Source organism: Sphingomonas sp. Tas61C01 (assembly GCF_052567495.1).
This window is the reverse complement of sequence record NZ_CP199583.1, coordinates 1,308,190-1,422,060: the sequence shown is the minus strand read 5'-3', so window position 1 is coordinate 1,422,060 and position 113,871 is coordinate 1,308,190. Positions and strand designations below refer to the sequence as shown.

Annotated in this window: 98 protein-coding genes and 2 tRNA genes (2 of these 100 cut by a window edge); 46 read left to right on the top strand and 54 right to left on the bottom strand. The window is 68.2% G+C overall.

Annotated elements, in window-relative coordinates:
- Both ACT009_RS06710 and ligA read right to left on the bottom strand, forming a co-directional pair.
- Window positions 1-2,432 carry the 5' portion of a TonB-dependent receptor domain-containing protein gene (locus ACT009_RS06710; RefSeq protein WP_445193561.1) on the bottom strand. The gene continues 877 nt to the left of window position 1, outside the view, so only the first 2,432 of its 3,309 coding nucleotides appear in the window; the start codon lies at window positions 2,430-2,432; its stop codon lies beyond the left edge, outside the window.
- Between the two features lie 177 nt (window positions 2,433-2,609).
- Entirely contained in the window at window positions 2,610-4,733 is a 2,124-nt protein-coding gene (ligA, locus tag ACT009_RS06705; protein ID WP_445194034.1) for an NAD-dependent DNA ligase LigA, read from the bottom strand.
- Window positions 4,734-4,873: 140 nt separating this feature from the next.
- Between ligA and ACT009_RS06700 the strand changes: the two genes are divergently transcribed.
- On the top strand, window positions 4,874-5,857 hold the full coding sequence (locus tag ACT009_RS06700; RefSeq protein WP_445193560.1) for an SDR family oxidoreductase: 984 nt from the start codon (window positions 4,874-4,876) through the stop codon (window positions 5,855-5,857).
- A 142-nt stretch (window positions 5,858-5,999) separates the two neighbouring features.
- On the opposite strand, the gene recN is transcribed toward ACT009_RS06700, so the two are convergent.
- Together recN and ACT009_RS06690 are read right to left on the bottom strand one after the other, a co-directional pair.
- A complete protein-coding gene (recN, locus tag ACT009_RS06695) occupies window positions 6,000-7,658 on the bottom strand; it encodes a DNA repair protein RecN (RefSeq protein ID WP_445193559.1) in 1,659 nt (552 codons plus the stop codon).
- Between the two features lie 99 nt (window positions 7,659-7,757).
- On the bottom strand, window positions 7,758-8,744 hold the full coding sequence (locus ACT009_RS06690) for an outer membrane protein assembly factor BamD (RefSeq protein ID WP_445193558.1): 987 nt from the start codon (window positions 8,742-8,744) through the stop codon (window positions 7,758-7,760).
- A gap of 139 nt (window positions 8,745-8,883) precedes the next feature.
- Here ACT009_RS06690 and ACT009_RS06685 point away from each other — a divergent pair, with 139 nt between their 5' ends.
- Window positions 8,884-9,708: a class I mannose-6-phosphate isomerase gene (locus ACT009_RS06685; RefSeq protein WP_445193557.1), complete on the top strand. Its 825-nt coding sequence runs from the start codon at window positions 8,884-8,886 to the stop codon at window positions 9,706-9,708.
- A gap of 31 nt (window positions 9,709-9,739) precedes the next feature.
- Here ACT009_RS06685 and ACT009_RS06680 read toward each other — a convergent pair whose 3' ends face one another.
- From ACT009_RS06680 to yajC, 4 genes are all read right to left on the bottom strand, one after another.
- Window positions 9,740-10,108 carry an Mth938-like domain-containing protein gene (locus tag ACT009_RS06680; protein WP_445193556.1) on the bottom strand — a complete coding sequence of 123 codons (369 nt, stop codon included), beginning with the start codon at window positions 10,106-10,108 and terminating at the stop codon, window positions 9,740-9,742.
- A gap of 7 nt (window positions 10,109-10,115) precedes the next feature.
- Complete coding sequence (gene secF, locus ACT009_RS06675) at window positions 10,116-11,081, bottom strand: protein translocase subunit SecF (RefSeq protein ID WP_445193555.1); 966 nt, start codon at window positions 11,079-11,081, stop codon at window positions 10,116-10,118.
- A 151-nt stretch (window positions 11,082-11,232) separates the two neighbouring features.
- Complete coding sequence (gene secD / locus ACT009_RS06670) at window positions 11,233-12,831, bottom strand: protein translocase subunit SecD (protein WP_445193554.1); 1,599 nt, start codon at window positions 12,829-12,831, stop codon at window positions 11,233-11,235.
- A complete protein-coding gene (gene yajC, locus ACT009_RS06665) occupies window positions 12,831-13,169 on the bottom strand; it encodes a preprotein translocase subunit YajC (protein WP_375421911.1) in 339 nt (112 codons plus the stop codon). Before yajC ends, secD begins: the two co-directional genes overlap by 1 nt.
- A gap of 148 nt (window positions 13,170-13,317) precedes the next feature.
- On the opposite strand from yajC, the gene ACT009_RS06660 reads away from it, so the two are divergent.
- The 4 genes from ACT009_RS06660 to ACT009_RS06645 all read left to right on the top strand — a co-directional run bounded on the left by ACT009_RS06660 (window position 13,318) and on the right by ACT009_RS06645 (window position 15,976).
- A complete protein-coding gene (locus ACT009_RS06660) occupies window positions 13,318-13,626 on the top strand; it encodes a putative quinol monooxygenase (RefSeq protein WP_445193553.1) in 309 nt (102 codons plus the stop codon).
- Window positions 13,627-13,740: 114 nt separating this feature from the next.
- A tRNA-Pro gene (locus ACT009_RS06655) sits at window positions 13,741-13,817 on the top strand.
- 121 nt (window positions 13,818-13,938) lie between these two features.
- Window positions 13,939-15,066, top strand: coding sequence for an acyltransferase family protein (locus ACT009_RS06650; protein WP_445193552.1), 1,128 nt, complete (start codon window positions 13,939-13,941; stop codon window positions 15,064-15,066).
- Window positions 15,067-15,238: 172 nt separating this feature from the next.
- Window positions 15,239-15,976, top strand: a complete 738-nt coding sequence (locus tag ACT009_RS06645; RefSeq protein WP_445193551.1) for a GntR family transcriptional regulator — start codon at window positions 15,239-15,241, stop codon at window positions 15,974-15,976.
- An 8-nt stretch (window positions 15,977-15,984) separates the two neighbouring features.
- On the opposite strand, the gene ACT009_RS06640 is transcribed toward ACT009_RS06645, so the two are convergent.
- Window positions 15,985-18,513, bottom strand: coding sequence for a family 20 glycosylhydrolase (locus ACT009_RS06640; RefSeq protein ID WP_445193550.1), 2,529 nt, complete (start codon window positions 18,511-18,513; stop codon window positions 15,985-15,987).
- 173 nt (window positions 18,514-18,686) lie between these two features.
- Between ACT009_RS06640 and ACT009_RS06635 the strand changes: the two genes are divergently transcribed.
- From ACT009_RS06635 to ACT009_RS06610, 6 genes are all read left to right on the top strand, one after another.
- On the top strand, window positions 18,687-19,949 hold the full coding sequence (locus tag ACT009_RS06635) for a sugar MFS transporter (RefSeq protein ID WP_445193549.1): 1,263 nt from the start codon (window positions 18,687-18,689) through the stop codon (window positions 19,947-19,949).
- Window positions 19,946-20,830: a BadF/BadG/BcrA/BcrD ATPase family protein gene (locus tag ACT009_RS06630; RefSeq protein ID WP_445193548.1), complete on the top strand. Its 885-nt coding sequence runs from the start codon at window positions 19,946-19,948 to the stop codon at window positions 20,828-20,830. The genes ACT009_RS06635 and ACT009_RS06630 overlap by 4 nt, the downstream gene beginning before the upstream one ends.
- 2 nt (window positions 20,831-20,832) lie before the next feature.
- Window positions 20,833-21,885 carry an SIS domain-containing protein gene (locus tag ACT009_RS06625; protein WP_445193547.1) on the top strand — a complete coding sequence of 351 codons (1,053 nt, stop codon included), beginning with the start codon at window positions 20,833-20,835 and terminating at the stop codon, window positions 21,883-21,885.
- The gene (nagA, locus tag ACT009_RS06620; RefSeq protein ID WP_445193546.1) at window positions 21,882-23,039 is read left to right on the top strand and encodes an N-acetylglucosamine-6-phosphate deacetylase; all 1,158 of its coding nucleotides are present in this window, start codon (window positions 21,882-21,884) and stop codon (window positions 23,037-23,039) included. The genes ACT009_RS06625 and nagA overlap by 4 nt, the downstream gene beginning before the upstream one ends.
- 109 nt (window positions 23,040-23,148) lie before the next feature.
- On the top strand, window positions 23,149-23,805 hold the full coding sequence (locus ACT009_RS06615) for a hypothetical protein (RefSeq protein ID WP_445193545.1): 657 nt from the start codon (window positions 23,149-23,151) through the stop codon (window positions 23,803-23,805).
- Window positions 23,802-26,033 (top strand): hypothetical protein, encoded by a 2,232-nt coding sequence (locus ACT009_RS06610; RefSeq protein WP_445193544.1) that lies wholly within the window; start codon window positions 23,802-23,804, stop codon window positions 26,031-26,033. Before ACT009_RS06615 ends, ACT009_RS06610 begins: the two co-directional genes overlap by 4 nt.
- A gap of 163 nt (window positions 26,034-26,196) precedes the next feature.
- Here ACT009_RS06610 and ACT009_RS06605 read toward each other — a convergent pair whose 3' ends face one another.
- The gene (locus tag ACT009_RS06605) at window positions 26,197-27,456 is read right to left on the bottom strand and encodes an amidohydrolase family protein (protein ID WP_445193543.1); all 1,260 of its coding nucleotides are present in this window, start codon (window positions 27,454-27,456) and stop codon (window positions 26,197-26,199) included.
- 95 nt (window positions 27,457-27,551) lie between these two features.
- Between ACT009_RS06605 and ACT009_RS06600 the strand changes: the two genes are divergently transcribed.
- On the top strand, window positions 27,552-28,223 hold the full coding sequence (locus ACT009_RS06600; protein ID WP_445193542.1) for a cell wall hydrolase: 672 nt from the start codon (window positions 27,552-27,554) through the stop codon (window positions 28,221-28,223).
- On the opposite strand, the gene ACT009_RS06595 is transcribed toward ACT009_RS06600, so the two are convergent.
- Entirely contained in the window at window positions 28,212-30,035 is a 1,824-nt protein-coding gene (locus ACT009_RS06595) for a DUF885 domain-containing protein (protein ID WP_445193541.1), read from the bottom strand. The two genes, ACT009_RS06600 and ACT009_RS06595, sit on opposite strands and share 12 nt — an antisense overlap.
- A 134-nt stretch (window positions 30,036-30,169) precedes the next feature.
- On the opposite strand from ACT009_RS06595, the gene ACT009_RS06590 reads away from it, so the two are divergent.
- The 3 genes from ACT009_RS06590 to ACT009_RS06580 all read left to right on the top strand — a co-directional run bounded on the left by ACT009_RS06590 (window position 30,170) and on the right by ACT009_RS06580 (window position 36,238).
- Window positions 30,170-31,990 (top strand): AI-2E family transporter, encoded by a 1,821-nt coding sequence (locus ACT009_RS06590; protein WP_445193540.1) that lies wholly within the window; start codon window positions 30,170-30,172, stop codon window positions 31,988-31,990.
- A 115-nt stretch (window positions 31,991-32,105) separates the two neighbouring features.
- Window positions 32,106-34,931 (top strand): DUF2339 domain-containing protein, encoded by a 2,826-nt coding sequence (locus ACT009_RS06585; RefSeq protein ID WP_445193539.1) that lies wholly within the window; start codon window positions 32,106-32,108, stop codon window positions 34,929-34,931.
- Window positions 34,928-36,238, top strand: coding sequence for a DUF3999 family protein (locus ACT009_RS06580; RefSeq protein ID WP_445193538.1), 1,311 nt, complete (start codon window positions 34,928-34,930; stop codon window positions 36,236-36,238). Before ACT009_RS06585 ends, ACT009_RS06580 begins: the two co-directional genes overlap by 4 nt.
- Window positions 36,239-36,340: 102 nt before the next feature.
- Here the strand turns inward: ACT009_RS06580 and ACT009_RS06575 are convergent, their stop codons facing one another.
- From ACT009_RS06575 to ACT009_RS06565, 3 genes are read right to left on the bottom strand one after another with little or no spacing between them, the layout of a single operon-like run.
- Window positions 36,341-37,348, bottom strand: coding sequence for an SDR family oxidoreductase (locus ACT009_RS06575; RefSeq protein WP_445193537.1), 1,008 nt, complete (start codon window positions 37,346-37,348; stop codon window positions 36,341-36,343).
- Window positions 37,349-37,403: 55 nt separating this feature from the next.
- Window positions 37,404-38,387, bottom strand: a complete 984-nt coding sequence (locus ACT009_RS06570; protein WP_445193536.1) for a Gfo/Idh/MocA family protein — start codon at window positions 38,385-38,387, stop codon at window positions 37,404-37,406.
- The gene (locus ACT009_RS06565; protein WP_445193535.1) at window positions 38,380-39,348 is read right to left on the bottom strand and encodes an MDR/zinc-dependent alcohol dehydrogenase-like family protein; all 969 of its coding nucleotides are present in this window, start codon (window positions 39,346-39,348) and stop codon (window positions 38,380-38,382) included. The genes ACT009_RS06570 and ACT009_RS06565 overlap by 8 nt, the downstream gene beginning before the upstream one ends.
- Before the next feature lie 67 nt (window positions 39,349-39,415).
- Here ACT009_RS06565 and ACT009_RS06560 point away from each other — a divergent pair, with 67 nt between their 5' ends.
- Window positions 39,416-39,913, top strand: a complete 498-nt coding sequence (locus tag ACT009_RS06560; protein WP_445193534.1) for a DUF1003 domain-containing protein — start codon at window positions 39,416-39,418, stop codon at window positions 39,911-39,913.
- Between the two features lie 4 nt (window positions 39,914-39,917).
- Here the strand turns inward: ACT009_RS06560 and ACT009_RS06555 are convergent, their stop codons facing one another.
- The 3 genes from ACT009_RS06555 to ACT009_RS06545 are packed head-to-tail and all read right to left on the bottom strand — an operon-like array spanning window position 39,918 to window position 42,243.
- Window positions 39,918-40,832 (bottom strand): glycosyl hydrolase, encoded by a 915-nt coding sequence (locus tag ACT009_RS06555; RefSeq protein ID WP_445193533.1) that lies wholly within the window; start codon window positions 40,830-40,832, stop codon window positions 39,918-39,920.
- Complete coding sequence (locus ACT009_RS06550; RefSeq protein ID WP_445193532.1) at window positions 40,829-41,626, bottom strand: TIGR04290 family methyltransferase; 798 nt, start codon at window positions 41,624-41,626, stop codon at window positions 40,829-40,831. The genes ACT009_RS06555 and ACT009_RS06550 overlap by 4 nt, the downstream gene beginning before the upstream one ends.
- An 8-nt stretch (window positions 41,627-41,634) precedes the next feature.
- Window positions 41,635-42,243 (bottom strand): histidine phosphatase family protein, encoded by a 609-nt coding sequence (locus ACT009_RS06545; RefSeq protein ID WP_445193531.1) that lies wholly within the window; start codon window positions 42,241-42,243, stop codon window positions 41,635-41,637.
- A 245-nt stretch (window positions 42,244-42,488) separates the two neighbouring features.
- On the opposite strand from ACT009_RS06545, the gene ACT009_RS06540 reads away from it, so the two are divergent.
- From ACT009_RS06540 to ACT009_RS06510, 7 genes are all read left to right on the top strand, one after another.
- On the top strand, window positions 42,489-43,604 hold the full coding sequence (locus ACT009_RS06540; RefSeq protein ID WP_445193530.1) for an NAD-dependent epimerase/dehydratase family protein: 1,116 nt from the start codon (window positions 42,489-42,491) through the stop codon (window positions 43,602-43,604).
- A gap of 153 nt (window positions 43,605-43,757) precedes the next feature.
- Window positions 43,758-44,819: an SDR family NAD(P)-dependent oxidoreductase gene (locus ACT009_RS06535; RefSeq protein ID WP_445193529.1), complete on the top strand. Its 1,062-nt coding sequence runs from the start codon at window positions 43,758-43,760 to the stop codon at window positions 44,817-44,819.
- A complete protein-coding gene (locus tag ACT009_RS06530; RefSeq protein WP_445193528.1) occupies window positions 44,816-45,913 on the top strand; it encodes a glycosyltransferase family 4 protein in 1,098 nt (365 codons plus the stop codon). Before ACT009_RS06535 ends, ACT009_RS06530 begins: the two co-directional genes overlap by 4 nt.
- The gene (locus tag ACT009_RS06525; protein ID WP_445193527.1) at window positions 45,910-47,022 is read left to right on the top strand and encodes a CgeB family protein; all 1,113 of its coding nucleotides are present in this window, start codon (window positions 45,910-45,912) and stop codon (window positions 47,020-47,022) included. The genes ACT009_RS06530 and ACT009_RS06525 overlap by 4 nt, the downstream gene beginning before the upstream one ends.
- Complete coding sequence (locus ACT009_RS06520; protein WP_445193526.1) at window positions 47,019-48,107, top strand: CgeB family protein; 1,089 nt, start codon at window positions 47,019-47,021, stop codon at window positions 48,105-48,107. The genes ACT009_RS06525 and ACT009_RS06520 overlap by 4 nt, the downstream gene beginning before the upstream one ends.
- The gene (locus ACT009_RS06515) at window positions 48,104-49,186 is read left to right on the top strand and encodes a CgeB family protein (RefSeq protein ID WP_445193525.1); all 1,083 of its coding nucleotides are present in this window, start codon (window positions 48,104-48,106) and stop codon (window positions 49,184-49,186) included. Before ACT009_RS06520 ends, ACT009_RS06515 begins: the two co-directional genes overlap by 4 nt.
- A gap of 23 nt (window positions 49,187-49,209) precedes the next feature.
- Window positions 49,210-50,214, top strand: a complete 1,005-nt coding sequence (locus ACT009_RS06510) for a UDP-glucuronic acid decarboxylase family protein (RefSeq protein WP_445193524.1) — start codon at window positions 49,210-49,212, stop codon at window positions 50,212-50,214.
- A 3-nt stretch (window positions 50,215-50,217) separates the two neighbouring features.
- Here the strand turns inward: ACT009_RS06510 and ACT009_RS06505 are convergent, their stop codons facing one another.
- The 3 genes from ACT009_RS06505 to rpoB all read right to left on the bottom strand — a co-directional run bounded on the left by ACT009_RS06505 (window position 50,218) and on the right by rpoB (window position 59,984).
- Window positions 50,218-51,069: an oxygenase MpaB family protein gene (locus tag ACT009_RS06505; protein WP_445193523.1), complete on the bottom strand. Its 852-nt coding sequence runs from the start codon at window positions 51,067-51,069 to the stop codon at window positions 50,218-50,220.
- A gap of 321 nt (window positions 51,070-51,390) precedes the next feature.
- On the bottom strand, window positions 51,391-55,674 hold the full coding sequence (gene rpoC / locus ACT009_RS06500; RefSeq protein ID WP_445193522.1) for a DNA-directed RNA polymerase subunit beta': 4,284 nt from the start codon (window positions 55,672-55,674) through the stop codon (window positions 51,391-51,393).
- 131 nt (window positions 55,675-55,805) lie between these two features.
- Window positions 55,806-59,984 (bottom strand): DNA-directed RNA polymerase subunit beta, encoded by a 4,179-nt coding sequence (gene rpoB / locus ACT009_RS06495; RefSeq protein ID WP_445193521.1) that lies wholly within the window; start codon window positions 59,982-59,984, stop codon window positions 55,806-55,808.
- Between the two features lie 366 nt (window positions 59,985-60,350).
- On the opposite strand from rpoB, the gene ACT009_RS06490 reads away from it, so the two are divergent.
- On the top strand, window positions 60,351-61,409 hold the full coding sequence (locus ACT009_RS06490; RefSeq protein ID WP_445193520.1) for a hypothetical protein: 1,059 nt from the start codon (window positions 60,351-60,353) through the stop codon (window positions 61,407-61,409).
- A 149-nt stretch (window positions 61,410-61,558) separates the two neighbouring features.
- Here ACT009_RS06490 and rplL read toward each other — a convergent pair whose 3' ends face one another.
- The 6 genes from rplL to ACT009_RS06460 form a co-directional block, all read right to left on the bottom strand.
- The gene (gene rplL, locus ACT009_RS06485; RefSeq protein WP_445193519.1) at window positions 61,559-61,933 is read right to left on the bottom strand and encodes a 50S ribosomal protein L7/L12; all 375 of its coding nucleotides are present in this window, start codon (window positions 61,931-61,933) and stop codon (window positions 61,559-61,561) included.
- 67 nt (window positions 61,934-62,000) lie between these two features.
- Window positions 62,001-62,516 carry a 50S ribosomal protein L10 gene (rplJ, locus tag ACT009_RS06480; RefSeq protein ID WP_445193518.1) on the bottom strand — a complete coding sequence of 172 codons (516 nt, stop codon included), beginning with the start codon at window positions 62,514-62,516 and terminating at the stop codon, window positions 62,001-62,003.
- Window positions 62,517-63,056: 540 nt separating this feature from the next.
- Window positions 63,057-63,749: a 50S ribosomal protein L1 gene (gene rplA, locus ACT009_RS06475; RefSeq protein ID WP_445194033.1), complete on the bottom strand. Its 693-nt coding sequence runs from the start codon at window positions 63,747-63,749 to the stop codon at window positions 63,057-63,059.
- 1 nt (window position 63,750) lies between these two features.
- Window positions 63,751-64,182 carry a 50S ribosomal protein L11 gene (gene rplK, locus ACT009_RS06470; RefSeq protein ID WP_375422040.1) on the bottom strand — a complete coding sequence of 144 codons (432 nt, stop codon included), beginning with the start codon at window positions 64,180-64,182 and terminating at the stop codon, window positions 63,751-63,753.
- Between the two features lie 130 nt (window positions 64,183-64,312).
- Window positions 64,313-65,527, bottom strand: a complete 1,215-nt coding sequence (locus ACT009_RS06465) for a mechanosensitive ion channel family protein (RefSeq protein ID WP_445193517.1) — start codon at window positions 65,525-65,527, stop codon at window positions 64,313-64,315.
- 60 nt (window positions 65,528-65,587) lie between these two features.
- The gene (locus ACT009_RS06460; RefSeq protein ID WP_445193516.1) at window positions 65,588-66,598 is read right to left on the bottom strand and encodes a DNA topoisomerase IB; all 1,011 of its coding nucleotides are present in this window, start codon (window positions 66,596-66,598) and stop codon (window positions 65,588-65,590) included.
- A gap of 106 nt (window positions 66,599-66,704) precedes the next feature.
- Here ACT009_RS06460 and ACT009_RS06455 point away from each other — a divergent pair, with 106 nt between their 5' ends.
- Entirely contained in the window at window positions 66,705-67,262 is a 558-nt protein-coding gene (locus ACT009_RS06455; protein WP_445193515.1) for a type 1 glutamine amidotransferase domain-containing protein, read from the top strand.
- Here the strand turns inward: ACT009_RS06455 and ACT009_RS06450 are convergent.
- The 3 genes from ACT009_RS06450 to ACT009_RS06440 are packed head-to-tail and all read right to left on the bottom strand — an operon-like array spanning window position 67,222 to window position 69,756.
- Window positions 67,222-68,283: an acyltransferase family protein gene (locus ACT009_RS06450; protein WP_445193514.1), complete on the bottom strand. Its 1,062-nt coding sequence runs from the start codon at window positions 68,281-68,283 to the stop codon at window positions 67,222-67,224. The two genes, ACT009_RS06455 and ACT009_RS06450, sit on opposite strands and share 41 nt — an antisense overlap.
- Entirely contained in the window at window positions 68,280-69,629 is a 1,350-nt protein-coding gene (locus tag ACT009_RS06445; protein ID WP_445193513.1) for a putative O-glycosylation ligase, exosortase A system-associated, read from the bottom strand. Before ACT009_RS06445 ends, ACT009_RS06450 begins: the two co-directional genes overlap by 4 nt.
- Window positions 69,622-69,756: a hypothetical protein gene (locus ACT009_RS06440; protein ID WP_445193512.1), complete on the bottom strand. Its 135-nt coding sequence runs from the start codon at window positions 69,754-69,756 to the stop codon at window positions 69,622-69,624. The genes ACT009_RS06445 and ACT009_RS06440 overlap by 8 nt, the downstream gene beginning before the upstream one ends.
- A gap of 83 nt (window positions 69,757-69,839) precedes the next feature.
- Between ACT009_RS06440 and ACT009_RS06435 the strand changes: the two genes are divergently transcribed.
- The 3 genes from ACT009_RS06435 (at window position 69,840) to ACT009_RS06425 (ending at window position 73,347) form a co-directional block, all read left to right on the top strand.
- Entirely contained in the window at window positions 69,840-71,075 is a 1,236-nt protein-coding gene (locus ACT009_RS06435; RefSeq protein ID WP_445193511.1) for a TIGR04063 family PEP-CTERM/XrtA system glycosyltransferase, read from the top strand.
- On the top strand, window positions 71,075-71,728 hold the full coding sequence (locus tag ACT009_RS06430; protein ID WP_445193510.1) for a hypothetical protein: 654 nt from the start codon (window positions 71,075-71,077) through the stop codon (window positions 71,726-71,728). Before ACT009_RS06435 ends, ACT009_RS06430 begins: the two co-directional genes overlap by 1 nt.
- Window positions 71,729-71,790: 62 nt before the next feature.
- On the top strand, window positions 71,791-73,347 hold the full coding sequence (locus ACT009_RS06425) for a spinster family MFS transporter (RefSeq protein ID WP_445193509.1): 1,557 nt from the start codon (window positions 71,791-71,793) through the stop codon (window positions 73,345-73,347).
- Between the two features lie 3 nt (window positions 73,348-73,350).
- Here ACT009_RS06425 and ACT009_RS06420 read toward each other — a convergent pair whose 3' ends face one another.
- Together ACT009_RS06420 and thpR are read right to left on the bottom strand one after the other, a co-directional pair.
- Window positions 73,351-73,896, bottom strand: coding sequence for a superoxide dismutase family protein (locus ACT009_RS06420; RefSeq protein ID WP_445193508.1), 546 nt, complete (start codon window positions 73,894-73,896; stop codon window positions 73,351-73,353).
- Between the two features lie 23 nt (window positions 73,897-73,919).
- A complete protein-coding gene (gene thpR, locus ACT009_RS06415; protein WP_445193507.1) occupies window positions 73,920-74,486 on the bottom strand; it encodes an RNA 2',3'-cyclic phosphodiesterase in 567 nt (188 codons plus the stop codon).
- 123 nt (window positions 74,487-74,609) lie between these two features.
- Here thpR and ACT009_RS06410 point away from each other — a divergent pair, with 123 nt between their 5' ends.
- The 4 genes from ACT009_RS06410 (at window position 74,610) to ACT009_RS06395 (ending at window position 77,764) form a co-directional block, all read left to right on the top strand.
- Complete coding sequence (locus ACT009_RS06410) at window positions 74,610-75,362, top strand: Bax inhibitor-1/YccA family protein (protein WP_445193506.1); 753 nt, start codon at window positions 74,610-74,612, stop codon at window positions 75,360-75,362.
- A gap of 337 nt (window positions 75,363-75,699) precedes the next feature.
- Window positions 75,700-76,476, top strand: a complete 777-nt coding sequence (locus ACT009_RS06405) for a transglutaminase-like domain-containing protein (protein WP_445193505.1) — start codon at window positions 75,700-75,702, stop codon at window positions 76,474-76,476.
- An 89-nt stretch (window positions 76,477-76,565) separates the two neighbouring features.
- On the top strand, window positions 76,566-76,820 hold the full coding sequence (locus tag ACT009_RS06400) for a hypothetical protein (RefSeq protein ID WP_445193504.1): 255 nt from the start codon (window positions 76,566-76,568) through the stop codon (window positions 76,818-76,820).
- A gap of 386 nt (window positions 76,821-77,206) precedes the next feature.
- Window positions 77,207-77,764, top strand: coding sequence for a hypothetical protein (locus tag ACT009_RS06395; RefSeq protein WP_445193503.1), 558 nt, complete (start codon window positions 77,207-77,209; stop codon window positions 77,762-77,764).
- 3 nt (window positions 77,765-77,767) lie between these two features.
- Here the strand turns inward: ACT009_RS06395 and ACT009_RS06390 are convergent, their stop codons facing one another.
- Together ACT009_RS06390 and ACT009_RS06385 are read right to left on the bottom strand one after the other, a co-directional pair.
- Window positions 77,768-78,499: an extensin-like domain-containing protein gene (locus ACT009_RS06390; RefSeq protein WP_445193502.1), complete on the bottom strand. Its 732-nt coding sequence runs from the start codon at window positions 78,497-78,499 to the stop codon at window positions 77,768-77,770.
- Window positions 78,499-79,245: an NUDIX hydrolase gene (locus tag ACT009_RS06385; protein ID WP_445193501.1), complete on the bottom strand. Its 747-nt coding sequence runs from the start codon at window positions 79,243-79,245 to the stop codon at window positions 78,499-78,501. Before ACT009_RS06385 ends, ACT009_RS06390 begins: the two co-directional genes overlap by 1 nt.
- A 121-nt stretch (window positions 79,246-79,366) precedes the next feature.
- Here ACT009_RS06385 and ACT009_RS06380 point away from each other — a divergent pair, with 121 nt between their 5' ends.
- Complete coding sequence (locus tag ACT009_RS06380) at window positions 79,367-80,620, top strand: glycosyl hydrolase family 8 (protein ID WP_445193500.1); 1,254 nt, start codon at window positions 79,367-79,369, stop codon at window positions 80,618-80,620.
- Window positions 80,621-80,671: 51 nt separating this feature from the next.
- On the opposite strand, the gene ACT009_RS06375 is transcribed toward ACT009_RS06380, so the two are convergent.
- Window positions 80,672-80,747: transfer RNA gene (locus ACT009_RS06375), tRNA-Ala, on the bottom strand.
- 161 nt (window positions 80,748-80,908) lie between these two features.
- Here ACT009_RS06375 and ACT009_RS06370 point away from each other — a divergent pair.
- The gene (locus ACT009_RS06370; protein ID WP_445193499.1) at window positions 80,909-81,898 is read left to right on the top strand and encodes an NADP-dependent oxidoreductase; all 990 of its coding nucleotides are present in this window, start codon (window positions 80,909-80,911) and stop codon (window positions 81,896-81,898) included.
- A 99-nt stretch (window positions 81,899-81,997) separates the two neighbouring features.
- On the opposite strand, the gene ypfJ is transcribed toward ACT009_RS06370, so the two are convergent.
- The gene (gene ypfJ, locus ACT009_RS06365) at window positions 81,998-82,912 is read right to left on the bottom strand and encodes a KPN_02809 family neutral zinc metallopeptidase (RefSeq protein ID WP_445193498.1); all 915 of its coding nucleotides are present in this window, start codon (window positions 82,910-82,912) and stop codon (window positions 81,998-82,000) included.
- A 112-nt stretch (window positions 82,913-83,024) separates the two neighbouring features.
- Between ypfJ and ACT009_RS06360 the strand changes: the two genes are divergently transcribed.
- Together ACT009_RS06360 and ACT009_RS06355 are read left to right on the top strand one after the other, a co-directional pair.
- Window positions 83,025-83,810, top strand: a complete 786-nt coding sequence (locus tag ACT009_RS06360) for a 3-hydroxybutyrate dehydrogenase (protein ID WP_445193497.1) — start codon at window positions 83,025-83,027, stop codon at window positions 83,808-83,810.
- On the top strand, window positions 83,807-84,418 hold the full coding sequence (locus ACT009_RS06355; RefSeq protein WP_445193496.1) for a DUF4893 domain-containing protein: 612 nt from the start codon (window positions 83,807-83,809) through the stop codon (window positions 84,416-84,418). Before ACT009_RS06360 ends, ACT009_RS06355 begins: the two co-directional genes overlap by 4 nt.
- A gap of 87 nt (window positions 84,419-84,505) precedes the next feature.
- On the opposite strand, the gene ACT009_RS06350 is transcribed toward ACT009_RS06355, so the two are convergent.
- Window positions 84,506-85,024, bottom strand: a complete 519-nt coding sequence (locus ACT009_RS06350) for a hypothetical protein (protein WP_445193495.1) — start codon at window positions 85,022-85,024, stop codon at window positions 84,506-84,508.
- Window positions 85,025-85,459: 435 nt separating this feature from the next.
- Here ACT009_RS06350 and ACT009_RS06345 point away from each other — a divergent pair, with 435 nt between their 5' ends.
- Window positions 85,460-86,842, top strand: coding sequence for a helix-turn-helix domain-containing protein (locus ACT009_RS06345; RefSeq protein WP_445193494.1), 1,383 nt, complete (start codon window positions 85,460-85,462; stop codon window positions 86,840-86,842).
- 41 nt (window positions 86,843-86,883) lie between these two features.
- Here the strand turns inward: ACT009_RS06345 and ACT009_RS06340 are convergent, their stop codons facing one another.
- The 3 genes from ACT009_RS06340 to ACT009_RS06330 are packed head-to-tail and all read right to left on the bottom strand — an operon-like array spanning window position 86,884 to window position 88,414.
- A complete protein-coding gene (locus ACT009_RS06340; protein ID WP_445193493.1) occupies window positions 86,884-87,834 on the bottom strand; it encodes an aldo/keto reductase in 951 nt (316 codons plus the stop codon).
- Window positions 87,831-88,028 (bottom strand): hypothetical protein, encoded by a 198-nt coding sequence (locus tag ACT009_RS06335; RefSeq protein WP_445193492.1) that lies wholly within the window; start codon window positions 88,026-88,028, stop codon window positions 87,831-87,833. The genes ACT009_RS06340 and ACT009_RS06335 overlap by 4 nt, the downstream gene beginning before the upstream one ends.
- Before the next feature lie 5 nt (window positions 88,029-88,033).
- On the bottom strand, window positions 88,034-88,414 hold the full coding sequence (locus ACT009_RS06330; protein ID WP_445193491.1) for a hypothetical protein: 381 nt from the start codon (window positions 88,412-88,414) through the stop codon (window positions 88,034-88,036).
- 103 nt (window positions 88,415-88,517) lie between these two features.
- Here ACT009_RS06330 and ACT009_RS06325 point away from each other — a divergent pair, with 103 nt between their 5' ends.
- From ACT009_RS06325 to ACT009_RS06305, 5 genes are all read left to right on the top strand, one after another.
- A complete protein-coding gene (locus tag ACT009_RS06325) occupies window positions 88,518-89,471 on the top strand; it encodes an ArsR/SmtB family transcription factor (RefSeq protein WP_445193490.1) in 954 nt (317 codons plus the stop codon).
- Window positions 89,468-90,409 (top strand): methylenetetrahydrofolate reductase [NAD(P)H], encoded by a 942-nt coding sequence (gene metF, locus ACT009_RS06320; protein ID WP_445193489.1) that lies wholly within the window; start codon window positions 89,468-89,470, stop codon window positions 90,407-90,409. The genes ACT009_RS06325 and metF overlap by 4 nt, the downstream gene beginning before the upstream one ends.
- Before the next feature lie 144 nt (window positions 90,410-90,553).
- Complete coding sequence (locus ACT009_RS06315) at window positions 90,554-91,600, top strand: homocysteine S-methyltransferase family protein (protein WP_445194032.1); 1,047 nt, start codon at window positions 90,554-90,556, stop codon at window positions 91,598-91,600.
- 147 nt (window positions 91,601-91,747) lie between these two features.
- On the top strand, window positions 91,748-94,333 hold the full coding sequence (metH, locus tag ACT009_RS06310; RefSeq protein ID WP_445193488.1) for a methionine synthase: 2,586 nt from the start codon (window positions 91,748-91,750) through the stop codon (window positions 94,331-94,333).
- Window positions 94,333-95,268, top strand: coding sequence for a right-handed parallel beta-helix repeat-containing protein (locus ACT009_RS06305; RefSeq protein ID WP_445193487.1), 936 nt, complete (start codon window positions 94,333-94,335; stop codon window positions 95,266-95,268). Before metH ends, ACT009_RS06305 begins: the two co-directional genes overlap by 1 nt.
- A gap of 243 nt (window positions 95,269-95,511) precedes the next feature.
- On the opposite strand, the gene ACT009_RS06300 is transcribed toward ACT009_RS06305, so the two are convergent.
- A complete protein-coding gene (locus ACT009_RS06300; protein WP_445193486.1) occupies window positions 95,512-96,684 on the bottom strand; it encodes an MBL fold metallo-hydrolase in 1,173 nt (390 codons plus the stop codon).
- Between the two features lie 144 nt (window positions 96,685-96,828).
- Here ACT009_RS06300 and ACT009_RS06295 point away from each other — a divergent pair, with 144 nt between their 5' ends.
- Window positions 96,829-98,403: an amidase gene (locus ACT009_RS06295; RefSeq protein ID WP_445193485.1), complete on the top strand. Its 1,575-nt coding sequence runs from the start codon at window positions 96,829-96,831 to the stop codon at window positions 98,401-98,403.
- Window positions 98,404-98,531: 128 nt separating this feature from the next.
- Here the strand turns inward: ACT009_RS06295 and ACT009_RS06290 are convergent, their stop codons facing one another.
- The 10 genes from ACT009_RS06290 to lnt all read right to left on the bottom strand — a co-directional run bounded on the left by ACT009_RS06290 (window position 98,532) and on the right by lnt (window position 109,336).
- Window positions 98,532-98,951, bottom strand: a complete 420-nt coding sequence (locus tag ACT009_RS06290; protein ID WP_445193484.1) for a DUF4345 domain-containing protein — start codon at window positions 98,949-98,951, stop codon at window positions 98,532-98,534.
- Window positions 98,948-99,406 (bottom strand): DUF2721 domain-containing protein, encoded by a 459-nt coding sequence (locus ACT009_RS06285; protein WP_445193483.1) that lies wholly within the window; start codon window positions 99,404-99,406, stop codon window positions 98,948-98,950. The genes ACT009_RS06290 and ACT009_RS06285 overlap by 4 nt, the downstream gene beginning before the upstream one ends.
- 83 nt (window positions 99,407-99,489) lie before the next feature.
- On the bottom strand, window positions 99,490-100,617 hold the full coding sequence (locus ACT009_RS06280; RefSeq protein ID WP_445193482.1) for a zinc-binding dehydrogenase: 1,128 nt from the start codon (window positions 100,615-100,617) through the stop codon (window positions 99,490-99,492).
- 155 nt (window positions 100,618-100,772) lie between these two features.
- Window positions 100,773-102,107 carry a chloride channel protein gene (locus ACT009_RS06275; protein ID WP_445193481.1) on the bottom strand — a complete coding sequence of 445 codons (1,335 nt, stop codon included), beginning with the start codon at window positions 102,105-102,107 and terminating at the stop codon, window positions 100,773-100,775.
- A 56-nt stretch (window positions 102,108-102,163) separates the two neighbouring features.
- On the bottom strand, window positions 102,164-104,620 hold the full coding sequence (locus tag ACT009_RS06270; protein ID WP_445193480.1) for a DUF5703 domain-containing protein: 2,457 nt from the start codon (window positions 104,618-104,620) through the stop codon (window positions 102,164-102,166).
- Window positions 104,621-104,623: 3 nt separating this feature from the next.
- A complete protein-coding gene (locus tag ACT009_RS06265; protein WP_445193479.1) occupies window positions 104,624-105,223 on the bottom strand; it encodes a Dps family protein in 600 nt (199 codons plus the stop codon).
- Between the two features lie 104 nt (window positions 105,224-105,327).
- A complete protein-coding gene (locus ACT009_RS06260; RefSeq protein ID WP_445193478.1) occupies window positions 105,328-105,762 on the bottom strand; it encodes a hypothetical protein in 435 nt (144 codons plus the stop codon).
- Window positions 105,763-105,854: 92 nt separating this feature from the next.
- A complete protein-coding gene (trmB, locus tag ACT009_RS06255) occupies window positions 105,855-106,535 on the bottom strand; it encodes a tRNA (guanine(46)-N(7))-methyltransferase TrmB (RefSeq protein WP_445193477.1) in 681 nt (226 codons plus the stop codon).
- A 13-nt stretch (window positions 106,536-106,548) separates the two neighbouring features.
- The gene (metK, locus tag ACT009_RS06250; protein WP_445193476.1) at window positions 106,549-107,751 is read right to left on the bottom strand and encodes a methionine adenosyltransferase; all 1,203 of its coding nucleotides are present in this window, start codon (window positions 107,749-107,751) and stop codon (window positions 106,549-106,551) included.
- A 40-nt stretch (window positions 107,752-107,791) separates the two neighbouring features.
- Window positions 107,792-109,336 carry an apolipoprotein N-acyltransferase gene (lnt, locus tag ACT009_RS06245; protein WP_445193475.1) on the bottom strand — a complete coding sequence of 515 codons (1,545 nt, stop codon included), beginning with the start codon at window positions 109,334-109,336 and terminating at the stop codon, window positions 107,792-107,794.
- A 100-nt stretch (window positions 109,337-109,436) separates the two neighbouring features.
- Between lnt and ACT009_RS06240 the strand changes: the two genes are divergently transcribed.
- Window positions 109,437-109,871, top strand: coding sequence for a VOC family protein (locus ACT009_RS06240; protein WP_445193474.1), 435 nt, complete (start codon window positions 109,437-109,439; stop codon window positions 109,869-109,871).
- Complete coding sequence (locus ACT009_RS06235; RefSeq protein WP_445193473.1) at window positions 109,868-110,170, top strand: polyhydroxyalkanoic acid system family protein; 303 nt, start codon at window positions 109,868-109,870, stop codon at window positions 110,168-110,170. Before ACT009_RS06240 ends, ACT009_RS06235 begins: the two co-directional genes overlap by 4 nt.
- Window positions 110,171-110,258: 88 nt before the next feature.
- Here the strand turns inward: ACT009_RS06235 and ACT009_RS06230 are convergent, their stop codons facing one another.
- The 4 genes from ACT009_RS06230 to ACT009_RS06215 form a co-directional block, all read right to left on the bottom strand.
- Window positions 110,259-111,602, bottom strand: a complete 1,344-nt coding sequence (locus ACT009_RS06230) for a PQQ-dependent sugar dehydrogenase (protein ID WP_445193472.1) — start codon at window positions 111,600-111,602, stop codon at window positions 110,259-110,261.
- Between the two features lie 65 nt (window positions 111,603-111,667).
- A complete protein-coding gene (locus tag ACT009_RS06225; protein ID WP_445193471.1) occupies window positions 111,668-112,576 on the bottom strand; it encodes a hemolysin family protein in 909 nt (302 codons plus the stop codon).
- Window positions 112,577-112,585: 9 nt separating this feature from the next.
- Window positions 112,586-113,095 (bottom strand): rRNA maturation RNase YbeY, encoded by a 510-nt coding sequence (ybeY, locus tag ACT009_RS06220; protein WP_445193470.1) that lies wholly within the window; start codon window positions 113,093-113,095, stop codon window positions 112,586-112,588.
- Window positions 113,096-113,114: 19 nt separating this feature from the next.
- Window positions 113,115-113,871 carry the 3' portion of a PhoH family protein gene (locus tag ACT009_RS06215; protein ID WP_445193469.1) on the bottom strand. Its footprint extends 242 nt past the window's final position, so 757 of the gene's 999 nt are visible here — the last part of the coding sequence; its start codon lies off the right edge, out of view; the stop codon is at window positions 113,115-113,117.

Below are 113,871 nucleotides of genomic sequence, written 5' to 3'. Positions count from 1 at the left end.
ATGTCCTGATTGGTGTCGGTGAAGGTCGTCAAGCTACCGTAGCGCGGACGGCCGTCGGGCAGCACACCGATCTGACGCGAGCGCAGATCGGTGAAGGTCACCGCCTGGATGGTCTTGGTGTAGAGATAGTTGAACCCGACATTGAAGCCGAACAGCGTGTAATCCGCCGACAACGTGTACTTAGCCACCGACGGCAGCTTGAAGTTCTGATCCAGCGCGTTGGTCGGCGCCGTCGCCAGGGCCGCGGTGGTCCGCGACAGGTAAGAGTCGACCGAGGCAGGGATGGTCGTGCCGCTGACGCCGTTCAGGCCGTCCGTGCAGACCGCGCTGTTCGCAGGAGTAGCATATGCCCCGGTGCAGGTGAGGGTCGCCTGCGATCCTGCGACGGTGCCCGGCGCCGCCGTCGCGCGCGTCACGGTAGCGATCCGGTTCGATAGCACACCGGTGTTGGAGTAGCTGTTCGACAGATAGATGTCGGGCGAGCCGCCGCCGAACACCGCGGCGCCGGCGCGCACGCTCAGGCCCGGCAACGGCTTCCAGATCGCGCTGATCCGCGGCTGGAAATTGTCGAGGCCCTTGTAGGTCTTGGTGTTGTAGAAGCCGTAGCGGCCAAAGAACGCGTCGTTCTGGGCGACCGGCGAGCGCATCGCGTAGAGATCGTAACGGATGCCGTAGGTCAGCGTCAGCGCGTCGCTGATGCTCCATTCGTCCTGCGCACCGAAGGTGTATTGCTGGTATTTGAAGTCCGCTGCCGCGTCGCGCGGGTTGAGCGAAACCGCATTCGCGTAATCGAAATTCGACGCCGAGCGGTTCTGGAAATCGGCGATCGAGTCGAAATAATAGGCGCCGTTCACGCGCTGCAGAAAATAGTTGAAGGTGCGGTTGGCGTTAACTTCGGCCAGCAGCTTCACGTCGTGCGAGCCTGCCGAGTAGCGGGCCTGGAACGAACCGCCCCAAGTGTCGAAGAACAGCTCGTTGGCCTGGCGGCTGATGTCCGGGCCAAACACGACGTTGGGAATGCCGGCGCCGCAGGCGCTGACAGAATTGGTCGCGGTGACGACGCTGGTGGGCGCGGTGCAGACCGAGAACTGCGCGAAATCATTACCGAGCAGCGAATCCGAGCCGACCTTGTTGCTCTTGTAGATAAACCGCGTCTCGGTCGACAGATTGTCGGTCCAGTCGGAGTTCAGCTGCGCAATGCCTGCGCGGAGCAGCACGCTGCGCTGGTAGTAGTTCGAGGCGAGGCCGACGCCGGGAGTCGTGGCGCTCGTGCTGGTGCCCTGCGCGACGGTGCTCGATTCATACGCGTTGATATATGACAGCGACAGCCGCTGGCCGGTGGTGACGTTCCAGTCGATCCGGCCGACGATCTTCTCGTCCTTCTGGTTGTTGATCGAGACGAAGCCGCCGGGATCATAGCCATAGACGCTCTTGGCAATGGCGGTAATCTGGTCGACCTGGGCCTGGCTGGCACCCGGGACCTGGGTGATCGCCGTCGTGCCGAGCGGGCGCGGATCGGTGTTGCGCTCTGCCGAGACCATGAAGAACAGCGTGTCCTTGATCAGCGGCCCGCGCAGGGTGGCGCCATAGGTTTCGGATTTGTAGCTAGGCAGGGTGAGGGTGTTCGACCCGATCTTCTTGCCCTGCAGCTCGTCAGTGCTCTGCGAGTAGAAGCCGGTGCCATGGAAATCGTTGGTGCCCGACAGCAGCACGGTGTCGATCGCGCCGCCCTGGAAATTGCCCTGGCGGATGTCGGTCGGGGCGACCGAGACCGAGAACTGGCCGATCGCATCGAACGGCACCGGGCCGCGGCCAGTGGGGTTGGCGTCCGAGTTGAGGCCGAACTGGTCACCGACCTGCACGCCGTTGATCGTGAAGCGGTTGAAGCGCGGGTTGACGCCGGCGAACGACACCGCGCGCGTGTTGGTGAGATCGAGCGAGGCGAGCGGATCGCGGCGTTCGAGGTCGCGGACGTCTCGGTTGACCGACGCCACCTTGCGGATGTCGGCCTGGGTCAGGACGGTCTGCGGACCGCTGCTCTGCTGGACGCCGGCGCCGCGGATCGACGAGGCGGTGACGACGATGTCGCCACCGGCATCCCCGGATGCGGCGAGCTCGATCGGCAGGTCGAAGGGCTGCTGCGCGACGGTGAAAATGTCGGTGACCGACGTGTTGCCCGAAGGGCTGGTCACGTCGACCGTGAAAGGGCCGCCGACGCGCAGGCCCGTCTGGACGAAATCGCCGTTCGCATCGGTCGTGGTTTCCGCACGCGTTCCCGACGGTACGTTGGTGATGACCACCGTCGCGCCGCTGACGGGCGCGCCGTTGGCGGTCACGCTGCCGCGGATCGAGGAGGTCGTCTCCTGCGCCGCAGCGGCGACCGGCATGATCAGCGCGACCGCAGCCACGCCCAGGAATAGGTTGTTACGCATGCTAAGATGTCCCCTGTGAGCTCCTGGTGAGCTCTTGCTCTGGTTCCGCCGTCACCCGACCGGATGCCCGTGCCCCTGCGCCCGGATTATTTCGCTTCAATGACATAAGCGAGTCGTGAATAAGCGATTGTGACAGTCGCTTATGGTGCGTTGCAAAAAAGCAACGCAAGCGGACAGTCAGGCAGTCGCGGCGACCAGCTCGTTCCAGGCGGCCTCGTCGATTACCGCGATGCCGAGGTCGGCCGCCTTCTTCAGCTTGGACCCCGCGCCGGGGCCGGCGATGACGAGGTCGGTCTTTGCCGATACCGATCCCGCGACCCGCGCACCCAGCGCCTCGGCCTGAGCCTTCGCCTCGTCGCGGCTGAGCGTCTCCAGCGCGCCGGTGAAGACCAGCGTCTTGCCGCTGACGTCGGAGGCGCGGGTCTCGTGCACCACGTCGGCCGGCGTGACCTGGCCGAGCAGGTCGTCGACCGCCTCGCGGTTGTGCGCCTCGGCGAAGAAATCGACCAGCGACAGCGCGACTTCGGGGCCGACGCCCGGCGTCTCGACGATCGCGGCGAGCGCCTTGGCGGTGCGCGCCAGGAGCTTGTCGTCGCTTTCCCCGATCGCGCGGAGCATCTCGTCCCGCGCCGCCACCGCGGCATCAAGCATCGTCCGCAGCGCCGCCCAGCTTCGCCAGCGCCGCGCGATGTCGCGTGCGGTGATCTCGCCGACGTGGCGGATCCCGAGCGCGAAGAGGAAGCGATCGAGCGGAGGTGCGCGCTTGGCGTCGATCGCGGCGATCAGATTGGCCGCCGAGATCGCGGCCCAGCGCTCGCGCGCGAGCAGCGCTTCCTCGGTCAGGCGGAAGATGTCGGCGGGGGTAGCGACCAGCCCGTCGCGGTAGAACGCCTCGATATTGGTGATGCCGAGTCCGTCGATGTCGAGCGCGTGGCGCGACACGAAGTGGCGGAGTCGTTCGACGCGTTGCGCCGGGCAGATCAGCCCGCCCGAGCACCGCCAGTCGACCTCGCCGACCGCGCGTTCGGCGGTCGATCCGCATTCGGCGCAGTGGGTGGGGAAGGGCCAGGCGCCGCGGGCGTCGTCGCGCGACAGGTTCTCGACGATTTGCGGTATGACATCGCCAGCACGCTGCAGCACGACGCGGTCGCCCGGCCACACCCCTAGCCGCGCGATCTCGTCGGCATTGTGGAGCGTTGCGTTGGTGACGACGACCCCGCCGACGGTGACCGGCGCCAGCCGCGCGACCGGGGTCAGCTTGCCGGTGCGGCCGACCTGGATGTCAATCCGCTCCAGCGTCGTCTGCGCGCGTTCGGCGGGGAATTTGTGCGCGATCGCCCAGCGCGGTGCCTTCGCGACCTGGCCGAGCCGTGCCTGCCAGTCGAGCCGGTCGACCTTGTAGACGACGCCGTCGATGTCGAACGCGAGGTCCGCGCGTCGTGCCTCGATGTCGCGGTACACCGCCAGCGCGGCGTCGATGCCGTCGACCCGCGCAAAGCCCTCGGCGACCAGCAGGCCCCAGCCGCGGATCGCATCGACTATTTCGGTCTGCGTCTCGCCGGGCAGGGCGGCGGTCTCGCCCCAGCCGTGCATCAGAAAGCGCAGCGGGCGTGCGGCGGTGACGCTCGCGTCCTTCTGGCGCAGCGATCCGGCGGCGGCGTTGCGAGGATTGGCAAACTGGCGCGCGGTGGCGGGATCTTCCGCGTCGGCGAGCAGGCGGGCGTTGAGCGCGGCGAAATCTGCCTTGGCCATGTATACCTCACCGCGGATCTCGAACACCGCGGGGGCGTCGGCGGGGAGGCGTTGCGGGATGTCAGCGATCGTCGCGACGTTGGCGGTGACGTCTTCGCCTACCTGTCCGTCGCCGCGGGTGAGCGCCTGGACCAGCACGCCGCGTTCGTAGCGCAGCGAACAGGACAGTCCGTCGATCTTGGGTTCTGCGGTCAGCGCGACCGGGGTGTCTTCGGCGAGCTTCAGGAAGCGGCGGACGCGCGCGACGAATTCGACCACGTCGTCGTCGACGAACGCGTTGTCGAGGCTCATCATCGGCCGCGCGTGCGCGACCTTAGCGAGGTGCCCGGCGGGCGCAGCACCGACCGAACGGCTCGGCGAGTCCTCGCGTACGAGGGCGGGGAAGGCCTGTTCGATCGCGGCGTTGCGGCGGACCAGCGCGTCGTACTCGGCGTCTGAGATCTCGGGCGCGTCGTCGGCGTGGTAAAGCCGGTTGTGGTGCGCGATTTCGGTCGCCAGGCCGCCCAGTGCGGTGGCAGCTTCGGTCTCGTCGGTCGGCAGCGCGGTCATGGTCACCGATTAGATAGCGCGCCACGGCTCGGCAAGATCACAGCGTGCCGGCGAGTGGCGAGCTCCATCGGCAATTATATGGTTCGCTGCCGGATACTTCCCGGGGGTCCGCGGTTGTCTTTCGGAACCGGAGACGCCCGATGACCGATACCAGCAGACGCGACCTGATGAAGGGCGCCGCCGCGACCGGCGCCATCGCGCTCGCCGCCTCCACCCCGTCGCTCGCCCAAGCGCAAGGAACCAAGCCGATGCAGAATCCCGCCGCAAAATTCCCCAAGCCGCCTTTTCCCGAACAGCGCCAGAAATGGCCGGCATTGCAGCGCGAGATGAAGCCGGTGCCCGATTGCGGCGAGGCGAGCTATCGCGGATCGGGCAAGCTGACCGGCCGCAAGGCGCTGGTCACCGGCGGCGATTCGGGAATCGGCCGCGCCGCGGTGATCGCGTTCTCGCGGGAGGGCGCCGACGTGGCGATCAACTATTTCCCGACCGAGGAACCCGACGCGCAGGACGTCGCCAAGCTGCTCCGCGCCGAGGGCCGCAAGGTGGTGCTGATCCCGGGCGACCTGACCGACGAGAAGTTCTGTGTCGATCTGATCGGCAAGGCCAGTCGCGAGCTCGGGGGGCTCGATATCCTTGTCAACAATGCGGCGTACCAGCAGTCGAAGGAGTCGATTGCGGAGATCACGTCCGAGCAGTTCGATCGGACGATGAAGACCAACGTCTACGCGACCTTCTGGCTGTCGAAGACCGCAGCGGCGATGATGCAGCCGGGATCGACGATCATCAACACCGCGTCCGTGAACTCGTTCAACCCCGGCGAGGAATTGCTCGACTATGCCACCACCAAGGGCGCGATCGAGATCTTCACCAAGGGGTTGGCCAAGCAGCTCGCCAAGCGCGGCATCCGCGTCAACGCGGTCGCGCCGGGGCCGGTGTGGACCCCATTGCAGGTCGCGGGCGGGCAATTGCCGGGCAAGATGGGTGAATTCGGAGTCGATACGCCGCTCGGTCGTGCGGGCCAGCCGGCGGAGCTGGCGTCGCTGTACGTGACGCTGGCGGATCCGGGGACGAGCTTCACGACGGGTAGCGTGTTCGGGGCGAACGGGGGGACCGGGTCGGTCTAAGGTCGTTCGTGTGCGCTACCAAGCCGAGCTCGTCATGTGCTTCCGCGAAGGCGGAAGTCCAGTAGCGGGTCCCCGCCTTCGCGGCGACATGAGGGGCGCTGGCGACGCATCTGTCCGTCCGAACAAGCGCTGCGCCCGCTCCTCAAGCCGCCTCCAGTAGCCGCTCCGCCTGCGCGCGCGCTTCGTCGGTCACCGTGGCGCCTGACAGCATCCGCGCGATTTCCTCGCGGCGTTCGGCTTCGTCGAGGCGGCGGACGCCGGTCCGAGTGACGGTGCCGTCGCTGCTCTTCGCAATCAGCAGGTGCTGCGCGCCGCGGGCGGCGACTTGCGGGCTGTGGGTGACGACCAGCAGCTGGGTCTGTTCGGCCAACCGGGCCAGGCGTTCGCCGATCGCGGAAGCCACCGCCCCACCGACGCCGCGGTCGATCTCGTCGAAGATCATCGTCGCCGCGCCGCCCTGCTGCACCAGCGCGACCTTCATCGCGAGGATGAAGCGCGACAGCTCGCCGCCGCTCGCGATCTTCGTGAGCGGGGCGAAGGGCGCGCCGGGGTTGGTCGCGATCTCGAACTCGACGCGGTCCTTGCCCGCCGCCGACCAGCCCTCATCCCCGGCCGCGGCGACGACGGTGCGGAAGCGCGCCGCGTCGAGCTTCAGCGGGGCGAGTTCGGCTGCGACCGCCTCGTCGAGCCGCGCCGCAGCGGCGGTGCGGCGGGCGGTCAGCTGGTCCGTCGCGGCGTCGTAATCGGCGCGGGCGGTGGCGACCGCCTGTTCGAGCAGCGCGATCCCGCCTTCGCCGGCGTCTAGCCGGTGGAGCCGTTCGCGCATCTCGGTGGTAAGCCGGGCGAGGTCGTCGGGCTGGACGCGGTGCTTGCGTGCCATCGCGCGGAGTTCGAACAGCCGTGCCTCGTCGTCCTCCAGCGCGCGGGGATCGAACGCCAGTGCGCCGCGGGCGACGCGCAGCTGTTCCTCCGCCACCGCCCCCTCGATCACGGCGCGATCGACGGCGGCGAGGGCGTCGGCGAGCGCCGGATGATCCTCGGCGATGCGTTCGAGCACCCGTGCCGCCTGGCGCAGGCGGGCGAGGCCGCCGTCGGAGCCTTCCAGGTAATCGTCGATCGCGGCGAGATCGTCGGCGATCTTTTCGGCGCGCTGCATCGATCGGCGCTTGTCGGCGAGCGCTTCCTCCTCGCCCGGTTCGGCGGCGAGCGCGGCCAGTTCGGCGACGGTATGTTCGAGCCATTCGCGATCGCGCGCCGCGGTCTCGATCTCGGCACGGGCGGCGGCAAGCGCGGCGTTGCCGTCGCGCAGTGCCGCCCAGGCACGCGCGGTGTCGCCGGCGTCGACCCGCCCGAACGCATCGAGCAGCGCGCGGTGGCCGCGTGGGTTGAGCATGCCGCGATCGTCGTGCTGGCCGTGGATCTCGACCAGCAGCGGCGCCAGGTCGCGGAGCAGCGCGGCGCCCGCGGGCTGATCATTGACGAAGCCGCGGCTGCCGCCATCGGCCTTCACGATCCGGCGGATCAGCAGCGGTTCGCCGGGTTCGACCTCGACGCCGTTCTCGTCGAGCAGCGCGGCGACCGCGCCGATCGGCGGATCGAAGGTCGCGGTGACCACAGCCTGCGCGGCGCCGTGGCGGACCAGCGCGGTCTCGCCGCGCGCGCCGAGCGCCAGGCCGAGCGCGTCGAGCAGGATCGACTTGCCCGCGCCGGTCTCGCCGGTGAGCACGTCGAGACCGGCGCCGAAATCGAGGTCGAGCGCTTCGATCAGGACGACGTCGCGAATGGCAAGCGCGGTGAGCATCGCGGGGCTATAGCCGCTCCGCCGACCCGGCGGGAGGGGGGAAGGCGGTGATGATTACCGAATGCGTTGCCCCGGATGCGGTCCGTGGTCGCGCGCCGATCAGGTGTTCGGCGTCTCGGTGGTCGGCGTGCCGGTGCCCATCGTCCCGCCGCTGGGGCTGACCGGGGTCGGGTTGCCTGGCGCTTCCGCCTTGGGTGTCGCAACGGCGCCGCTTTCGCCGGGCAGCGTCTTGGGCTGCGCACCAGGGGTGCCGACCGGGATGATCGGCGCGCCGGGCGGGATCGCCGCCATCGCCTGCGCCGGGTGTTCCTGCATCAGCTTGTAGGCGCGATCGTACCAGATGGTGCCGGGATAGTTGCGGCCGAGCACCGCGGCGGTCTTCTGCGCTTCGCCCGGCACGCCGAGCGCAAGATAGGTCTCGGTCAGCCGCATCAGCGCTTCGGGCGCATGGGTCGTGGTCTGGTAATTGTCGATCACCGTGCGGAACCGCATCGTCGCCGCGAGCCACTGCCCGCGGGTTTCGTAATAGCGGCCGATCTCCATCTCCTTGCCGGCGAGATGATCGTTGACGAGATCGACCTTCAGCCGCGCATCGGCGGCGTACCGCGTGTTGGGATAGCGCCGCATCAGTTCGCCCAGCGCATCGAGCGCCTGGCGGGTGATCTTCTGGTCGCGAGTAACGTCCTTGATCTGCTCGTAATAGCTGAGCGCGACGAGATAATAGGCATAGGGCGCGTCGCGGTTGCCGGGATGGACCGTCAGGAAACGCTGCGCGGACTGGATCGACTGGGTGTAATCGCGGCTGAGATAATAGCTGAACGCGCTCATCACCTGTGCGCGGCGGGCCCAGATCGAATAGGGATGCTGGCGCTCGACCTCGTCGAACAGCGCGGCGGCCTCCTTGTAGCGGCCCTGGTCGAGCCGCTTCTTGGCGGCCGAATAGAGCGTGCCGACGTCGCGTGCGACATAGGGCAGGTCGCCCTTGGCACGGCTACCGGCACAGCCGGCGAGGGGGAGCGCGAGCGCGGCGATCATCGCCAGCGCCACGAACTTCGCGGGCTGGACCTTGGACTGGGGGATACGCATCGACCCTGCCCATAGCGCAGGCGCCGGGGGACGAACAATCCCCGTTCGCGTCACGACCGTCGCAGGCATTTGCACTTGCGGGGAGCCGGCGAGTTGCTTCAGGCGTTGCGCTGTTTCTCCCCTGAGATGAAGGTGCCCGATGCCCGCCACGTTGCTCCAGACCCACCGCGTCGAAAAGCCCTGGGGCCGTCACGATCTGTGGCCCGGTTTCGACGATGCGCCCGCTGACGGTGAGCCGATCGGCGAGGTGTGGTTTCAGGAACCCGGTGACAGCACGCCCGAACTGCTGATCAAATATCTGTTCACCGGCCAGAAGCTGTCGGTGCAGGTGCATCCCGACGACGAGCAGGCGCACGCCCGCGGGCTGCCGCGCGGCAAAGACGAATGCTGGACGGTGCTCGCGGCCAAGCCCGATTCGACGATCGCGCTCGGCCCCAAGGCGCCGATCACCCACGACGCCCTGCGCGCGGATGCGAAGGACGGGTCGATCGAGCAGGATCTCGACTGGGTGCCGGTGAAGGCGGGTGACTTCTACTACGCGCCGTCTGGCACGATCCACGCGATCGGCGGCGGACTGACGATCATCGAGGTGCAGCAGAACTCGGAGACCACCTACCGGCTCTACGACTATGGCAGCGACCGCGAGCTGCACCTGAAAGACGGCGTCGACGTCGCCAATTTGGCGCCGTATCGGGCGATCACCTCGCCGGGCGCGGTCGACGCGCATCGCACTATCCTGGTCGAGGGGCCCAAGTTCGTGCTCGAACGCTGGTCCGGCGGCGAACATGCGGTGAGCTTGCCCGACGGTGTGACGGCGTGGTTGGTGCCGATCGCGGGGTCGATCGAAGTCGCGGGGGTGTCCGCCGGCGCCGGCGAATGCGCGACGATGACGGGTCGCGAGGCGGTGACGACCAGTGCGGATGCCGATGTGCTCTGTGCGTATCCGCTGACGAAGCGGATCTGAGAGTCCGAGTCTGGTCGGACGCCAGGCTACGCTAAGCGTCGAGCGGGTAGAGCGCCGCGGCGATGATGCGGCCCTCGCCGCGCAGCACGCCCCAGGCGCGGGCGGCGGCGCGGCTGTCCATCGCCTCTACGCCGACGCCGCGTTCCTCGATCGCGCGGACCAGCGCGACCGGGGGGCGGACCAGCGCCGCGCCGGTGCCGATCAGGATGAATTCGGGCGCCGCGGCGATCAGCGGCTCGAGATCAGCGATCGCCAGCGCGTCGAGCGGGGGCGGGCCCCAGTCGGTCGCCTGCTCGACGGTCATCAGCAGCGCGGTCGCGACGCTATCGTCGCCGAGCCGGTAGCCGCGTCCAACGAAGCCGCGGACGATCGGGCCGCCCGCGGTCGCCTCGCGCTGCATGTGGAGATCAGCGATCCTTCGGCCCCACGCGCTCGGCATTGTCGAGCGTCCCCGGCTTGCGTGCGGTCGGCTCCGCACGCAGACCGAGCGAGATCAGCAGCGACGACGACACGTAGATCGACGAATAGGTCCCGACGACGATGCCGAGGATCATCGCCGCGGTGAACCCGCGCAGCACGTGCCCGCCGAGCAGCAGCATCGCGCCCAGCGCGAGCAGGATCGTCACCGACGTCATCACCGTGCGCGGCAGCGTCTCGTTGACCGACAGGTTGATGATCTCGCGCATGTCCATCTTGCGATACCGGCGCATGTTCTCGCGGATGCGATCGTCGATGACGATCTTGTCGTTGATCGAATAGCCGATGATTGTCAGCACCGCGGCGACGATGTTGAGATCGAATTCGAACTGGAACAGCGCGAAGAAGCCGAGCGTCATCAGCAGATCGTGAACGATCGCGACGATCGTCGACACGCCGAACTGCCATTCGAAGCGGAAGATCGCGAACAGGCCGATGCCGAGCACCGCGAGCACCACCGCTAGGATACCGCGCTGGATCAGCTCCCCGGACACCTTGCCCGAGACGGTCGAATAGCGCGAGAAGGTGGCGCCGGGGAATGCCTGGCCGATCGCGAGTTCGACCTTCTTGACCACTGCGTTGGTGGCGCCTTCGTCGGCGCTGTTCTGCACCGGCAGGCGGATCGCGATGATCTTCGGGTCACCATATTGCTGCAGTGCCGCCTGGCCGACGCCCAGCCGGTCGACGACGGTGCGGACCTGGTCGAGATCGGGGGCGGTCGCGAACTTCTCCTCGATCATCAGCCCGCCGGCGAAATCGACGCCGTAGTTGAGGCCGCGCATGCCGACGAGCGCGACGCATGCGATGCTGAGCGCCAGCGTCAACCCGAACGCCCAGCCGCGCAGCCGGACGAAATCGATGTTGGTGTTGTCGGGGACGAGTTTCAGGAGGCGCATGACAGGCCCTTCGTTGCGGCATCACTCATCGTCATGCCGGACTTGTTCCGGCATCCACCGTGCCGCACCGGCGCGGACGATTGAACGTGCGGCACCGTGGACCCCGGAACAAGTCCGGGGTGACGGCGGGGGTGGGGTGCGACGAGCGACATCAGATGTTGATCGTCTTCGGCTTGTTGCGGCGGATCCACAGCGCGACGAGCATCCGGGTGAAGGTCACGGCGGTGAACACCGAGGTGGCGATGCCGATCAGCAGGACGACCGCAAAGCCCTTCACCGGGCCGGAGCCGAGGAAGAACATGATGATCCCGGAGATCGCGTGGGTCATGTTCGCCTCGAAAATCGTCCGTGACGCTTCCTTGTAGCCGAGCTCGACGGACTGGACGATGCTCCGACCCCGGCGGCGTTCCTCGCGGATGCGTTCGTTGATCAGCACGTTGGCGTCGACCGCGGTCCCGATCGTCAGCACGAAGCCGGCGATGCCGGGCAGCGTCAGCGTGCCCTTCAGCAACGCCAGAACGCCGAGGATGACGAACACATTGATGACGACGGCGAGGTTCGCATAGAGCCCGAACCGCCCATAGGTTACGAACATGAACGCGACGACCAGCGCGACCGCGACCGCGGAGGCGAGGATGCCGGCGCGGATCGAATCCTGGCCGAGTTCGGCGCGGACGGTCGATTCCTCGATGATCTTCAGATTGACCGGCAGCTTGCCCGATCGCAGCGCGATCGCGAGCTGGTTGGCGGTATCGACGGTGTAGCTGCCGCTGATCGACGCGCGACCGCCGAGAATCGGTTCGTTGATGTTCGCGACCGAGATCACCTTGTTGTCGAGGATGATCGCGAACGGCTTGTTGACGTTCTCCTGGGTCACCCGGGCGAAACGCTTGCCGCCTTCGCTGTTGAAGGTGATCGAGATGTTCGGCGCGTTGGTCTGCTGATCGAAGGTTTGCCGCGCGTCCACCAGCTGGTCGCCCGAAATGATGGTCGCGCGCTTCAACGCGGTGAACGGCACGCCGGTCCGGCTGGTGGGATCCGGCAGGACCTGGCTGCCGATCGGGGCGATGCCCTTCAGCAGATCGGCGGGATTCGCGGTCTCGTCGACCAGCTTGAATTCGAGCTTCGCGGTCTTGCCGAGCAGTTCCTTCAGCGCCTGCGGGTTCTGCAGGCCCGGAACCTGGACGACGATGCGGTTATCGCCCTGGCGGATGATCGTCGGTTCGCGGGTGCCGAGTTCGTCGATGCGGCGGCGCACGACTTCGGTGGCGTCGTTCATCGCGGTGGCGATCGCCTCGCGCAGACCGGCTTCGGTCGGCCGCAGCACGAACCGGCTGGTGTCGACGACGTTGATGTCCCATTCGCGCTGCCCGCTCATGCCGGCGCCACCGCCGGTGATCGACAGCAGGCGTTCGCGGGCCGCATCCACCTGGCTCGGATCACGCAGCAGGAACGACAACTGGCCGTTACGGGTCGAGATGTCGCCGATGGCGATCCGCGGATTGCCACGACGCATCTCGGTTGCGACCTGTTCGCGCATCGTGTCGATCCGGGTGTTGGCGAGATCCTGGGTATCCGCCTCGAGCAGCAAATAGCTGCCGCCCGCGAGATCGAGCCCGAGGTTGATCCGCGGGTGCACCGGCCAGGTGGCGGTGACGCGTTCGGGCAGGAAGCTCGGGATCGCCAGCGCGCAAAGCACTGCCAGGAAGGCGAAGATCGACCAGACCTTCCACCGGGGAAAATCGAGCATCAGTCGTTCGCCGGCTTCGAATTGGGGCTGGTCACCTCGGACAGCGTGGATTTCACCGCACGGACCCGGACGTTGGGCGCGATCTCGACCTCGACGAAGCGTTCCTCGACCTTGGTGACCTTACCGAGCAACCCGCCGGCGGTGATCACGCTGTCGTTCTTCTTCACCGCCTCGACCGACTGCTGCAGCTTCTTCATGCGCTGCTGCTGGGGGCGGATCATCAGGAAATAGAAGACGATGAAGATGAGGAACAACGGCGCGAGGCCGACGAACGAGGCGAGTCCGCCCGACTGGGCTGCGCCGCCTGCGACCTGAGCGTAAGCTGGAGTGATGATCATCGGTTCCGTGCATGGCTGATCGGCAGGGGCGAAGGCCCCCGCGTGAAGCGCCGCGAGCTAGCATCGGCGCGCCGCTCGCGCAACCGACGCCGCGTGCTACACGCCGCCGTGCTCTAACAAGGGCAGCGCTTGAACAAGGAGAGCATGCATGATTCTCGTAATGGGCCACATCAAGGTCGCCGCGGGGCAGGGCGCCGCGCTGAAGGACATTCTGGTCGCGCACATGGCGCGAGTGCAGCAGGAGGATGGCTGCGAGGACTATAGCTTCGCCTACGACGTCGCGGACCCAGACACGATCCGCATCGCAGAGCGCTGGGCCGGACCCGAAGCGCTCGCCGCACACGGCCAGGCCGATCACCAGAAGGCGTTCGGCCGCTCGCTTCGCGACTTCACCGTCGAATCGATCAGCGTGAAGGCCTGGGAAGGCGAGTTCTGGCGGACGCTGATCGGCGACTGATCGGCTGGCGTCGATCGGTGCAGGCCGGGGACGGGACGCTTGCATCGCCGTCTCCGCCCGCCTAAAGCCCCGCGCCTCGGGTCCGGTTCGACATCGTCGTCGCGGGCCCTCGGTCGGGGCGTAGCGCAGCCTGGTAGCGCATCACACTGGGGGTGTGGGGGTCGCAGGTTCGAATCCTGTCGCCCCGACCAAATTCTTCTATGATATCGGCCAACCCGGCGGGACGAGAGCTGCGTCAGCCGCTCTGGCGCAATCGGGAAATTGGTTCTACAACTCGCCCCGATTGGTAGCATCTACCGCGGGAGCAGGGCTTTGGACGCACAGGCGAAGCGGGATCGGTTGCTGTCGCTCGACGTGCTGCGCGGCGTCGCGGTGATGGGGATGATCCTCGTCAATTCCGCTGCGGGGATGTTCTACGATGTCCGGGCGACGGTGTATTCGCCGTTGCTGCATGCGCATTGGAACGGGCTGATGCTCGCGGACCTGGTATTTCCGGCGTTCCTGATGATGATGGGCGTGTCGATCCCGATGGCACTGGCGAGGGCCAAGGCGGATCCGGCGCCACGACCGGGGGTGGAGCGCCGTATCCTGATGCGGGCGGCACGGTTGGTGCTGATCGGGTTCCTGCTCTCCAACATCTATTGGTTCGCGCATTTCAGCTCGGGGCATTGGCGGCTGTGGGGCGTGCTCCAGCGGATCGGGCTGGTCTACGGCGCCTGTGCGCTGCTGTACCTGCATTGCGGGCCGAGGCTGCGGATCTGGATCATCGTCGCCGTGCTGGTGCTGTATTGGCCGCTGGTGCTGGCGCCGTCGCTCGACGGCTTGCCTACCGACATCATGGCGCGCGGGCACAATTTCGTCGCGTCCGTCGATCGCGTCCTGCTCGGTACAGGCGGTCATAATTATGTGCAGGGCGACGCGGGCTATGATCCCGAGGGGCTGCTCGGCACGCTGCCCGCGATCGCGCACGGGCTGATCGGCGTCTGGGCGGGCGAGCTGCTGACGCGGCAGCCGGCGGGACGGGGCTTCAGGACTCTCGGCATCGCCGGCGTCGCGATGCTCGCCGTCGGGCTGGCGTGGAGCCTGGCGTTCCCGATCATCAAGGACATCTGGTCGAGCAGCTTCGTGCTGGTGACCTGCGGCATCACCCTGATCGCGCTCGCGATGCTGCACCTCCTCATCGACGGCAAGCCGCCCGGCCGGACGCGGTGGCTGGTGAACGTGCCGCTCGCCTTCGGCATCAACGCAATCGCGGCCTATTGCCTGCACATGGTGACTGGGAGCGTGCTCGGCTGGGACCTGTTGCAGGCGCCCTATCGACTGGCCTTGCCGGTGCTGCCGATGCCCGCGGCGTCGCTGATCCCGATCTTCCTCTACATGGCGCTGATCTGGGTTGCGATGGCTTGGCTCCGCGCGCAGAACTGGATCATCAAAGTCTGACGGGACTGCCGATCACGGCCGGGCGCATAGAACCAATTAGCTACCGCCGTAGCGCCTTGTCATGTCCGGCGGAGGCCTATGCGCTGCGGGCGGTTATGATCGCGATTGCTCCGGTCGGTGCGCGCGGCTAAGGATCGGGTGGGTTCAGCAGCAACGACGGGTGAGGATTGCTATGGACGCGCTGCTGGACTCGATCGGATCGCTGGCGGACGACGCGCCGGGGCCGATCTATCGCAAGCTTCAGGAGCGTCTCCGCCTAGCCATCGCGTCCGACGTGCTGCAGCCGCGCCAGGGGCTTCCGCCCGAACGCGATTTCGCGGTCGCGCTGGGGGTGTCGCGGATCACGGTGCGCAAGGCGCTGGACGGGCTCGTCGAGGACGGGCTGCTCACGCGCCGCCAGGGCGCGGGCACCTTCGTCGCCAAGCAGCACGACAAGAATTTCAGCCAGCTGACCTCGTTCACCGAGGAGATGGCCGCGCGGGGCCTCACGCCCGGCGCCCGCTGGACGGCGCGGACGCTGAGCGCGGTTACGCCGGCCGAGATCATGACCTACGGCCTCAGCCCCGGGAGCCAGGTCTATCGGCTCGATCGCGTGCGACTTGCGGACGACGTGCCGATGTCGATCGAGCGCGCGATCATTCCGGCATTCTGCCTGCCGTCGCTGGAAGCAGTGAAGACATCGCTCTACGCCGCACTGGCCGAGAGCGGGTGCCGGCCGGTGCGGGCGCTGCAACGCCTGCAGGCGATACGGCTGGAGGCGGCCGATGCCCAGATCCTGGGGGCCGCGCCGGGCGATCCCGGCATTGCGGTGGAGCGCCGCGGCTTCCTCGCGGACGGGCGGCTCGCCGAGATCTCGCATTCGCTGTACCGCGGCGACACCTATCATTTCGTCGCCGAACTGCGCAGCTGATCCCGGCGTCAGTCAGCTGCTCCGCGGGTCGGGTCGATCCTCACCAAGCGACTGGCGCGCTTGCCGTCGGCGGATCGGCTGCGGAGATCGACCGCGCCGCTGACCGCGACCGGTTGCGCATAGCGGGTCCACGGCTCCGCCCCGACCCGATATTCGATCGTCGTGCCCGGTAGCTCTGCGTTCGCCTCCAGCTTGCCGTCGGCGATGCGGCCGCCCGGCGGCGCGACGCGGTAGGCGATACCGGCGCGATCGAGGCGCGAAAGTTGCGCCGATAGCCGCCCGGCGAAGTCGCGCCACGCCGATGCGAGCGCCGCCCGATCGACGCGCTTGTCCTGCCAATCGTAGCGCGCGCCGGGCTGATAGGGCGGGCTCCACGGCGCCGGGCTCCACGCGCGTTCCGCCAGCGCGAGCAGGCGCGGGAAGAGCATGTAGTCGACCTGCGTGTCGGTCCTGATCGTCTCGCTCCACAGCTGGCCCTGCAGCCCGGCGATGCGATGGCCGGTCCCGAGCACCGGCTCGTCGTCGACGGCGGCGCCCTCGGCATAGACATTGGCGATCAGTGCGGTGTTGGCGGGAAGGTTGTCGGGCATCACCCCGAAGATCCGGTAGGTGTCCGCCTCGCGCGTGCCCCAATCATAGCCGAACTCGTCGGGGTGCGGCGCGTACGGCATGTCGAGATAGGCGAAGGTCGGCAGCGACAGGACGACGTCCCACCCCCGGTTCATCTGGTCGTGCGCCTCGCGGACGCCGCCGGTGTGGAGCAATCCCCAGATGTTCGACTGGGTCGCCTTGGGCATTGCGGCGGGATCGGTATGCCCCATGCCGTCGCTCCAGCCTGCGGTCCTGATCCCCTTGGCGGCGAGCCCGGCGGCGACCCGCTCGATGAAGCGGGGCGTCAGCTTGCGGGCATCGCCGCCGTTCGCCGCGATCATCGCGGCGCAGGCGGGGGAGCCGACCCAGGCGCCAGCGGTCTCGTCCGCACCCAGGTGGAAGGTCCGCAGTGGCGCGCCCGCCGCCCGATGCATCGCGGCGAGCGCATCGACCACCGTCTCGACGAAGCGGTAGGTCGCGGGGATGCACACGTTGAGCGTGTTGTCGTCGTAGTTCTGGATGCTGCGATAGGCGGTGGTGTCGGCGGGATCGATCAGCCGATAGCGCTGCGCCGCGGCGGGGTTGCCCGCCGCGGTAAGCCGGCGGAAGCGGTTCTCCATCGCGACGATCGCGGCGCGCGAATGCCCCGGCGTATCGATCGACGGGATGACCTCTATCTGCCGCGCCGCCGCGGCGCGAACGATGGCGATATAGTCCAGGCGCGAGAGGTAGCCGTTGACCCCGGACGTGCCGTCGGGTCCGGCGCCAAGCTGGGGCAGCAGGCACGTCCGCTCCGCCGGATCGTGGCAGCGTTTCGATCCGATCCTCGCCAGTTCGGGCAGCGCCGGGATCTCGATCCGCCAGCCCTCGTCGTCGGCGAGATGCAGGTGCAGCTTGTTGAGCTTGTAGGCCGCCATCGCTTCGACGAGCTTCATCAGTTCGGCGCGGCTGTGGAAGTTGCGCGCGATGTCGATATGGAGCCCGCGGAAGCCGTATTGCGGCGAATCCTCGACGTGCAGGGGGCGGATACGGAAGGCGTCGAACGAGGCTTGCTGGGCGAGCGAGCGCAGCGCGTGGTTCGCCCCCGCTGCGTCGGCGGCGCGGATCCTGATACCCGATGCCGCCACGTCGAGCGTGTAGCCCTCCGGCAGGAGGCCGGCGGCACGGCCTACGTTGATCAAGAGTGGCAGGCTGCCCTTCTCGCCGACGCCGAGCCCCGCCAGCGCCGGCGCGACCGCCGCCCGCGTGATCCCGGCCAGCCGAAGGGAAACGCCCGCGGCGAGGTTGGCGCGGGCCCCGGCCGCCTGCACGGCGCGCCGCACCTTCGGTACGATCACGACGCCGTTTGCTGCCGGCGCCTGCCGATCCGCTTGCAGCGCGAAGGCGCGTTCCCCGGTCAGCCACCGTGTCTTGTCCGCCTTGTTCTGCGTCGCGAGCGCGGCTTCGTCGGTCATCGGCGCGACGAAGGGCAGCGTTTCCAGCAGGGTGTCCCGATCGATCACCGGGCGCGTGGACGCGATCGTCCGCGCCTGCACCGCGGCGGCGGCCAGATAGGCGTTCGGCATCGGGTGCGACTTGGAGAAGTGGGTGCCCAGCCCCCAGAGCTTGACCACATAGACATGGTTCGGCTTCAGCGCCTTGCCCGGCTTCAGAGTCAGGCGCTGCAGATCGCCGTTGATCAGCTGGTGATCGAACAAGTCGCTTTCGACCAGCGGCAGCCTGCTGACGAAGCTGAAATAGATTCCGAAGTCCTTGGTCGGGAACGGTTGCGCGATCGCCGCCGGGGTCGTGATGGTGATCGTGGCCAGGAAGCAGTTTAGGATCGTGGCGGGACATTCCGGCTTGTTCGAAACGACGGTGAAGCGGTAGCCAAGCGTCTCCGCGAGCTGGTCCAGCGCTGCTTGCGCGGGCTCGGCGGCGCCGGAGGGCGCGGCCAAAAGCAACATGGCCAGCCCGGCCGTGATCGATTTCCGCATCTGCACCTCACAAGACCAATCTATACCAACTTGTCCGCATCCTGCCGATCGGTCAACCGTTGTTAGAATGCCGATAGAAGCATGGAAGAAATAAGTACCAATCCTCGGATATGGTACTATGATCCTAGCAAAGGGGTGGTGCGATGGCTTCAGAGGTGGTTCCGGCACAGGCGCGCAGGACGGCGATCGCGATCGTCGGTGTGATGTTCTTCGTGTTCGGGTTCGTCACGTGGCTCAACGGGCCATTGATCGCCTTCGTGAAGCTGGCGTTCACGCTGAACGACGTCGAGGCGTTCCTGGTGCCATCGGTCTTCTACATGTCCTATTTCGTCCTCGCGCTGCCGGCGGCGGCGATTTTGCGGCGGATCGGGATGAAGCGCGGCATGGTGTTCGGCCTGCTGACGGTCGCGGTCGGCGCGGTGCTGTTCGGGCAGTTCGTCGCGATGCGGATGTTCGGCGGGGCGCTGGCGGGGTTGTTCGTGATCGGCGCGGGCCTCGCCCTCCAGCAGACCGCGGTAAACCCGTACATCTCGATCCTCGGCCCGATCGAAACCGCAGCGCAGCGCATCGCGATCATGGGCATCTGCAACAAGGTGGCCGGGATCATCGCGCCGATCGTGTTCGGCCTGCTGGTGATGTCGGGCATCGGCGATCTCGGCGGGCAGGTCGCGGCCGCGCCGAGCCACGAGGCGCGGGAGGCGCTGCTCGCGGGCTTCGCGCAGAAGGTTTACTGGCCGTATCTTGGCATGGCGGCGCTGCTGGCATTGCTCGCGTTCGGCGTCGGCAAGTCGCCGCTGCCCGATCTGCGCGGGTCGGCGAACGAGGAGGCGACGCGCGACGTCCGCGGGCTGTCGCGCTTCCCGCATCTCTGGCTCGGCGTGGTCTGCCTGTTCCTCTACGTCGGGGTCGAGGTGATGGCGGGCGATGCGATCGGCACCTATGGCCGCGGCTTCGGGCTGCCCGTCACGGAGACCGCCTATTTCACGTCGCTGACGCTCACCGGGATGCTGGTCGGTTATGTCGTCGGGCTGATCGTTGTGCCGCGGTTCGCGTCGCAGGAGCGTTATCTCGCCTTCTCCGCGATCCTCGGCATCATGCTCGCGTTCGGCGCCTTCTCGACCACAGGTTACGTATCGGTCGCATTCGTCGCCGCGCTCGGTTTCGCCAATTCGATGATGTGGCCGGCGATCTTCCCGCTCGCGATCCGCGGCCTCGGCCGGCATACCGAGACCGGGTCGGCGCTGCTGATCATGGCGATTTCCGGCGGGGCGGTGGTGCCCCAGCTGTTCGTCGCGCTGAAGGCGCATTACGACTTCCAGTCGGTATTCCTGGCATTGATGGCGCCCGCCTATCTCTACATCTTCTTCTTCGCGGTACGGGGATCGAAGGTGAAGCCGGACGCATGAACGGAATTCGTTTCCTGATCGGAATCGATGGCGGCGGCACCGGCTGTCGGGTGCGCGTGCGCGATTTGGGAGGATCGCTCCTCGGCGAAGGCGCGGGCGGACCGGGCAACATCAGGCTCGGGCTCGACGTGGCGTGGAGCAACATCTTCGCCGCGCTGGACCTCGCGCTGGCGGAGGCGGGGCTCGACAGAACCGTTCTGGCGCAGGCGTCGATCGGGCTAGGGCTCGCGGGAATCGTCGACCTGGACACGGCGGAGGCGGCGATCGCGGCCGGGCCAGCGTGCGGGGCGGTGCGCGCGGTGTCGGATGCGCACATCGCGTGCCTGGGCGCGTTCGGCGGTGGCGACGGCGCGATCCTGATCAGCGGCACCGGCAGCGCCGGCCATGCGGTGATCGACGGCGTCGGCGTGCCGATGTTCGGCTGGGGGTTCGAGGTCGACGACAAGGGCTCCGCGGCCTCGCTCGGGCGCAGCGCGATCACGGCGGCGCTCGACGGGCGTGATGGGCTGGCGCGCGAGACCGGGTTCACCAGGGATGTGCTCGATGTCCTCGGCACCACTACACCGGCGATCGTGCGCTGGGTGTCCAGCGCGCGGCCCCGCCAATTCGGCGAGATCGCGCCGCTGGCGTTCGCTCACGCGCATCGGGGCGATCCCGTCGCGCTGTCGCTCGTGCGGCGTTCGGCGGGGGACGTGGAGGCGATGATCGCGCGGTTGATCGAGATCGGTGCCGACCGGGTCTGCCTGGTCGGCGGGATGGCCGAGCATATCGCGCCCTGGCTCACCCCATGGGCGCGCGGCTTGCTGGCGGTGCGGCAGGAGGATGCGACCGAGGGGGCGATCCTGCTCGCGCAGCAGGCGGTGACCGAACGGACAGGATGACGATGACCGACGTACCAGATGCTCCCGCGCCCGAGGATACGCGCATGTTCGTGGAAGCGGCAGAGGGTGGCGAAGCGGTCGCGCGGTTCCTGGCGCATAACCGGGCCGCGATCGCGTCGCTGGGGCAGGTGCTGCGTCAACGCCGGCCCGGTCTGGTGGTCACTTGCGCGCGGGGTTCGTCCGATCACGCCGCGACCTACGCCAAATACATGATCGAGACGCGGCTCGGCGTCCCGACCTCGTCGGCGGCACTGTCGGTCGCGTCGATATTCGCGGCGCCGGTGGCGTCGGAAGGCTGTCGGAGCGTGTGCATCGCCATCTCGCAATCGGGGAGGAGCCCGGACCTGCTGGCCGCCGTCGCCGCGCACCGCGCCGCGGGCGCGCTGACGATCGCGCTGGTCAACGACGAAGGCTCGCCGCTCGCTGCGGCGGTCGATGTGCTGCTGCCGTTGAAGGCGGGTCCCGAACTCTCGGTGGCGGCGACCAAGTCGTACATCGTGGCGCTCGCCGGGATCGCCGCGCTGGTCGCCGAATGGGCGGAGGACGCCGATCTCGCGCAGGCCGTGCAGGCGCTGCCGGACCAGCTCGAACGCGCCTTCGCGCTGGACTGGTCCGCGGCGCTGTCGCTCGCCGAGGAGGATCGCAGCTGGTTCGTGCTCGGCCGCGGTCACGGCTATGGCATCGCGCAGGAAGCGGCGCTGAAGTTGAAGGAAACCTGCGGCATCCACGCCGAAAGCTTCTCCGCGGCAGAGGTACGCCACGGGCCGATGGCGATCGTCGGCGAGGGGTTTCCGATCCTGGCCTTCGCGACCGGAGACGAGACCGGGCAGGGCGTACGCGATGTCGCGGCCGAGTTTCGCCGCCGCGGCGCGCGGGTCGCACTGGCGGACGCCGCCGGGGGCGCCGACGCGCTGCCGGCAATCGCCACGCTGCCTGCGCTTGAACCTATCCTTCTGGTCCAGAGTTTCTACCGCTACGCCAACGCGCTTTCCCTTGCCCGCGGGCTCGATCCCGATGTGCCGCCGCACTTGAACAAGGTAACCTCGACGAAATGAGCCCGTTCCGCCTCCACAATGCGACGATCCTGACGCCTGGACGGATCGCAGAGCGCGCCGGGCTCGAGATCGACGGCGGGCGCATCGCGCGGGTCCTCGAACGGGGTGACGCCGCCAATGGCCCGTCGCTCGATCTGGACGGCGGTTACCTGCTCCCCGGCTTCATCGACACGCAGGTGAACGGCGGCGGCGGGGTGCTGTTCAACGACACCCCGACGCTCGACGCGATCGCCGCGATCGGATCGGCGCATGCGGCGTTCGGGACGACCGGGTTTCTGCCGACGCTGATCAGCGACGATTTCGACGTGATCGACCGCGGGATGCGCGCGACCGAGCAGGCGATCGAGGCGGGAGTTCCGGGGGTGCTCGGCATCCATGTCGAAGGTCCGTTCATCGACGAGAAGCGCAAGGGCATCCACGATCCGGCCAAGTTCAGGCGGCTGGACGAGGAGGGGATCAGGCTGCTCACGTCGCTGAAGCGCGGGCGGACGCTGGTCACGCTCGCACCGGAGATGTGCGCCGAGGCGGACATCGCGCGGCTGGTGGCGGCGGGCGTCGTGGTGGCCGCGGGGCACACCGATGCGGACTATGCGGCGACACGGGCGGCGATGGATGCGGGGGTGAGCGGGTTCACGCATCTGTTCAACGCGATGTCGCCGATGCTGCACCGCTCGCCGGGCGTGGTCGGCGCCGCGCTCGAGAGCCAGGATGCGGTTTGCGGGATCATCGTGGACGGGCACCATGTGGATCCCGTGGTTTTGCGCATCGCACTGCGCAGCCGCCCGATCGGCAGCTTCATGTTGGTCAGCGACGCGATGCCGACGGTGGGATCGTCGACCAAGCAGTTCCGCCTCGGCACGCGCGAGATCCGCGTCGTGGACGGGGTTTGCGTCGGACCCGACGGCACGCTGGCGGGATCGGACCTCGACATGAGCGCGGCGGTCCGCAACAGCGTGACGATGCTGGGCGTCGGGATCGAGGATGCGGCGGTGATGGCGGCGGCGGCACCGGCACGGTTCCTGGGGCTGTCGGACACCCATGGCAGCATCGTGCCGGGCGCGCGCGCGGACCTGGTATGGATGGATCGCGATCTCGTGGTGCGGGGCGTGTGGATCGGTGGCGACCAGGTCGGCGCACGACGGATCGCCGCCTGACCCGGCGCCCGGGACGCGTGCTGCCGGTATGAAGGTGCGGGCTCGCAGGCGGGCAGTCCTGCTCCTCCTGACGGCGCTCGGCGGATGCGACCGTCGACCGTCCCCCAAGATGGTATTGTGGGCGTGGGAGCGTCCGGAGGACATGCGCTTCGCGGCCGGGAAGGCCGAGATCGCGGTGCAGACCGGCTTCGTTTCGATCGACGGCGACGCGATCCGTGCGCGCGGCCGCCGCCATCCGCTCGAGGTCGGCGAGCCGCCGAGCACGGCGGTGGTCCATGTGCAGATCGAGCCCGCACGCCCGCTCCGCTGGACCCCGCTGCTGCGGCACAATCTAGCGGCGGCGGTGCTGCATTATGCGCAGGTGGTGCCGGCGCGGCGGGTGCAGGTCGACTTCGAGGTGCGTGCCTCCGAACGGCAGGCGCTGCTCGACTTGCTGGCCGATGTCCGCCGTGGCCTGCCCGCGGGTACGATCGTGTCGATGACCGCGCTGGCGTCCTGGTGCGATACCGAGAGCTGGCTGAAGGATGCGGCCGTCGACGAGATCGTGCCGATGCTGTTCCGCATGCAGCGCGGCGCCGAGACGATCCGGCGGCGGCTGGCGGCGGGCGACGATTTCCGCAATCCGCGCTGCCGCACCGCGCTCGGGATCGCGACCGATACGCCGCTACCCCGTGCGCCGACCGATAGGCTCGTGTATGTCTTCGCCCCGCAGAGCTGGACGGCAAGCGAGTTCGCGCGGGTGAAGGAGGAGGTCGGGCGGTGGTGAGCGGCAGGGCACGGCGGTGGGGTGCGATCGCGGCGGTGGCGCTGTCGGGCCAGGCGATCGGTTCGGGCGGGCCGTCGCCGCAGCCGGATTATGTCGACGTCCACGATGTCGCGGGGCTGACCGCGGGGCGGCCCGGCGTGGTGAAGGCAGCGGCGCCGGATTCGCTGCTGTTCGCGGACTGGCGCGGGTTGAACGGGCTGACGCTCGACGAGGGCGCGACCGCGGCGTTGGCCAAGCCCTGCTGCGGCACCGCGGGCGACGCGTCCTACACCTGGACGGCGGCACGGCGTAAGGTGCCGGGCGTCGCCGAGGTTTATTTTATCTCCACCGAGCGGCCCGGGCCGGACTATACCTCCACGCCCAACTGCTTCGACGACGCCTTCATCACCGCTGCGGCGACGCTGGAGGATCGTGTCCGCCGGTTCGGCAAGGATGGGCCGGCGGTGCGGGCCTGGGTCGCCGCGCAGGACGCAGTGTTCGATGCCTGCGGGAAGCCGGGCGTGGCGCTGCCGGCCTTGCCTGCGGACGCCCCCGATTGGCTGCGCGCGGATCGCGCCTACCAGCTTGCGGCGATGGCGCTTTACGATGGCCGTGCCGAGGAGGCTGCGACCCGGTTTGCGGCGATCGGGCTCGATCGGCGTTCGCCCTGGCAGCCGCTCGGCCTCTATCTCGAGGCGCGGGCGCTGCAGCGAGCGGCGCGCATGCAGCCGTCGCCGGCCCGCTTCGCCGCCGCGCATGCCGCGATCGCTCGGGTCGCTGCGGCGCCGAGCGGCACCTATGGCCGTGGCGAGGTCGAGCGGATGCGGCAGGTGCTGGCGTTCCGCGAAGATCCGGCGGGGCTGCTCGCCCGGCTCGACCGCGATCTCGGCGCGCGCGCGCCGATGCCCGACATCGCGGTGGCGTTCCGCGACTATATGACGCTGAGCGACCAAACCGCGAACAAGCCCGAAGCCGCCGACTGGATCAGGACAATGCGACCCAAGGATCGCGTTGCCGCGCTGGCGCATGCCCGGCAACGCTGGCAGGCGAAGGCGCAGGCGCAGGCGGGAGCGGCCTGGCTGGTGGCGGCGCTGAGCCTCGCCAACCCGGCCGATCCGGGCGTCGGAGACCTGATCGCGGCGGCGCGGCGCGTGGCCGATCGCGATGCGGCGTGGCCGAGCGTCCGTTATCACCTGCTGCGGCTGACGATGGCCTCGGCTGAGCCGGCGGCGATCCGGCGCGATGCGGACGCGATCCTCGCCCGGGGCGATCTGTCCCGAGCCGATCGCAACCTGTTCCTCGCGATCCGGACGCAGCGCGCCGCCACGCTCGCGGAGTTGGTGCGATACGGGCTGCGCACACCCTATTGCGAGCCTGCGAGCAAGGCATGCGTCGACGGCAACGGCTATTATGGCGACGGGTTGATCGCGCCGGTGACTGGCGGCTTCGTCGGGTTCGGCGCGGAGGCGCGCGCGATCATCGACCTGCTGCCGATGGGGCGGCGGGTTGCGCTGGCGGGCGATGCCGCGATCCCGGCGCCGCTGCGGCTCGACATCGCGCTGACCGGCTTCGCGCGGGCGGTGCAGGTGCAGGACGACGCGGCGATCGATCGACTGGCGGGTCTGCTCGTCACGCTGCTGCCGCAGATCGCGGACGATTGGCGGCGGATCGCCGTGACCCGGCCGGGCGCGGACAAGCGCTTCGCCGAATTTTACGCGATGGCGAAGATCCCGAGCCTCAGGAGCGATCTTGCCGATCTCGAACGGCCCATGGGCGTCGAGCGGGATTTTTCCGGCTATTGGGTGGACTGGCGCCTGGTGGCGCCGCGTGCGGTGTCGCCGGGCTTGCCGGTGCCGCGGCTGGCGGGCGTGACGTTGCCCGCCGCGATCCTCGGCCCGGTGGAGGATGGCGAGGCGGCGAGCGACCTCACCTGCATGGAGCGGTGCGGTAGCGGCGCGTTCCCGCTGCAGCTGCCGGGGTTCGCCGCGGCGACGCTGCCCCAGGCGTTCGCGGAGCGGCGGCGGTTCCTCACCGCGGGCACGGCGCCGTCGGTGTGGGACGAGGCGCTCGCCTATGTCCGCGCACATCCGTCCGATCCGCGCGCGGCGGAAACGCTGTACCGGCTGATCAGGGTTGCGCGCTGGGGCGCCAACCATGACCATCTCGGCCGCCGCGCGTTCGCGCTGCTGCACGCGCGGTATCCGGGGACGCGCTGGGCGGAGCAGTCGCCGTATTTCTACGATTCTTGAGGTAGGTGGCGGGTGGTCTAGGCCCGCGTTCTGTTCCGGCTGCGAGGTCTGCGGTCCCAAACGCTTGTGTCCCCGCGAAGGCGGGGACCCAGTACTGGGCTCCCGCCTTCGCGGGAGCACGACTTGGGGGAGCAGGTCCGGATAGAAACTGCGTACCCTCGCCCTAGCGCGCGACCGGCTGTCCGCCCTTCATCACCAGCCTGACCTTGCGAACCGCGCGGACATCGCGGGTCGGGTCTCCGTCGACTGCGACAAGATCGGCGAGGAGGCCCGGCTTCACCGCGCCGAGGCGGTCGGACAGGTGCAGCGCGCGGGCGTTGCCGGTGGTGGCCGCGATGAGGACGTCGGCGGGCTTCATCCCCGCGGCGGCCATCAGCTCCATCTCGCGGGCGTTCTCGCCGTGCGCGAAGACGCCGACGTCGCCGCCCATGCAGATCGGCACCCCCGCCTTCATCGCCAGGCGAAAGCTCGCGCGGTTGAGCGCGACCGCGGGCGGGGCAGGTTCGGCGCCAGTCCAGCCCCGGTAGCGGGAGGTCGCGTCGGAGGCGGCCAGGGTGGTGCAGAGCGCGATCTTCTTCGCGGCCATCTGCGCGAAGATCGTCGCGGTGCCGCCATAGCCGTGTTCGATGGTATCGACCCCCGCCGCCACTGCGCGGCTCATCCCCTCCGCAGTCGAGGCATGGACCGCGACCGGGCGGCCGGCGTCGTGCGCGGCGGCGACCGCAGCCTTCAGCTCGTCGAGGCTCAGGGTGGCGCGACTGTCTTCGCCGGCGCGCCAGCGGTAATCGGCGTAGAGCTTGATCCAGTCGGCGCCCGCCGCAATCTGCCGGCGGACCGCGGCGACCATCTGATCGACGCCCGAGACCTCCTCCGCTCCCTGCGGGACTGCCACACCCGGCTCGAAGCCCTTGGGCCCGTAGGCGCCGAGCGCGACGATCGCGCGGGTCGCGACCGACAGCCGTGGGCCCGGCACGATCCCCTGGTCGATCGCGGCCTTCAACCCGACATCGGCATAGCCCGCGCCTTCGGTGCCGAGATCGCGTTCGCTGGTGAAGCCCGCCAGCAGCGTCGCCCGCGCGCTCGCTACCGCGCGGGCGGTGCGCAGCGCCAGCGGTTCGTGAAGGACCTGATCGTCCCAGCTGGTCTCATTATACGGGTGGAGGAACAGGTGGCCGTGGCCCTCGATCATACCGGGCATCAGCGTCGCGCCGGCGAGGTCGATCGTGGTGGTGCCAGCGGGGGTGGCGAGATCGGGGCCGACTGCGACGATCCTGTCACCGGTGACGAGCACCTGCCAGCCGGGGTGGACGCTGCCGTCGACGCCATCGAATACCCCCGCGGGCTTCAGGAGCAACGACGGCGGTTCGGCGGCGGCGACGGCTTGCGCGAAGAGCAGCGGCGCGATGATCGTGAGCAGGCGCATGATGTTCCTCCGTGGTGCCAGGTCCTGGATAGCCTGTCGCGGCGCGGGCGCAATCCGGGGCTGCGTCGGCCGCGCCGCGCGGCTAAGCAGCCGCGATGTCACGACGACGCGCGATCTCCTCCTCCCGTCGGCGCGGTGCCCGGCGGCACAGCGCGGCGGAGCGTTGGCTGCTGCTGATCGGGATCGTCACGATCGTGATCCTGTTCGCAGGGCTCTTCGATCCGTGGCGCCAGAAGCCGGTGCGCCCGGCGAAGGTCGAGCCGCTGTCGATGGCGGCGGCGCGAGCGTCGAACGCAGCGGTGCCGATCGTCGCGCGGCGGCGGGTGCGGGCCGAGCCCTATCGCTTCCGCGGCGGCCCCGCGGCGCGCGAGCAGGCGGTCGAATGCCTCGCCACCGCGGCGTTGTACGAGGCAGGCGACGATCGCCGTGGCCAGCGCGCGGTGATGCAGGTCGTGCTCAACCGGGTGCGGGTCGCGGGCTTTCCGAAGACGGTGTGCGGGGTGGTCTATCAGGGGTTCACACGGACGACCGGATGCCAATTTTCGTTCACGTGCGACGGATCGCTAGCGCGGCGGACGGTGCATCTGGGCTGGGGCGCGGCGCGCCGGCACGCGCGGCAGGCGCTGGCCGGGCGGGTGTTCGCCGACATTGGGCGGGCGACGCATTACCATACCGACTGGATGGTGCCGTACTGGCGCGATTCGCTGGTGAAGGTGGCGCGGGTCGACACGCATTTGTTCTACGTGCGGGGGCGGTCAGGCCGCTGACTTGCCCTGGATGTAGCGTCCGACATTCTCGCCCAGCACGTCGAGCGGAACGTTGCCGCCGTCGACAACCGCCTGATCGAAGTCGCGCAGGTCGAAGCGCGGGCCGAGCGCGGCCTCGGCGCGGGTGCGCTGGGCAACGATTTCGGTCTGGCCCAGCTTGTAGCCGCAAGCCTGGCCGGGCCAGGCGCAGTAGCGATCGACCTCGCTGACCGCGTTGCTGCGCGGCAGCCCGGTGGCGGCGACGAACTCGGCGAGCGCGCGATCGCGGGTCCAGCCCATCGCGTGGATACCGGTATCCACGACGAGCCGCACCGCACGCCACGACAGCCCCATCAGATAGCCGAGACGGCCGGCCGGATCGCCCTCGTACATGCCGAGTTCGTCGGCGAGCTGTTCGGCATAAAGCGCCCAGCCTTCGGAATAGGCGTTGAACGCGAGTAGCGATCGGATCAGCGGCAGTTGCTGCGCATATTCGCCCTGCCAGACATGGCCGGGAATGCCTTCGTGGAATACCAGATCGGGGATCGTGACGCGGTTGTGAATCGACGGATCGCCGAGATTGACCCAGATCTTGCCGGTGATCTTGCCGTCGAGCGATCCCGGCCCGCCATAGGCCGCAGGGGCGCCCGCCTCCTGCGCCGGAGGCATCCGCCGAATCTCGAGATTGCCCTTCACCAGCCGGCGGAAGGCGTTGGGCAGGCGCGGACGGATCGCGTCGATCTTGCCCTGCATATAGGCGACGATCTGGCGGCGGCCCTCGTCGCCGCCGGGAAAGCCGATGCCGGGCCGACGCTGCAGCGCGGCGGCGCGATCGGCGACGCTGCCTTCGCTGAGGCCGAAGCTTTTCAGGATCACGTCCATCTGCGCCTGCAGCGCGATCAGCTGGGTGCGGCCGATCTCGTGGATCTCGGCTGGGGTGCGCCGGGTGGTGGTGCCGGCGCGCAGGCCCCAGGCGTACCATTCGGGGCCGTGCGGGCGGGTGAGCAGGCCGGCGGCGTCGGTCGCGACCGCGCGCTGGGCGGTGAGTTCGGCGCGTTGTCGCTCGAGCGCGGGAACGATCAGGGCGGTCGCGATCCTGGCGGCGCGGGCGGACCAGTCGCCGGGGATCGCGGTGGCCTTGCGGCGGAGCGGACCTACCAACGGACCGTCGGGCTGCGCCGCCGCGGCAATCGTCTGGGTCATCCCCGCGATCGTCTTGTCGAGCAGGAAGGACGGCGGCACGAGCCCCTTCGCCCGCGCCTCGCGGATGCGGACGGTCTCACCGTCGAGCTGCGCCGCCATCGCGGTCAGGCGCGAGAGATAGGCCTCGGCATCGGCGCGGGTGCGGACCGGCTGGTCCCCGTCGAGCAATTGCGGCACGTCGAGCCACGCACCGACATTCTGGATCACCAGATAGGGCGTGTTCCGCCAGTCGCCGATCGTCGCATAGCCATAAGGTAACGCCATGCCGTCCAGGGCGGTGCGGAAGGCGCTGTCGGCGACCGCGAGGCTGGTGAGAATGGTCTGGTCGACGCCGGTGCGCGGCACCCTGGCGAGCTCGGCGAGCGCGGCGGTGAGGAAGGTGCGGCGCTGCTCGGCACCCGCGGGGGAGCGATCGTCGAGCCGCCCGCGGAGCGCGGCGTGCGCGCCGGTGTCGATACCGAGACGGGTGGCGTCCCCCGGTTGCAGCTCGATCAGCTGCCAGGCCAGCCGATCGAGCAGCGCGGCCGCGGGAATGGCGGGGGCTGCGGCGCGAAGCGGCGTGGCGGCGAGCGCGGCGCTGGCAGCGAGGCCGGTGAGCGCATCGCGGCGGGACAGGGTGGAAGCATCCATGCCGCACAGACTGGCGGGGCGCCGGGCGCAGGTCAACGTGGCGAAGGGGGTCGGGCCAACCCGTTTGCATGATGACGATCAACCGTGCATCGAGACCGGGCCGGCGGAGCGACCCGCATGGTTCGGGGACGACGATGAACGAGACGCAGAGCCCGACCGCCGCCAGCGCTGCCCCGACCGTGCGTCCGTCGCGTGGCCGGGGGCTGGAGCCGCTGGTGCCTTGGATCATTGCCGCGATCGTGACCGCGGGCCTTTATTTCGGGCGATCGGTGCTGGTGCCGATCACGCTGGCGATCCTGTTGTCGTTCCTGCTCGCGCCGATCGTCGCCGCATTTCGGCGCGCGCGGCTGGCGCGGACGCCCGCGGTCGTGCTCGCGCTGCTGCTGTCGCTGTCGGCGATGGTCGTCACCGGCGCGGTGATCGCGAGCCAGGCGGCGACGCTGACCAAGGACGCGCCCGCCTATGCCGAACGGATCGCCGAACGCGTCGCCAAGGTGCGCGGCGACGTCCAGCAGCACTTCGGTTTCCTGCTGAAGGAAAAGGACGGCGGTGGGGGCGACCGCGCAGCGACCCGTGCGCGGCTGCAGGGCGAGCGGGCGGCGGCGCCGAAGCGCGGCGGCGGCGCGGTGCCGGTCGAGATCCGCGAGGCGCCGATGACCGCGATGCAGGAGGTCGAGCTGATCGTCCTCCCCGCGCTCGCGCCGATCGAGACCGCGTTGATCGTGCTGATCGTGACGATCTTCATCCTGTTCCAGAAGGAGGACCTGCGCGATCGGCTGATCCGGCTGATGGGCACCGCCGATCTGCACCGGACGACGCTGGCGCTCGACGACGGCGCAAAGCGGCTTAGCCGCTATTTTCTGTCGCAGTTCATCGTCAATTGCGGGTTCGGCGCGATCATCTGGATCGGGTTGTTCCTGCTCGGGGTGCCGTCGCCCGGATTATGGGGGATCCTGTCGGGGCTGTTGCGCTTCGTGCCCTATGTCGGCGTGCTGATCGCGGCGATCGGGCCGCTGGCGCTTGCCGCGGCGATCGATCCGGGCTGGGGCATGCTGCTGTCGGTCGGGCTGTTGTTCGTGCTGGTCGAGCCGCTGATCGGCTATGCGATCGAGCCGTTCCTCTACGGCCGGTCGACCGGGCTGTCGCCGGTGTCGGTGGTGGTCGCGGCGCTGTTCTGGACGTGGATCTGGGGACCGCTGGGGCTGGTGCTGGCGATGCCGCTGACGCTGATGCTGGTGGTGCTCGGGCGGCATATCCCGGCGTTCGCGATGTTCGAGATCCTGCTGGGGGATCGTCCCGCGCTGTCGCCCGCGGAGACGCTCTACCAGCGCGCGCTCGCGGGCCATGTCGACGAGGCGGTCGATCAGGCGGACGACCTGCTCGAGGCGATGCCGCTGGCGAGCTATTACGACGACGTCGTGCTCGGCGCCTTGCGACTCGCGGCGGCGGACCGAGATCGCGGCGTCGTCGAGCGTGAGGCGATGCACGGGGTCGCCGACACGATCATGCAGGTGCTCGCATCGATCGACGCGCACCTCGCGCGGGGGGTGGACGAGGCCGGCACCGCCGGCTGCCTCTGCATCCCGGGACGCGGGCCGTTCGACCTCGTTGTGGCGAGCATGACCGTCAGCCTGCTGCGGCGCGACAACCTCGCCGCACGATTGCGGCCGCGGGAGGACCGGGCCGGATCGGGAAGTGACGACATGATGCTCGACCGTGCCGACCTCGTCTGCCTGCTCGGCCTGTTCGATGCGCGCGCGGCACGGCGGATTCGGCCGTTGTTCGCCGATGTCGAGGCGCGATCGGGGGCGGGTGCGGTGATCATCGGGGTGCAGCGGGTCGCGGGCGATCCGTCGAACGAACCCGGCATGATCGTCCACGACGACCTGGCGGGCGTGCGCGCCGCCGCGGCGGCGGTGCTGGCAGGCGCCGGGCCGGTCGCCGTCCCGGTTTGACCTCGGCGGGCGACGGAACGGGAGCGGTAGCGCTCGACCGCACGCGGTGCGTGCGCCATGAAGGTGGCGGCGATGGGGGCATCGTCAGCATCCAGGCGAAGGGAATAGCCGGCTGATGATCATGTGGATGGGGATCGTCGGCGCCCTGACCGGCTGGTGTCTCGGCGACTTCGAGGAGTGGATGTTCGTCCTGGGCGGTGTCGTCGGGCTGTTCGCCGGATGGGTGCTAAGTCGCGGCGTTCGCGCCGAGGTGGCGAGGGCGACGAAGACGCTGCAGGACCAGGTCGACGCACTGCTGGCGCACGGCTTTGCGCCCGCGGCGGTGGCGCCGCAAGCGCCCGTCGAGATCGCGCCCGATCCCGTACCCAGGACCGCGACGATCCGGGCAGCGCCGCCCGAACGCGTCGCGACCACCGCGAGCGAGGTAGCGCCCGAGCAGCGCGCGCCGGCGCCCGTGGTGCCGCCCGCGCCCGCCGAGCCGACGATGCTGGATACCGCATTCGCCGCGGCGAAAGGCTGGCTGTTCGGCGGCAACACGATCGTGCGGATGGGGCTGGTGATCCTGTTCGTAGGGCTGTCGTTCCTCGCCAGCTATGCAGCGTCGGCGGGGCTGTTCCCGATCGAGCTGCGGCTCGCGCTGGTCGCCGCGATCGGCATCGCGCTGCTCGGCGTGGGGTTCAGGACGCGGACGCACCGGCCGGAGTTCGGGCTGGCCTTGCAGGGCGGCGGGGTCGCGACCTTGTACCTGACGCTATTCGCGGCGGCCAAGCTCTACGATACTATTCCGATCGCTGCCGCCTTCGTGCTGATGGTGGTGGTCTGCGCGCTGGGCTGTGCCCTGGCGCTGCTGCAACGGTCGCAGGCGCTGGCGGCGACGTCGTTCGCGGGCGGCTTCGCGGTGCCGCTGCTGCTGGCGAGCGGCGGCGGGCCGATCATCGGGGTGTTCGTCTACTACACCATCCTCAACCTCGCGATCCTGTTCATCGCGCACCGCCAGGCGTGGCGGGTGCTCAACCTGATCGGGTTCTTCGCGACCTTCGGCGCGGCGACCCTGTGGGGGACGAGCAGCTACCAGCCGGGCGATTTCGCGGCGGCGCAGGCGTTCCTGATCCTGTCGGTGCTGATCTACGTCGCGACCGCGGTGCTCTATACCCGCGCGACGCCGGGGCGGTTCGGCAACGTCGTCGATACGACGCTGCTGTTCGGCCCGGCGCTCGCTGGTTTCGGTCTCGAGGTCGGGCTGGTCCACGATCGGCCGTTCGGAAGCGCGTTCGCGGCGCTGGGCTTCGCGGCGCTGTACCTCGCGGTCGCCGGGTGGACGATGCGCTACCGGCGCGAGACATTCCGGGTGATGAACGAGACGATGCTGGCGATCGGCATCGGTTTCGTTACGCTGGCGGTGCCGCTGGCACTCGGCGCGCGCTGGACGAGCGCGGCCTGGGCGCTCGAAGGGGCGGGAGCTTTCTGGGTCGGGATGCGGCAGGCGCGGTGGATGCCGCGGCTGTTCGGCATGCTGCTCCAGCTGCTCGCGGCGTTCGTGTTCGTGGCGGGTGCGCGCGACCGACTGTCGGCGATCCCGCTCGCCAACCCCGGCTTCGTCGGCGCGATGTTGATCGCACTGGCGGCGCTGGGGACGGCGTGGTGGCTGCGCGAGCGGCTGCCGACCAGCGGATCGCGGCTGGCAAACGGCTATGCCGAGGTGGAAGCACATCTCGGCAAGCCGGTATTCCTGTTCGGTTTCTTCTTCTGGTGCCTCGCCTGGGCGCTGGAGGTGACGCGGAACGCCCCGTCGCTCCACGCCGGCCTGTCGCCCGCTCCGGCGATCGAACCTGCGTTGTGGCCGCTGCTGATCATGCTGACCTATGTCGTCAGCGCGTGGATCGCGGCGACCGTCGCGCGTCGCCTGCGGTGGCCGGTCGCGACCTGGCCGAGCCACGGCACGCTTGCGGCGCTGGCGCTGGCGTTCGTCGCGACGACGCGAGCGGGGAGGCATGTGCCGTCCCTGCCCGATGCGATCATCTGGGCGGTCGGGATCGCGCTGCACCTGCGGCTGCTGTACCTCAACGACCGGGCGGAGAGCGCCGTCGCGCCGGTCGCGCTGTTGCAGGCGGAGCATGTCGGCGGCGTGTGGCTGGCGACCGCGATGCTGGCGGACTGCCTGTGGCTCGGGGTCGATCGGGCACGGCTATGGGGCAGCGCGTGGGCCGATGCCGCGTTCCTGATCGGCGCGATCGCGGTGCTGGCGGCGCTGACGCTCACCGCCGGGCGTGCGATGGGCAGGCGCGGCGTGGCGCGGCGCTGGCCGATCGACGCTCATGCGACCGGCTATGGCTGGCGTGCCGCTATCCCTATCGCCGCGCTGGCCTATCTCGGTGCGTTGGTCTCGGCGGTGACGTCGGCGGGCAATGCGGCGCCGTTGCCGTACATCCCGCTGCTCAACCCGATCGACCTGACGCTCGGGATCGCGCTCGGCGGCCTGGCCTTGTGGCGGCGGACGATGCTGGAGAGCGACCCGCGGCCCAAGGGCGTCGCGGCGCTTGAGGGCTATGGACCGCTCGCGGCGCTGGCGGGTCTCGCCTTCGTGATCGTCAACACGATCTGGCTGCGCACGGCGCATCAGCTGCTCGGGGTGGCGTGGAACGGCGATGCGCTGCTCGGCAGCGTGGTGGTGCAGAGCGGGCTGGCGATCCTGTGGACGTCGCTGGCGCTGGCGCTGATGGTCACGGCATCGCGGCGCAAGGTGCGCGGGCTGTGGCTGGCGGGCGCGGGGCTACTCGGGTTGACGGTGGTGAAGCTGCTGCTGGTCGATCTCGCCAACTCCGGTGGCGGCGCGACGATCGTGGCGTTCATCGTGGTCGGCGTGCTGATGCTGGTGGTCGGCTATCTCGCGCCGCTGCCGCCGCGCGGGGGGCCGCCGGTGCCGGAAGGAGCGACGGCATGACGCGAGTCCGGAGAGCGGGATGGCTGGTGCTGGCGTTGTGGTCGCTGACTGCGGCGGACGGGCCGGCGGAGTACGGACTGAAGGTGCCGGTGGTGCCCGGCGCGGGATCGACGGTGCAGCGGATCGATCTGCCGCCTGCGGTGCTCGCCGCGTCGCGCAGCACGGGGCTGGCGGATGTGCGGGTGTTCGACGCCGCGGGTCGCAGCATGCCGATCGCGCGGGCGGCACCGGCGGTGGCCCCGGGGCGGCACTACGAATTGCCGGCGCTGCCGATCCTGGGCGCGGCGGACACCGTGACGGTGACCGGCGTGTCGCTCCAGCTCGACGGCGCCGGCGCGACGCGAAGCGCGCGGATCGACGGCACCGTCGCGGGGGAGCCCGGCGCGAAGCTGGTCGGCGTGCTGTTCGATGCGCGGGCGATCAGTGCCGCGGCGACCGGCCTGACGATCGATGCGGACCTGCCCGTCGCGCAGCCGGTGACGCTGACGGTGGAGGCGAGCAGCGACCTCAAGACCTGGCGACCGATCGCGGAGACCGCTGTGTACCGGGCGGCTGGCGACACCGCGCAGCCGGTGCTGCGGCTCGGCGGGGCGATGCTCGACCGGGATTATCTGCGGATCGGCTGGCGCGCGGCGTCGCGGTTGCTGACGCCCGTCGTCATTCGCCGAGCGAGCCTTGTCACCGGCGGCGCGGCGGCGGGCGCGGTGACGGTGTCGGCGACGTTGCCCAAGTTGCAGGACGCGCACGCGTTCGAGGTCGTGGTGCCGTTCGCGACGCCGATCGCGATGCTGCGGGTAGTGACCGGCGGCGACGATCTGGTCGTGCCGGTGCGGGTGTTCGGGCGGCGCGACCGGGAGCAGCCGTGGAACCTGATCGGGACTGGCACCGCCGGGCGCGGGGCGGCGGCGTCGCTCGACATCGCACTTGGCGACGGCGATTATTCGACGATGCGGATCGAGGCGGACGAGCGATCGGCAGGGTTCACCGTCGCGCCGACCTTGCGGATCGGCTTCGCCCCGCGCGCGATCGTGTTCGTCGCGGCGGGGCGACCGCCGTTCACGCTCGCGGCCGGGCGGGCGGGAGCGAGCGATGCGTATCTGCCGCTCGGCAGCGTGATGACGCAGGCGGGTGGCGGGTCGGTCGCCGCTGCCTCCGTGCAGGCGCCGCGAGACGATCTGCGGCTGGCCGCGCCCGACGATGCGGGCGGATCGCGACGGCAGATCATCCTATGGGCCGTGCTGATCGCCGCCACCGCGGTGCTCGCGGGAATGGCGACGGTGCTGTGGCGGCGGCAGGCGGTAAGCTAGCTTTTCATGGCGATGTCGTGCTCCTGCAAACGCAGGAGCCCAGGGTTACGTGCGTCACCTGTCGTGACCCTAGGTTCCTGCATTCGCAGGAACACGGATGGTTCAGCGCTCGCGGCGTTGGCGGGTGACGAACAGGGCGGTGAGCGCGGCCGCGCCGGCGAACAGCGCGGTGCGGGTGACCGCGGGGTGCAACTGCGCCGCGGTGTAGAGGCTGGTCTTGCGGCCTGGCTGGACGCCCGAGCGCTCCTGGCCGTGGCGGCCGGGCGCGAAGATCGTGCTGGCGGAGGGGCGCCGTGTCGGGTCCGACATCATCGGCTCCATGAATGGCGCGATGACGTCGAGCAGCGCGGGGAAATGCTTGCCGACCAGTACCTGAAGCCGGCCCGCGCCGCCGACCGTCACGTCGCGGCGGACATGTTGGGCAGCGTCGAGGATCGCGCGCGCGACCAGCGTCGGATCATAGACCGGCGGCGGCAACAGGCCCTCGCCATCGACATGCTTGGCGGCGTTCTGCGCGATCGGGGTGTCGATCCCGGCGGGCTTGATCAGCGTGACCGCGATCGGCAGCTTGTCGGCGGTCAGCTCCATCCGCAATGCATCGACGAAGCCGCGAACTGCGTGCTTGGACGCGCTATAGGCGCTGAGGATCGGGGAGGGCAGGTCCGACGCGATCGAGCCGACGGTGACGATCGCGCCGCCATGGTCGCGCAGATGCTCGATTGCGGTCAGCGCACCGTGGACCGCGCCGAAATAGTTGGTCTGGAACAGCTGCCGATGTTCGTCGAGCGGGGTGTCGACCAGCTTGGCGTAGATCGCGGTGCCGGCGTCGTTGACCCAGGTGTCGATCCGGCCATAGCGCGCGATCGCGGCATCGGCGGCGGCACGGACCTGCGCGATGTCGCCGACATCGGCGACCGCGTGGATGGCATCGCCCCCCTTGGCGACGATCTCCGCCACGGCATCGGCGAGCGAGCGTTCGTTGCGCGCGACCAGCACGACCTTGGCACCACGTTCGGCGGCGAGCTTGGCGGTGACGAGGCCGATGCCGGAGCTGGCGCCGGTGATCACGATGACTTGGTCGGCGAGCGGCTTGAGGGTGATCTTGGTCATTAGCGTACCTTATGCGGTTCGCTGACCAACCACGCCGTTGCTCATTCGTTCCTGATCAGCCGGCGTAGATCCGATCGAGCACGCGGGAGACCACGATGAGGTGATCGGCCGCGGGATCGAAGCGCTGGCCGTCCGCCAAGCGTCGTGCCCAGTCGACCGCGGCGCGGCCGCCCCATTCCTCGGGCGGGGTGGACAGCGGCTCGGCGGCGGTGCCGCGGTAGCGTTCCGCGCTGAAATCGTAGAAGGAGCCGTCGACGTTGCGGAGCGCGGCGCCGCCGGCGGTGCCGTAGAATTGCGCGGAAATCTCGGCATCGCGGCCCGCATGTGCACGCCACGAACAGGCGAGGCGGATGATCGTGCCGGTGGCGAGCACGATCTCGGCGATCGCGAAATCCTCGATCCCGTCGGCGGCGACGGGCCTCCCGCCTGCGGTCAGGTGAGAGCGGACCTCGCGGACCTCGGAAAAGCCGAGCGTCCAGAGCGCGAGATCGACGAGGTGGACGCCGAGGTCCATTACGCAGCCGCCGCCGGACTGGGCGCGGTCGTAGAACCACGGCTTGTCGGGGCCATAGGCGTTGTGGAAGACCAGGTCGACGCTGTGGATGTCGCCGAGCTCGCCATTGCGGACGAGCGCGGCGATGCGCTGCATGCCGGTGGTGAAGCGGTAGGACAGGTCGACGCCCAACAGCCGGTCCGCGGCGCGGGCGGCGGCGACGACCGCGGCGGCCTCGTCGCCGCTGCGGCCGAGCGGCTTCTGGCAGAAAACCGCGGCGCCAGCGTCGAGCACCTGGATCGACTGGGCGGCGTGGAGTGCGCTGGGGGTGGCAATGACGACGCCGTCGGGCGCGAGCGCGAGGATCTCGTCGAGCGTCGTGACCAGCGCGGCAGCGGGGGCGAGGCGTTGGGCCTCTGCGGCCATCTCGGGGGAGGGATCGGCGATCGCGACCGCCTCGACCCGGCCGTCTGCGAGGATCGCCGCCATGCGGTGACGACCGATCCAGCCGGTGCCGAGGAACCCGATGCGAGGCTTGTCAGTCATAGGTCACGAGCGCCTTCACGAAGCCGTCGGGCTTGTCGCGGGTCGCCTCGATCGCCTCGGCGACGCGGGCGAGCGGATACCGATGGGTGTAGAGCGGCGCGGGATCGAGCCGGCCGCTGGCAACCGCTTCGATCGCTTCGCGCAGGCCGCGCAGGTTGACCGCGGGATCGCGTTCGTGCGCGTTGATCACGTCAATACCCTTCCAATTCCACATCTGCATGCTGACCTGGCGGGGGCCGTCCTGGTGATAGCCGGCGACGATCAGCTTGCCGCCGAACCCCACCAGCTCGCCCGCGAGATCGAGCGGCCATTGCTTGCCGACCGCCTCGATCACCCGCTCGCACAGCGCCTCGCCGGTGATCCGTTTGACGTCGTCGATGATGCGATAGTGATTGTCCATCACGATCGTTTCCGCGGCACCGAAGCGGCGCGCGAGATCGAGCGAGGATTGCCGCCGCGAGATCGCGATCACCCGCGCACCCGCGTCGGTGGCGAGGCGAGTGAGCACCGCGCCGAGAAAGCCGATGCCGACGATCGCGACGGTCTGCCCCGGGTGGATGTCGGCACGTCGGAAGATGTTCATCGCGCAGCCGAGCGGCTCGCCGGGGAAGGGCTTGCCCGCGAGCGCGGGCGGCAGCACCGCAACCTGATCGGCGCGTGCGATGTCGTATCCGGCGAAGCTGTGGCCCGCGAGCGTCGCCACCCGGTCGCCGACGCGGATGTCGTCGACGCCGTCGCCGATCGCGTCGACCAGGCCCCAGCCCTCGTGGCCGAGCCCGCCGGCGTCGCCGGGGAAGGTCGACCAGGGCTGGCCTTCATAGGGTTCGACGTTGGACGCACAGACGCCGCACCCCTCCAGCCGGACGCGGACCTCGCCGGCGCCGGGCATGGGCAGCGGCACCGTGGCCATGATCATCGCCGCGGGGCCGGTGAGCACCGCCGCCTGCATCGTTTCAGTCACTTAGGAACCTTTCCGCGCGGATGCGGCTTGGATTGACATGGCCGAGGTCGAACGCACGGAGCCGGGAATGACCCGCACGCTCGAAGACAATATCGAGCGGCTCGCCACGCGCCAGCGTCGCGAGGCGGCCGCGGCACCGATCAGCGAACGGCTGTCCGATGCGATCACCGCCTTCGCCGGATCGATGACCTTCGTCGCGTTGCACCTGGTGGGCTTCGGCGGCTGGATCCTGATCAACCTGGGCTGGCTGCCGATCGTGAAACCGTTCGACCCGAGCTTCGTGGTGCTGGCGATGATCGCGTCGGTGGAGGCGATTTTCCTGTCGACCTTCGTGCTGATCAGCCAGAACCGGATGGCGGCGATTGCCGATCGGCGCGCCGATCTCGACCTGCACATCAACCTGCTGGCCGAACACGAGCTGTCGCGGCTCGCCTCGCTGGTGGCGTGCATCGCGCGCAAGCTCGAGGTCGAGATCGACAGCGAGGACGTCGGCGAGATCGAGCGCGACGTGCAGCCCGAACGCGTGCTCGACGCGATCGAGGCGGCGGCGCCGACCCGCGGCTGAGCGATCACGTGCCGGTCGCGACCACTGGCGGCGCGGGCGCGTACCGGTCGATCATCCACGCGCAGAAATCGGCGAATGCCTGCGGATCCTGCGCGGCGCTGGTGTGATGCGGGGCGACGCCGAGATGCTCGGGAGTGAAGCAGAAGGTGACGGTGACGTCGAAGTCGGCGAGCGCCTCCATCTGCCGGTCGAACCAGTCGATCGCGTCGGGGCGGAAGCTGTCCGCCCAGCTCAACCCGGTGCGCAGCTTGCGCGTGCCGAGCCGCTTCATCCACGCGACCGCATCGTCGAGGCGAGGGTCCTGATAGTGGAACCACTGCATCAGTCCCATCTCACTTGCGACCTTGGCATATTCGTCGAGCGAGGGCTTGGGCGTACCGTCGGGGCGGATCAGGCCCATGTAGAAATGGCGGTAATAGCTCGATCCCTCGGCCTCGCGGTGGCGGGTCTCGGCGCCCCATTCCATCGGCAGGTCGAACAGCGAATACCAGAAGATCCGCGGCACCCGGCCGATCAGAAGCTCGGCGGTCCGCTTGACGCCGAACACCTGCACCTCCTCGGCCCCGAACGAGCCGACGCCGACCTCGGTGACCCAGATAGGCTTGTCGGTGACCGCCTCGATCTCGGCGATGCGATCGGGCCATTCGTGGATCGACCACAGATTCCAATCGAGCGGAAAGCCATGGACCGCGACGACGTCGACCGCGTCGAGCGCGCCGTGCGCCTCGATGCGCTTGAGCCAGTGCGGATCGATCGGCGACATGCCGCCGAGCACGCGGGTGATCGCGGGATTGATCGCCCGGATCGCACCGCCGGCGCGGATCACGGTGTCGGAGAAGATCGACCAGTCCGGGTCAATCGCGGGATCCCAATGCGACTTGTTATTGGGTTCGTTCCAGATCATCGCGGCTTCGATCATCGCGCGTCTCCGTTGATGCCCGCGCGGGCGGGATAAACCGCGGCGGGTCCGAAATCGGCATAGGGGACCGGGGCGACGCGGCAGAGATAGACGTCGTGCTCCGGATGCGACTCGATGGTGAAGCCCGCCGCGCGCAGCATCGCCTCGGTGCCGGCGCGGTTCGGCGCCCACCAATTGCTCCAGTCGTGCGCGAACTCGCGTTCGATGAAGTGCATCTTTGGATAGCCGGGCTCGTCGAAATATTCGGGCGGATCGAAGGTGCCGGGCTTGTGGAAGGGGTGGTCGGCGGGGACATCGGCAACGTCGTCGGAGCCTTGCTGCATGGTCTGGAACAGCATCATGTCGCCGGCGACATGTTCGCGGATCAGATCGAGCGCGAGCAGCGGGTGGCGGAGGTGGTAGAGCACGCCCATGAAGATCACGACGTCGAACCGCTCGCCCAGCGCGGCGATGTCATAGACCGACAGGTTGCGGAACTCGACATCGGTGAAGCCGAGCGCGTCGGTGGCGAGGCGGGCCTGGGCCAGGTAGCGGTCGTCGCTGTCGATCCCGAGCACCCGCGCGGCACCGCGGCGCTTCATCTCGACCGAATAGAAGCCGGCGTTGCAGCCGATGTCGAGCACGGTCTTGCCGGTGAGGTCCGCGGGCAGCGCGGCCGCGAAGCGCGCGAACTTGAAGCGCGGATAATCGCCGAGGAAGTGATCCGGCGCGGTGACGATGCCGTCGCCGAGATCGATATTGTGGAACCAGGGGGCGAGCGCCGCCACCCGTTCGCGCAAACTGTCTTCGGTCATGGTCGCCATCATCGTTTCGCTTCCCCCGGTTGTTCGTTGAGCGACATCAGCCGCGCGCCCCAATCGCCCCAGACCAACCGGGTGGCAGAGGCCGGCCCGACGTCGAAGCGCAGCAGATTGTCGAGCGGCAACCCCAGTGCGTGCGCGACCGCGCCGCGGATCATGTCGGCATGGCTGACGATCGCGACGGTCCGGCCGTCGTCGGACGACGCCAGCCGATCAAGCAGCGCTACGATCCGCGCCTGCGCCTCCGCCATGGTCTCGCCGCCGGGAATACGCGCGGTGCCGCGCCGGGCGTTCCACGCGGTCCAGGCGGGCTCGTCCGAAAAGCTGCCGAGCGCGCGGCCGGTCCAGTCGCCCATGTCGATCTCGAGCAGCGCGTCGTCCGGCTCGGCGGCAATGCCATGCGGCGCGGCGACCGCCTCGGCGGTCTGGCGGGTGCGGTCGAGCGGGCTGCACAGGATCCGGTCAATCGGTTCATCGGCGAGCGCGACGCCGAGCCGATCGGCTTGCGCGTGGCCGTCGTCGCTGAGCGCGACCCCGGGCAGACGACCCGAAAATATTCTGTCGAGATGCACATGCGCGGCATGCCGGATGAGCAGAAGATTGACGGCCACGATGTGCGAATTGCCCCTTTTGCCGAGCCGACCAACAGCCGATCATTGCCGCCCCAACACTCACACCAGCTTCTAAGTTCCTGCGATAAGCTACTTAGAAGATTGATGTAAGTTAAGTGGAACAAAGAAGAAGAAGATCGGTTTCCGTACTGTAATCCACGCTGAGAGCAGGGGGCGACGCAGCGAATGATACGATCCACCACGTTCGTCACGACGACGGCAATAACTTCGATCAAGCACGCCTCATGAGCGAGACGATCCTCATCACCGGCGGCGCCGGCTTCATCGGCCGCTTCGTCACCGACGAGTTGCTCGCGCGCGGCAACAAGGTCCGCGTGCTCGATAGTCTGATCGACCAGGTCCATGGCGACGTCGACGGATCGAAGATGCTCAACGCCGAGGCCGAGCTGATCCGCGGCGACGTGCGCGACAAGGTGGCGGTGAGCGCGGCGCTAACGGGCGTCGACAGCGTCATCCACCTGGCCGCCGAGGTCGGGGTCGGGCAATCTATGTACGAGGTCGAGCGCTATACCTCGACCAACGACGTCGGCACCGCGGTGCTGTTCGAGGCGCTGATCGACAAGCCGGTGCGACGGGTCGTCACCGCGTCGTCGATGTCGATCTACGGCGAGGGGCTGTACCGCGACGCCGACGGTGGGCTGGTCGAGGATGCCGAGCGCAGAGGGCTCCGCGACGGGCTGACCAACTGGGAGCCGGTCGACGCACAGGGCCGGCCACTGGCGCCGGTAGCGACGCCGGAATGGAAGCGCCCGGCACTGTCGTCGATCTACGCGCTCAACAAATATGTGCAGGAGCGCACCACCCACATCATGGCCGCGCCGTACGGGATGGAGGGCGTCTGCCTGCGCCTGTTCAACGTCTACGGGCCGGGGCAGGCGCTGTCGAACCCCTATACCGGGGTGCTCGCGATCTTCGCGTCGCGGCTGCTCAACGGGCAGCAGCCGATGATCTTCGAGGATGGCGAGCAGCGGCGCGACTTCGTCCATGTCAGCGACGTCGCGCGCGCATTCGCCGACGCGCTGGTCCTGCCGCAGGCGGTGGGCGGCACGTTCAACATCGGATCGGGGCACGATCGATCGGTGACCGAGGTCGCGACCGAGCTGGCGCGGGCGATGGGCAAGAACGAGATCGAGCCGATCATCGTCGGCAAGGCGCGGATCGGCGACATCCGGCATTGCTTCTGCGACACCGCGCTGGCGGCCGAGACGCTGGATTTCCGGGCGCGCCAGGATTTCGGCGAGGGCCTGGCGGCGCTTGCGGAGTGGGTGGCGGAGCAGACCGCGACCGACAAGGTCGAACAGATGCGCGCGGAGCTCGAGAGCCGGGGACTGGTGGCGTGAGCGGTGTCTTCTCCATTCCTCGTCGGCACGGGGAGGGGGGCCGCGCGCAGCGTGGTGGAGGGGGTTTTCCACTGGGCGTAGCGTTCGGGGCTGGCCCCCCTCCACACGCATCTGCGATGCGCGGTCCCCCTTCCCGTGCCGGGGAGGATTAGCGTGAGCGAGCCGGTCCTGATCACGGGAGGCGCGGGGTTCATCGGGTCCAACCTCGCCGATCGACTGGCGCGAGACGGGCACCGGGTGCGGGTGTACGACGCGTTGTCGCGGACGGGAACCGAGCGGAACCTGGCTTGGTTGCAGGGCAATCACGGCGACCAGATCGAGTTCGTCCACGCCGATATCCGTGACGAGGCCGCGATCGCGGCCGCGGTGCATGACGCGACGGCGGTGTTCCATCTCGCCGCGCAGGTGGCGGTGACCACCAGCATGGTCGATCCGCGCGACGACTTCGCCATCAACATCGCGGGCACGCTCAACCTGCTGGAGGCGCTGCGGTTGCGCGGCGACCGGACGCCGCTGATCTTCGCGTCGACCAACAAGGTCTATGGCGACCTCGCCGACCTCAGCTTCGCGCTTCACGACGACGCCTATGTGCCTGAAGACGCGGCGGTCCGCCTCAACGGCATCGGCGAGGCGCGGCCGCTCGACTTCCACACGCCCTATGGCTGTTCGAAGGGCGCGGCGGACCAATATGTCCTTGATTACGCGCGCAGCTTCGGGGTGCCCACCGCGGTGCTGCGGATGAGCTGCATCTATGGCCGCGGCCAAATGGGCACCGAGGACCAGGGCTGGGTCGCGCATTTCCTGATCCGCGCGCTCTCGGGCGAGCCGATCACGCTTTATGGCGACGGCTGCCAGGTGCGCGACATCCTCGACGTGTCCAACGCGGTCGACGCCTATGTGCGCGCATGGGAGCGGATCGATGCGATAGAGGGCCGCGCCTTCAACCTGGGCGGCGGGCCGGACAATGCGGTCAGCCTGCGCGAGCTGCTGGCGCATATCGGCACGCTGATCGGGCGCGACGTCGCGATCGACTATGCGGACTGGCGCGCGGGCGACCAGCGCTACTTCGTCGCGGACACGCGCGCCGCGCAGGTTGCACTGGACCTGTCGCCCAAGGTGCCGTGGCGCGACGGCGTCGCCGCGCTGGCGCGGTGGCTGGTGGCCGAGCGGCGGCTGAACCTGCCGATCGCCGAGCCGCACGCGATGGCGTCATGAGCCGCCGCCTGTCGCTGTTGATGACCACCGACGCGATCGGCGGCGTATGGCAATATTCGCTCGATCTGGCGGCGGCACTGGTCCCGCTCGGTGTGACGACGACGCTGGTGACGCTTGGGCCGTTGGCGACGCCGGCGCAGCGTGACGAGGCTGGTGTGGCGGGTGCGACGTTGATCGAGAGCGGCCTGCCGATCGACTGGCTGTGCGACGGCCCCGAGCCGATCTACGCTGCGGGCGAGGCGATCGCGACGATCGCGGCGAGGCGGCAGGTCGATCTGGTCCAGCTCAATATGCCGACGCTCGGCGCGCGGACGCGGTTCGCGGTGCCGGTGGTGGCGGTGATGCACGGTTGCATCGCGACATGGTGGGATGCGGCGCATGGCACGACCTTGCCGATCGAGTTCCGCTGGCAGCGGGCCGCGACGCATCAGGCATTGATGGCAGCGGACGCGGTGGTGACGCCGAGCGCGACGCATGCGGGTGAGGTCGCGCGGCATTACGGGCTCGTCCAGGCGCCGCTGGTGATCCACAATGGCCGGTCGCCGCTGCTGGCGGCCAGCGACGCGAGGCCCGCGCGCAGCCTGTTCACCGCCGGACGGCTGTGGGACCGGGTGAAGGACACGTCGGTGCTCGACCGGGTCGCGGCGCGGGTATCGGTGCCGTTCCGCGCGGCTGGCACGACGCGCGGGCCGCATGGCGAGACGGTGACGCCGGATCACCTGACGCTGCTCGGCCAGCTCGGCACCGAGGCGCTGGCCGCCGAGCTGGCGGCACGGCCGATCTTCGTATCGGCGGCGCGATTCGAACCGTTCGGGCTGGCCGTGCTGGAGGCTGCGGCGGCGGGGTGTCCGCTGGTGCTGTCGGACATCCCGACCTTCCACGAGCTGTGGGACGGGGCGGCGACCTTCGTGCCGGTGGGCGACGCGGACGGTTATGTCGCCGCGATCGAGGCGCTGCTCGGCGACCCTGCCCGCGCGACGATGCTCGGCGATGCCGCGCGGGATCGGGCGGCGCGCTACACGCCGGCGGCGACCGCAGCGCAGATGGCGGCGCTCTATGCGCAGCTGGTCGATGCGCGGAGGGTCGCCGCGTGAGGATCGTCTATTTTACGCATTCGCTGCGGTCGTGCTGGAACCACGGCAATGCGCATTTCCTTCGCGGCGTGCTGCGTGACCTGATCGCGCGCGGTCATGATGTGCGCGCCTGCGAGCCGGCGGGCAATTGGAGCCTCGGCAATTTGATCGCCGACGGTGGCGAGGCGGGGCTGGCGCCGTTCCGCGACGCTTATCCCGAGCTCGATCCGATCGTCTACGATCCCGCCGCGCCCGATCTCGATGCGCTTCTTGATGGCGTCGACCTGGTAATCGTCCACGAGTGGAACGAGCCGGCGCTGGTCGCCGCGATCGGCGAGCGGCGGACGCGAGGCGGGCGCTTCACGCTGTTGTTCCACGACACCCATCACCGCGCAGTGAGCGCGCCCGAGGAGATGCGCGCGTTCGATCTCGACGGATACGACGGCGTGCTGGCATTCGGCGAGACGCTGTCCGAGGTCTATCGCGGCTGGGGCTGGGTGGGGCGGGTGTGGACCTGGCACGAGGCGGCGGACACTCGCCACTTCCACCCCCCCGCAACGGAGGGCGCGCGAGAGGGGCTCGTCTGGGTCGGCAACTGGGGCGAGAACGAGCGTACCGCCGAACTCGAGACGTTCCTGTTCGCGCCCGCCGTCGCGGCCGGGCTGCCGCTCGACATCTACGGGGTGCGCTACCCCGACGAGGCGCTGGCGATGCTCGATCGCTACGGCGTGCGGTATCGCGGCTGGGCGCCCAACGCTTCGGCACCCGCGATCTTCGCGCGGCATCTGGCGACGGTGCACGTGCCGCGGCGCTATTATGCGACGATCCTGCCCGGCATCCCGACGATCCGGATGTTCGAGGCGCTCGCCTGCGGAATCCCGCTGGTGTCCGCGCCGTGGAACGACACCGAGAAGCTGTTCCGCACTGGGCAGGATTATCTGTCGGTCGCCGACGGCCCCGCGACCACCGCGGCACTGCGTGCGATCCACCACGATCAGGCGCTGCGCGACGAGCTGGTCGCGTCGGGGCTGGAGACGATCCGCACCCGACACAGCTGCGCCCACCGCGTCGACGAACTGCTCGCGATCGTCCCGACGATCACGACCACCACCAGAAAGGATGCCGCATGAAGATCGCCTTCTACGGCTCGAGCCTGTTGTCCTCCTACTGGAACGGCGCCGCGACCTATTATCGCGGCATCCTGCGCGATCTCGCGGGGCGCGGGTACGACATCACCTTCTATGAACCCGACGCGTTCGACCGCCAGCAGCATCGCGACATCGATCCGCCGGAATGGGCACGCGTGGTGGTCTACCCGGCGACCGAGGCGTCGATGCGCGAGGTACTGACCGACGCCGCGCGAGCGGACATCGTCGTGAAGGCGAACGGCGTCGGGGTGTTCGACAAGGAGCTGCTGGAAGGCGTGGTCGCGCGCGCGGCGCCGCATGCGCTGAAGATCTTCTGGGACGTCGACGCCGCGGCGACGCTCGACGAGATGCGCGCGGATGCGGGCCATCCGGTACTCGCGGCGCTGCCCGACATCGACATGGTGCTGACCTATGGCGGTGGCCCGCCGGTGATCGATGCGTATCGCGGCTTCGGCGCGGCCGAGTGCGTGCCGGTCTACAATGCACTCGATCCGACGACGCACTTCCCGGTCGCGCCCGATGCGCGCTTCGACGCCGACCTAGCCTTCCTCGGCAACCGGCTGCCCGATCGCGAGGCGCGGGTCGAGGAGTTCTTCCTTCGCCCCGCCGCAGCGCTGCCCGACCGATCGTTCCTGATCGGCGGCAATGGCTGGGAGACGAAGGACATGCCGGGCAACGTCCGGCACCGCGGGCATGTCTACACCGCCGAGCACAACGCCTTCAACTGCACCCCCAAGGCGGTGCTGAACGTCGCGCGCGATTCGATGGCACATATCGGCTTCTCGCCCGCCACGCGCGTGTTCGAGGCGGCGGGCGCGGCGGCATGCCTTATCACCGACGCATGGGAGGGGATCGAGCAGTTCCTGATCCCCGACGAGGAAGTGCTGGTCGCGCGCGACGGGCAGGACGTCGCCGAGCTCATGGCGGCACTGACCCCCGAGCGCGCCAAGGCGATCGGCGACGCGGCGCTGGCGCGGGTGCTGGCCGAGCATACCTATTCGCTGCGCGGCGCGCAGGTCGACGCGCTGTTCCGCGCGCATGCCGAGCGTGTGGCGGAGGCGGCATGAGGATCGTCGTCCTCGGGCTCAGCCTGTCGTCGTCTTGGGGCAACGGCCATGCGACGACCTTCCGAGCGCTGTTGAAGGCGTTCGCGGCGCGGGGGCACGATGCCCTCTTCCTCGAACGCGACGTGCCCTGGTATCGCGACCAACGCGATCTAGCCGATCCGGATTTCTGCACGCTGTGCTTCTATACCGATCTCGACGACCTCGCGCGCTTCACGCCCGAGATTGCGGAGGCGGACGCGGTGATCGTCGGCTCCTACGTGCCCGAAGGCGTCGCGGTCGCGCATTTCGTGCAGGAGGTCGCGGGCGGCACCACCGCCTTCTACGATATCGATACGCCGGTGACACTGGCCAAGCTGGCGCGGGGCGACTTCGAGTATCTCAGCCCGGCGGTGATCCCGCGCTACGATGTGTACCTGTCGTTCACCGGTGGGCCGACGCTCGACCTGCTCGAACGCACTTACGGATCGCCTGCGGCGCGGGCGCTGTATTGCTCGGTCGATCAGGCAGCCTATCGCCCGCTCGGCGGCGAGAAGAAGTGGGACCTGTCCTATCTCGGCACCTACAGCGCCGACCGCCAGCCGACGCTGGAGCGGCTGCTGATCGATCCGGCGCGGGCGTTGCCCGATCGGCGCTTCGTCGTGGCCGGGCCACAATATCCGGCCGAGATCGATTGGCCCGCGAACGTCGAGCGGATCGACCACCTGCCGCCGTCGGCCCACGCCGCCTTCTATTCCGCGTCGCGCTTCACGCTGAACGTGACCCGCGACGACATGATCGCGGCGGGCTGGTCGCCTTCGGTCCGGCTGTTCGAGGCGGCGGCGTGCGCGACCCCGATCGTGTCCGACGTCTGGGACGGGATCGAGTCGATCTTCGTGCCCGACCGCGAGATCATCCTCGCGCGCGGCACCGCGGACACCATCGCCGCAATCGAACGGACCGATGCGGGGGCCATCGGTATTGCCGCGCAGCGGCGCGTGCTCGCCGAGCACACCGCCGCGATCCGCGCGGGCGAGCTCGAGCGTCACCTGATCGAGGCCGAGGCCACCGCAACGACATCAGAACTGACGAGCGCCGCATGACGAGCGCCATAGGAGAGACGAGCATGGCATCTTCTGCACCCGATCTGATCGTGGTCGCCGGCGGCGCGGGGTTCATCGGATCACATCTGTGCGACCGCCTGCTGTCCGAAGGGCACGAGGTCCTGTGCCTCGACAATCTGCAGACCTCGCGAGCGTCGAACCTGCGGCTGCTGGAAGGGCGTGCGGGCTTCAGCTTCGTCGAGGCGGACATCGTGCTGCCGCTGCCGGCGGCGGTGACGTCCCAGGCGCATCGGATCACCCGGGTGTACAACCTCGCCTGCGCGGCCTCGCCGCCGCAATATCAGGCCGACCCCGAACACACGATGCTGACCAACGTGGTCGGCACGAACCACCTGCTGCGGCTGGCGGAACTGGCTGGCGCGCGGTTCCTGCTGACCTCCACCAGCGAGGTCTATGGCGACCCGGAGGTGCATCCGCAGGTCGAGGGCTATCGCGGCTGGGTCAACTGTACCGGTCCGCGTGCCTGCTACGACGAGGGCAAGCGGGCGGCGGAGGCGCTGGCGTTCGATTACGTCCGCAGCCGGCGGGTCGCGGTGCGGGTGGCGCGGATCTTCAACACCTATGGCCCGCAGATGCATCCCGACGACGGGCGCGTGGTGTCGAACCTGATCTGCCAGGCGCTGTCGGGGCGCGACATCACCATCTATGGCGACGGCAGCCAGACGCGGAGCTTCTGCTACGTGTCCGACATGGTCGACGCGCTGATCCGGCTGATGGAATCGGACATCGACGGCAGCGAGCCGGTCAACCTCGGCAACCCGGTGGAGCTGACCGTCGGCGAACTGGCAGAGCGAGTGATCGCGATGACCGGCACCACCGGCGATCTCATCTACCGTCCGTTGCCGCAGGACGACCCCCGCCGCCGCCGCCCCGACATCACGCGGGCGCGCGAACAGCTGGGATGGGCGCCGCGGGTGCCGATCGAGGAAGGGCTTGAGCGGACCTGCGCATGGTTCGCGGCCGAACTGGCGCAAGTGCCGGAGCTGGTGCCCGAGGCGGCGGAGTAACCGCTAGCTGAACGCCCAGCGTAGCGTGCGTGCCAGGCCGAGCGCGCCGCCGCGGACCAGCGGCACCGACAGCGGGGACGGCGAAAGGCCGTGCATCCGCTGCGCCCAGGCGGGGAGAAGATCGATCGCGGCCTGGAAGGTAACCGCCTGGACCGGCGCGACCGCGGGGTTGGTCGCACGTTGGCCGAGGAGGATGCGCGCGACCTCGGTGGAGCGATCGGTGGCGGCGAGCTCGGCGCGCATTTCGCGGACCAGCGATCGGGCTTCGTCGCGGCTGCAAGGCACCGGATCGGCGCCGAGCGCGACCGCGACCTCGCCGATCTCCGCGAAATACCGGTCCTGATCGCGCGCGGTCATCCGCGGTTCGGCGTAGCGGATCCAGGCGTCGAGGAAGCTCGTCGCTTCGGTGACGTGGACCCAGGCGAGCAGCCGCGGATCGGTGGCGCTGTAGGGCGTGCCGTCGGGCAGCGTGCCGCCGATATGATCGTGGATCCGCCGCACCCGCGCGATCATCGTCGCGGCTTCCTCACGATCGCCATAGGTGGTGAGCGCGATGAACCTTGCGGTGCGCCGAAGCCGGCCGAGCATGTCCTGGCGGAAGTTGGAATGATCCCACACCCCGGCGAGCACCGCGGGGTGGAGCATCTGCAGCAGCAGCGCCGCGACGCCGCCGACCATCATCGTGGTGACGTCGCCATGCACTCGCCAGATCACCGATCCGGGCGCGAACATCGCATTGTCCGACCGCTGCACCGGCCGCTCGCCCCGCGCCTGATCGTTGAACACCGCACGGACCTGCCCGACGATCGCCTGTTTGAGGAAGCCGGGCAGGGGCAGGGGGAGCGCGGCGGGCATCGGGAGTCAACTCGCCGTGGGTGAGCGCTGTTCCTCGTCCCAGGCTAGATCGGTGCTATCGGATGTCAGTTGTGACCAGGTCTTCCTCCGTCACCCCGGACCTGATCCGGGGTCCCGCTCTCAAGAATTCCACGAAGGCGGCTCGTCGAGTTAGCGGGACCCCGGATCAAGTCCGGGGTGACGAAGAGTAGAGAGCTCGTCCGACGCGGCAGCCATATGCGATAGTGCCCCTGGCGGGGAAAGGACATCACACCGTCCAAACCAAAACCGCCGCCAGGGTTTCCCCGGGCGGCGGCTTCGGTTCATCGTATCAGGCGACGCTTATTCGGCTTCGTTCAGATACTCGCCGGCGGCTTCGTCGCTGCCGTCGCCCGAGGGGACGACTGCGGCGAGGGGGTCGTCGCCGATGCCGGCTTCGTCGCGGACGCTGCGTGCGGCCTCGGCCTCGCGCAGGGCGGCGGCGCTGGTCGGGGCGACCAGCATCGCTTCCTGCAGCTTCTTCTGTTGGACGCGGAGCGCGGCGTCGCGGCTGGTGGCCGCGACCCGGAGGCGGTTCATGCCCGCACCCGTGCCTGCCGGGATCAGCCGGCCGACGATCACGTTCTCCTTCAGGCCCATCAGCTGGTCCTGCTTGCCCTGGACCGCCGCCTCGGTGAGGACGCGGGTGGTCTCCTGGAACGACGCCGCCGAGATGAAGCTGCGGGTCTGCAGCGACGCCTTGGTGATGCCGAGCAGGACGGGCTTGCCCTGCGCCTTGGTCTGCTTCTTCTCGAGCTTGTCGTTGATCGCGTCCATCTCCTCGCGGTCGACCTGCTCGCCGACCAGCAGCGTGGTGTCGCCGCTCTCGATGATCTCGACCTTCTGGAGCATCTGGCGAACGATCACCTCGATGTGCTTGTCGTTGATCTTCACGCCCTGGAGACGATAGACCTCCTGGATCTCGGAGACGAGGTATTCGGCCAGCGGCTCGATCCCCATGACCTCGAGAATGTCGTGCGGATCGGGGCTGCCGCCGATCAGGTTGTCGCCACGCTTGACGTAGTCGCCTTCCTGAACGTCGATGACCTTCGATTTCGGCACCAGATACTCCACGACCTCGCCACCGTCCTCGGGCTGGATCCCGATCTTGCGCTTGGCCTTGTAATCCTTGCCGAACACGACACGGCCGGAGACCTTGGCGATGATCGCGTTCTCCTTCGGCTTGCGCGCCTCGAAGAGCTCGGCCACCCGCGGCAGACCGCCGGTGATGTCGCGGGTCTTGGCGCTTTCGCGGCTGACACGCGCCAGCACGTCGCCGCCGAACACCTGCGCGCCGTCCTCAACCGAGAGCGTCGCCCCCGATGCGAGCATGTAGCGACCCGCCTCGCCGCTGCCGTCGTCGAGCAGGGTCAGGCGCGGACGCAGATCCTCCTTCGACTTGGTCGCGGCACGGTATTCGATCACCACGCGCTGCGCGATGCCGGTGGCTTCGTCGGTCTGCTCGACGAGCGTCTTGCCCTCGATCAGATCGACATACTTCACCGTGCCCGGGTTCTCCGTGATCACCGGCATGGTGAACGGATCCCATTCGGCCATCCGGTCGCCCTTGCTGATGATGTGGCCATCATCGAACATGACGTAGGCGCCGTAGGGAATGCGGTGCACCGCGAGCTCGCGGCCATCCATGTCGACGATCGCGATCTCGCCCGAACGGCTGAGCACCACGCGGCGACCACGCTGGTCGACGATGATGCGCAGGTCGCGGAACTCCACCGTACCGTCGGCAGGTGCCTCCAGGTTCGACTGTTCGTTGAGCTGCGCCGCGCCGCCGATGTGGAAGGTCCGCATCGTCAGCTGGGTGCCGGGCTCGCCGATCGACTGCGCCGCGATGACGCCGACCGCTTCGCCGATGTTCACCGGCGTACCGCGGGCGAGATCGCGCCCGTAGCACTTGCCGCAGACGCCGATCTTGCTCTCGCAGACCAGCGGCGAGCGGATCTTCATGCCCTGGATGCCGATCGCCTCGATCTGCGTGATCATCGCCTCGTCGAGCAACGTGCCCGACGGGATCGCGACCTTGCCGGTCTTGGCGTCGACCACGTCCTCGGCCGTGGTGCGACCGAGGATACGCTCGCCGAGCGACGCGATGGTCGAGCCGCCCTGGACGATCGCCTTCATCTCCAGCGCGCGTTCGGTACCGCAATCCTCCTCGATGATGACGCAATCCTGCGACACGTCGACGAGGCGGCGGGTCAGGTAACCCGAGTTGGCGGTCTTCAACGCGGTGTCCGCGAGACCCTTGCGGGCGCCGTGGGTCGAGTTGAAATATTCGAGGACGGTCAGGCCTTCCTTGAAGTTCGAGATGATCGGCGTTTCGATGATCTCGCCCGAAGGCTTGGCCATCAGGCCGCGCATACCCGCGAGCTGCTTGATCTGCGCCTGCGAACCGCGGGCGCCCGAATGCGCCATCATGTAGATCGAGTTGATCGGTGCCTCACGCCCGTTGTCGAGCTTCTTCACCGCCTTGATCTCGTTCATCATGGCGTTGGCCACCTGATCGCCGCAACGGCTCCAGGCGTCGATCACCTTGTTGTACTTCTCCTGCTGCGTGATCAGGCCGTCCTGATACTGCTGCTCGAAGTCCTTCACGAGGGCACGGGTCTCGTCGACCAGCGGGATCTTCGCGTCGGGGATGATCATGTCGTCCTTGCCGAACGAGATGCCCGCCTTGAACGCGTGCTTGAAGCCGAGCGACATGATCGCGTCGGCGAACAGCACGGTCTCCTTCTGGCCGGTGTGACGATAGACCTCGTCGATGACGTCGCCGACGTCCTTCTTGGTCAGCAGGCGATTGACGGTGTCGAACGGCACCTTGCTCGATTGCGGCAGGCATTCGCCCAGCAGCATCCGGCCCGGGGTCGTCTCGAACCGCTTCATATACTGCTTACCGGCCTCGTCGGTCTGCGGCACGCGGCTGATGATCTTGGTGTGCAGCGTGACCGCACCCGCGTTCAACGCCTGATGCACCTCCGACATGTCGGAGATCAGCATGCCTTCGCCGGGCTCGTTCTCCTTCAGCATCGACAGGTAATAGAGACCGAGCACCATGTCCTGCGACGGCACGATGATCGGCTTGCCGTTCGCCGGGCTCAGGATGTTGTTGGTCGACATCATCAGCACGCGAGCTTCCAGCTGCGCCTCGAGGCTCAGCGGGACGTGGACGGCCATCTGGTCGCCGTCGAAATCGGCGTTGAACGCGGAACAGACCAGCGGGTGAAGCTGGATCGCCTTGCCCTCGATCAGCACCGGCTCGAAGGCCTGGATGCCGAGACGGTGGAGCGTCGGTGCGCGGTTGAGCATCACGGGATGCTCGCGGATCACCTCGTCCAGGATGTCCCAGACTTCCTTGCGCTCCTTCTCGACCCACTTCTTGGCCTGCTTGAGCGTCATGCTCAGGCCCTTGGCGTCGAGGCGTGCATAGATGAACGGCTTGAACAGCTCGAGCGCCATCTTCTTCGGCAAGCCGCACTGGTGCAGCTTCAGCTCCGGACCCGTGACGATGACCGATCGGCCAGAATAGTCGACGCGCTTGCCGAGCAGATTCTGGCGGAAGCGGCCCTGCTTGCCCTTCAGCATGTCGCTGAGCGACTTCAGCGGACGCTTGTTGGCGCCGGTGATCGTGCGGCCGCGGCGGCCGTTGTCGAACAGTGCGTCGACAGCTTCCTGCAGCATGCGCTTTTCGTTGCGGACGATGATGTCCGGCGCGCGCAGCTCCATCAGCCGCTTCAGGCGGTTGTTGCGGTTGATCACGCGGCGATACAGGTCGTTCAGATCCGACGTCGCGAAGCGGCCGCCGTCGAGCGGCACCAGCGGGCGCAGCTCGGGCGGGATCACGGGAACGACCTCGAGGATCATCCATTCGGGACGGTTGCCCGAATCGATGAAGCTCTCGACGACCTTCAGCCGCTTGATGATCTTCTTGGGCTTGAGCTCCGACTTGGTGGTCGCCAGCTCTTCGAGCAGCTGGGTGCGCTCACCGACCAGGTCGAGATTCTCGAGCATGATCCGCACCGCTTCGGCGCCGATCCCGGCCGAGAAGGCGTCCTCGCCATATTGATCCTGCGCCTCGAGGAGCTCGTCCTCGGTCATCAGCTGGTACTTTTCGAGCGGGGTCAGGCCCGGCTCGATGACGATGTACGCCTCGAAATACAGCACGCGCTCGAGCTGCTTCAGCTGCATGTCGAGCAGCAGGCCGATGCGCGACGGCAGCGACTTCAGGAACCAGATGTGCGCGACCGGCGCGGCGAGCTCGATATGGCCCATCCGCTCGCGGCGGACCTTGGAGACGGTGACTTCGACACCGCACTTCTCGCAGACGATGCCCTTGTATTTCATGCGCTTGTACTTGCCGCACAGGCACTCGTAATCCTTGATCGGACCGAAGATGCGCGCGCAGAACAAGCCGTCACGCTCGGGCTTGAACGTGCGATAGTTGATGGTCTCGGGCTTCTTGATCTCGCCGAAGGACCATGACCGGATCTTGTCCGGCGAGGCGATGCCGATCTGGATCTGGTCGAAAGTCTCGGGCTTGGCGACCGGATTGGCGAAGTTGGTGAGTTCGTTCATTTTCAGCTCCTAAGCCGCTGGCTTGGATGGAAACCTGTAATCGTCACCCCGGGCCTGACCCAGGGTCCCGCTTCTTCTTCGACAAACGAAGGCAGCGGGACCCCGGCTCGAGGCCGGGGTGACGGTGGACACTACTCCGCCGCGATGGCGACGCCGTCCGCGTCCAGCGCATGGCTGGTCAGGTCGACGTTCAGGCCCAGCGAGCGCATTTCCTTCACGAGCACGTTGAAGCTCTCGGGGATGCCGGCCTCGAAGGTATCGTCGCCCTTGACGATCGCCTCGTAGACCTTGGTGCGGCCGACCACGTCGTCGGACTTCACGGTCAGCATCTCCTGCAGCGTGTAGGCGGCGCCGTAGGCCTGGAGCGCCCAGACCTCCATCTCGCCGAACCGCTGCCCGCCGAACTGTGCCTTGCCGCCCAGCGGCTGCTGGGTGACGAGCGAGTAGGGTCCGATCGAGCGTGCGTGGATCTTGTCGTCGACCAGATGGTGGAGCTTCAGCATGTAGATGATGCCCACAGTGACCTTACGGTCGAACATCTCGCCGGTGCGCCCGTCGAACAAGTCCGACTGGCCCGATGTGTCGAGCCCCGCCAGTTCCAGCATCGCCGACACGTCGCTCTCGCGTGCGCCGTCGAACACCGGGGTGCCCATCGGAATACCGGTCTTCAGGTTCTCCGCCAGCTCGACGATCTGGTCGCCGTCGCGTGCCTCGATGTCCGCGGCGTAATGTTCGCCGTAGACCTCGAGCAGGCGAGCCTTGACCGCGTCGGGCATCGCGCCGCCCTTCGCGTCGGGATTGGCCTCACGCCAATCCTCGAGCGCGACGTGGATCTGCTGACCCAGGTTGCGCGCCGCCCAGCCGAGATGCGTCTCGAAGATCTGCCCGACGTTCATCCGCGACGGCACGCCGAGCGGGTTGAGCACCAGGTCGACAGGCGTCCCGTCGGCGAGGAACGGCATGTCCTCCGCCGGCAGGATCCGCGAGATCACGCCCTTGTTGCCGTGACGGCCGGCCATCTTGTCGCCGGGCTGCAGCTTGCGCTTCACCGCGACGAAGACCTTCACCATCTTGAGCACGCCCGGCGGCAGCTCATCGCCCCGCTCCAGCTTCTCGCGACGATCGTGGAACTTGTCCGTGATCCGCTTGGCGGCTTCGTCATACTGCTGCTTGACGGCTTCCAGATCGCTCTGGACCTTGTCGTCGGCGACCGCGAACTTCCACCAATCGTGGCGGTCGACGCTGTCGAGCAGGTCCATGTCGATCATGCTGCCCTTCTTCAGGCCCTTCGGCGTCGCCGTCGCGGTCTGATCCAGCAGCATCTCGCGCAGCCGGCTCCAGGTCGCGCGGTTGAGGATCGTGCGCTCGTCGTCCGAGTCCTTCTTCAGGCGCTCGATCTCTTCGCGCTCGATCGCCATCGCGCGCTCGTCCTTGTCGATGCCGTGACGATTGAAGACGCGGACGTCGACGATCGTGCCCGACACGCCCGGCGGCAGGCGCAGCGACGTGTCGCGCACGTCCGATGCCTTTTCGCCGAAGATCGCGCGCAGCAGCTTCTCTTCCGGAGTCATCGGCGATTCACCCTTGGGGGTGATCTTGCCGACCAGGATGTCGCCCGGCTCCACTTCCGCGCCGATATAGACGATGCCCGCCTCGTCGAGGTTGCGGAGTGCTTCCTCGCCGACGTTCGGGATGTCGCGGGTGATGTCCTCCGGCCCCAGCTTGGTGTCGCGGGCCATCACCTCGAACTCGTCGATGTGGATCGACGTGAACACGTCGTCCTTCACGATGCGTTCGCTGATGAGGATCGAATCCTCGTAGTTGTAGCCGTTCCAGGGCATGAACGCGACGAGCGCGTTGCGGCCCAGCGCCAGCTCGCCGAACTCGGTCGACGGGCCGTCGGCGAGCACGTCGCCGGCCTGCACCACGTCGCCAACCTTCACCAGCGGACGCTGGTTGATGCAGGTCGACTGGTTCGAGCGCTGGAACTTCATCAGCGTGTAGATGTCGACGCCAGACTTGCCGGCATCGACCTCGCCGGTCGCGCGGATCACGATGCGCGCGGCGTCGACTTGGTCGACGATGCCCGCACGGCGTGCCGAGATCGCGGCGCCCGAATCGCGCGCCACGGTCTCTTCCATGCCGGTGCCGACGAACGGCGCCTCGGCGCGAACCAGCGGCACCGCCTGGCGCTGCATGTTCGAACCCATCAGCGCGCGGTTCGCGTCATCGTTTTCCAGGAACGGGATCAGCGATGCCGCGACCGACACCAGCTGCTTGGGGCTGACGTCCATCAGGGTGACGTTGTCGGGGAGCGCCATCAGGAACTCGCCCGCCTGCCGCGACGAGACCAGCTCCTCGCTGAACCCGCCTACGGTGTCGAGCTCGGCCGATGCCTGCGCGATGGTGTGCTTGGCCTCTTCCATCGCCGACAGATAGACGACGTCGTCAGTGACCTTGTGGTCGACGACCTTGCGGTACGGCGTTTCGATGAAGCCGTACTTGTTGACCCGGCTGAAGCTCGCGAGCGAGTTGATCAGGCCGATGTTCGGGCCTTCCGGCGTCTCGATCGGGCAGATCCGACCATAGTGCGTCGGGTGGACGTCGCGGACTTCGAAGCCGGCGCGTTCACGGGTCAGACCGCCCGGCCCGAGCGCCGATACGCGACGCTTGTGCGTCACTTCGGAGAGCGGGTTGGTCTGATCCATGAACTGCGAGAGCTGCGACGAGCCGAAGAACTCTCGCACCGCGGCAACCGCGGGCTTGGCGTTGATCAGGTCGTTCGGCATGACCGTCGACACGTCGACCGACGACATCCGCTCCTTCACGGCGCGCTCCATGCGGAGCAGGCCGACACGGTACTGGTTCTCCAGCAGCTCGCCGACCGAGCGCACGCGGCGGTTGCCGAGATTGTCGATGTCGTCGATCTCGCCGCGACCGTCCTTCAGGCCGACCAGCGTCTTGATCACCGCGAGGATGTCCTCGGTGCGCAGCGTCGTCACCGTATCCTCGGCATCGAGGTCGAGGCGCATGTTGAGCTTGACGCGACCGACCGCCGACAGATCGTAGCGATCCGGATCGAAGAACAGGCCCGAGAACAGCGACTCCGCGGTCTCCAGCGTCGGCGGCTCGCCGGGGCGCATCACGCGGTAGATGTCGGACAGCGCCTGCTCGCGCTCTTCGGCCTTGTCGGCCTTCAGCGTGTTGCGGATCCACGGGCCCGTCGAGACATGGTCGATGTCGAGCAGCTCAATGCGCTCGATCCCGGCCTTGTCGAGCAATTCGAGGTTCTCGGCGCCGATCTCGTCGCCGGCCTCGACGTAGATCTCGCCCGTCGTCTCGTTGATCAGGTCGTAGGCCGAATAGCGACCGTAGATCTCCTCGGTCGGAATCAGCAGTGTGGTGAGCCCGTCCTTCTGCGCCTTATTGGCGGCGCGCGGCGAGATCTTCTGGCTGGCCGCGAAAACGACCTCGCCGGACTTCGCATCGACGATGTCGAAGAGCGGCTTCACGCCACGCCAATTCTCGGGCGCGAACGGAATCTCCCAGCCGCCCTGGCCGCGGACATAGGTCACGCGGTTGTAGAAGTGGTTGAGGATGTCCTCGCTGGTCATGCCGAGCGCGTAGAGCAGCGCGGTGACCGGCAGCTTGCGCTTACGGTCAATACGGACGTTGACGATGTCCTTGGCGTCGAATTCGAAATCGAGCCACGAGCCGCGGTACGGGATGACGCGCGCGGCGAACAGATACTTGCCCGACGCATGGGTCTTGCCGCGATCATGATCGAACAGCACGCCCGGCGACCGGTGCATCTGGCTGACGATGACGCGCTCGGTGCCGTTGATGAAGAAGGTGCCGTTCTCGGTCATGAGCGGCATGTCGCCCATGTAGACGTCCTGCTCCTTGATATCGATGACCGACTTGGCCTCGGTATCGGGATCGACCTCGAACGCGGTCAGACGCAGCGTGACGCGCATCGGCGCCGCGTAGGTGATGCCGCGCTGACGGCATTCCTCGACGTCGAACTTCGGCGGCTCGAGCACGTAATCGTCGAAATCGAGATAGGCGGTGCCCGCGAAATCCTGGATCGGGAAGACGCTGCGCAGCGTCTTTTCCAGGCCGGACACATGGCCGGTCGACTTGTCGGAGCGCAAGAACTGTTCGTAGCTCTCGCGCTGGACCTCGATCAGGTTCGGCATCTGCACGACTTCGTGGATGTTGCCGAAGACCTTGCGAATGCGCCGCTTTGCGGTGCCGCCTTCGCTTCGGCGCTGCGATGCAGTGCCCGGATCGATCGCTTTGGTAGCCATGTAGCTTTTGCCTCGTCAGCCGAAATTGGACGCAGGGTAGGGACGCAAAAAAGCCGATCGCAATCGCTGCGTCGGCTTCTGGCGTCCAAGAACCGGCAGCTTCCCATTCGTACGATGCACTGCGCGACGGCGCATCATGTCCCGAAAGCTGTGGTGAAAGGCCGATATAGTGCGATGTTGGATCGAGTCAAACCCCGCCGCGCGAGATCGCCTTGGCGCAACAGGGCATTTCGCCGACTGCGGCGGGCGGTTGGTCGCACGGCTGATGGCACGCGCCTGCGGCGGCGTACAGCGGCGCCAGAGCTCGGCGGCATCGGCCGCGGCGCGACGCTTGTACGGGCGAGGCGGGGCACCCAGTTGAGGATGATGGCGATCAAGACGTTCCCATGGCGGTTCACGGCGCTGGCCGCGATTGCGACAGCCGCGCCGGCGGCCGCGCAACAGACGCTGCCAAGTCTGGAGACTTACAGTCTGCCACCGGGGCAGCCGACCGCGACGCCGACGCCGACGCCGACGCCGACCCCTACCCCGACAGCGGTGCCGATCCCCGCGCCGGCGACGGTGGTGCTGCCGGCCCCGACGCCTTCGCCGACGCCCAGCGGGCCGCTACGACGGACGCCTGTCCCGGTTACGCCGGTCGCTGCGCCGAGCGTTGTGCCGACGACGCAGCCTCTGCCGGTCGCGACGGAGTCAGCCGTTCCGGCTCCGGTGGTGCGACCGACGGTATCGCCTGTCGCGACGCCGAGTGCGCCGGCCCCGCTCGCGGAAGAGCGGGCGGGCGGCACGTGGCTGTGGCGGATCGGTGGGCTGGCGTTGCTCGCGGTGCTTGCGACCGTCGCGCTTCTACGGGGGCGCCGCTCGTCGCGTGACGAGGTGGAGGTCGAACCGGTCGAGGCGCCGCCGCTGCCTCCTATTGCGGCGGTGCCGGAAGAGCCGGTGGCGCGGGCGCGGCTGGGGCTGATGCTGCGGCCGACCAGAGCCGGCTTCAACATGCTGACCGCGACGGTCGAGGCCGAGCTCACCGTCGTCAACACGGGGGACGCGCCCGCGACCGACATCCGGGTCGCCCTCGCGCTGCTGAGTGCGCATGCCGATCAGGGTGCGGAGATCGCGGATCATTACACCCGGCCGATCGCGCGGCCCGCGGTGCCCGCCTTCGCACTGGCGCCGGGCGAGACCCGGGTCGCCCGGATCGTGGTGGCGCTGCCGCGAGACGCGATCCGCCCGATGACCGCGGGCAATCGCCCGATGTTTGTGCCGGTCGTCGCCGCAAATTGTCGCTATTCGAGCGGCGGGGCGAACGGGCAGGCGGTGCAGTCCTTCGTGGTCGGCATCGAACGCGACGATGCGGCGAAGCTGGCGCCGTTCTGGCTGGATCAGCCGGCCAAGATGTACGACCGGGTCGCTGCGCGGGCGCATGCGTAGCGCAAGGGATGCAGCGTTGGCCTAGGCCTCCGCTGCAAGGGGGGACCGATTGCCCCAAACGCAAAAAGGGCGGCCCCGCGGGACCGCCCTTTTCGTTGCTGCGGGCGTGCGGTGCGGCCGATGGCCGATCCACACGCGACGCTTGCGGCTTACTTGAGCTCGACGGTCGCGCCGGCTGCTTCCAGCTGCGCCTTGACCTTCTCGGCCTCTTCCTTGTTGACGCCTTCCTTGACGGCCTTCGGGGCCGACTCGACCAGCGTCTTGGCTTCGGTCAGGCCGAGACCGGTGAGGGCGCGGACTTCCTTGATGACGTTGATCTTCTTGCCACCGTCGCCGGTGAGGATCACGTCGAACTCGGTCTTCTCTTCGACCGCGGGGGCTGCGGCTGCGCCGCCGCCCGCCGGTGCTGCGACCGCTGCGGCCGCCGAAACGCCCCACTTCTCTTCGAGCATCTTCGAAAGCTCGGCGGCTTCGAGGACGGTCAGTTCGCTCAAGCTGTCAACCAGCGCGTTCAGGTCTGCCATGTTCATTCTCCGTATGCGGGGCGACGCCCCATCGATGTCAGTTCAAGATCTTCGAGCCTGAAGGGATTCAGGCGGCTTCCTTCTCGGCATACGCCGACAGGACGCGCGCGAGCTGGGCCGCGGGTGCCTGCGCGATCGTGGCGATCTTCGTGGCGGGTGCCACGATGAGACCGACGATCTTGGCGCGCAGTTCATCCAGCGACGGCAGCGTGGCGAGTGCCTGCACGCCGGCGACGTCGAGAGCGGTCGCCCCCATCGCCCCGCCCACGATTTCGAACTTGTCGTTCGTCTTCGCGAATTCGACCGCTACCTTGGCAGCGGCGACCGGGTCGATCGAGGAGGCAAGGCCCACCGGCCCGGTCAGCAGATCGCCGATCGAGAGGTAGTCGGTGCCGTCGAGAGCGATCTTGGCAAGCTTGTTCTTCGAGACCTTGTAGGTCGCGCCGGCGTCGCGCATCTTCCCGCGCAGCGCAGTGGACTGCGCGACGGTGAGGCCGTGGTTGCGGGTGACGACCACCACGCCGACCTCGGAAAAGGTGCGGTTCAGTTCGGCAACGAACTCGGTCTTCTGAGCACGATCCATGCCATTCTCCACGTGTCGGGACCGATCGCGGACGATCGATCCGGTTACAGACCGGTGGAGGAGAAACCCCGCCACCGGGGTTGTCCATCGATGGGGAAGGCACGCACCCGCATGCGGGTGGCAGGCCGGGCACGCAGAGCGCGCGCGGCAAGAAAGCTGTCCCCGTCTCGGTAGGAAATTAAGACCGGCACATTCCGGTCGCCCACTGTCTCGGACGGAAAGCCCGGCGAACCGGGCGATTGCGGGCTGTTAGCGGGTCGGGCTGGGAAGTCAATCGAGCAGGCGACCCAATCCTCCGGCGGCAGGGCAAAGTTGTTGCATATGACTTGCGACCTATCCCTATTTTTCCCGTCACCCCGGACGTGATCCGGGGTCCCGCTTGAGCGTGAAGCAGGTGGGGCTCACGCAAATCAGCGGGACCCCGGATCAAGTCCGGGGTGACGACAATGGTGGGACCTAGCGGGGGAGTGTCATGGCGACAAGAAAGGCCGGAAGATCGCTCTTCCGGCCCCTTTATTCACTACCAATCGACCGCGAGGCTTACGCGCCCGCGACCTCCGTGGTGTCGACCTTGATGCCGGCGCCCATGGTCGAGCTGACCGCGATCTTGCGAACGTACTTGCCCTTCGCGCCCGACGGCTTGGCCTTCACGACCGCGTCGACGAGGGCGTCGAAGTTGCGGCGCAGGTCTTCCTGCGCGAACGATGCCTTGCCGATGCCGGAATGGATGATCCCGGCCTTCTCGACGCGGTATTCGACCTGACCGCCCTTGGCGGCTTTCACCGCGTCGGCGACGTTCATCGTCACGGTGCCGAGCTTCGGGTTCGGCATCAGGCCCTTCGGACCCAGCACCTTACCCAGACGGCCGACGATGCCCATCATGTCCGGGGTCGCGATGCAGCGATCGAAGTCGATTGTCCCACCCTGGATCGTCTCCATCAGATCTTCGGCGCCGACCACGTCGGCGCCGGCGGCGAGTGCCTCCTCGGCCTTCGCACCGCGGGCGAACACGCCGACGCGGACCGTCTTGCCGGTGCCGGCGGGGAGGGTGACGACGCCGCGGACCATCTGGTCGGCATGGCGGGGATCGACGCCCAGGTTCAGCGCGACCTCGATGGTCTCGTCGAACTTCGACGTGGCGCCCGAACGTGCGAGCGCGATGGCTTCGTCGATCTGGTGCAGCTTCTCACGGTCGATCGTGATCGCCTTCTGCTTCTTGCTGATTGCCATGATCTTAGCCTTCCACCACTTCGAGGCCCATCGCGCGGGCGGAGCCTTCGATGATCTTGGTCGCAGCCTCGATGTCGTTGGCGTTCAGGTCCTTCATCTTCGCTTCGGCGACACCGGCGAGCGCGGAGCGCTTGATCTGGCCCGCGGAAATCTTGCCGGGCTCCTTCGAGCCGGACTTGAGGTTCGCGGCCTTCTTGATCAGGTACGTCGCGGGCGGCGTCTTGGTCTCGAACGAGAAGGAACGGTCAGCATAGACAGTGATCACGGTCGGCAGCGGCGTGCCCTTTTCCTGGTCGCCGGTCTGCGCGTTGAACGCCTTGCAGAATTCCATGATGTTGACGCCGCGCTGGCCCAGCGCAGGGCCGATCGGGGGCGACGGGTTTGCGGCGCCCGCGGGCACCTGCAGCTTGATATAGCCGGTAATCTTCTTTGCCATGTCTCACTCTTTTCAAGTTTAGCGGTTCGATCGGACGCGGATGACCGTGTCCTCCCGCAAGCTTCCCAACGCTGTCACGGTGGAAGCGGCGGCGGTTAGCCGCAATGCCGCCGATTTGCAACCGATGCGATCAGCCGCGGCGATCCTCGTTCTGGCCCGACGCTATATCGGCCGGGTCGATCGCGTGGACGTTCTGCACCTCGGGATAGGGCATGATCAGCGTGCCGTCGGGCGCGGCGGTCATCGTCGTCTGGGTCGGGAAGGCGATGTCGATCTTCTCGTCGTTCAGCCGTTTCAGAATGCCGATGCCGATCGCGGTGCGGCCGTCGTAGAAGCGGGCATAGTCGGCGCCGTCGCTGTCGAACTGAACCTCGAAATCGAGGCTCGACGCGCCGAACCCGACGAAGCCCGAGCGCACGAAGATCGCGCCATTGGCCTCCACCACCTCCTGGAACATCCCCGGCAGCCGTGCGCAGACGTCGGCGGGAGTCGCGTAGTTGACACCGATCGTGAACCGCGCGCGACGATGGTTGCGTAGCGTGTTGTTGAGGATTTCCTTGTCGAGCAGGTTCTTGTTCGAGATCACCCGCTCTTCGCCGTCGATACCGCGGATGCGGGTCGATTTCAGGCCGATGCCCTCGACCGATCCCGAGGCGGTGTCGTAGCTGATGTTGTCGCCGCGCCGGAACGGGCGATCGAAGATGATCGCGAGCGCCGCGAACAGGTCCGCGAAGATGCCCTGCGCGGCGAGGCCGATCGCGATGCCGCCGACGCCGAGCCCGGCGACGAGGCCAGTGACGTTGACGCCGATATTGTCGAGCACGACGATCAGCGCGACCGCGAACAGCGCGAACGTGACGAGGATGCGGATCAGCCCCATCGCGCTGCCGAGCGCCTCGCCCGAATAGGCCTCCGAGCGGGCGCGGTGTTCGACTGCGCCGAGGATGATCTCGCGCGCCCACACCGCCGCCTGGAACACCGAGGCGACGGTAAAAAAGAAGTCGATCGTCCGCGCGACCTGTTCGGGGGCGCCGGCGACGTTGAGAACCAGCTTCGCCGCCAGCGTGACGATGAAGAAGGTGTTGGTCCTGGTGATCGCGCGGCCGAAGACCGCGGGCCAGCCGGTGCCGCTTTCGCTGCGCCGCGCGAGCTTCGCGCCGAGGTTGCGCGCGGCGAACAGCGCGAAGGAGATCGCGGTCGCGATTCCTGCGGCGATCAGCATCTGGAGCCAGTGCGTCTGGATCCAGACGCTGGTGGCCTCGATCAGGTCGGAAAGCTGTTGCTGGATGTCGCGGGGTTCGATGATCGGCTGCTTGACGACCGCCGCAGTGGAATTCTTGGACATGGATGCTCTCGTCGAGCGGGCCGGTGACCCGCGGTCAGGTGGCGCGCCGCCTGCCGCGCATTATCCGCAAGCGGCGTCGGCCGCGGGCGGTGTGCCCTTTTCGAGGAACGCGATCAATCCGCACTCCTCACGGCTGAGATAGCGTCTCGCGCGGGGCAAGCGGAGCGCGGTGCGGAAACTCGACTGCCCTTTTTTCACGAGATCGATGAGCGACGGGTGAACATAGCTCTTGCGCGCGATCGCGGCGGTATTGCCGAGCTTGGCGACGACAGGCTCCAGCAGCGTCTTCAGGCTGAGATCGCGTTCGGCGGAGGCCAGCGCCTCGAATGCGGTGACGCTCGCCGCCCAGGTGCGGAAATGCTTGGCGGTGAAATCCTCGCCGGTCGCCTCGCGGATATAGGTGTTGACGTCCGACGAGGTGACGGGATGCGCCTCGCCATCGTCGTCGAGCCAGGCGAACAGATGTTCCTCGTCGAGGTCCTGCATCTTCTTGACGACGCGGGCGAGCGCACGGTCGGCGATCTTGACCGACCGTTCCTTCCCCGACTTGCCCTTGAAGCGGAGCTTCAGCGTCGATCCCGACACTTCGCCATGGCGGGTCCGCAGCGTCGTCGCGCCGAAGCTCTCGTTCGCCTCCGCATACGCCTCGTTGCCGACGCGGATGTGGGTGATGTCGAGCAGCCGTACCACCGCAGCGACTGCGCGGGTGCGCGACAGCGAGCGGGCGTTGAGATCGGCCTCGACCTTCTTGCGCAGCTTCGGCAGCGCATGGCCGAAATCGGCGCACTTCTCGTACTTGGCGGCTTCCTGAGCCTCGCGGAAGCCGAGATGGTAGCGATATTGCTTGCGGCCCTTCTCGTCCCAGCCGACCGCCTGGATGTGGCCGTTGGCCTTGGGATTGAACCAGGCATTCTGGTACGCGGGGGGCAGGCCGATCGCGTTCAACCGGTCGATCTCGTCGCGGTCGGTGATCCGCTCGCCTTTCGGATCCCAATAGCCCCAGCCGCCGCGAACCTTCTTGCGGGTGATGCCGGGTTTCGAATCGTCGGAATAAACAATCTTCGCTGCCACTCGATGCTCCACCGTACCAACGTCGGAAATGCCCGGCGTAGCGCTTCGTTCCGGAACGGTGGCGCCGCCGGCGGGTTGAGCGGACGCGTGTTCACAGGAGTTTACCATGGCCGATCTTTCGCAAGCCCGCGTGTTGATGCTCGCCACCGACGGGTTCGAAAACGACGAATTGTTCAAGCCGCGCCAGGCGCTGATCGACGCGGGGGCGAAGGTGACGCTCGCGTCGATCAAGACCGACGCGATCCAGGGCGAGAAGGACGGCGAGAAGGGCGACACGATCACGCCGGACATCGTGCTGGAGGATGTCGATACCGACGACTATGACGCACTGGTGCTGCCAGGCGGAGTCGCCAATCCCGACACGATGCGGATGCAGGAACGCGCGATCGAGATCATCAGCGAGTTCATGGAGGACGAGAAGATCGTCGCCGCGATCTGCCATGCGCCGTGGCTGCTGGTCGAGGCCGACGTGGTCGACGGGCGTCAGGTGACCAGCTGGCCGTCGATCCGCACCGATCTGGAGAATGCCGGCGCCGACGTGGTCGACGAGCAGGTGGTGGTCGATCAGAATCTGATCACCAGCCGCAAGCCCGACGACATTCCCGCGTTCAACGAGGCGATCATCAACGCGCTCGTGGAAGAACTCGCGGAAGAGGACGCCTGACCGGGAGGGCGTTGATCCAGCGTTGTGCGGGTTTCTCCACATAGCGGTAGAGACCCGCCGACGCGGCCAGCACGATCAGCAGGTATAGCGCGATCAGCGACGGCGGGACCGCCGTCGCGTCGCGGACCAGTGTCAGCTTGAAGAACTTCCACAGTAGGTAATGGCTCAGATAGGTGGCGTAGCTGATCTCGCCGAGGCGGTGGAGGGTGCTTTCGAGATTGCCCGACGACGGGCGGCGGGTTTGGTGCTTCGCCAGTGCGAGCAATGAGGCTGCGAAGGCGGCGGGGACGACCAGCGTCTCCGGCGCGCCGGCGATCCACGCGATCAGCGACAGCGCGGCGGCGATGATCGAGGGCGCTACGGTGCGAACCCGTAGCCACAAGGCGGCAACGATGGTGCCGGTGGCGAATTCGGTCAGGCACCGAACCAATCCGAAGCGCGGAATGTCGGTGCCGAGCCCGGGCTGGTCGCGCATCGCGAGGTGGAGCGTCAGCAGCAGCGCGGCGGCGAGCGCCAGCAGCGTCGCGGTGCGCAGCCGCCGCCAGTCGACCGCGGTCGCCAGCAGCGGGAACAGCAGATAGGCGGCAAGCTCGCAGCTGATCGACCAGGCAGGATCGTTCCAGTGCAGCGCCGACGTCAGTCCCCAATTCTGTACCAGCAATATGTGAAGCGGCAGCTCGGCACCCGGAAAGGCCGGGTCGGCGCGCCCGGTGGCGGCGAGCAGCAGTGCGAGCGCCGCGGCCGCGGTGAGCATGACCGCGTGGAGCGGCCAGATCCGCGCGATCCGCCGTTGCCAGAACCGGGCGACCGCTTGTGCGCCGCCATCGCGGAGTCGCTCGTGCCAGGCCAGCCAGATGACGAAGCCCGACAGCAGAAAGAAGAAATCGACCGCAAGATAACCCTTGCCGAGCGCGGCGACGAGCGGGGCGGGAAGCCCCGCGATTGACAGCCGGATATGGTAGAGCACCACCAGCCACGCCGCGACCCCACGCGCGATGGTCAGGCCGCGCAGCTCGGTCATGCGGGTTGCAGCCGGGATGTGCGCATCGGCCTGAAGCTGGCGGCGGCAGCACGGCGGCTTAGATAGGTATCGAGCCCGATTTGTGCGCCGATCAGCATGTAGACGAACGGCTGGAACGCTATTGCGATAAACGCCGCGCCGAGCAGATAGACCAGATGCGCGGATTGCAGCGCCCCTGCGAGCGATCCCGCCCACGCGAACTCGCCGTCCGGATCACCATAGCGCCGCCGCAGCATCTCCATGCGGACCAGCCCGATGAGGCTGATCGTCAGCCACAGGATCAGCCCCGGATAGCCCTGTTCGCCAAGCATCTCGAAATAGGCGCTGTGATAGGCGCGCGCCTTGTCGACCTCGACCCCGTTGCCACGATTGCCGGCGCCCGCGCCGCCGCCGCTGGTGTCGAGATCGTAGCGGATGCGATTCTGGCGATACGCCTCGAACCCGCCGCCGAAGGGATGATCCTTGGCGTAGTCGATCGTCCATTGCCACACCGCCAGCCGCGTCGAGGCGGATTCGTCGGCCTTGTAGGTCTTGATCGTGTTCATCCGGTCGGTGAAGGCGGAGGGCAGGAACGGCACCGCGATCACCGCGAGCGCGGCGAGGCTGCCTAGATACAGCGCGCGCCGCTTGACGGTGCGGAACGACAGCGCGGCGAGCAGCGCGATGCAGACCAGGCCGGTCCGTGTCGAGGTGCCGATCGGGATCAGCAGGCATGCGCCGATCAGCGCGATGCAGAAACTCTTCAGCCGCCAGTCGGGTGGGAACACCGTGCCGAATTTCATGAACCACAGGATCAGCGGGATGATCGCGATCGCGACGGTGGAGATCGTGCTGCCCTCGTACAGGCCGCTGTTGTTGTCGACCATCAGGTTGAGCGTGCCGTAACCGCCCCCGGTCGCGAGCGTCTTGATGCCGCCGATGATGATGATCGACGACGCCGACAGGATCATGAACAGCAACAGCGTCTCGATGCGCAGGCGGGTACGCAGCGTCAGCGGCAGGAACGCGGCGAAGGCGAGCGCCTTCCACACCCAGCTCCATTTCTCCTGCGCCTCGACCGGGAAGTCGGCAACGCCGGTGGTCGCCCAGCAATAGAAGAGCAACAGCAAGATGAGCGCCTGGCGCGGCGCGACGCGGGCGTTGCGCTTGTCGTCGGCGAGCAGCCAGCCTCCGATCGCGAGCGCGGCGGCGATCATCGAGATCGGCACCGCGTTGAGCAGGAGATAGGTCAGCCGCTGCGGCGAGACGATGTCGACATAGACATAGGCGCACACCAGGAGAAACGGCCGCCGAAGCCCCATCCCGAACAGCGCGGCGAGGAACGCGACGAAGACGAGATCACGCAAGCGGCGGCTTCCGGCGGCGGCTGGTCCCGTCCTCCGACTCGCGATCGAGCCGCGGCATCTTCAGCAGCCGCCAGCCTGCGAGCAGCATCAGGCCGTGGCTGAGGGCGAGCGCGAAGTTGTCGATCATGCGGCGGCCCTCCTTCCCTCGGCCGGGCTGTAGGGCAGGGCGGTTGACGCGGCGTTAAGTGGCGGCGTGGCAGGCGGGGCGTCATGCGCATCCTCCATGTTCTCGATCACGGCCTGCCGCTGCAGAGCGGCTATACCTTCCGCACGCGGGCAATCCTGAAGGCGCAGGAGGCACTCGGGTGGACGGCGGCGGCGGTGACCGGGCCGCGGCAGGGGCCCGCATGCGACGCCGTCGAATTGGTCGACGGGATCACCTTCCACCGCACCGACGCGGCGATGCCGCGGGGGCCGATCGGCGAGATCGCAGGGATCGCGGCATTCGCGCGGCGGATCGAGGCGGCGGCGGATGCCTTTCGGCCGGACATCATCCATGCACATTCGCCGGTGCTCGGCGCGATCGCGGCGTTACGGGTCGCGCGTCGGCGGGGGTTGCCGCTGGTCTACGAGATCCGCGCCTTCTGGGAGGATGCCGCGGTCGGCAACGGCACCGGGCGCGAGGGATCGGCGCGCTACCGGGCGACCAAGGCGCTGGAGACCTGGGCAGTGCGGCGCGCGGACGCGGTCGCGGTGATCTGCGAAGGATTGCGCGGCGACCTGGTCGCGCGGGGGATCGCGCCGGGGAAGATCATCGTGTCCCCCAACGGTGTCGATCTGACGCTGTTCGGCACGCCGCCAGCGCGGGACGAGGCGCTCGCGCGCGCACTGTCGATCCAGGGCGGGGACGTGATCGGGTTCATCGGCAGCTTCTACGATTACGAAGGGCTCGACGACCTGATCGCGGCGATGCCCGCCATCGTCGCACGCCGCCCCGCGGCCAAGCTGCTGCTCGTCGGCGGCGGGCCGATGGCGGATACATTGCGGGCGCAGGCCGCGGCGTCGAGCGCCGCAGATGCGATCCGCTTCGTCGGGCGGGTGCCGCATACCGAGGTGGAGCGCTATTACGGGCTCGTCGACATCCTCGCCTACCCGCGCAAGCGGATGCGGCTGACCGATCTGGTCACGCCGCTGAAGCCGCTGGAGGCGATGGCCCAGGGCAAGCTGGTCGCGGCGTCCGACGTCGGCGGCCACCGCGAGCTGATCCGGCACGGCGACACCGGCATCCTGTTCGCGCCAGACGACCCCGCCGCGATCGCCGAGGCGCTGGTCGCGGGGTTCGCGGATCGCAGCGGCTGGGAGGCGCAACGACGCCGCGCACGCGACTTCGTTGACAAAGATCGTAACTGGTCGTCAAACATTCGTCGTTACGAGCCTGTTTACCAGCGGCTGGTGAAGGCCGCGCCGATGGACGACCGATGGCTGCGATTACCCGTTCAAGCTTGATGCGCTGGATCGCCCCGATGGGCGCGTTGCTCGCCTGGGGGGCGGTGACGTCGTCGCTGCTGCTGATGGATGCGTTCGCGTTCGAGGAGCTGGTGGTCGGCACCGGCCTGTCGACCCTGGTCGCCGCGGCCGAACCGCCGCTCGGCCGCCTCGCGGTCACCGCGATCGCGCTCGGCGCGGGTGCGCTCGCGGGGCTGGTCATGTGGTCGGCGCTGTTCCTGCTGTTCGGTCCGGGCGGGTTGTTCAACAAGCTGGCGGTCGGTAGCGACGGCCGGCCCGTGGTCCGGCACGCCGACACCCATCCCGACGCGCCGCCGCGCCGGCCCTTGTCCGCGCACAGCGATCTCGGCGCGCCGCCCGCCGCCGATCCCGGCCCGCCGCCCGCAGTGCGCCCGATCCCGTCCGACCTCGACCAGCCGATCGCCGCCTTCCATCCCGCCGCGATCCCCGAAATCCCGCGCGAGCCGGTCCGCCCGGTGGCGCCGTTGGTGCCGCAGCCGCTCGCCGCGGGCGAATGGATCGAGACGGTCGACCTGACCCCGTCAATGCCCGACATCGGCGTGCAGAACGATGTCGACACGATCAAGCCGACGATCGAATCGTTGCTCCAGCGGCTCGAAACCGCGCGGCCGCGGCGCTTGCAGACCCGCTGACGAAAGCGCTTCGCGGGCCGGCACGCCTCTGATACCCCCGCCGCAACAAGCGGGGAGAGAGCATGACCGAAATCGCTTCGGCCGACCAGAAGACGTCGCGCTACGCCTGGTACGTGCTCGCGATCCTGTTCCTCGTCTATGTCCTTAACTTCGTCGACCGGCAGGTGATCTCGATCCTCGCCGAAGACATCAAGCGCGACCTGAAGCTGAAGGACGAGGATCTCGGCTTCCTCTACGGCACCGCGTTCGGGGTGTTCTATTCGCTGTTCGGAATCCCGCTCGGGCGGCTCGCGGATAACTGGAACCGGGTGCGGCTGATGACGATCGGGCTGACGCTGTGGTCGACGATGACCGCGCTGTCGGGCCTGTCGCGGACCGGCGGGCATCTCGCCGCGGCGCGGATCGGGGTCGGCATCGGCGAGGCGACCGCGAGCCCATCGGCCTATTCGCTGATCTCCGACTATTTCCCGAAGCGGCTGCGCGCCACCGCGCTCGCGATCTATTCGGCGGGGCTGTATGTCGGTGGCGGCTGTTCGCTATTCATCGGCGGGCTGATCGTACAGGGCTGGAACAAGGCCTATCCTGGCGGCGGGCCGTTCGGGCTGGTCGGCTGGCAGGCGGCGTTCCTCGCGGTCGGCATTCCGGGGTTGCTGGTGGCGATCTGGATCGCGACGCTGAAGGAGCCGATCCGCGGTGCGGTGGAGGGATTGCCCGAGCCGGCGCGACACCCGGCACCGTTCCGCGCGTTTCTGGGCGAGCTGGTCACGATCCTGCCGCCGTTGACCCTCATCGGCGCGGCGCAGGGCGGCGCGCGTGCGCTGGTCGTCAACCTGATCGGGCTGGCGGTGGTGAGCGCGAGCGTGCTCGGCCTCATCGCGATCGGCGAGCCCTGGCCGCAATGGGTGGCGATCGGGATCGGCGTCTACGCGGTGTTTTCCTGGGCCAACGCGCTGAAGCGGCGCGACTTGCCGACCTTTGCGCTGATCGTCGGCACTCCCGCCTTTCTGTGCACCGTGGTCGCCTACGGGCTGAACGCGTTCGTCAGCTATGCGGCGAGCTTCTGGGCGGCACCCTACGCGCTCAGGGTATTGCATGCGTCGCCGGCGGACGCGGGCTTCTTCATCGGGGCGAGCGGCGCGCTCTCGGGATTCCTGGGGGTGACGCTCGGTGGCGTGGTCGCCGACCGGCTGCGGCGGGGCAATCCGGCGGGGCGGCTGATTGTGGTCATCTTCGGCGCGGTGGTGCCGGTGCCGTTCCTCACGCTGGCGTTCACCGCCTCGTCGACGCCGATCCTCTATCTCGGGCTGTTCGTCGCGCAGATGACCGCGAGCTGCGCGCTGGGCGCGGCGGCGGCGACGACGCAGGATCTGGTCCTGCCCCGGATGCGCGGCACCGCGACGGCCACCTTCTTCATCGGCACGACGCTGATCGGGCTGGCGATGGGGCCGTATCTCGCGGGGCGGGTATCGACGCTGTCGGGCAGCCTGTCGACGGGCATGCTGTCGCTGCTGCTGAGCGTGCCGATCACGCTGGCCACCGCGATCGCGGCCTACCGCCTCGTCCCCGCTGCCGAACGCACCCGCGAGGAGCGCGCGCGGGCGGCGGGCGAGGCGATCTAGCGGTCAGCTCGCGGCGAGCACGCCGCAGGCGATGCGGCCGCCGCTGTTGCCGGAGGGATCGGTCTTGAGATCGTCCGCCGCGGCATGGACGACGATCGCGGCGCCGTCGGCATCGAGCAACGCCGCCATCGTGCCGCCGGGGATCGTCACGCCCAGCGTGCCGCGGCCGTCGGTGCCGACGATCAGGTTGGGCAGGTCGCCCTCGTGCGGCCCTTGCGCGTTCATCGCGCCGTGCTTCATCGCGGTCGGGTTCCAATGGCCGCCCGCGGTGGTGAAGTCGGGCGCGTCGCAGCGGCCGGTCATGTGGACGTGGACGCCGTGGGTGCCGGCCGGCATGCCCTTCACGTCGATCGTGTAGCGCAGCCCGCCTGCGACGTCGGTCGCGGTGGCGCGTCCGACATTGACGCCGCTCGCGTTCGCCAGCGTTGCGGTCGCGGAGGCGCCGCCCGCAACCGGCGAGCCGATGTCCATCCGGTGGTCGCATCCTGCCAGCGCCCCCGTCAGCGCCAGCGCCGCCACGGTGCCCGTCATCGCCAAAACCATCCGCATGCCGTCGTCTCCCTTGATCTGCGTCACGAACCCGGTGCCGCGGCCCGGGTTCCGAGTTGCCAGCGCATCACCGGTTCGTAGACCGCGCCGTCACGCCCCAGGATGCTCTCGTACAACACCAGATGCGGCAGCGCGAACGGCTCGCTGGCGAGCCCGGCGTTGGTCGCGAGCCAGCGCTCGACCTCCAGCTCGGCGCCGGCGGCGCGCGGCATCCGCGCCAAGGTGACGTGCGGGATATAGGCGCGACGTTCCGGCTCCAGCCCGGCGCGGACGCAGGCGTGATCGACCTTGCGGTGGAGCGCTTGCAAGGCGTCGTGCGGAGCGAGCGCCGCCCAGAGCGTGTCGGTGCGGCCGCGGTGCGCGAAGCGCCCGACCCCGGCCAACGACGCCGTCGGCGCGTCGGCGTACAACCCCGCGAGGGCGGCGGCGACATCTTCGGCAACCGGCCGCTCGACCGCGCCGATGAAGCGCAGCGTGACGTGAAGCTGGGCGTCTTCCTGCCACCGCGCGGCCCCGATATCGCCCATCGCCGCGAGGAGGCGGGCTCGGATCGGCGGAGGGGGACGGAGCGCGACGAAGAGGCGGATCATGATGCTTTGTAATGTTCCATTGCTGGACGTGTACCCCCGTTCCGGTTCCGCTTGAATTCCCCCGAGCAGAGGCCGATATTCGTCCTAACCGGCACCCGGCCGGACGAAGGAGTTATTCACCCAATGGCAAACTGGTCTGACCCCCGCCCGAACGCATCGCCGTTCCAGGCACGGTCCGCCGATGCGACGCAAGGTGTCGCGTTCGACGCGGGCCTGCGGTCGTACATGCTGTCGGTCTACAACTACATGACTTCCGGCGTGCTGCTGACCGGCATCGTCGCGCTGGCCTTTGCGTGGGGCGGCATCAATTCGCCCGCCGCGCAGGTCTATATGGGCGGCGGGATCCTCAAGTACATCCTGATGTTCGCGCCGCTCGCGATGGTGTTCGCGATGAGCTTCGGCCAGGCGCGGATGAGCACGTCCACGATGCAGATCATGTTCTGGGCCTTCGCGGTCCTGATGGGCCTGTCGCTGTCGACGATCTTCCTGGTCTATAGCGGTACGTCGATCGCCGGCGCGTTCTTCGCGACCGCCTCTGGCTTCGCAGCGCTGAGCCTCTACGGCTACACCACCAAGAAGGACCTGTCGGCGCTCGGCACGTTCCTGATCATCGGCCTGGTCGGGCTGATCGTCGCTAGCCTGATCAACCTGTTCCTGCAGTCGGGTCCGCTCGGCCTGGTGATCAGCGCGGTCGGCGTGCTGCTGTTCGCTGGCCTCACCGCCTACGACACGCAGAAGACCAAGAGCCTGTACTTCCAGGTTGCCGGCACCGACATGGTCGGCAAGGCGGTCGTGATGTCGGCGCTGACGTTGTACCTCGACTTCATCAACATGTTCCTCTTCGTGCTTCGCCTGTTCGGCTCCAGCCGCAACTAAGCGTCGCTTCGACGGTCAATTGGAAAGGGTCCGGCGATCGGTTCGCCGGGCCCTTTTTGGTGAATTCGCTGCTGCGGCGCGGTGACGATGGGCCCGCCCCGTCAAATTTCAGGCTGACCTCTGCAAGACTATCCCGTCACCCCGGACTTGATCCGGGGTGACGCTCGCTTGTCGAAGAACCAGTTCTTGAAATTGCAGCCTAGCGGGACCCCGGATCAAGTCCGGTGTGACGAGAATGGATTTGATCTGGTGAGTTTCGCAGAGGTCTCGCCTATGCGGGAATGATGGGCCAGATAGTCCCATCCCACCTCCAGCCAACCAGCCATAAGGAAACCAGATGCGGCTCTCGATCGAGGTCGATCTCGAATATCATTTTGCCGAGGCATCGGACGTGCTGCTCCAGATCGAGGCGGCGGTGATGCCCGACCAGCGGCTGGTGACGGAGTCGCTCAGCGTGTTCAGCAATTCGCCAATCCGCGCGGTGACCGGCGAGGACGGGATCGGGCAGCGATGCCTGGGGCGAGGGGAGGGCGCGTGGCATGCCGAATACCGCGCGACGGTCGACATCGATCGCCCGACGGTCACGCTCGGCAACCTGGCCGCGACCGAGGTGCGCGATCTCGACGGGCATCTGATCCCGTATCTGCTGCCCAGCCGATACTGCCAGTCGGACCGCTTCGAAGGTTTCGTGCACCGCGAGTTCGCGGGTCTGACCGGCGGCGCACTTGCGCGCGAGCTGGTCGACTGGGTGGCGGGTTCGCTCGATTATGCCAGCAACGCGAGCACGGGCGAAACCACCGCGCTCGACACCTTTGCGAGCCGTTCGGGCGTATGCCGCGACTATGCACACCTGCTGGTGACGCTGGCACGGGCGGGGGGCATCCCCGCGCGCTGCGTGTCGGCCTATGCGCCGGGGGTCGATCCGCCCGATTTCCACGCGGTCGCCGATCTCTGGCTCGACGGCGACTGGCGTCTTGTCGATGCGACGCGGATGGCGGACTGTTCCGACATCGCCCGAGTGTGCGTCGGCCGTGACGCGACCGACATCGCGTTCATGACCGCGTTCGGCAAGACCGAGATGCGCCGCCAGTCAGTTCGCGTCGTCGCGGTGTAGCGCGCCGGAACGGATCGCCTGCACCGACCGTTTCAGACACGTACCGGAAACAAGCTCGATCAAGGGCCGACCACGGATAGGATTATCGCATGACCGATATCGACCAGCGCGCGCTCGACAGCCTTTCGGTGGCACCGGGCCGCGACGATGCGGGGCAGGACAAGTCGATCGCCCGCCGTCTCGAAAAGAACCCCGAGAGCAAGGACGCCCGGCTCGACAATGCGCTGGACGAGTCGATGGACGCGAGCGACCCGCCGGCGTCGACCCAGCCATCGGCCAATGAGCCGGCACCGTCGTCGGGCTTCGACGAAGAGGCCGAACGGAAGCTCCGCGACGGGGGGTGAGGTTCAATTCCTCTGCGGTGAAAAACGCTCGTGCCCCGGCGAAGGCCGGGGCCCAGGTTCGCAGGTCCTATTCGGTGGGCGACCGCTTAGTTGCCTAGCTTCTCCAAACTGGGCCCCGGCCTTCGCCGGCGTACGCTGACCGGGGCTGAACGCTTCGCTACCTGACCGCAAGCAGCTTATCGTCCCAAAGCCCACCGCTGCTGTTGCCCCAAATCCTCATCTCCCCCGCCATCTCTTCTCGACCTGCTCGGTTCGTCGCAAGCGATGTTGCGGCGCAACAGCTTTCATGATGCCATCCTGAATGACGGACGACGGGGCGGTAAGCGTTACGTTAACCACCCTGGATTATAGTCGGCCGGTATCACTGGCGGGGCGGGGTGACGGATATGGGTTCGAGAATGAAGCCGGCCGAAGGCGCGATGACACTGGCCGAGATGAAGGAGTTCGCCGGCTTTCCGGCAGCGACGCAGCGCTACATCCGGCGCTCGCTCGACGTTGGGCTCGATCGGGACGACGCGATGGCGTTGTGGTCGCGCGACGTCGTGGAATCCGCCAGTATCCGGGCGCAGGCGCGGATCTATCGCAACCTTGCCGACCTACGCGAGATCGTTCCCGACGACGCCGATCTACAGGCTGTCGAACCGTTCCTGGCGCCACTGGTGACCCTGGTCGCGTTCGATCTCGGGCAGGGGCGGCTGACCAGCTTCTCCGCGTTCCGTTTCCTCTACGAACGGCTGATCGGCGCGCAGGTGCGGCCCTGGCTGCCGAGCGCGTTCTGCGCCGCCGCGGCGCTGCCGCATCTGCATCCGGAGCTGCGGCGCAAGCTGCTCCAGTCGATCAGCGAAGCCGCGGCGACCGCATCGGGCTGGTCCAACCGCCAGCCGGCGTTTTTCCCGCATTGGGTCGAGAAAGTCGACACCGGCTCGGCGACGCTGTCGACCTGACCGTCAGCGGCACGCTCGCCAGCCGAGCGCGCCGCGGTTCGCCTGGTCGAGATGCAGATGATCGCGGTGGGCGGCGTTGTAATCGGGTGACAGGGTGGTCGCGAACAGCCTGCACGCGCCGTCGCGCACGTCGCGCAGGAACGCCGACCGATTGCCTGCGTCGCGCCAGTCGCCGATCACCGTGATCCGCCGGCCATCGGCGAGCCGGAAGCCGGCGATGTCGATCGCATCCGCGGTGGCGTGCTCGCTCCAGGTGCCCGAATCGCGACCGTAGATGCGGCGACAGTTGAAGCTGCCGAAATGATCGATCCGCACCACCCGCTGGCCGAAATGGCGCTGTGCGGCAGGCTGGACGACGTTCCACTCCCACACCGCCAAGGCCGCTGCGACCGGGCAGGCGACTCCGACGCTCTCGGGCGCATAGCCGATCCGCCGCGCGCCGCCCGCGGCGAAGCGGACGCCATCAGCATAGCCGCAATGCGCGCCGTCGCGGCGGGGCGGCAGGACGGTGTAGCGGACCCCGGCGCGGTCGAGCAGCGCCCGACACCGGCCGAAATCGTCGCCCAGTGCGGCGAGCTTCCTGCCCGTCGACAGGCCGATCGGCTCGCCGAGATCGAGCGGGGTCCAGGGGAGATCCTGCGGCCGTCCGCTCATCGTCGCCCAGAGCAGGAACAGCCCGGCCACCGCCACGACGAGTGCGACGATCCAGCCGAGCGCACGGCGCAGCGCCCGCATCAGCCGCGCAGCGTGCTCGTCATGCGTTCGGCGGTGACCGGGTAGCCGAGATCGTCGGGGATGCAGAGGAAGTCGCCGTCGGGGCGCGCCTCGACGACGGGGGTAATCGTGCGCACGGGGTGCGCGGCGGCGTCCGCCACCGCCTCGTCGAAGCTGGCGAAGCGCGCGAGCCGTTCGAGGTTGCGCCGGGTCGGGAAGATGATCGTCGCGCGCCCGGCATCGGCATCCGCGAGCACCTGCGCGGCGGTGGACCAGAACAGCCCGACGTTCTCGGTGCCGTCGACGATCGCGCCCGGCGCCTCGACGGGCAGCCGCGCCAGATAGAAGCGGGTATCGAAGATCCGCATATGCGCATGCGCCGGCAGCCAGCGCGCGAAATAGTGGAGCGCGTCGAGATCGAGCGAGCTACCCGCAGCGGCGAGCACCTCGGCGAAGGACCTGCCGGCATGAAGGCCGTCGCGCATTGTCGCTAGCGTCGTCGGATCGGGGATCGGCCGCAGTCCGATCGGCAGGCCGGCTTCCTCGATCGTCTCGCGGATCGCGGCGATGCGCGCGGCGCCGTCCTCCGCCATCGCCATTGTCGATGCGAGCGCATGGTCGCCGGGATCGATGCGCCCGCCGGGGAACACCAGCGCGCCGCCGGCGAACGCCATCGCCTTTGCGCGTTCGACCATCAGCAACTCGGGCGCGCCCGCGGCGTCGCGGAAGATCACCAGCGTCGCGGCGGGAATGGGATCGGACGTCATCGGCGCGCTCTTTCGGGCTCGGCCAGGGGATCGACCGAAGACCTGCGGTGCCAGATCGACCGAACCGCGAACAGGACAAAATCGGCGCGACTGGCGAGCGGCGGCTTGTTAGACCTCCATGATGACGATGCTCATCCTGTCGATCGCCGCTGCGCTAGCGATGCCCGCGGCGACGGTGCCTGCGCCGACGTCTGGCGCCGCGGAGACGGAGCACTATCGCAATCTGTTTCGCGAATGGCGGCCGTCGATCGAAAACCGCGCGATCGACGCCAAGCTCGACCGCTATTGGCATTCGCTGTTCGAAGGCGGCGACGACGAGCGGGTCTATTATGCCGCGCCACCGACCGCGGACGGGCCGGCGGCTTATATCCTCGACGTCGGTAACGACGATGTGCGGAGCGAGGGCATGTCCTACGGGATGATGCTGGCGGTGCAGATGGATCGTAAGGCGGCGTTCGACGCGCTGTGGAACTGGGTGGCCACGCACATGCGCTACAAGGACGGGCCACGGGCAGGCTATTTCCGCTGGCAGTGCACGCGCGAGGGCTGTCCAAAGGATACCGTGCCCGCGTCGGATGGCGAGGAATACATCGCGACCGCGCTGCTGATGGCGTCCGCGCGCTGGGGGGACGGGCGGGGCATCTATGCCTATGCCGCGCAGGCGAACGCGATCCTAGACGTGATGCTCCACAAGGAGGAGATGAACGGCGGGGTGGTCGCAGGCGTCACCAATATGATCGACGCGCAGCAGCGGCAAATCGTCTTCGTGCCGCAGGGCCGCGCCGCCGGGTTCACCGATCCCTCCTATCACGTGCCTGCCTTCTATGAGTTATGGGCGCGGCAGGCGGCAGGGTGGCGAGGCCGAACCGCCGAAGATCGGGCGCGATGGCGCGCGGTCGCAGCCACCAGTCGGAGCTTCTTCGCGAGGGCGACGCATCCCCGCACCGCGCTGTCGCCGGATTATGCCGAGTTCGACGGCCGCCCGAAGGCGATCGACGGCCATGGCGATTTCCGCTTCGATGCGTTCCGTACCGCCGCCAATTGGGCGGTCGACCAGGCATGGTGGGGCAAGAACCCGCAGGCCGCAGCCCTCACCGATCGGCTCCAGCGCTTCTTCGAAGGTCAGGGCGAGTATTATTCCGCGGTCTACCGGATCGACGGCACGCCGCTCGGCCGGGAACGCTCCACCGCGCTGATCGCGACCAACGCGGTCGCCTCGCTCGCCAGCCCGGCACCGCCACGCGGTACGTTCGTCGCTGCGCTATGGGCGCTCGATCCGCCGCGAGGACGCTGGCGCTATTATGACGGGCTGGTGCAATTCATGGCGACGCTGCACGTGGCGGGGCGGTTCAAGGCGTATGAGCGAGTGCGTTGAGCATTGCCTGGGCTGAGAACTTTGCCGCCATTTTAACGGCTTCCGGAGCGGTGGTGGAGCTGAGCGGAATCGAACCGCTGGCCTCTGCAGTGCGATTGCAGCGCTCTCCCATCTGAGCTACAGCCCCGCGCCCGGAACCCCGACATTGCCGGGTGGGATGCCCTTAGCGAGCCTTTTCAGGCGATGCAACATGGCCTTGGCCCGGCTTCCTCCGTCCTCTCCGCTTTTTCGTTGCGACGGTACGCTTGCGGGTCCACCGCACGGACAAACATCATGAGGAGAGAGACGATGGCACATGCTTGGACCTTGGCGTCGCGACCGCACGGCATGCCGACCGCGGGGAATTTCGCGCTGATCGATCTCGGCGACGCGCCGCTCGGCGAGGGCGAGGTGCGGGTGCGCAATCACTGGCTGTCGGTCGATCCGTACATGCGCGGCCGGATGAACGACGTGAAGAGCTACACCCCGCCGTTCCAGATCGGCGAGGCAATGCAGGGCGGCGCGATCGGCGAAGTGGTCGAGAGCCGGTCCGATCAGTTCAAGGCGGGCGACCTGGTCCAGCACATGGCAGGCTGGCGCGACGAGGCGGTGGTGCCGGCGTCGCAGCTCCAGCCGCTGCCGCAACTCGCGGTCGATCCGCAGGCGTATCTGGGCCAGCTCGGCATGCCCGGCATGACCGCCTATTTCGGGCTGCTCGAGGTCGCCTCCGCGAAGGAAGGCGACACCGTGTTCGTGTCGGCGGCGGCGGGGGCGGTAGGCTCCACCGTGGTGCAGATCGCGAAGGCGAAGGGCATGCGGGTGATCGGTTCGGCGGGCGGCGCGGAGAAATGCGCCTGGGTCGAATCGCTCGGCGCGGATGCGGTGATCGACTACAAGGCCGATCTGCCGGTGGTGAAGGCGCTGGGCGCGGCGGCGCGGACCGGGATCGACGTGTATTTCGACAATGTCGGCGGCGAGCATCTAGACGCCGCGCTGGCGCATGCCAATGCCGGGGCGCGGTTCGCGATTTGCGGAATGATCGACGTCTACAACAGCGGCGCGGCAACGCAGCTGCGCTATCTGGCGCGGCTGATCGGGATGCGGATCAGGATGCAGGGGTTCATCGTCAGCGACTATGCGAGCCGCGCGCCCGAATTCTACCGCGAGATGGGTGGCTGGCTGCAGGACGGCAAGCTGACGCGCGAGGAGACGATCGTCGAGGGCCTTCAGGCGATGCCTGACGCCTTCCTTGGGCTGTTCACGGGCAGCAACCGCGGCAAGATGCTGGTGCGGGTGTAGGCTTCGTCCCGAGTACGCCGTTCTCTTGCGAACGAAGGAGCCCAGAGTCGCGAGGCTGGATGCTCGTGGCTCCGGGCTCCTGCTTTCGCAGGAGCAGGGTTAGATCGCGCCGGCGAAGGTGTCGCACTGAGCGGGATCGCCGGTATCGATCCCGCGCTTGAGCCACTTCATGCGATCCGCCGAGCTGCCATGGGTGAAGCTGTCGGGAACGACGCGGCCCTGCGACTGCTTCTGCAGCGTGTCGTCGCCGATCGCCTGCGCCGCGGTCAGCCCCTCCTGGAGGTCGCCCGGTTCCATCCGGTCGCGGTTCGCCGCGGCCCAGACGCCTGCATAGCAATCCGCCTGGAGTTCGAGGCGCACCGACGCCGCATTGCCTTCGGTCTCACTGCCGCGGCGCTGGGCCTGCTGGACCTGGTCCGAGGTGCCGAGCAAGTTTTGGATGTGGTGGCCGAACTCGTGCGCGATCACGTAATCCTGCGCGAAATCACCTTTCGCGCCGAACTTGGTCGCCAGTTCGTCGAAGAAGCTGGTGTCGAGATAGATCCCCTGATCGGTCGGGCAGTAGAACGGCCCCATCGCCGACTGCGCCGCGCCGCAACCCGAGCGACCGTCGCCGCCGTAGAAGACCAGCTTGGGCTCCTGGAACTGCTTGCCGCCGCGCTTGAAGAGCGCCTCCCAGGTATTTTCCGCGGATTGGAACGCGTTGCAGGCGGCCTTGCTCTGCGGGGTGAGGTTGCAGCTCGTCGCGACGTCGGTGCCGGCGCGCTGGGTGGTCGCCGGGGCGGAAACCTGGCTGCCGCCGAACATGCTGCCGAGATTGCCGAGCCCGCCGAACACCGCGAGCAGGATCAGCACGACGACGATACCGCCGCACCCGAAGCGACTGCCGATCATCGGCAACAGGCCGAGCAGCAATCCGCCGCCACCGCCGCCGCCGCCGAAGCCGCCACCGCCGCCTTGGCCGCGTTGATCCTCGACGTTGATGTCGTTCGGGTCGAAATCGTCGAGCCGCATCGGTTGCCCCCTTATCTGTTCGCTTGCGAGGCAAAATGCGCGGCAGCGGCGGGAGTTGCAAGCGACCGCCGCGGCGCGCAGTAGCGGCCCCAGGCGCTGCAGGAGATTTGCCATGTTTCTCGAGGGTAAGACCGCGATCGTCACCGGCTCCACCTCGGGGATCGGCCTGGCCTATGCGCGGGCGTTCGCGGCGAAGGGCGCGGCGGTGGTGATCAACGGCTTCGGCGAGGCGGCGGCGATCGAATCGCTCCGCGCAGAACTCGCCGCGACCAGCGGGGCTGGTGCGCTCTACGATGGCGCGGACATGACGCGGCCCGACGAGATCGCGGCGATGGTCGATCGCACGGCGCGGGCGCTGGGATCGGTCGACATCGTCGTCAACAATGCCGGCATCCAGCATGTCGCCCGGATCGAGGACTTCCCCTCGGACAAGTTCGAGGCGATCATCGACATCAACCTCAAATCCGCCTGGTACGTGATGCGCGCGGCGGTGCCGCACATGAAGGCGAAGGGGTGGGGACGGATAATCACGACCGCATCGGCGCATTCGCTGGTCGCGAGCCCCAACAAGAGCGCCTATGTCATGGCCAAGCACGGGGTCGCGGGCCTGACCAAGACGATCGCGCTGGAGACCGCGGCGGCGGGGATCACGGTCAACTGCATCTCGCCCGGCTATGTCTGGACGCCGCTGGTCGAGGCGCAGATCCCCGACACGATGGCGTCGCGCGGGCTGACCCGCGAGCAGGTGATCGACGACGTGCTGCTCGCCGCGCAACCGACCAAGGCGTTCGTCACCCCGGAACAGGTCGCGGCGCTGGCGCTGTTCCTCTGTCGCGACGAGGCGGCGTCGATTACCGGCGCCAATCTGTCGGTCGACGGCGGCTGGACGGCGGCGTGAGCCGCCGCGTGCCGGTGGCGATCGCATGCGCCTTGATGGCGATCGGCAGCGGCAGCGTCGCGCAGGATCGGCGTGGCGAGGCGGACTGGCGCAAGGCCGCGACGATCGCGGATCGGGCTCGCTTGCGGCAGTGGCGCGCGGCCTGGATCGAGGCGCTTGCCACGATGAAGGCGAACGGGGCGGGGCCGACGATCGCGGCCGATCCGGCGCTGTTCGATCCAGACCGGGTGCTGCCCGATGCCGGGCTGCCCGCGGGCGACTATCGCTGCCGGGCGCTGCGGCTCGGCATGGTGGGAGCGGGAGCGACGCGTACCATGGCGTGGACGCCGTGCGCGGTGGCGACTGCGGCCGGCGTCGCAACCCTCGAGATCGTCGGTGCGCTGCGGGTCAGCGGGCGGCTCTACCACGATGCCGGGGCGCGGCTGGTGTTCCTCGGCGTGCTCGGCTTCGGCGACGAGCGTCGGGTGATGCGCTACGGCCGCGACGGCACCCGCGACATGGCGGGGGTGGTGGAGCGGGTCGCGGTGAAGCGCTGGCGGCTGGTGCTGCCCTACCCGCATTTCGGGGGGACGATGGATCTGGTCGAGATCGTCCCGCGGGGCGATTAGACCCTCGAATCCTCCAGCTTCGTTGCCACATTTCCTCCTCCTGCAGGGGAGGAGTTGGATCGGCTGCGATCCTGACCGAAAACCGCCCTAATCGGCCGAAGCGACGGTGGCTTTCACCGGAGCAAGCGGCGGTAGCGTGGCGAGGTACGCCGCCGCGGGCAGGTCGATGATCGTGACGGTCGCGCGGTTCGCCGCGGCGACCGCGAGCAGATAGGCGCGGGGGCGCTTCATCAGCTTGGGGTGATCGAGCCCGGTCAGCCCGATCGTCCGCGCCGCCTCCATCACGAAATGGACGCAGTTGCGCTTGTTGAGGTTGTAGCGACTGTCGCCGGTCTTCGCATCCCACGCTGCGGCGAGCGCGCGGACCTGCGCATATTGCGCATCCGTCAACACCACCGAAAAGCGCGCGTCGCTGCCCAGGATATTGCCGCGCGCGCCGATTTCCAGCTTACCGGCGACGGTGCCTAGCAGGATCGCGGGGGTCAAGGTCTTGGCGGTGAAGCCGTAGCTGGTGTCGATCGGCGCGCCGCGCGCGTCCGGCGTGCCCCTCAGCGTGAAGAACGCGTGCGGGAAGGTGTTGCCGAATTCGTGGCTCCAGAATGTCATCGTGACCGCCGCGTGCGCAGGCGCTGCGCACAGGAGCCAAGCGAGGGCGAGCAGCAGGCGGATCATGGTCGAACCGCAATAGAGAACGAAGACATACCAATCACTTGACGATCATGCTCCCGCCTTGGCGCGAGAGGCAAGCAGGAAGCGACGGGAAAACGAGAAATACTCGCCGGCGACGAGCGCCGGCGAGTACCTTTCCTCCCCAGGAACGATGGGCGATGGTGGCGCTTGGCGCTTCTACCTGTCGGCTCTTTACAGCCGGTCGCCATGAAGTGTTGCCGGCTTCCTCCTGTAAGATCGGGCGAACCGCAATCTCGCTTACCGATCGTGCGGTGTCTCAGCGTGCGGGCGATCGACCGCTGCGCTGTCCGCTTGTAAACTGTTGACAAGGATCGGGCTGGTGGAGAGACCGGTGGCGAGGGGGAACTCACTATGGCTGATCGCAAGCTACTCGCCGGCCACGCGGTACGGCGCCTGCGGCGCCAGGCGGGGCTGACCCAGGCGGCGATGGCCGAGATGTTGGGGATCAGCCCGAGCTACCTCAACCTGGTCGAACGCAACCAGCGCCCGGTTTCGGCGGCGCTGCTGGTTCGGCTCGCGGAGAGCTTCGACTTCGATCCACGCGCGCTGGCGGCAGCGGAGCCGGGCGGCGGGGCGGATGCGATGCGGCGGCGGCTGGCGGACCCGCTGTTCGCGGATCTCGAGATCGACCGCAACGAACTCGGCGACTGGCTGCTCGCCGCGCCGGGGGGGGCGGAGGCGTTCGCGCGGGTGTTCGACCGGCTCGTCACCGGCGGCGTGGCGCCCGCCGCGGCCGATCCGGCGGCGGGCGTGCGCCGCGAGATCGAACGCTGGCGCAACCATTTCGCGGACCTCGATGCGGCGGCGGAAGCGCTGGCGGACGAGCTTCGGCTCGGCTCTGGCGACCTCTACGGCGCGATGGCCGAGCGGCTGCGAGTCAAGCACGGCCTGATGATCCGGATCCTGCCGATCGACGTGCTGCCCGACATGCTCCGGCGCCTCGACCTCCATGCGCGTCAGCTGCAATTGAGCGAGTTGCTCGATGCCGCGTCGCGCACCTTCGCAGCGGCGTTCCAGCTCGCGCAGATCGAGGCACGGACCGAGATCGAGGCGCTGACCCGCGGCGCGGCGTTCGAGGACCGCGCGCAAGAGCGGCTCTACCGGCGCCATCTCACCAGCTATTTCGCGGCGGCGGTGATGATGCCCTATGCGCGCTTCCTGCGGGCGTGCGAGGCGACCGGCTATGACATCGAGCTGCTGCAACGGCGGTTCGGGGCGGGGTTCGAACATGTCGCGCACCGACTGACGACGCTGCAGCGCGTCGGCGCGCGGGGCGTGCCGTTCTTCATGATCCGCATCGATCGCGCCGGGCAGGCATCGAAACGCTATGCCGGGGCGAGCGGTGCGGCACTGGTGCAGGCGGAGGGACGCTGCCCGCTGTGGCGGCTACACCACGCGTTCGACCGGCCGGGGCGGCTCGACGTGCAGCTGGTCGAGCTGGAGGACGGCGCCCGCTTCCTGACGATGGCGCGGACTGTTTCGCCGCAGGGGGGGCGGATCGGGGCGGTCACCGCCGAATTTGCGATCGGCCTGGGGGTCGAGATCGGACTGGCGGGTACACTGGCAGCGGCGGGCGGCGTCGACCTGGCGGGAGCGGCGACGCCGATCGGGCTAGGCTGCCGGGCGTGCTTCCGCAGCGAATGCCCGCAGCGCTCGATCGCGCCGGCCGGCCGGGCACTGACGATCAACGACCGCGAACGGCGGATGAGCGCGCTGACGTTTGCGGGGGATTGAGGGGCTCGCGTTCGCAGGAGCCCGGGTGTGGGGTCGACCCGCTAAGCCCCGGCGTTGGTCAGCCGGTCCAGCTGCTCCTTTGACAAATCCAGCGTCATCGCACCCAGCAGTTCGTCGATCTGCTCGACCTTGGTCGCGCTGGCGATCGGCGCGCTGACACCGGGCTGCGCGATCAGCCAGGCGAGCGCGATCTGCGCCAGCGACGCGCCCGTCTCGGCGGCGACCGCGTCCATCGCGTCCAGCACGGCCTTGCCCTTGCCGCTCAGCAACTCCGTCATGCGGCCGCCGCGCACGCTTTTGCCGAGGTCCGCTTCGCTGCGGTACTTGCCGGTCAGGAAGCCGGAGGCGAGCCCGTAATAGGGCAGCACGCCGATATTCTCGGTGGTGCAATAATCCTGCAGCTCGCCTTCGAACTTGTGGCGGCTCACCAGATTATATTCGGGCTGGAGCACGTGGTAGCGCGGCAGCTCTGCCGCCTTGGCGCCATCGACCGCCGATTTCAGCCGCGCGGCGTGGAAGTTGGAGGCGCCGATCACGCGGACCTTGCCGGCGTCGACGAGCTTGCCGAACGCGGCGAGCACCGCGTCCTGTGCGACCGAGTCGTCGTCCTGATGCGCATAATAGAGGTCGATGCGATCAGTGCCGAGCCGCGTCAGCGATGCCTCGGCGGCAGCGATGATGCGCGCGGGGGCGAGCTTCTCGCCGCCCTCGCCAGGGAGCATGCCGACCTTGGTCGCGATCAGCACGGCGTCGCGCTTGCCGCTCGCCTTCAGCCATTCGCCGATCATCGTCTCCGATTCGCCGCCCTTATGGCCGGGCACCCAGGCCGAATAGACGTCGGCGGTGTCGATCATCGTGCCGCCACCGGCGACGAACGCGTCGAGCACTGCGAAGCTGGCGTCGCGATCGGCGGTCCAGCCGAAGACGTTGCCGCCGAGCACCAGCGGCGCGATCTGGAGGTCGGTGGAGCCGAGGCGGCGCTTGACGGTCATGGCGTGGTCCGATCGTTGGCGGTCGCGCCGGGCGCGAGCGCGATGCTGTTCGCGTCGAGCATCTCGGCCGCGTCGTCGAGTTGCTGCGCCTGATCGGCGGTGACGGTGCCGGGCTGCGGGTCGGGTGCAGACGAGCAGGCGCAGAGCAACAGCGCTATCGTCGCAGTCTCGCCGCATCCCTGCAGCCCGCGCATCCGCATCAATCCTTCAGCGACCGGCCCGCCTTTTCGAGGAAGTTGCCGGTCGCGTCGACCGCCCGGTCGGCACCCTTGTCGATCGCGGCGCCGGCGCGGTCCGCGCCTGCCCCGATCCGGTCGCCGGTGCGAGCCGCGCCGGCTTCGATGCGGTCTCCGGTCCGGTCGCCCGCAGCCTCGATCCGATCGCCGCTGTTGTCCATCGTCGCCTCGGCCGAGCCGAGCGCCGCGTCGCTCGCCGCATCGACGTCGCGAACCGCGTTCTGGGTGGTCGCGTTGGCGTCGGCCGCGATCGCATCGCCTGCCTCGGCCGACTCGTTCTGCGCCTTCTGGCTGCACGCCATCAGCGCGAGCGCAGCGGCGGCGGGGATCAGGAAACGCTTCATGGTCATTCTCCTAAGGTGAATCCGCATCAGGCGTCAGGAACGCCGCGCGTCCCGTTCGGGTCCGCGTTGACCACATATAAAGATATCTTTATATGTCGTTCCGATGACCCTAGCTCTCGACATCTTCCGGGCTCTTGCCGACGCGACGCGACTGCGCATCTTCTCGCTGTTGCGATCGATGGAGCTGTCGGTCGGAGAACTCGCACAGGTGCTCGGGCAAAGCCAGCCGCGGGTTTCGCGGCACGTGAAGATCCTCTGCGATGCGAGGCTTGCGGAACGCCGCAAGGAAGGCAGCTGGGTGTTCGTCGCGCTGGGCGACCAGGCGGCGGTGGCCCCGGTCGCGGCGGCGCTTGACGGCTGGGTGGCGCGCGAGCCGGATCACTGGGCGGTTGCGGATGCGGCGCGGCTCGCCGCGGTGCGCGCGGACCGGGCGGCGAGCGCGGCCGCGTGGTTCGAAGGGCATGCCGATCAGTGGGACGCGATCCGCTCGCTCCACATCGCCGAGGACCAGGTCGAGGCGGCGATGGCGCGGTTGCTCGGCGACGGACCGATCGGCCGGCTGATCGACATCGGCACGGGCACCGGGCGGATGCTCGAGCTGTTCGGCGCGCAGGCGGAGGCGGCGCTGGGGATCGATCGATCGTCGGAGATGCTGCGGCTGGCGCGCGCCAAGCTCCATGACCGGGCGAACACCGAATTGCGCCAGGCGGATCTCTATGCACTGCCGATGGCGGACGGGGCGGCGGACGTCGCGATCCTCCACCACGTGCTGCATTTCGCGCAGCAGCCGGGTGCGGCAATCGCGGAAGCGGCGCGGGTGCTGGGCCCCGGCGGGCGGCTGCTGATCGCCGACTTCGCCCCGCACGACCGCGAGGAATTGCGCGCGCGCGATGCGCATAGCCGGCTGGGGTTCGCGGACGACCAGATCGCGACCTGGTTCGGCAATGCGGGATTGCAGGTGGCGCGGACCGAGACGCTCGAGGGCGGCGAATTGACAGTGACATTATGGTTGGGGCGGCGGGCCGGGGCCAGCTTGCGCGAGGTGAAGGCGGCATGACGATGATTTCTGTGAACCAGCTCGAAGAGGCGCGGGTCGCGCTCGAAGCACCGCTCTATGCCGACGTCGCGGGGGACCTCGAGGTCAGCTTCGAATTCTTCCCGCCAAAGACCGAGAAGATGGAAGAGCAATTGTGGGAGGCGGTGCGGACGCTGGAGCCGCTCGCGCCGAGCTTCGTGTCGGTGACCTATGGCGCGGGCGGCACGACACGTGAGCGGACGCACGCCACGGTCGCGCGGATCCAGCGCGAGACGAGCCTGGCGGCGGCGGCCCACCTGACCTGCGTGGAGGCGACCAAGGCCGAGATCGATCAGGTCGCGGAGGAATATTGGGCGGCGGGCGTGCGCCACATCGTCGCGCTGCGCGGCGATCCGCCGACGCAGGGCAAGTTTGTCAGCCACCCCGGCGGCTACGAGAATGCCGCGGCGCTGGTCGCGGGGCTGAAGCGGCTCCACCCGTTCGAGGTCTCGGTCGCGGCCTATCCCGAATGCCACCCGGATTCGACCGACATCGCGGCGGACATCGACAATCTGAGGGCCAAGCTCGACGCCGGTGCGACGCGTGCGATCACGCAATTCTTCCATGAGCCCGACACGTTCTTCCGTTATCGTGACAAGGCGTCGGCAGCGGGGATCACGGCGGAGATCGTGCCGGGGATCATGCCGGTGACCAACTTCGCCAGCGTGGTGCGGATGAGCGCGATGTGCGGCACCGACGTACCGGCGTGGATGGCGCGGCTGTTCGACGGGCTGGAGGATCACCCCGCGGCACGGCAACTGGTCGCGGCGACGCTGGCGGCGGAACTGTCGCGCAAGCTGTATGCGGGCGGGGTGAAGTCGCTTCACTTCTACACGCTGAACCGCGCGGAACTGGCGTTCGCGATCTGCCATCTGCTGGGGGTTCGCGCGAAGCCGGTGAGTGCGGCGGCGGCGGCTTGATCATCAACTCCTCCCCGGCACGGGGAGGGGGACCAGCCAAAGGCTGGTGGAGGGGGCTCTCCACTAGCGAACCCTTCGTGGAGAGCCCCCTCCACCGGCTGCGCCGGTCCCCCTCCCCGTGCCGGTGAGGATTAGGAAAGAATGATGACGGTTCGTGAACAGCTGAATGCCGAGGCCGCCAAGCGGGTGCTGATCACCGACGGTGCGTTCGGGACCGAGATCCAGAATTGGAAGCTCGACGAAGCGGCCTATGCGGGGTCGCTCGGGCTCGGGCACGACCAGAAGGGCAACAACGACATCCTCGCACTGACGATGCCCGAGGTGCCGGAGACGATCACCCGGGCCTATCTGGACGCGGGATCGGACATCGTGTCGACCAACACCTTCAGCGCCAACGTCATCAGCCAGGCGGATTACGGCGCGGAGGCGCTGGTTCGCGACATCAACCTCGCCTCGGCGCGGATCGCGCGGACGCTGGCGGACGAATATGCCGCGCGCGACGGCCGCCCGCGCTTCGTCGCCGGTGCGATCGGGCCGACCAACAAGACGCTGTCCCTCAGCCCCGACGTCAACGATCCCGGCTTTCGCGAGATCGGCTTCGACTATTTGAAGGACGTCTACCGCGAACAGATCGACGCGCTGGTCGAGGGTGGCGTGGACTTCATCCTGATCGAGACGGTGTTCGACACGCTGAACGCCAAGGCCGGGGTGATGGCGGCGATCGAGGCGGGCGATGCGCTCGGCCGCGACTTGCCGATCATGCTGTCGATGACGCTGACCGACCTCTCCGGGCGCAACCTGTCCGGGCATACCGTCGAGGCGTTCTGGCATGCGGTGCGACACGCGCGGCCGGTGACGATCGGGCTCAACTGTTCGTTCGGCGCGGAGCAGCTGCGGCCGCACGTCAAGACGCTCGCCGAGCTGTGCGACACGTTGATCATGGTCTATCCCAATGCCGGGCTGCCCAACGAGCTCGGCGAATATGACGAGATGCCCGATACGACCGCGGGGCTGGTCGGCGAGTGGGCGGATGCGGGGCAGGTCAATGTGCTCGGCGGGTGCTGCGGGTCGACCCCGGCGCATATCCGCGCGATGGCGGACCGGGTGCGCGGGGTGGCGCCGCGGCAGGTGTCGAAGCCGCCGGTGGTGACCCGGCTCGCCGGACTGGAGCCGTTCACGATGGCGGCTTAGGCAAATCCTCCCCGGTACGGGAAGGGGGACCATGCGGAGCATGGTGGAGGGGGCTCTCCACCAGCGGTGACGATCGTGGAGAGCCCCCTCCACCGCTCTGGCGAGCGGTCCCCCTCCCCGTAACGGGGAGGATTTGAGTAGAATCAAATGACCAATTCCTCCGCGCAATTCGTGAATATCGGCGAGCGCACCAACGTCACCGGATCGGCGGCGTTCAAGAAGCTGATCATGGCCGGGGACTATCCCAAGGCGGTGGAGGTCGCGCGCCAGCAGGTCGAGAACGGCGCGCAGGTGGTCGACGTCAACATGGACGAGGGTCTGCTGGACGCCGAGTTCGCGATGACCACCTTCTTGAAGCTGATCGCCGCGGAGCCCGACATCGCGCGGGTGCCGTTCATGATCGACAGCTCCAAATGGAGCGTGATCGAGGCGGGGCTGAAGTGCGTCAGCGGCAAGCCGATCGTCAATTCGATCAGCATGAAGGAGGGCGAGGAACAGTTCCTCGCGCAGGCGCGCAAGTGCATGGCCTATGGCGCCGCGGTCGTGGTGATGGCGTTCGACACGGTCGGGCAGGCGGACACCCAGGCGCGTAAGGTCGAGATCTGCGCGCGCGCCTACGACCTGCTGGTCGGCATCGGCTTCCCGCCCGAAGACATCATCTTTGATCCCAACATCTTCGCGGTCGCGACGGGGATCGAGGAGCACAACAACTATGCGGTCGACTTCATCGAGGCGTGCAAGGAGATCAAGGCGCGCTGCCCGCACTGCCATATCTCGGGCGGGCTATCCAACCTCAGCTTCTCGTTCCGCGGTAACGAGCCGGTGCGGCGGGCGATGCATTCGGTGTTCCTCTATCATGCGATCCCCGCGGGGCTCGACATGGCGATCGTCAATGCCGGGCAGCTCGACGTGTACGACACGATCGACGCCAAGCTGCGGACCGCGTGCGAAGACGTCGTGCTCAACCGCGATCCCGAGGCGGGAGACCGGCTGGTCGCGCTCGCCGAGAGCTATCGCGGCACCGATGCGGTCGCAGAAAAGCAGGCGGCCGAGTGGCGCAGCCTGCCGGTCACCAAGCGCCTTGAATATGCGCTGGTGAAGGGCATCGACGCGCATGTCGTCGACGATACCGAGGAATGCCGCCAGCAGTTCGCACGGCCGATCGAGGTGATCGAGGGACCGTTGATGGACGGCATGAACGTGGTCGGGGACCTTTTCGGATCGGGCAAGATGTTCCTGCCGCAGGTGGTGAAGTCGGCGCGGGTGATGAAGAAGGCGGTGGCGCACCTCCTGCCCTTCATCGAGGCCGCCAAGGAGCCCGGCGCCAAGGGCAAGGGCAAGATCGTGATGGCGACCGTGAAGGGCGACGTCCACGATATCGGCAAGAACATCGTCGGCGTCGTGCTCCAGTGCAACGGCTTCGACGTGGTCGATCTGGGCGTGATGGTGCCGTGGTCGAAGATCCTGGCGGCGGCGAACGAGAACGACGCCGACATGATCGGGCTGTCGGGGCTGATTACGCCGTCGCTCGACGAGATGGTGACCGTCGCCGAGGAGATGAAGCGTGCGCGGATGACGATGCCGCTGCTGATCGGCGGCGCGACGACGTCGAAGGTGCATACCGCGCTGCGCATCTCGCCCGCCTATGACGGGCCGGTGGTGCACGTGCTCGATGCCAGCCGCGCGGTGGGCGTTGCGACGACGCTGGTGAGCGACACCGGGCGCGACAGCTATGTCGCCGGGATCGCGGCCGATTACGAGGCGGTGCGCGAGGCGCGCGCGAACAAGGGCCAGAACGATCTGCTGCCGCTCGCCGAGGCGCGGGCGCGGCAGTTCCCGACCGACCTGGCGCTGAAGGCGACGCCGGCGGCGAAGCCCGGTCTGCATGTGTTCGACGATTGGGATCTCGCCGATCTGCGCCAGTATATCGACTGGACGCCGTTCTTCCGCGCGTGGGAGCTGGCGGGGACCTATCCCGCGATCCTCGACGACCGCATCGTCGGCGAGAGTGCGCGGGGGCTGTTCGCCGACGCGCAGGAGATGCTCGACCGGATCATCGCCGAGAAATGGCTGACCGCGCGCGGGGTCGTCGGGCTGTGGGCGTGCCGGCGCGAGGGCGACGACGTGGTGCTGGAGGACGGCACGCGGCTGCCGTTCCTGCGTCAGCAAATCGCCAAGCGCGAAGGCCGCGCGAACATGTGCCTGGCCGACTTCATCGATCCCGCGGGCGACTGGATCGGCGGCTTCGCGGTCGGCATCCACGGCATCGACTCGCACATCGCGCGGTTCAAGGCGGGGCACGACGATTACAACGACATCCTGCTGAAGGCGCTCGCCGATCGGCTGGCGGAGGCGTTCGCGGAGGCGCTGCACCTGCGGGTGCGGACCGACCTGTGGGGCTATGCGGCGGGCGAGCAGCTGACAAACGAGGCGCTGATCCGCGAGCAGTATCGCGGCATCCGCCCAGCGCCGGGCTATCCGGCCTGCCCCGAGCATTCGCTGAAGACGACCTTGTTTGAGCTGCTGGGCGCGACCGAGAGGACCGGGATCACGCTGACCGAGAGCTTCGCGATGCTGCCGACGTCGGCGGTGTCGGGCTTCTATTTCGGCCATGCACAATCCGAATATTTCGGGGTGGCGCGGATCGGCGCCGACCAGGTCGCGGACTATGCGGCGCGACGCGGGGTCGAGATCCAGCAGGCGGAACGCTGGTTGCGGCCGAACCTCGACTGATGGCGGGCACGCGCATCCTGCCGCTGCTGCTGGCGATCGGCCCGCTCCTCGGGGCGGCGGCGGGACCGGCGCCGTTCACGGTCGTCGAGACCGGGCGGCGCTTCGCCGACCTGCAAGCCGCGGTCTCGTCGGTGCGGATGGGCACGGCGACGATCCTGATCGCGCCGGGCACCTACCGCCAATGCGCGGTGCAGTCGCGCGGACGGATCACCTACAAGGCGGTGACGCCGGGCAGCGTGATCTTCGAACGGGCGGTGTGCGAGGACAAGGCGGCGCTGGTGCTGCGCGGGGCCGCGGCGACGGTCGACGGGCTGGTGTTCCGCGGCTACCGGGTCAGCGACGGCAACGGCGCGGGAATCCGGTCCGAAACCGGCGATCTCGTCGTGGTCCGCTCCAGCTTCCTCGACAGCCAGGAGGGCATCGCGGGCGGCCAGCCGGCGGCGCAGCGGATCGTCGTCGACCAGTCGGATTTCGCGGGGCTGGGGCAGTGCGACGAGGCGCCGAACTGCTCGCATTCGATCTACCTCGGCAATCGCGGCGAGGTGACGGTGACGCGGTCGCGCTTCTCGCGCGGGACCGGCGGTCATTACATCAAGCTGCGCGCGCCGCGGGTGACGATCACCGACAACCGCTTCGACGACCGCGCGGGAGCGAAGACCAATTACATGATCGACCTGCCCGAAGGCGCGACCGGCACGATCGCGCGCAACCTCTTCGTGCAGGGGCCGCGCAAGGAGAATGGCTCGGCGATGATCGTGGTCGGCGCGGAGGCGAAGACCTATCGATCGGCGGGGCTGCGGATCGAGGGCAACGAGGCGATGCTCGGGGCCGGCGCTTCGTCGCGGCCAGCCTTTGTGGTGGACTTCAGCCACGAGCGGCTGGCGCTCGGGCGCAACCGAGTCGGTTCGGGGGTGCGCGGGTTCGAGCTGCGATGAGCGGCTTTCGGTAACGCGTGTCGTGCTCCCGCGAAGGCGAGACCTCTGCGAACGTCGTCGAATTCGCCACATCCGTTCGTCACCCCGGACTTGTTCCGGGGTCCACCGTCCCACAAAATCAACGGCTCATGCCCGTGCGGAACAGTGGATCCCGGAACAAGTCCGGGATGACGGAGTGGGTTTCGCAAGGTCTCGCGAGGGCGGGAGCACAGTGCCGGGTCCCCGTCTTTGCGGGGACCCGAGTCACCGGAGCGCTCGCACCGCTGGGTTATCCAGGCACCGCAGCAACATATCGCGATTCACCGCCGCTACCTTGGTCGCCGCTGTATAGACCGCCACCTCGGTCGGCACGCCGATCGCGACCGGGGCGAACCCCGATTGCCCGCTGCAGCGCATCGCCGCCGCCAGCAGCTTCGGCGGGGTGTCGTACGCTTCGTAGGACAATCGGAACGTGCCCCAGTGGATCGGGATCGCACGCGCGGCGCCGAGCCGGCGATAGATCTCGACCGCGTCGACCGGGCCGATGTGGCTCCCCGATTCCATCTGGCCGGGCACGAAGCGGAACGCGCCGATCGGGATCAGCGCCAGTCGGATCGGTCCCAGCGCCGCGGCTTCGGCGGGCCAGCGGCCATCGCCCATCCCGGTGTCGCCCGCGAAGAACAGATTGCCCCCCTCCGGTAGCGTGACGACGAAGCTCGACCAGAGCGCGCGGTTGCGATCGGTGAACCAGCGGCTGCCCCAATGATGGTTGCGGGTCACGGTGACCGTTACCGGGCCGACTTGCGCGTGCTGGCCCCAATCGAGCGCTATGGCGCGGGCGCCGGTCTGCGCGATGACGCTGTCGTTGCCGAGGCTGGTGACGATCGCGGGCTTGTCGCGCCGCCACAGCCGCGCGATCGTCGCCTTGTCGAGATGATCGTAATGATTGTGGCTGACGAGCACGAGATCGATCCGCGGCAGATCGTCGAACGCGATACCGGGCGCGGCGACCCGGCGCGGGCCGGTGCCGAGCGGGCCGGCCTTGTCGCTCCACACCGGATCGGTGAGGATGTTCAGCCCCTGGGTCTGGACCAGCACGCTGGCATGCCCGACCCAGGTGACGACCATCCGATCACCCGCGACCCGCGCCTCGGGCTTGGCCTGCGCGACCTTCACGACGGAGGGCCAGGCGGGCCGGCCGTCGCTGCCGGTCAGATAGCGCCAGAAGAAGCTCGCGCGCCCGCCGCCGCCGGGAGGTCCGGCCGCGGTGTCGTCGTCGCCGTCGGGGTTGAAGAACCGCTCGCCGTCGAAGTGATCACTGGGCGCGCCGCGATAATAGATACGATCCAGATAGTGCGGCGCGATCACGATCGCCGATCCAATCACGATCACCAGCAGCAGGATCAGCGAACCGACGATCTTCAGGGCTGGGGTCACGGCGATCCTTCGGGACTGGCAGAGCCTTGCACAACGCCAGCACATCCGGTCGGTTCAGTTGAACGAGCTACTTGTCCGCATGCTTATGCTGACGCACACAGCGAATGGCGGCGGCGGGGACCGCTGAACATCACGGAGAACGGCATGCGCGCTTTCGGTATCGGATTCTTGCTGGCGGCTGCCCTTCCCGCGGGGGCACACGCCCGCACCGTGGTGGTCGAGGAACGATCGATCGACGAACTGCAGGCGCTGATGACCGCGAAGCAGGCGACCAGCGTCGACCTGGTGACCGCCTATCTGAACCGGATCGCGGCAATGGACCGCAAGGGCCCGACGCTGCGGTCGATCATCGCGATCAACCCCGATGCGCTGGCGCAGGCGCGGCAGCTCGACGCCGAGCGCAAGGCGGGGCGCGTGCGCGGGCCACTCCACGGCATCCCGGTGCTGATCAAGGACAATGTCGAGACCGCCGATCCGATCGCGACCACCGCGGGCAGCCTGGCGCTACGCGACAATGTCACGCGCCGCGACGCGCCGGTGGTCGCGGCGTTGCGTGCGCAGGGCGCGGTGATCCTTGGCAAGACCAACCTGTCGGAATGGGCGAACATTCGCTCGTCGCATTCGATGAGCGGGTGGAGCGCGGTCGGCGGGCTGGTGCGCAATCCCTATGCGCTCGATCGCACCGCCTGCGGGTCGTCGAGCGGATCGGGCGCGGCGGTGGCAGCGAGCTTCGCGGCGGCGGCGGTGGGCACCGAGACCGACGGCTCGGTGGTCTGCCCGTCGTCGATCAACGGGCTGGTCGGGCTGAAGCCCTCGATCGGGCTGGTCAGCCGCACGCGGGTGGTGCCGATCAGCCATAGCCAGGACACGCCGGGGCCGATGGCGCGCAGCGTTCGCGACGTCGCGACGATGCTGTCGGCGATGAGTGCGGCCGATCCCGCCGATCCGACGACGGCCGGTGCGACGGCCCGCGACTATGCCGCCGGGCTGTCGACCAGCGCGCTGTCGGGGCTGAAGATCGGGGTGATCCGGCCCGAGATGACCGCCGACCTTGCCGCACGCTACGACGCCGCGCTGGCGGTGCTTCGCGCCGGCGGCGCGGTGCTGGTCGAAGTGGAGCGGCCGAAGCTGGAGGGATTGGGCGAGGCCGAATTCACCGTGCTCAAGACCGAGCTGAAGGCGGACATGAACGCCTATCTGGCAACCACCCCGGCGGCGGTGAAGACGCGGACGCTGGACGACGTCATCGCCTTCAACAAGGCCAACGCCGCGACCGAGATGCCGTATTTCGCGCAGGAAACGTTCGAGGACGCGGCCAGGACGAAGGGCCTCGACGATCCCTCCTACAAGGCGGCACGCGCCAAGTCGCTGCGGCTCGCCGGCGTCGAGGGGATCGACGCGATGCTGAAGACCGCGGGCGCGCAGCTGCTGGTCGAGCCGACCTATGGCGGGGCGTGGCTCAGCGACCCGGTCTATGGCGATCAATATGGCGGGCCGAGCTCGAGCGAACTGCCGGCGATCGCCGGCTATCCCAATCTGACCGTGCCGATGGGGCTGGTCGACGGCCTGCCGGTGGGGTTGTCGTTCATCGCGACGAAGAATGCCGACGCGACGGTGCTGGGCGCGGGCTATGCGTACGAGCAGCGGGCCCGGGCGCGAACGGCCCCGCGCTATCTGCCGACCGCGGATGCGGGGCCGGGGCTGGAGGGCGCGCGGTAGGGAAGGCCGAAGGGAGCTCTACGCCGCTTGTGCTCCCGCGAAGGCGGGAGCCCAGTACTAAGTCCCCGCCTTCGCGGGGACACATGAAACCGTCCATGCCTTGCGGCTGCCTTACCGATCTAGACCAATCACACCCGCGTGGTGCCAAACCGGAACCGCTGCGCCCAGCGGCGAGCGAAGCTCAGCTGCCAGACCATTAGGCACGGCACCACGCCGATTTCCATGCCGAGCCCGAGAACATGGCCGTGCGACGGCACGCCGACCGCAAGCAGCGACACCAGCCGCGCCAGCCCGCCGACCACGATCAGGCCACCGAGCAGGCGGAACCGCGCGCCCTTGCGCTCGATCGACGGGATGCAGCTGAGAAAGCCCAGCCCGGTTGCGAAGAAGATCCCGGATATGTAGCGGAAATGGCTGTCGAGATCGATCGGTACTGTCGCGAGATGGCCGAACGGCGCGGGCCCGTGGACGATGCCCTGGCCGCCGACGACCAGCGGCAACAGGCACGCGACCGCGACGACCAGCTGGAGCAGGCGCTTTTCGATCATCGATCCTTCTCCAGCAGCTCGGGACGGATATGGATCGCGCGGAGCGAGACCCGCACCTCGACCATGAACGATACCAAAGCGGCGATCAGCAGCACCATCGCGAGAATGAACGACAAGGCGACCAACGTGCCGAAATGCAGCTTCGCGAGCTCCGCGACGAACAGCAACGCGACCACCAGGCACGTCATGATCGCGCTGCTCACCGCGAGAAAAAGCGCCGCGTTGATGATCGACATCCGCCGGTCGAGCAGCCGCAATTCCATGACGTGGCGCTCATGTTCGGGCCCCGAGCTGCGCGGGTGGAGCAGCTCGAGCGCCCGCGCGCGATCGATCACCCGCGACAGCCGACCCGCAAGCACGTTGAGCAGCGCGCCGATGCCGGCGAGCATGAACACCGGGGAGAGCGACAGCTGGATAGTCTGCGCGATTGTGGATACGGCGGGAAATGTCGGCATCCCCCGCTGCATAGTATCTCCTGCGACCGGGGGTAAAGGGGGATGCCGGATCCCGTGCTCCTGCTCACGCAGAAGCTCGGTGATCAGCGCGATGGATCGATCAGAAACTTTTCTCCCGTCGCGCGGCGCGCATAGGCCGCGATTACCGCTGGATCGAGCGCCTCGCGTAGCGAGATCACGCGCGTGTAATGGCTGGCGAAGGTCGTCTTCAGCTCGGCATTGACGCGCGCGCGCAGTTCTGCGGTGCGGGCGGGGCCGACGCGGGCGAGGAACGGCGTCAGCAGCCAGCCGCCGATCCCCCAAGCGAGCCCGAAATTCCGGTCGATCGTGGTGGGGCGGACGTCGAGGCTGCCATAGATATAGGCCTGTTTGTGGACGCTCGATCCGTAGCGGCTGTAGCCGCCGGCCTTTCGGTTCGCGGCGGCCTCGATCGCGGTGAGGATGCGGTTGACGAGATCGCCGCCGCCGATCGCGTCAAAGGCGATCGTCGCGCCGGTGGTCACGACCGCATCGGTCAGGGTCTCGGCGAAGTCGGGCGTGCTGCTGTCGCAGACATGCACCGCGCCTGCATCGCGCAGCAGCGCTGCCTGCGCGTCGTTTCGGACGATGTTCACCAGCGGGATGTTGTCTGCGATGCAGATCCGGTTGAGCATCTGGCCGAGATTGGACGCCGCCGCGGTGTGGATCAACGCGCTGTGGCCCTCGAGCCGCATCGTCTCGATCATGCCGAGCGCTGTCAGCGGGTTGACGAACACCGATGCGCCCTCCGCCGGCGTCGCGTCGTCGGGCAGCACGAAGGCGTCGGCGGCGCGCACGGTGCGGTATTCGGCGTACATCGCGCCTGCGATCAGCGCGACGGTCTTGCCGAGCAGATGCTCCGCGCCGTCGCCCGCCGCAACGACGGTGCCCGCGCCCTCGTTGCCGACCGGCATCGCCTGATCGAGCCGCGCCTTCATGCCCGGCATCCGCTTCTCGGGGATCGTCGCGGTGGCGGTCGGCAGGCCGGCATCGTCGCCGCCAACCAGCGTCGAAAGGTCCGCAGGTCCGGTCAGCAGCCCGAGATCGGACGGATTGATCGGTGCCGCCTCGATCCGAACGACGACTTCGCCGGGGCCGGGGGGCGGAGTGTCGACCTGCGCGAGGGTAAGCTGCAACTCACCGCCGCCGGTGACGCACGAACGCAGCTGAAGTCCCGTAAATCCGTCGGCCATCGATGATCCTTCCTAATCGTGCGCGGTGTTCGCCTGCCGGCCACCCGCGCTCGCGCTTCTATGCGCGGATGTGGCGGAAGTACCAAACCAGGCGCCTGCGGGTGGCGCCGGAGCGTGCGTTCCGGCTCGTGCCCGCGCGAACAGGAAAGGTTGCTTTAAGGGGATCGGGTCGTTTCCGTCATCGCGAAGGTCTTCGACAGGCCGTGGTACAGCTTTTCGCGACAGACCCATTGGCTCGCCGCGTCGGCGATGAACGCGGTCGCGAACATCGGCAGCATCAGGCCGCGGCTGGCGGTCGTCTCCGACAGGATGATGACCGCGGTGAGCGGCGCGCGCACCACGCCCGCGAAATAGCCGACCATGCCGAGAATTACGATCGCGCTGGCGGGTTCGCCGGGAAAGATCTCGCGCAGCAGGTTGCCGATGCCCGCCCCGACCGCGAGCGAGGGGGCGAAGATCCCGCCCGGCAGCCCCGCGATCGCGGTGGCGGCGGTGGCGATCAGCTTGGCCGGCCCGAACCAGAGCGGCGCGTCGACGCCGACGATCATCGCCCGCGCCGCCGCATAGCCGGTGCCCCAGGTGAGCCCGGTGACGACGCCGAGCACCGCGACTATACCGCCGCACAATCCAGCGAAGATCACCGGATGGTCGCGCGACCATCTGGCCAAGCGATTGCGACCGCGCGCCATTGCCAGCAGCACCCGCGAAAACAGCCCGCCTGCCATCCCTGCGACGATCCCTGCGACCGGCGCCACCAGCAGCGCCGACGACAGCGGCAGATGCGCGCCGATCGCACCGAAATAGATATAGTCGCCCTGCACCGATTGAGCGACCATCCCCGCGATCACGATCGCGGCGAGCACCAACAGCGTCACGCGCTGTTCGTAGGCGGAGGCGAGCTCCTCGATCGCGAACAACAGCCCGGCGAGCGGTGTGTTGAACGCCGCCGCGACGCCCGCCGCGCCGCCGGCGATGACGACGCCGCCGCGCAAAGGCACCCGCACCACGCGGTGAGTGAAACCCATGATCGCCGCCGCCAGCTGGACGGTGGGTCCTTCGCGTCCGACCGAAGCGCCTCCCAGCACCGCGCCGATCGTCAGCACCGCCTTCGCCGCAACCGTGCGGATCGAGATCAAGGTCTCGGTGGCGGCATTCGGGTCTGCCTTGGCGGCAATGACCTGCGGGATACCCGATCCCCGCGCCAACGGGGCGTAGCGGCGGGTCACCCATACCAGGCCCATGAACGTCAGCGGCGTGGTCGAGAGCGGCAGCCAGTGGCAGTGCCTGGCGAAACCGTCGAACGCCGCGCCCGCTTCGTCGGCCGCCTTCGCGAACAAGGTCGCGACGATCCCGACCATGATCGCCCCGACGAGGATAGCGGCGCGGGTTCGAAACAACGTAGACCGCGGTCCGCGCGCGCGCAGCAACGCGCGATAGCGCGACGGCGTCCAGCGCTTGCCCGGCAAAAGGCGGTCGAAGATGCCAGCCATGCCTCCCTCTAAGGTGATCGCGCGCCGAGGCCAGCCCCTACGCCTCGCGCCAACGACTATCCTGCCGGAGACGAGGAGTCGGCGGTGAACCAATCCGGCAGGACGATCCGCGACCGCGCCGCGGGTGGCTCGACCGTCAACGCGACCAGCCGGCCGGCGCGGAGGGTCGCGTCCACGCGCGTGCCGTGCGGTGCGTGGAGGCGGAAGTCGACATCCCAGTTGCGCGGCCAGGCGGGGAACAGGTGGATCGCATCGCCGGGCGTCTGCATCAGCATTTCCTGGAGGCCGATCATGCCCGAGCCGCCCCAGTTGTGGTCGGGTGCCCAATCGTGGCCGGGGCCCCAGAAGGTTGGATAGCGGCGACCGGAATCATCGAGCTTCAGCGCGGTCAGCCTGGCGGCTTCGTCGGTCAGGCCAAGCCGCGCGCAGAAGATCGCGTCCTGGTGCCAGCTCTTGATGCCCTTCTGCGCCGGGGTGTCGACGCCGTGATGCCAAGTGTCGATCGCGATTTGCAGGTCGGGCAGGCCGACGCTGTACTGGTGATAGGGGAACACCGGATAGAGCTGCGGGATCTCGACATTCTGGATCCGGTCCCACAGCGCGGCGGGCGCGAGGACGCGGTGGCCGGCCATCCGGCGGGTCGGGAAGGGCGGCAGCGTCTTGCGCATCGCGGCGTAGCGGGAGCGGAGGGGGGGGGCGAGAAGCCGTTCGCGCAGGGCCAGCAGTGCCGCCAGCACCGCGTCCAAGCCCGCGATCGTCACGGTCGAGTTCAGCGCGCTCTTGTACGTTTCGCAAGCGGTGCCGGGGAAGAACACGAGCTTGCCGTCCGCATCGAGCTCGGTCCCCGCGATGCGTGCATGTTCGCGGCGGTAATGCTCGTCGAAGAAGGTGAGGCAGCTGTCGACGAAGCCGAGATCGCCCGACACGTCGGTGCCGGCGAAACGCCCGACCTCGAGCATCATCAGGCAGAATTCGAGCACGGTGTCCCAGAGGTGATCGACGAATGCGCTGTCCTCGACGCCGGGCAGCAGGATCGCGGGCTTGTTCCAGGTCCGTTGCCAACCCCATTCCTGCCCGCAGCACAGCCCGAAATTCTCGATCTGCTCGACGAAGCAGGCGCCCTTGTGGCCCCAATAGACCTGCGTGCGAAGCTCCGCGGTGCGGCGCAGGCGGCGATAGAAATCCAGCTGCGGCCGCATCAGATCGGCGTCGCCGCTCTTCAGCATCGGCCAATAAACCAGCCGCTGGTTCTGCGCGGTGAACTCGCCGCCACCCCAGGCGCGGTAATCGGGCGACAGGCGCAGCTCGGCCTTGGTAAACTCCGGATCGACCGTCAGGTTGCCGCCGTTGAACTTGGTCGGCCACGCGCTGCGCGCATTGGTGCCGAGCTGATGACGGAACAGCTGGTAGTTGCGCCCGATCCGCCACGGCTGGCTGTCCGGCCGCGGGTCGCCGGGTTCGATCGCGATCCAGCTGCGATCCCAGAACGCCCGCCACCAGCGCCGGCTGCGCGCGCGCGATGCCGCGGCGCCCGGATCCGCCGCAACCAGCCGACGCAGCCCCGCGAGCCAGTCCTCGCGCGAGGCGGCCTGCGCAACGTGACAGTAGAGGCGGAGCGCCTGCCTGCGTCGCGGGCGGCGGCTCGCGAGCCGCCAGCCGGTAAAGTCGGTGCTGGCGTAACGCCCTTCAACGGTGCCGGCGGGCGCGACATCGTCGCCGCGTAGCAAGGCGCCGAAGCCGAGCCCGGCGAGCGGGTTCCACAATTCGCCCTTCACGTCGGTGAGGCCCTGCTGCTCGACGAGCAGGTCGAAGACGCTGGTGTCGCGATTATGGTGACGGCTGAGCACGCCGCGCTCCGCGAACCCGACCTCGTCGGCATATTGGCGCGGCGTGACCGGTGCGCCGTCATAGGCGCGGTGCATCGACATCTCGGTGGGGTGATAATCGCGGTCGGCGGTGCGCCAGCTCTCCCACGTCGCGGTCATCCCGATCCGGGCGGCGCTCTCCGCGACGACGTGGACGATCGGAGCGTCGACGTCGGCCCAAAGGGTGACGGTCAGATCGCCGCAGGTCACCACCATCTCGCCGTCGACCAGGCGCAGGCGTTGCTCGAACCCGGCTCCTGCAGCGAACGGCGACGGATCGAACCGCAGCCGCGCGCGGCCGAGCTTGAGGTAGCTGTTGGTTTCGTCGAACGCGCCGCTGCGGGCGACGTAGAACAGCAGGTCGTCGCCTTCGACCCAGACGTTCAGCCCGATGTCGCCCGCCCCGCACGGCATCGATTCGCCGGCATCGCGACTCGCGCTGCGCCAGATCGGATCATAAGCCGACATGCGGCGGTCGACCGCATCGACCACCTCGCGATCGCGGCGATCGCGGTCGCCCGCCGATGCGACCCCCGTGACGCCTGCCGCCGCCATGCCCGCGAGCGTCGCCCGCTTTGCCTCGTCCATCGCGCCAGTGTCGCTGCTCCCGGCGGGCGACGCAATGGCGGCGCAGGCCGGGCGACGCATCACCTACGCGTTGGGCCGCACCAGTTCGGTCGCGGCGAGATGCTCGGCCACGAACCACACTTCGGGTTCGTGGGTGCGGATGACGTTGCTCACCAGCAGATCGTTGGTGCCGTCGTCGCCGGCCTCGTCCGCCGCGTCGGCGCCTTCGCGAGCCTGGCGCAGGATGATCTCGTGAGCTTCGAGCAGTCGCGACAGCTGGGTCGGGACATCTTCGCGGCCCTTGGGCGGGCGGGGGATCTTGGTCATTTCCGCCACGTCGGGAGCCATCGCGATGCTGATCCCCCCCAGCGCCATGATCCGTTCCGCGATGAGATCCACGAGCGCAGCCTGCTCCTCGTAATGCTTATCCAGCAGGAGATGAAGTTGGTAGAAGGTCGCGCCAGACATCTGCCAGTGATGCTTCTTGTACAGATCGCGCAGGGTCATCGTGTCGGCGAGCACCTGGTTGAGCGTCGCGACGCTCTGCGCGCGGGCATTGTCCTCAAGCGCCAGCGGCAGCTCCTTCAGCGTTCCGTAGGGCTGGATCTCGCGATATTCGACCTTGTACTGAGGCTGTGCCTCGACCGAAGAGGGCTGGGTGGACTTGCCGGGTTTGCGCGCCATTGCGTTCGTTCCTTCGTGAAAAGCTGTCGACCCCCTCAACGTAGCTTCGCTGCGAAGGGTCCGTGCGTCCGGTCGCTGGCGTACCGATCTGCGCGGCGGTCGGATCAGTCGCGCTTCGTCGCTGCCTGCAGATCGGCCGGCAGCATGTAGGTGGGACAGTAGCGATACGCGGTGCCGTTCCCGCGCGTGCGCAGCGTGAAGGTCAGGGCATCCTGCACCGTGACGGTCTGGCGCTCGCTGAACCTCGGGGCCGGGCCGCTCCCGGCACCGATGCACGACTGGACCACCTCGTATCGAGTGCCACGGCGCGACAGCACATGGACGCTACAGCTTCGGCTGTGCGCGCTGCTGATGCCGCGGCCGTCATACTGGCGGATCGCCGCGTTGGGCGCCGACGCGCAGGCAACGCCTTTCTGCACGTAGATGCCGGGCTTCAGCCGATAGGCGCCGCCAGGTTTGGGCGAGGTGTCGACGCTTGCCGCTGCTGCGGAGGCGATCGTCGCCAGCGCGAACGCTCCCAATATTCGTTGCCGCGCCATATCGATGACCCTCCTCGTCCAGTGGCCCCGCCGCTAGCCCTTCTCACCTGAACGCCTGGTGATGCGGGCCGTCGCCATCCCCTGCGTACCGGTCAGCGCCGCACGTAGCGAAAGTACCAGACCTCGTGCCCCTGGCGTCGCGCCTTGCGTTCGTAGCGTGTCTCCGGCCAGTCGGCAGGCCGTTCGAGGAAGTCGCGCGGGCTCTGCGCGGTCCAGGCGAAGTCGGCGCGCTGATTCATGATCATCATCGACCAACGACAATAGGTCGGGTCGTCGGTGCCCAGCCGGAACTCGGCGCCGGGCTTCAGCTTGGCGGCGATGGCGTCGAGCGGACCGTGATTGACCATGCGGCGCTTGGCATGCCGCGCTTTCGGCCAAGGGTCCGGATGGAGCAGGTAGAGCCGGTCGAGGCTTGCATCGGGAAGGCGCTCGATCACCTCCAGCGCGTCGCCCATGTGCAATCGGACATTGTCGAGCACGTCGTCGCGGATGTGGACGAGCGCGCCGACCACGCCATTTAGAAAGGGTTCGCAGCCGATGAAGCCGGTGTCCGGGGTCTCGCCCGCCTGCGCCGCGAGGTGTTCGCCCGCGCCGAAGCCGATCTCGACATGCAGCGGACGATCGTCGCCGAACAGTATGCGCGCATCGAGCGGGCCGGCCGCGGGCACGCTGAGCCGGGGCAGCGTCTCCTCGACCAGCGCGGCCTGGCCCTCGCGCAGCTTGTGGCCCTGCCGCCGCCCATAGAGGCGGCGGATCGTCGCGGGATCGTTCATGACCGCGTTCGACTCAGGCGACGGCGGCCTTCAGCGCATCGACCAGGTCGGTCTTTTCCCAGGTGAACAGGTCGCCCTCGGGATCGCGGCCGAAATGCCCATAGGCGGCGGTCTTGGAATAGATCGGCGCGTTGAGCTTCAGATGCTCGCGGATGCCCTTGGGGGTCAGGCGAACGAGCTTCGGCAACGCCGCCTCGAGCGCAGCTTCCTCGACGGTGCCGGTGCCGTGCAGGTCGACATAGACCGACAGCGGCTCGGCGATACCGATCGCGTAGGACAGCTGGATCGTGCAGCGGCGCGCGAGCTTCGCGGCGACGACGTTCTTGGCGAGATAGCGCGCGACATAGGCGGCGGAGCGATCGACCTTGGTCGGATCCTTGCCGCTGAACGCGCCGCCGCCGTGTGGCGCGGCGCCGCCATAGGTGTCGACGATGATCTTGCGTCCGGTGACACCGGCGTCGCCGTCGGGTCCGCCGATCTCGAAAAGCCCGGTCGGGTTGACGTAGATCTTGTCGTCCGCGGGAAGCCAGCCGTCGGGCAGGATCTCGGCGAACACGCCCTTCACATAGTCGCGTAGCTTGGCCTGGCCCGCATCGTTCGACAGCTCGGCGCTATGCTGGGTCGACACGACCAGCGCGGTGGCGCGGACCGGCAGCTCGTTCTCGTATTGCAGCGTCACCTGGCTCTTGGCGTCGGGCTCCAGGAACGGCGCGGCGCCCGAATGGCGATCCGCGGCCATCTTCTCGAGGATCTTGTGGCTGTAATAGAGCGTGGCCGGCATCAGCCCCGGCGTCTCGTCGGTGGCATAGCCGAACATGATGCCCTGGTCGCCCGCGCCCTCGTCCTTGTTGCCGCTCTCGTCGACACCCATCGCGATATGCGCGGATTGCGGGTGGAGATTGTTCTCGAAGCGGAAGGTCTGCCAATGGAAGCCGGACTGTTCGTAGCCGATCCGCTTCACGGTATCGCGGACGGCGGCCTCGATCTCGTCCTTAACGCCCTCGGCCCAGTTGCCGTCGAGGTCCATGATGCCCTTGCCGCGAATCTCGCCCGCCAGCACCACGAGCTGGGTGGTCGTCAGCGTCTCGCACGCGACGCGCGCTTCGGGATCCTTGGACAGGAACAGGTCGACGATCGAATCGCTGATCTGGTCGGCAACCTTGTCGGGATGGCCTTCGGAGACCGATTCGGACGTAAAGATGAAGCTGCTGCGCATGGATCTCTCTAGCTGATATAAAGAAAGCTTTATATCGCCTCTATCGCGCACGTCGGCGGATGGCAACGGCCAGAACCGCGAACAGCAGCGCCACCGCGGCGGCGGTGCGGTTGCCCATCCGCGAGAAGAAGGTTGGTTGCAGCGCGGGCGGGATCGGTGTGTCGACCCCGCCCGCGGTTTCGTGCGGGATCTGCGCGAGGATGCGCCCGTCCGCCGAGATCACCGCGGAGATGCCGGTCGGCGTGGCGCGGACGATCGGCAACCCTTCCTCGATCGCGCGCATCCGTGCCTGCGCCAAGTGCTGGGGCGGTCCCCATTTGCCGAACCAGGCGTCGTTAGACGGATTGAACAACAGCCGCGGCCGGTGCGCGCGATCGACCACGCGGCCCGAGAAGATGATCTCGTAGCAGATCTGCACGCCGATGGCGCCGAAGCCCGGTAGTGCGAGGTTGGCAGGGCCGGGTCCGTCGTCGAAGTCGATGTCGCCGGGCACCAAGCGCGCCAGCCCGAGCGGGCGGAGCAGCCAGGGGAGGGGCAGGTATTCGCCGTAGGGCACCAAATGCGCCTTGTCGTAACGGCCCGCAATGCGCGCATCGGGGGTGATCGCGAACACCGAGTTGCTTGCGCCGACGACATCCTCCGCGGCGTCGAAGCGCAGTGCGGTGCCGCCGGTCAGCAACAGGTCGCGCGGGCCCAGCAGCCGCGCGAGGCGCCAGCGCAGGTACAGCGGGCTGGCGCCGTTATAGATGTAAGGCGGGTAGCCGCTCTCGATGAAGTCGCGCACCACGCCTTCGGGCCACACCACCAATCGTGGCACCGGTCCGGGCTTGCCCGATAGCTTGGCCAGCGCGGCGAGCACGCGTTCGCCGTCCTCCTCGCCGCGTTCGTTCTGGCTGATGTTGGGCTGAACGATCCGCACCAGCGGCGTGCCGGGGCCGGCGGGCGGCGCGTCGGTCCAGCGGGCGGAGGCGGCGGCGAAGGCCAGCAGCGCCGCGGTCACCGCGGGCACGGCGACACGGCGGCGGATCAGGAGCAGTGATCCCGCCGCGAATATCGTCACCCCCGACAGCGCATAGGTGCCGATCCACGCGCTCAGCCGCGCGACCCCGATCCGCGGCAGCCAGATCACGCCGAGCGGGTCCCAGGCATAGCCGGTGAACAGCACCGATCGCAGCCATTCGGTCGCGATCCATGCCGAGGCGAAGGCGAGGGCATAGGCGGTGTCGGGCCGCTCGCCCCGGCCAAGGCGCCACGCGATCGCGGCGGCGAAGGCGGGGAACACCGCGAGGTACAGCGCGAGGCCGACCGCGGCGAAATAGCCCAGCACCGGCGGCATCTTGTCCTGGAAGTCGAACGCGTGCTGGAACCAGTTGTTGTTAATTGTGAAGTGCCCGACGCCGAACGCCCAGCCGAGCCACAGCGCGCGTCGCGCCGTCGCCGCGGAGTGCACGATCCCCATCCACAGCGCGACTGCGGCGACGGTGAGCGGCCAGAGATCGAGTGGTGCGAAGCCGGTCGCGGCCACCGCGCCGAGCAGGAGCGACGCGAGCGCCGGATAGCGGATCGGGGGAAGGGTGAAGGTCACGGCGCGGATATGACGGGACAGCGGCGCGGGAGCAACATCGCCGGTCGTGCCGCGCGCGAGGCGGGGTGACGCGGTGCGCGGCGGGGTGTATCAGTCCGGCATGACGCTACGCCCGTTTCATCTCGCCTTTCCGGTCCACGATCTCGCCGCCGCGCGTGGCTTCTACGGCGATACGCTCGGCTGTGCGGAGGGCCGCTCGAGCGACCAGTGGATCGACTACGACTTCTTCGGCCACCAGATCGTCGCGCATCTCGATCCCGCGGCGCGTGCGGTGGCGGTCAGTAACGAGGTCGACGGGCACCACGTGCCCGTGCCGCATTTCGGCATTGTCCTGACCATGGAGGACTGGGAAGCGCTCGCGGCACGCGTCGCGGCGGCGGGCATCGCGTTCGGGATCGAGCCGCACATCCGCTTCAAGGGCCAAGCCGGCGAGCAGGCCACGATGTTCTTTCGCGATCCCAGCGGCAACGCGCTGGAGTTCAAGGCGTTTGCGGATGACGCGATGTTGTTCGCGACCGAGGAGCAAGCCGCATGAGCGCACCGATCGAACTCGATATCCCGCACAAGCTGGGCAAGGCCGCGGTGCGCGAACGGCTGGACGGCGGAGTCGGCAAGATCGGCCGGATGATTCCCGGCGGGGCGCAGGTCGTACACCGCTGGGAAGGCGACACGATGGTGTTCACCGTCGACGCGATGGGCCAGTCGATCAAGTCGACGGCAACGGTCTTCGACGACAAGGTGCACGCCTCGGTCGACCTGCCGGGTTTCCTGGGCCTGTTCGCGGGAAAGATCCGCGACGTGATCCAGGCGGAGGCGCCGAAGCTGCTGAAGTGAGCGCTCCGTGCTCCTGCGTGCGCAGGAGCACGGGTGGTGTTTTCCTCCCGTCTCAGGGGAGGATCGCCTTACAAGACGTTTACACTCCCTATCGCGCCGCAACCTTCTCCGCTGCGCTCACCCGCCACACGCGGTTGCCGACGTCGTCCGCCACCAGCAGCGCGCCGGCCTTGTCGGTGGCGACGCCGACTGGCCGGCCTTGCGCCTTGCCGTCCTTGTCGAGGAATCCGCTCAGCACGTCGATCGGCTTGGCGTTCTCGGCAGGAAACCCCCCGGCCGCGAACGGCACGAAGACGACCTTGTAGCCCGCCACCGGCTTGCGATTCCACGAGCCGTGTTCGCCGACGAAGGCGCCGTTCGCGAACCGCCCGCCTAGCTTCGCGTCGGCCGAGAACGCCAGCCCGAGCGCCGCGACGTGGGGCCCGAGCGCATAGTCCGGGCGCTTGGAGTATTGCTGAAGCTGCGGATTGTCCTGCTCGACGCGGGTGTCGGGGTAACCGCCCCAATAATACCAGGGCCACCCGAAATTGTCGCCGAATTCGACCTGGGTCAGATAGTCGGGGACCAGATCCGAACCGAGCATGTCGCGTTCGTTGACGACCGTCCATAAGCGGTTGGATTGCGGGTTGATCGCCATCCCCTGCGGGTTGCGCAGGCCCGCCGCGAAGACGCGGTAGGTCTTCTCCTTCGGCCAGACCTGGAGGATGTTGGCGCGATACTTCTCGGCATCGATCCCGTTCTCGGCGATGTTCGACGACGATCCGACGCCGACCAGCAGGGTCTTGCCATCGGTGTTGGGGATCAGCGTCCGTGCCCAGTGGTTGCCGCCGCCGTTCAGCTTGACGACCAGTTCGGGCTTGGCGGTCACCTTGGTCATGCCGTCGCTATAGGGCACGCGGACCAGCGCGTCGGTGTTGGCGACGTAGAGCATGCCGTTCATCAGCGTCATGCCCATCGGCGAGTTCAGCCCGGTCATGAACACCGACCGGGTCTCGGCGACGCCGTCGCCGTCCGCATCGCGGAGCAGGGTGATGCGATTGGCGGACGGCACGCCCGCGCCCGCCTTGCCCATCAGCAGCTTCATCACGAAGCCGTGAATACCGCCGCCCTTGCGCGGGGGCGAGTTGCTCTCGGCCACCAGTACGTCGCCGTTGGGCAGGCGATAGAGCCAGCGGGGATGATCCAGATCGGTGGCGAAAGGCTGCACTTTCAAGCCAGCCGCCGCGACCGGCGCCGCGCCGTCGCGCCAGCCGACCACGTCGGCGACCTTTACCGTCGGGATCGTCTGGATCCGCGGATCGGAGATCGTCGGGCGACGGCCGGTGACCTGATCCGCCGGCAGCTGCGCGGTGTCGGGCCAGCCGACATAGGTCACGCCCGCGATGATGACGAGGACGATCAAGCCGAGGACGATGAGGATGTGTTTGCGCATCCTCACGAGATAGTCCGGCCATCCGATCCGCACAAGAAAGGGTGCTTACGGTCGCGGGCGCCCGATCAGGCGTCTTCCTCGACCAGGACGACCGGCGGATGCAGCCGCAGCCGATGGATCCGGCGTTCGTCGGCCTGGGTGACCTCGAACTTCCAGCCGCTCGGATGCAGTACGCAGGTGCCGACCGGGGGCACGTGCCCCGCCAGCACCGCGGTCAGGCCGCCGAGCGTATCGACGTCGCTGTCGTTGTCGCCCAGGCGCGAGTCGACCAGCGCTGCCGCATCCTCCAGCTCCGCCCGCGCATCGGCCTCCCACGCGCCGCCGTCGATCGGAACCAGCAAAGCTTCGGGCGCCTCGTCATGCTCGTCCTCGATCTCGCCGACGATCTCCTCGATCAGGTCCTCGATCGTCACAAGACCCTCGGTGCCCGAATATTCGTCGAGCACCACCGCGAGATGGACATGGCTCGCGCGCATGTCCGCCAGCAAGTCGAGCGCGCCGCGCGACATCGGGACGTAGAGCGGCTCGCGGATCAGCCCGGCGAGCGTCTCCGGATGCGGTGCACCGGTCGCCAAAATGGCGAATACGTCCTTTATGTGGATCATGCCGATGATCGTATCGAGCTCGCCGCGATAGACCGGCAGCCGGCTGTGTCCGGCCTCTGCGAAGATCTGTACCAAGTGATCGAAGCTGGTCCGTTCCTCGACCGCGATTATATCGGCGCGGGGCACCCCGACGTCGCCTGCGTCGCGCTCGCCGAAGTGGAGCAGGTTGCGCACCATCTGGCGCTCGAGCGGCGACAGATCGCCCTTCGCATCGGGAGCGGGATCGTCCTCGTGGCGATCGATCGCCTCCTCGAGCTGGTCGCGCAGGGTATCGTCGACGCGTTCGCCGAAGATCAGGCCGCGCAACCCGCGCCAGATGCCGTTTTCATGAGGGTCGCCGTTTCCGGCGGTACTTCGGTCCTCGGACATTGGGGTAGGTCAGTCCTCGCGTATTAGATAGGGGTCGCCGATCCCCAGCGCGGCGAGCGCGTCGCGCTCGATCTCCTCCATCGCCTCGGCCTCGTCGTCCACCAGATGGTCGTAGCCTAGCAGATGCAACGTGCCGTGCACCAGCAGGTGCGTGGCATGATCCTCGACCGCGATCCCGCGCTCGGCGGCCTCGGCGACGCAAACCCCATAGGCAAGCACGATGTCGCCGAGCAGCAGCTCGCCATCGTCCGAATTCTGGCTGACGGTGTCGAGCAGATCGGGCTGGACCATGGGGAAGGACAGGACGTTGGTCGGCTTATCCTTCTGCCGATACTGCTGGTTGAGCTGGCGAACCTCGTCGTCGGTGGTAAGCCGGACCGAGATCTCGACGGCGGCCGTTGTGATGAGCAGCTCGCCATGCGTCGTCCGCTCGATCGCGGCGGCGGCGGCACGCTTGGCAATCGCGTCCCAGTCGTGATCGGGCCACGGCTCTTCGCGGGTGAGTTCGATATGGATCATGCGATGGTATTCCGCTCAGTCACGCGTTCGGCCCCTCATAAGCCTCGACGATCCGCCCGACGATCGGGTGGCGGACGACGTCGGCAGCGGTGAAGCGGGTCATCGAAATGCCTTCGACGCCCTCCAGCCGCGTCGTCGCGTCCGCCAAGCCCGAGGAGCCGACGCCGCCGGGGAGGTCGGTCTGGTTGGGATCGCCGCAGATCACCATCCGGCTGTTCTGGCCGAAGCGGGTCAAAAACATCTTCATCTGAGCGGGCGTGGTGTTCTGCGCCTCGTCGAGGATCACGAACGCCTCGGCCAGCGTCCGGCCGCGCATGAACGCGATCGGCGCGATCTCGATCTCGCCGCTGGCGATCCGCCGCTCGACCTGCTCCGCGGGCAGGCAATCGTGGAGCGCATCGTAGAGCGGGCGGAGATAGGGATCGACCTTCTCCTTCATGTCGCCGGGCAGGAAGCCGAGCTTCTCGCCCGCCTCGACCGCGGGCCGCGACAGGATCAGCCGCTGGACGCTGCCGGTGATCAGCTGCGCCACCGCCTGCGCGACCGCGATATAGGTCTTGCCGGTGCCCGCCGGCCCGAGCGCGAAGATCATGTCGTTGGTCGTCAGCTCGCGCATGTAATGTGCCTGCGCAGGCGTGCGCGGCACGATCGTCTTCTTGCGGGTGCGGATCATGATGCCGGGTCCGCGCTGCCCGTCCGCGCTGATGATGCCGTCGAGCGTCGGCTCCGCCGCCATGGCGATCGACGCGTCGACCAGGCCGTTGTCGACATCTTCG

Excerpts from the sequence above, each read along its gene's own strand:
- ACT009_RS06280 (WP_445193482.1), bottom strand. The coding sequence starts at position 100,617 with ATGGCCGACGGATTTACGGGACTTCAGCTGCGTTCGTGCGTCACCGGC.
- ACT009_RS06600 (WP_445193542.1), top strand. The coding sequence starts at position 27,552 with ATGTCACGACGACGCGCGATCTCCTCCTCCCGTCGGCGCGGTGCCCGG.
- ligA (WP_445194034.1), bottom strand. The coding sequence starts at position 4,733 with ATGACCGCGCTGCCGACCGACGAGACCGAAGCTGCCACCGCACTGGGC.
- ACT009_RS06530 (WP_445193528.1), top strand. The coding sequence starts at position 44,816 with ATGAGCCGCCGCCTGTCGCTGTTGATGACCACCGACGCGATCGGCGGC.
- ACT009_RS06640 (WP_445193550.1), bottom strand. The coding sequence starts at position 18,513 with ATGTTGCTTTTGGCCGCGCCCTCCGGCGCCGCCGAGCCCGCGCAAGCA.
- ACT009_RS06260 (WP_445193478.1), bottom strand. The coding sequence starts at position 105,762 with ATGGCGCGGCAACGAATATTGGGAGCGTTCGCGCTGGCGACGATCGCC.
- ACT009_RS06285 (WP_445193483.1), bottom strand. The coding sequence starts at position 99,406 with ATGCCGACATTTCCCGCCGTATCCACAATCGCGCAGACTATCCAGCTG.
- ACT009_RS06465 (WP_445193517.1), bottom strand. The coding sequence starts at position 65,527 with ATGTCCAAGAATTCCACTGCGGCGGTCGTCAAGCAGCCGATCATCGAA.
- ACT009_RS06425 (WP_445193509.1), top strand. The coding sequence starts at position 71,791 with ATGACCGAAATCGCTTCGGCCGACCAGAAGACGTCGCGCTACGCCTGG.
- ACT009_RS06625 (WP_445193547.1), top strand. The coding sequence starts at position 20,833 with ATGACCGACGTACCAGATGCTCCCGCGCCCGAGGATACGCGCATGTTC.
- ACT009_RS06395 (WP_445193503.1), top strand. The coding sequence starts at position 77,207 with ATGGGTTCGAGAATGAAGCCGGCCGAAGGCGCGATGACACTGGCCGAG.
- ACT009_RS06290 (WP_445193484.1), bottom strand. The coding sequence starts at position 98,951 with ATGATCGAAAAGCGCCTGCTCCAGCTGGTCGTCGCGGTCGCGTGCCTG.
- trmB (WP_445193477.1), bottom strand. The coding sequence starts at position 106,535 with ATGAACGATCCCGCGACGATCCGCCGCCTCTATGGGCGGCGGCAGGGC.
- ACT009_RS06515 (WP_445193525.1), top strand. The coding sequence starts at position 48,104 with ATGAGGATCGTCGTCCTCGGGCTCAGCCTGTCGTCGTCTTGGGGCAAC.
- ybeY (WP_445193470.1), bottom strand. The coding sequence starts at position 113,095 with ATGATCCATATCGAACTCACCCGCGAAGAGCCGTGGCCCGATCACGAC.
- rpoC (WP_445193522.1), bottom strand. The coding sequence starts at position 55,674 with ATGAACGAACTCACCAACTTCGCCAATCCGGTCGCCAAGCCCGAGACT.
- ACT009_RS06560 (WP_445193534.1), top strand. The coding sequence starts at position 39,416 with ATGACCCGCACGCTCGAAGACAATATCGAGCGGCTCGCCACGCGCCAG.
- ACT009_RS06685 (WP_445193557.1), top strand. The coding sequence starts at position 8,884 with ATGCCCGCCACGTTGCTCCAGACCCACCGCGTCGAAAAGCCCTGGGGC.
- ACT009_RS06490 (WP_445193520.1), top strand. The coding sequence starts at position 60,351 with ATGGCGATCAAGACGTTCCCATGGCGGTTCACGGCGCTGGCCGCGATT.
- ACT009_RS06555 (WP_445193533.1), bottom strand. The coding sequence starts at position 40,832 with ATGATCGAAGCCGCGATGATCTGGAACGAACCCAATAACAAGTCGCAT.
- ACT009_RS06335 (WP_445193492.1), bottom strand. The coding sequence starts at position 88,028 with ATGCGCGGGCTGCAGGGATGCGGCGAGACTGCGACGATAGCGCTGTTG.
- ACT009_RS06430 (WP_445193510.1), top strand. The coding sequence starts at position 71,075 with ATGCGCTGGATCGCCCCGATGGGCGCGTTGCTCGCCTGGGGGGCGGTG.
- yajC (WP_375421911.1), bottom strand. The coding sequence starts at position 13,169 with ATGATCATCACTCCAGCTTACGCTCAGGTCGCAGGCGGCGCAGCCCAG.
- ACT009_RS06550 (WP_445193532.1), bottom strand. The coding sequence starts at position 41,626 with ATGACCGAAGACAGTTTGCGCGAACGGGTGGCGGCGCTCGCCCCCTGG.
- ACT009_RS06305 (WP_445193487.1), top strand. The coding sequence starts at position 94,333 with ATGGCGGGCACGCGCATCCTGCCGCTGCTGCTGGCGATCGGCCCGCTC.
- ACT009_RS06450 (WP_445193514.1), bottom strand. The coding sequence starts at position 68,283 with ATGACCGAGCTGCGCGGCCTGACCATCGCGCGTGGGGTCGCGGCGTGG.
- ACT009_RS06230 (WP_445193472.1), bottom strand. The coding sequence starts at position 111,602 with ATGCGCAAACACATCCTCATCGTCCTCGGCTTGATCGTCCTCGTCATC.
- ACT009_RS06420 (WP_445193508.1), bottom strand. The coding sequence starts at position 73,896 with ATGCGGATGGTTTTGGCGATGACGGGCACCGTGGCGGCGCTGGCGCTG.
- ACT009_RS06520 (WP_445193526.1), top strand. The coding sequence starts at position 47,019 with ATGAAGATCGCCTTCTACGGCTCGAGCCTGTTGTCCTCCTACTGGAAC.
- ACT009_RS06660 (WP_445193553.1), top strand. The coding sequence starts at position 13,318 with ATGATTCTCGTAATGGGCCACATCAAGGTCGCCGCGGGGCAGGGCGCC.
- ACT009_RS06700 (WP_445193560.1), top strand. The coding sequence starts at position 4,874 with ATGACCGATACCAGCAGACGCGACCTGATGAAGGGCGCCGCCGCGACC.
- ACT009_RS06510 (WP_445193524.1), top strand. The coding sequence starts at position 49,210 with ATGGCATCTTCTGCACCCGATCTGATCGTGGTCGCCGGCGGCGCGGGG.
- thpR (WP_445193507.1), bottom strand. The coding sequence starts at position 74,486 with ATGATCCGCCTCTTCGTCGCGCTCCGTCCCCCTCCGCCGATCCGAGCC.
- ACT009_RS06225 (WP_445193471.1), bottom strand. The coding sequence starts at position 112,576 with ATGTCCGAGGACCGAAGTACCGCCGGAAACGGCGACCCTCATGAAAAC.
- recN (WP_445193559.1), bottom strand. The coding sequence starts at position 7,658 with ATGCTCACCGCGCTTGCCATTCGCGACGTCGTCCTGATCGAAGCGCTC.
- ACT009_RS06505 (WP_445193523.1), bottom strand. The coding sequence starts at position 51,069 with ATGCCCGCCGCGCTCCCCCTGCCCCTGCCCGGCTTCCTCAAACAGGCG.
- ACT009_RS06455 (WP_445193515.1), top strand. The coding sequence starts at position 66,705 with ATGGCCGATCTTTCGCAAGCCCGCGTGTTGATGCTCGCCACCGACGGG.
- ACT009_RS06630 (WP_445193548.1), top strand. The coding sequence starts at position 19,946 with ATGAACGGAATTCGTTTCCTGATCGGAATCGATGGCGGCGGCACCGGC.
- ACT009_RS06690 (WP_445193558.1), bottom strand. The coding sequence starts at position 8,744 with ATGCGTATCCCCCAGTCCAAGGTCCAGCCCGCGAAGTTCGTGGCGCTG.
- rpoB (WP_445193521.1), bottom strand. The coding sequence starts at position 59,984 with ATGGCTACCAAAGCGATCGATCCGGGCACTGCATCGCAGCGCCGAAGC.
- metK (WP_445193476.1), bottom strand. The coding sequence starts at position 107,751 with ATGCGCAGCAGCTTCATCTTTACGTCCGAATCGGTCTCCGAAGGCCAT.
- ACT009_RS06385 (WP_445193501.1), bottom strand. The coding sequence starts at position 79,245 with ATGACGTCCGATCCCATTCCCGCCGCGACGCTGGTGATCTTCCGCGAC.
- ACT009_RS06590 (WP_445193540.1), top strand. The coding sequence starts at position 30,170 with ATGAACGAGACGCAGAGCCCGACCGCCGCCAGCGCTGCCCCGACCGTG.
- ACT009_RS06325 (WP_445193490.1), top strand. The coding sequence starts at position 88,518 with ATGACCCTAGCTCTCGACATCTTCCGGGCTCTTGCCGACGCGACGCGA.
- ACT009_RS06435 (WP_445193511.1), top strand. The coding sequence starts at position 69,840 with ATGCGCATCCTCCATGTTCTCGATCACGGCCTGCCGCTGCAGAGCGGC.
- ACT009_RS06585 (WP_445193539.1), top strand. The coding sequence starts at position 32,106 with ATGATCATGTGGATGGGGATCGTCGGCGCCCTGACCGGCTGGTGTCTC.
- ACT009_RS06340 (WP_445193493.1), bottom strand. The coding sequence starts at position 87,834 with ATGACCGTCAAGCGCCGCCTCGGCTCCACCGACCTCCAGATCGCGCCG.
- ACT009_RS06360 (WP_445193497.1), top strand. The coding sequence starts at position 83,025 with ATGTTTCTCGAGGGTAAGACCGCGATCGTCACCGGCTCCACCTCGGGG.
- ACT009_RS06295 (WP_445193485.1), top strand. The coding sequence starts at position 96,829 with ATGCGCGCTTTCGGTATCGGATTCTTGCTGGCGGCTGCCCTTCCCGCG.
- ACT009_RS06540 (WP_445193530.1), top strand. The coding sequence starts at position 42,489 with ATGAGCGAGACGATCCTCATCACCGGCGGCGCCGGCTTCATCGGCCGC.
- ACT009_RS06380 (WP_445193500.1), top strand. The coding sequence starts at position 79,367 with ATGACGATGCTCATCCTGTCGATCGCCGCTGCGCTAGCGATGCCCGCG.
- ACT009_RS06390 (WP_445193502.1), bottom strand. The coding sequence starts at position 78,499 with ATGCGGGCGCTGCGCCGTGCGCTCGGCTGGATCGTCGCACTCGTCGTG.
- ACT009_RS06410 (WP_445193506.1), top strand. The coding sequence starts at position 74,610 with ATGGCAAACTGGTCTGACCCCCGCCCGAACGCATCGCCGTTCCAGGCA.
- ACT009_RS06235 (WP_445193473.1), top strand. The coding sequence starts at position 109,868 with ATGAGCGCACCGATCGAACTCGATATCCCGCACAAGCTGGGCAAGGCC.
- ACT009_RS06595 (WP_445193541.1), bottom strand. The coding sequence starts at position 30,035 with ATGGATGCTTCCACCCTGTCCCGCCGCGATGCGCTCACCGGCCTCGCT.
- ACT009_RS06345 (WP_445193494.1), top strand. The coding sequence starts at position 85,460 with ATGGCTGATCGCAAGCTACTCGCCGGCCACGCGGTACGGCGCCTGCGG.
- rplJ (WP_445193518.1), bottom strand. The coding sequence starts at position 62,516 with ATGGATCGTGCTCAGAAGACCGAGTTCGTTGCCGAACTGAACCGCACC.
- ACT009_RS06315 (WP_445194032.1), top strand. The coding sequence starts at position 90,554 with ATGACGGTTCGTGAACAGCTGAATGCCGAGGCCGCCAAGCGGGTGCTG.
- ACT009_RS06400 (WP_445193504.1), top strand. The coding sequence starts at position 76,566 with ATGACCGATATCGACCAGCGCGCGCTCGACAGCCTTTCGGTGGCACCG.
- ACT009_RS06645 (WP_445193551.1), top strand. The coding sequence starts at position 15,239 with ATGGACGCGCTGCTGGACTCGATCGGATCGCTGGCGGACGACGCGCCG.
- ACT009_RS06605 (WP_445193543.1), bottom strand. The coding sequence starts at position 27,456 with ATGCGCCTGCTCACGATCATCGCGCCGCTGCTCTTCGCGCAAGCCGTC.
- ACT009_RS06265 (WP_445193479.1), bottom strand. The coding sequence starts at position 105,223 with ATGGCGCGCAAACCCGGCAAGTCCACCCAGCCCTCTTCGGTCGAGGCA.
- ACT009_RS06570 (WP_445193536.1), bottom strand. The coding sequence starts at position 38,387 with ATGACTGACAAGCCTCGCATCGGGTTCCTCGGCACCGGCTGGATCGGT.
- ACT009_RS06350 (WP_445193495.1), bottom strand. The coding sequence starts at position 85,024 with ATGACATTCTGGAGCCACGAATTCGGCAACACCTTCCCGCACGCGTTC.
- ACT009_RS06580 (WP_445193538.1), top strand. The coding sequence starts at position 34,928 with ATGACGCGAGTCCGGAGAGCGGGATGGCTGGTGCTGGCGTTGTGGTCG.
- ACT009_RS06635 (WP_445193549.1), top strand. The coding sequence starts at position 18,687 with ATGGCTTCAGAGGTGGTTCCGGCACAGGCGCGCAGGACGGCGATCGCG.
- metF (WP_445193489.1), top strand. The coding sequence starts at position 89,468 with ATGACGATGATTTCTGTGAACCAGCTCGAAGAGGCGCGGGTCGCGCTC.
- secF (WP_445193555.1), bottom strand. The coding sequence starts at position 11,081 with ATGCGCCTCCTGAAACTCGTCCCCGACAACACCAACATCGATTTCGTC.
- rplL (WP_445193519.1), bottom strand. The coding sequence starts at position 61,933 with ATGGCAGACCTGAACGCGCTGGTTGACAGCTTGAGCGAACTGACCGTC.
- nagA (WP_445193546.1), top strand. The coding sequence starts at position 21,882 with ATGAGCCCGTTCCGCCTCCACAATGCGACGATCCTGACGCCTGGACGG.
- ACT009_RS06440 (WP_445193512.1), bottom strand. The coding sequence starts at position 69,756 with ATGATCGACAACTTCGCGCTCGCCCTCAGCCACGGCCTGATGCTGCTC.
- metH (WP_445193488.1), top strand. The coding sequence starts at position 91,748 with ATGACCAATTCCTCCGCGCAATTCGTGAATATCGGCGAGCGCACCAAC.
- rplK (WP_375422040.1), bottom strand. The coding sequence starts at position 64,182 with ATGGCAAAGAAGATTACCGGCTATATCAAGCTGCAGGTGCCCGCGGGC.
- ACT009_RS06240 (WP_445193474.1), top strand. The coding sequence starts at position 109,437 with ATGACGCTACGCCCGTTTCATCTCGCCTTTCCGGTCCACGATCTCGCC.
- ACT009_RS06680 (WP_445193556.1), bottom strand. The coding sequence starts at position 10,108 with ATGCAGCGCGAGGCGACCGCGGGCGGCCCGATCGTCCGCGGCTTCGTT.
- ACT009_RS06370 (WP_445193499.1), top strand. The coding sequence starts at position 80,909 with ATGGCACATGCTTGGACCTTGGCGTCGCGACCGCACGGCATGCCGACC.
- ACT009_RS06405 (WP_445193505.1), top strand. The coding sequence starts at position 75,700 with ATGCGGCTCTCGATCGAGGTCGATCTCGAATATCATTTTGCCGAGGCA.
- ACT009_RS06330 (WP_445193491.1), bottom strand. The coding sequence starts at position 88,414 with ATGAAGCGTTTCCTGATCCCCGCCGCCGCTGCGCTCGCGCTGATGGCG.
- ACT009_RS06615 (WP_445193545.1), top strand. The coding sequence starts at position 23,149 with ATGGTATTGTGGGCGTGGGAGCGTCCGGAGGACATGCGCTTCGCGGCC.
- ACT009_RS06575 (WP_445193537.1), bottom strand. The coding sequence starts at position 37,348 with ATGACCAAGATCACCCTCAAGCCGCTCGCCGACCAAGTCATCGTGATC.
- secD (WP_445193554.1), bottom strand. The coding sequence starts at position 12,831 with ATGCTCGATTTTCCCCGGTGGAAGGTCTGGTCGATCTTCGCCTTCCTG.
- ypfJ (WP_445193498.1), bottom strand. The coding sequence starts at position 82,912 with ATGCGGCTCGACGATTTCGACCCGAACGACATCAACGTCGAGGATCAA.
- ACT009_RS06270 (WP_445193480.1), bottom strand. The coding sequence starts at position 104,620 with ATGCGTCGCCCGGCCTGCGCCGCCATTGCGTCGCCCGCCGGGAGCAGC.
- ACT009_RS06275 (WP_445193481.1), bottom strand. The coding sequence starts at position 102,107 with ATGGCTGGCATCTTCGACCGCCTTTTGCCGGGCAAGCGCTGGACGCCG.